General features: G+C 48.7%; 114 protein-coding genes and 8 tRNA genes (2 of these 122 running past the window's edge). 38 read left to right on the forward strand and 84 right to left on the reverse strand.

The genetic code is table 11. The features are described from left to right. Positions 1-449 carry the 3' portion of an esterase/lipase family protein gene (locus ACJJIV_RS03440; RefSeq protein ID WP_444890755.1) on the forward strand. The gene continues 286 nt to the left of window position 1, outside the view, so 449 of the gene's 735 nt are visible here — the last part of the coding sequence; its start codon lies beyond the left edge, outside the window; its stop codon occupies positions 447-449. A gap of 140 nt (positions 450-589) precedes the next feature. Next, a complete protein-coding gene (locus tag ACJJIV_RS03445; protein ID WP_444890756.1) occupies positions 590-1,051 on the forward strand; it encodes a GNAT family N-acetyltransferase in 462 nt (153 codons plus the stop codon). Between the two features lie 18 nt (positions 1,052-1,069). On the opposite strand, the gene ACJJIV_RS03450 is transcribed toward ACJJIV_RS03445, so the two are convergent. The 5 genes from ACJJIV_RS03450 to ACJJIV_RS03470 all read right to left on the reverse strand — a co-directional run bounded on the left by ACJJIV_RS03450 (position 1,070) and on the right by ACJJIV_RS03470 (position 8,619). Continuing rightward, complete coding sequence (locus ACJJIV_RS03450; RefSeq protein ID WP_444890757.1) at positions 1,070-2,578, reverse strand: PepSY-associated TM helix domain-containing protein; 1,509 nt, start codon at positions 2,576-2,578, stop codon at positions 1,070-1,072. A 46-nt stretch (positions 2,579-2,624) separates the two neighbouring features. Next, positions 2,625-3,263: a hypothetical protein gene (locus tag ACJJIV_RS03455; protein WP_444890758.1), complete on the reverse strand. Its 639-nt coding sequence runs from the start codon at positions 3,261-3,263 to the stop codon at positions 2,625-2,627. 38 nt (positions 3,264-3,301) lie between these two features. After that, complete coding sequence (locus ACJJIV_RS03460; RefSeq protein ID WP_444890759.1) at positions 3,302-5,506, reverse strand: TonB-dependent siderophore receptor; 2,205 nt, start codon at positions 5,504-5,506, stop codon at positions 3,302-3,304. A gap of 438 nt (positions 5,507-5,944) precedes the next feature. Further along, a complete protein-coding gene (locus ACJJIV_RS03465) occupies positions 5,945-7,519 on the reverse strand; it encodes an AbgT family transporter (RefSeq protein ID WP_444890760.1) in 1,575 nt (524 codons plus the stop codon). A gap of 89 nt (positions 7,520-7,608) precedes the next feature. Further along, complete coding sequence (locus ACJJIV_RS03470) at positions 7,609-8,619, reverse strand: tryptophan--tRNA ligase (protein WP_444890761.1); 1,011 nt, start codon at positions 8,617-8,619, stop codon at positions 7,609-7,611. Between the two features lie 614 nt (positions 8,620-9,233). Between ACJJIV_RS03470 and ACJJIV_RS03475 the strand changes: the two genes are divergently transcribed. Further along, positions 9,234-9,917 carry a glutathione S-transferase family protein gene (locus tag ACJJIV_RS03475; protein WP_444890762.1) on the forward strand — a complete coding sequence of 228 codons (684 nt, stop codon included), beginning with the start codon at positions 9,234-9,236 and terminating at the stop codon, positions 9,915-9,917. 213 nt (positions 9,918-10,130) lie between these two features. Beyond that, positions 10,131-10,865, forward strand: coding sequence for a 4'-phosphopantetheinyl transferase family protein (locus ACJJIV_RS03480; protein ID WP_444890763.1), 735 nt, complete (start codon positions 10,131-10,133; stop codon positions 10,863-10,865). 43 nt (positions 10,866-10,908) lie between these two features. On the opposite strand, the gene ACJJIV_RS03485 is transcribed toward ACJJIV_RS03480, so the two are convergent. Genes ACJJIV_RS03485 through ACJJIV_RS03495 form a run of 3 tightly spaced genes read right to left on the reverse strand, consistent with a single transcriptional unit; the run spans position 10,909 to position 12,886 of the window. Beyond that, on the reverse strand, positions 10,909-11,427 hold the full coding sequence (locus tag ACJJIV_RS03485; protein ID WP_444890764.1) for a MaoC family dehydratase: 519 nt from the start codon (positions 11,425-11,427) through the stop codon (positions 10,909-10,911). Positions 11,428-11,452: 25 nt separating this feature from the next. After that, positions 11,453-11,980, reverse strand: coding sequence for a MaoC family dehydratase (locus ACJJIV_RS03490; RefSeq protein WP_444890765.1), 528 nt, complete (start codon positions 11,978-11,980; stop codon positions 11,453-11,455). A gap of 45 nt (positions 11,981-12,025) precedes the next feature. Further along, entirely contained in the window at positions 12,026-12,886 is an 861-nt protein-coding gene (locus ACJJIV_RS03495; RefSeq protein ID WP_444890766.1) for an HpcH/HpaI aldolase/citrate lyase family protein, read from the reverse strand. A gap of 185 nt (positions 12,887-13,071) precedes the next feature. Between ACJJIV_RS03495 and ACJJIV_RS03500 the strand changes: the two genes are divergently transcribed. Further along, positions 13,072-14,283: a CaiB/BaiF CoA transferase family protein gene (locus tag ACJJIV_RS03500; RefSeq protein ID WP_444890767.1), complete on the forward strand. Its 1,212-nt coding sequence runs from the start codon at positions 13,072-13,074 to the stop codon at positions 14,281-14,283. Positions 14,284-14,339: 56 nt separating this feature from the next. Here the strand turns inward: ACJJIV_RS03500 and ACJJIV_RS03505 are convergent, their stop codons facing one another. From ACJJIV_RS03505 to ccmA, 8 genes are all read right to left on the reverse strand, one after another. Next, complete coding sequence (locus tag ACJJIV_RS03505; protein ID WP_444885462.1) at positions 14,340-14,933, reverse strand: IMPACT family protein; 594 nt, start codon at positions 14,931-14,933, stop codon at positions 14,340-14,342. After that, positions 14,896-15,480, reverse strand: coding sequence for a DsbE family thiol:disulfide interchange protein (locus ACJJIV_RS03510; RefSeq protein ID WP_444885463.1), 585 nt, complete (start codon positions 15,478-15,480; stop codon positions 14,896-14,898). Before ACJJIV_RS03510 ends, ACJJIV_RS03505 begins: the two co-directional genes overlap by 38 nt. Positions 15,481-15,497: 17 nt before the next feature. Beyond that, complete coding sequence (locus ACJJIV_RS03515; protein ID WP_444890768.1) at positions 15,498-17,483, reverse strand: heme lyase CcmF/NrfE family subunit; 1,986 nt, start codon at positions 17,481-17,483, stop codon at positions 15,498-15,500. Then, positions 17,480-17,929 carry a cytochrome c maturation protein CcmE gene (gene ccmE / locus ACJJIV_RS03520; protein WP_252085318.1) on the reverse strand — a complete coding sequence of 150 codons (450 nt, stop codon included), beginning with the start codon at positions 17,927-17,929 and terminating at the stop codon, positions 17,480-17,482. The genes ACJJIV_RS03515 and ccmE overlap by 4 nt, the downstream gene beginning before the upstream one ends. 82 nt (positions 17,930-18,011) lie before the next feature. After that, positions 18,012-18,236, reverse strand: coding sequence for a heme exporter protein CcmD (gene ccmD / locus ACJJIV_RS03525; RefSeq protein WP_444890769.1), 225 nt, complete (start codon positions 18,234-18,236; stop codon positions 18,012-18,014). 1 nt (position 18,237) lies between these two features. Next, a complete protein-coding gene (locus ACJJIV_RS03530) occupies positions 18,238-18,981 on the reverse strand; it encodes a heme ABC transporter permease (RefSeq protein WP_444891690.1) in 744 nt (247 codons plus the stop codon). A 13-nt stretch (positions 18,982-18,994) separates the two neighbouring features. Beyond that, the gene (gene ccmB / locus ACJJIV_RS03535; RefSeq protein ID WP_252085315.1) at positions 18,995-19,708 is read right to left on the reverse strand and encodes a heme exporter protein CcmB; all 714 of its coding nucleotides are present in this window, start codon (positions 19,706-19,708) and stop codon (positions 18,995-18,997) included. Then, positions 19,695-20,363 carry a cytochrome c biogenesis heme-transporting ATPase CcmA gene (gene ccmA, locus ACJJIV_RS03540; protein WP_444890770.1) on the reverse strand — a complete coding sequence of 223 codons (669 nt, stop codon included), beginning with the start codon at positions 20,361-20,363 and terminating at the stop codon, positions 19,695-19,697. Before ccmA ends, ccmB begins: the two co-directional genes overlap by 14 nt. Before the next feature lie 320 nt (positions 20,364-20,683). On the opposite strand from ccmA, the gene ACJJIV_RS03545 reads away from it, so the two are divergent. Beyond that, entirely contained in the window at positions 20,684-21,391 is a 708-nt protein-coding gene (locus ACJJIV_RS03545) for a 2OG-Fe(II) oxygenase (RefSeq protein WP_444890771.1), read from the forward strand. Between the two features lie 390 nt (positions 21,392-21,781). Here ACJJIV_RS03545 and ACJJIV_RS03550 read toward each other — a convergent pair whose 3' ends face one another. Continuing rightward, positions 21,782-21,964: a PA3496 family putative envelope integrity protein gene (locus tag ACJJIV_RS03550; protein ID WP_252085312.1), complete on the reverse strand. Its 183-nt coding sequence runs from the start codon at positions 21,962-21,964 to the stop codon at positions 21,782-21,784. 433 nt (positions 21,965-22,397) lie between these two features. Between ACJJIV_RS03550 and ACJJIV_RS03555 the strand changes: the two genes are divergently transcribed. Next, positions 22,398-22,473, forward strand: a tRNA-Arg gene (locus ACJJIV_RS03555). Between the two features lie 336 nt (positions 22,474-22,809). Here the strand turns inward: ACJJIV_RS03555 and hdeA are convergent. The 4 genes from hdeA to ACJJIV_RS03575 all read right to left on the reverse strand — a co-directional run bounded on the left by hdeA (position 22,810) and on the right by ACJJIV_RS03575 (position 27,281). Then, a complete protein-coding gene (gene hdeA / locus ACJJIV_RS03560; RefSeq protein WP_252085311.1) occupies positions 22,810-23,292 on the reverse strand; it encodes an acid-activated periplasmic chaperone HdeA in 483 nt (160 codons plus the stop codon). A gap of 289 nt (positions 23,293-23,581) precedes the next feature. Next, positions 23,582-24,253 carry a hypothetical protein gene (locus ACJJIV_RS03565; RefSeq protein WP_444890772.1) on the reverse strand — a complete coding sequence of 224 codons (672 nt, stop codon included), beginning with the start codon at positions 24,251-24,253 and terminating at the stop codon, positions 23,582-23,584. A 464-nt stretch (positions 24,254-24,717) separates the two neighbouring features. Further along, entirely contained in the window at positions 24,718-25,215 is a 498-nt protein-coding gene (locus ACJJIV_RS03570; RefSeq protein ID WP_444890773.1) for an HNH endonuclease, read from the reverse strand. Positions 25,216-25,340: 125 nt separating this feature from the next. Further along, entirely contained in the window at positions 25,341-27,281 is a 1,941-nt protein-coding gene (locus tag ACJJIV_RS03575) for an aconitate hydratase (RefSeq protein WP_444890774.1), read from the reverse strand. Between the two features lie 835 nt (positions 27,282-28,116). Between ACJJIV_RS03575 and ACJJIV_RS03580 the strand changes: the two genes are divergently transcribed. Next, positions 28,117-28,356: a hypothetical protein gene (locus tag ACJJIV_RS03580; RefSeq protein WP_444890775.1), complete on the forward strand. Its 240-nt coding sequence runs from the start codon at positions 28,117-28,119 to the stop codon at positions 28,354-28,356. Positions 28,357-28,660: 304 nt separating this feature from the next. Here the strand turns inward: ACJJIV_RS03580 and ACJJIV_RS03585 are convergent, their stop codons facing one another. Then, a complete protein-coding gene (locus ACJJIV_RS03585; protein WP_444890776.1) occupies positions 28,661-28,921 on the reverse strand; it encodes a hypothetical protein in 261 nt (86 codons plus the stop codon). Positions 28,922-29,343: 422 nt separating this feature from the next. Between ACJJIV_RS03585 and ACJJIV_RS03590 the strand changes: the two genes are divergently transcribed. After that, the gene (locus ACJJIV_RS03590) at positions 29,344-30,024 is read left to right on the forward strand and encodes a hypothetical protein (RefSeq protein ID WP_444885476.1); all 681 of its coding nucleotides are present in this window, start codon (positions 29,344-29,346) and stop codon (positions 30,022-30,024) included. Between the two features lie 28 nt (positions 30,025-30,052). Here the strand turns inward: ACJJIV_RS03590 and ACJJIV_RS03595 are convergent, their stop codons facing one another. Next, a complete protein-coding gene (locus ACJJIV_RS03595; protein ID WP_444891691.1) occupies positions 30,053-30,541 on the reverse strand; it encodes a 3TM-type holin in 489 nt (162 codons plus the stop codon). Continuing rightward, a complete protein-coding gene (locus ACJJIV_RS03600; protein ID WP_444890777.1) occupies positions 30,477-30,722 on the reverse strand; it encodes a D-Ala-D-Ala carboxypeptidase family metallohydrolase in 246 nt (81 codons plus the stop codon). Before ACJJIV_RS03600 ends, ACJJIV_RS03595 begins: the two co-directional genes overlap by 65 nt. Before the next feature lie 431 nt (positions 30,723-31,153). Between ACJJIV_RS03600 and ACJJIV_RS03605 the strand changes: the two genes are divergently transcribed. Continuing rightward, positions 31,154-31,765 carry a hypothetical protein gene (locus ACJJIV_RS03605; protein ID WP_444890778.1) on the forward strand — a complete coding sequence of 204 codons (612 nt, stop codon included), beginning with the start codon at positions 31,154-31,156 and terminating at the stop codon, positions 31,763-31,765. 255 nt (positions 31,766-32,020) lie between these two features. Here ACJJIV_RS03605 and ACJJIV_RS03610 read toward each other — a convergent pair whose 3' ends face one another. The 3 genes from ACJJIV_RS03610 to ACJJIV_RS03620 form a co-directional block, all read right to left on the reverse strand. Further along, entirely contained in the window at positions 32,021-33,853 is a 1,833-nt protein-coding gene (locus ACJJIV_RS03610; protein WP_444890779.1) for a hypothetical protein, read from the reverse strand. 938 nt (positions 33,854-34,791) lie between these two features. Next, positions 34,792-34,879, reverse strand: a tRNA-Ser gene (locus tag ACJJIV_RS03615). 140 nt (positions 34,880-35,019) lie between these two features. Continuing rightward, positions 35,020-35,586 (reverse strand): nitroreductase family protein, encoded by a 567-nt coding sequence (locus ACJJIV_RS03620; protein ID WP_252085300.1) that lies wholly within the window; start codon positions 35,584-35,586, stop codon positions 35,020-35,022. Between the two features lie 241 nt (positions 35,587-35,827). On the opposite strand from ACJJIV_RS03620, the gene ACJJIV_RS03625 reads away from it, so the two are divergent. Then, on the forward strand, positions 35,828-37,222 hold the full coding sequence (locus ACJJIV_RS03625) for an adenylate/guanylate cyclase domain-containing protein (RefSeq protein ID WP_444890780.1): 1,395 nt from the start codon (positions 35,828-35,830) through the stop codon (positions 37,220-37,222). A gap of 13 nt (positions 37,223-37,235) precedes the next feature. Here the strand turns inward: ACJJIV_RS03625 and cyoD are convergent, their stop codons facing one another. The 17 genes from cyoD to msrB form a co-directional block, all read right to left on the reverse strand. Beyond that, positions 37,236-37,556 carry a cytochrome o ubiquinol oxidase subunit IV gene (gene cyoD, locus ACJJIV_RS03630; RefSeq protein WP_252085298.1) on the reverse strand — a complete coding sequence of 107 codons (321 nt, stop codon included), beginning with the start codon at positions 37,554-37,556 and terminating at the stop codon, positions 37,236-37,238. Continuing rightward, on the reverse strand, positions 37,549-38,175 hold the full coding sequence (locus ACJJIV_RS03635; RefSeq protein ID WP_252085297.1) for a cytochrome c oxidase subunit 3: 627 nt from the start codon (positions 38,173-38,175) through the stop codon (positions 37,549-37,551). Before ACJJIV_RS03635 ends, cyoD begins: the two co-directional genes overlap by 8 nt. 6 nt (positions 38,176-38,181) lie before the next feature. Continuing rightward, the gene (locus ACJJIV_RS03640; RefSeq protein ID WP_444888549.1) at positions 38,182-40,257 is read right to left on the reverse strand and encodes a cbb3-type cytochrome c oxidase subunit I; all 2,076 of its coding nucleotides are present in this window, start codon (positions 40,255-40,257) and stop codon (positions 38,182-38,184) included. After that, positions 40,254-41,129 (reverse strand): ubiquinol oxidase subunit II, encoded by an 876-nt coding sequence (locus ACJJIV_RS03645; protein WP_444890781.1) that lies wholly within the window; start codon positions 41,127-41,129, stop codon positions 40,254-40,256. Before ACJJIV_RS03645 ends, ACJJIV_RS03640 begins: the two co-directional genes overlap by 4 nt. Positions 41,130-41,505: 376 nt before the next feature. Continuing rightward, the gene (locus tag ACJJIV_RS03650; protein ID WP_444890782.1) at positions 41,506-41,982 is read right to left on the reverse strand and encodes a hypothetical protein; all 477 of its coding nucleotides are present in this window, start codon (positions 41,980-41,982) and stop codon (positions 41,506-41,508) included. A gap of 85 nt (positions 41,983-42,067) precedes the next feature. Next, a complete protein-coding gene (locus ACJJIV_RS03655) occupies positions 42,068-43,630 on the reverse strand; it encodes a hypothetical protein (protein ID WP_444890783.1) in 1,563 nt (520 codons plus the stop codon). A 292-nt stretch (positions 43,631-43,922) separates the two neighbouring features. Continuing rightward, positions 43,923-44,753, reverse strand: a complete 831-nt coding sequence (gene queF, locus ACJJIV_RS03660; RefSeq protein WP_444890784.1) for an NADPH-dependent 7-cyano-7-deazaguanine reductase QueF — start codon at positions 44,751-44,753, stop codon at positions 43,923-43,925. An 8-nt stretch (positions 44,754-44,761) separates the two neighbouring features. Next, positions 44,762-45,535: an ABC transporter permease gene (locus ACJJIV_RS03665; RefSeq protein ID WP_444890785.1), complete on the reverse strand. Its 774-nt coding sequence runs from the start codon at positions 45,533-45,535 to the stop codon at positions 44,762-44,764. After that, positions 45,532-46,467 carry an ABC transporter ATP-binding protein gene (locus ACJJIV_RS03670; protein WP_252085290.1) on the reverse strand — a complete coding sequence of 312 codons (936 nt, stop codon included), beginning with the start codon at positions 46,465-46,467 and terminating at the stop codon, positions 45,532-45,534. The genes ACJJIV_RS03665 and ACJJIV_RS03670 overlap by 4 nt, the downstream gene beginning before the upstream one ends. Before the next feature lie 200 nt (positions 46,468-46,667). Beyond that, positions 46,668-46,743, reverse strand: a tRNA-Gly gene (locus ACJJIV_RS03675). Between the two features lie 39 nt (positions 46,744-46,782). Then, positions 46,783-46,858: transfer RNA gene (locus ACJJIV_RS03680), tRNA-Glu, on the reverse strand. Between the two features lie 114 nt (positions 46,859-46,972). After that, positions 46,973-47,048: transfer RNA gene (locus ACJJIV_RS03685), tRNA-Gly, on the reverse strand. 34 nt (positions 47,049-47,082) lie between these two features. After that, a tRNA-Glu gene (locus tag ACJJIV_RS03690) sits at positions 47,083-47,158 on the reverse strand. Between the two features lie 118 nt (positions 47,159-47,276). Continuing rightward, positions 47,277-47,352 (reverse strand) — tRNA-Gly (locus tag ACJJIV_RS03695). A 1-nt stretch (position 47,353) separates the two neighbouring features. Beyond that, a tRNA-Glu gene (locus ACJJIV_RS03700) sits at positions 47,354-47,429 on the reverse strand. Positions 47,430-47,590: 161 nt separating this feature from the next. Next, the gene (locus ACJJIV_RS03705) at positions 47,591-48,367 is read right to left on the reverse strand and encodes a DUF1499 domain-containing protein (RefSeq protein WP_444885495.1); all 777 of its coding nucleotides are present in this window, start codon (positions 48,365-48,367) and stop codon (positions 47,591-47,593) included. Next, positions 48,364-48,786 carry a peptide-methionine (R)-S-oxide reductase MsrB gene (gene msrB / locus ACJJIV_RS03710; protein ID WP_444890786.1) on the reverse strand — a complete coding sequence of 141 codons (423 nt, stop codon included), beginning with the start codon at positions 48,784-48,786 and terminating at the stop codon, positions 48,364-48,366. Before msrB ends, ACJJIV_RS03705 begins: the two co-directional genes overlap by 4 nt. 126 nt (positions 48,787-48,912) lie before the next feature. On the opposite strand from msrB, the gene ACJJIV_RS03715 reads away from it, so the two are divergent. Further along, positions 48,913-50,127, forward strand: a complete 1,215-nt coding sequence (locus ACJJIV_RS03715) for a pyridoxal phosphate-dependent aminotransferase (protein ID WP_444885497.1) — start codon at positions 48,913-48,915, stop codon at positions 50,125-50,127. Further along, entirely contained in the window at positions 50,127-50,528 is a 402-nt protein-coding gene (locus ACJJIV_RS03720; protein ID WP_252085286.1) for a hypothetical protein, read from the forward strand. Before ACJJIV_RS03715 ends, ACJJIV_RS03720 begins: the two co-directional genes overlap by 1 nt. Positions 50,529-50,564: 36 nt before the next feature. Here ACJJIV_RS03720 and ACJJIV_RS03725 read toward each other — a convergent pair whose 3' ends face one another. Genes ACJJIV_RS03725 through ACJJIV_RS03745 form a run of 5 tightly spaced genes read right to left on the reverse strand, consistent with a single transcriptional unit; the run spans position 50,565 to position 55,292 of the window. Then, on the reverse strand, positions 50,565-51,503 hold the full coding sequence (locus tag ACJJIV_RS03725; protein WP_444885499.1) for a class I SAM-dependent methyltransferase: 939 nt from the start codon (positions 51,501-51,503) through the stop codon (positions 50,565-50,567). Then, positions 51,504-52,667 carry an ATP-NAD kinase family protein gene (locus ACJJIV_RS03730; RefSeq protein ID WP_444890787.1) on the reverse strand — a complete coding sequence of 388 codons (1,164 nt, stop codon included), beginning with the start codon at positions 52,665-52,667 and terminating at the stop codon, positions 51,504-51,506. Further along, complete coding sequence (locus tag ACJJIV_RS03735; RefSeq protein ID WP_444890788.1) at positions 52,658-53,809, reverse strand: 4-phosphoerythronate dehydrogenase; 1,152 nt, start codon at positions 53,807-53,809, stop codon at positions 52,658-52,660. Before ACJJIV_RS03735 ends, ACJJIV_RS03730 begins: the two co-directional genes overlap by 10 nt. After that, positions 53,806-54,699 (reverse strand): 5'-3' exonuclease, encoded by an 894-nt coding sequence (locus ACJJIV_RS03740; protein WP_444890789.1) that lies wholly within the window; start codon positions 54,697-54,699, stop codon positions 53,806-53,808. Before ACJJIV_RS03740 ends, ACJJIV_RS03735 begins: the two co-directional genes overlap by 4 nt. Further along, the gene (locus ACJJIV_RS03745; RefSeq protein ID WP_444890790.1) at positions 54,696-55,292 is read right to left on the reverse strand and encodes an elongation factor P hydroxylase; all 597 of its coding nucleotides are present in this window, start codon (positions 55,290-55,292) and stop codon (positions 54,696-54,698) included. Before ACJJIV_RS03745 ends, ACJJIV_RS03740 begins: the two co-directional genes overlap by 4 nt. Before the next feature lie 292 nt (positions 55,293-55,584). Between ACJJIV_RS03745 and ACJJIV_RS03750 the strand changes: the two genes are divergently transcribed. After that, positions 55,585-56,271 (forward strand): hypothetical protein, encoded by a 687-nt coding sequence (locus ACJJIV_RS03750; protein ID WP_252085280.1) that lies wholly within the window; start codon positions 55,585-55,587, stop codon positions 56,269-56,271. Positions 56,272-56,360: 89 nt separating this feature from the next. On the opposite strand, the gene tusA is transcribed toward ACJJIV_RS03750, so the two are convergent. Then, complete coding sequence (gene tusA / locus ACJJIV_RS03755) at positions 56,361-56,591, reverse strand: sulfurtransferase TusA (protein WP_444885504.1); 231 nt, start codon at positions 56,589-56,591, stop codon at positions 56,361-56,363. A gap of 113 nt (positions 56,592-56,704) precedes the next feature. On the opposite strand from tusA, the gene ACJJIV_RS03760 reads away from it, so the two are divergent. Beyond that, the gene (locus ACJJIV_RS03760) at positions 56,705-56,992 is read left to right on the forward strand and encodes an antibiotic biosynthesis monooxygenase family protein (RefSeq protein WP_252085278.1); all 288 of its coding nucleotides are present in this window, start codon (positions 56,705-56,707) and stop codon (positions 56,990-56,992) included. Here ACJJIV_RS03760 and ACJJIV_RS03765 read toward each other — a convergent pair. The 4 genes from ACJJIV_RS03765 to ACJJIV_RS03780 all read right to left on the reverse strand — a co-directional run bounded on the left by ACJJIV_RS03765 (position 56,967) and on the right by ACJJIV_RS03780 (position 59,038). Further along, a complete protein-coding gene (locus ACJJIV_RS03765) occupies positions 56,967-57,605 on the reverse strand; it encodes an alpha/beta family hydrolase (RefSeq protein WP_444890791.1) in 639 nt (212 codons plus the stop codon). The two genes, ACJJIV_RS03760 and ACJJIV_RS03765, sit on opposite strands and share 26 nt — an antisense overlap. After that, a complete protein-coding gene (locus tag ACJJIV_RS03770; RefSeq protein ID WP_252085276.1) occupies positions 57,598-57,822 on the reverse strand; it encodes a YheU family protein in 225 nt (74 codons plus the stop codon). Before ACJJIV_RS03770 ends, ACJJIV_RS03765 begins: the two co-directional genes overlap by 8 nt. Positions 57,823-57,903: 81 nt before the next feature. Beyond that, on the reverse strand, positions 57,904-58,716 hold the full coding sequence (locus tag ACJJIV_RS03775) for a class I SAM-dependent methyltransferase (RefSeq protein ID WP_252085275.1): 813 nt from the start codon (positions 58,714-58,716) through the stop codon (positions 57,904-57,906). Positions 58,717-58,738: 22 nt separating this feature from the next. Beyond that, complete coding sequence (locus ACJJIV_RS03780; protein ID WP_252085274.1) at positions 58,739-59,038, reverse strand: MTH1187 family thiamine-binding protein; 300 nt, start codon at positions 59,036-59,038, stop codon at positions 58,739-58,741. A 130-nt stretch (positions 59,039-59,168) separates the two neighbouring features. On the opposite strand from ACJJIV_RS03780, the gene ACJJIV_RS03785 reads away from it, so the two are divergent. From ACJJIV_RS03785 to mnmC, 4 genes are all read left to right on the forward strand, one after another. Continuing rightward, positions 59,169-59,699 (forward strand): glycine cleavage system transcriptional repressor, encoded by a 531-nt coding sequence (locus ACJJIV_RS03785; RefSeq protein ID WP_444890792.1) that lies wholly within the window; start codon positions 59,169-59,171, stop codon positions 59,697-59,699. Positions 59,700-59,793: 94 nt separating this feature from the next. Further along, positions 59,794-60,267, forward strand: a complete 474-nt coding sequence (gene trmL / locus ACJJIV_RS03790; RefSeq protein WP_444890793.1) for a tRNA (uridine(34)/cytosine(34)/5-carboxymethylaminomethyluridine(34)-2'-O)-methyltransferase TrmL — start codon at positions 59,794-59,796, stop codon at positions 60,265-60,267. Between the two features lie 12 nt (positions 60,268-60,279). Beyond that, positions 60,280-60,819, forward strand: a complete 540-nt coding sequence (gene fldB / locus ACJJIV_RS03795) for a flavodoxin FldB (protein WP_252085271.1) — start codon at positions 60,280-60,282, stop codon at positions 60,817-60,819. 13 nt (positions 60,820-60,832) lie between these two features. Next, positions 60,833-62,812, forward strand: a complete 1,980-nt coding sequence (mnmC, locus tag ACJJIV_RS03800; RefSeq protein WP_444890794.1) for a bifunctional tRNA (5-methylaminomethyl-2-thiouridine)(34)-methyltransferase MnmC2/FAD-dependent 5-carboxymethylaminomethyl-2-thiouridine(34) oxidoreductase MnmC1 — start codon at positions 60,833-60,835, stop codon at positions 62,810-62,812. Positions 62,813-62,863: 51 nt separating this feature from the next. On the opposite strand, the gene ACJJIV_RS03805 is transcribed toward mnmC, so the two are convergent. Further along, positions 62,864-63,496, reverse strand: coding sequence for a DUF502 domain-containing protein (locus tag ACJJIV_RS03805; RefSeq protein ID WP_252085269.1), 633 nt, complete (start codon positions 63,494-63,496; stop codon positions 62,864-62,866). Positions 63,497-63,505: 9 nt separating this feature from the next. Between ACJJIV_RS03805 and ACJJIV_RS03810 the strand changes: the two genes are divergently transcribed. Next, on the forward strand, positions 63,506-64,297 hold the full coding sequence (locus ACJJIV_RS03810) for a glutaminyl-peptide cyclotransferase (protein WP_444890795.1): 792 nt from the start codon (positions 63,506-63,508) through the stop codon (positions 64,295-64,297). Between the two features lie 2 nt (positions 64,298-64,299). Here ACJJIV_RS03810 and ACJJIV_RS03815 read toward each other — a convergent pair whose 3' ends face one another. Beyond that, entirely contained in the window at positions 64,300-64,731 is a 432-nt protein-coding gene (locus tag ACJJIV_RS03815; protein WP_252085267.1) for a hypothetical protein, read from the reverse strand. A gap of 163 nt (positions 64,732-64,894) precedes the next feature. Between ACJJIV_RS03815 and recQ the strand changes: the two genes are divergently transcribed. The 3 genes from recQ (at position 64,895) to ACJJIV_RS03830 (ending at position 68,769) form a co-directional block, all read left to right on the forward strand. Then, positions 64,895-66,700 carry a DNA helicase RecQ gene (gene recQ, locus ACJJIV_RS03820; protein WP_444890796.1) on the forward strand — a complete coding sequence of 602 codons (1,806 nt, stop codon included), beginning with the start codon at positions 64,895-64,897 and terminating at the stop codon, positions 66,698-66,700. A 161-nt stretch (positions 66,701-66,861) separates the two neighbouring features. Next, positions 66,862-68,373, forward strand: coding sequence for a CoA-acylating methylmalonate-semialdehyde dehydrogenase (locus tag ACJJIV_RS03825; RefSeq protein WP_444890797.1), 1,512 nt, complete (start codon positions 66,862-66,864; stop codon positions 68,371-68,373). A 123-nt stretch (positions 68,374-68,496) separates the two neighbouring features. Beyond that, entirely contained in the window at positions 68,497-68,769 is a 273-nt protein-coding gene (locus ACJJIV_RS03830) for a hypothetical protein (RefSeq protein WP_444890798.1), read from the forward strand. A gap of 103 nt (positions 68,770-68,872) precedes the next feature. Here ACJJIV_RS03830 and ACJJIV_RS03835 read toward each other — a convergent pair whose 3' ends face one another. The 3 genes from ACJJIV_RS03835 to djlA form a co-directional block, all read right to left on the reverse strand. Then, positions 68,873-69,778: an OmpW/AlkL family protein gene (locus tag ACJJIV_RS03835; protein WP_444890799.1), complete on the reverse strand. Its 906-nt coding sequence runs from the start codon at positions 69,776-69,778 to the stop codon at positions 68,873-68,875. 612 nt (positions 69,779-70,390) lie between these two features. Further along, on the reverse strand, positions 70,391-70,699 hold the full coding sequence (locus ACJJIV_RS03840) for a BolA family protein (RefSeq protein ID WP_444890800.1): 309 nt from the start codon (positions 70,697-70,699) through the stop codon (positions 70,391-70,393). A gap of 162 nt (positions 70,700-70,861) precedes the next feature. Further along, entirely contained in the window at positions 70,862-71,644 is a 783-nt protein-coding gene (gene djlA, locus ACJJIV_RS03845; protein WP_252085261.1) for a co-chaperone DjlA, read from the reverse strand. Positions 71,645-71,882: 238 nt separating this feature from the next. On the opposite strand from djlA, the gene ACJJIV_RS03850 reads away from it, so the two are divergent. Beyond that, the gene (locus tag ACJJIV_RS03850; protein ID WP_252085260.1) at positions 71,883-72,500 is read left to right on the forward strand and encodes a hypothetical protein; all 618 of its coding nucleotides are present in this window, start codon (positions 71,883-71,885) and stop codon (positions 72,498-72,500) included. A 42-nt stretch (positions 72,501-72,542) separates the two neighbouring features. Here ACJJIV_RS03850 and ACJJIV_RS03855 read toward each other — a convergent pair whose 3' ends face one another. After that, complete coding sequence (locus tag ACJJIV_RS03855; protein ID WP_444890801.1) at positions 72,543-73,445, reverse strand: LysR family transcriptional regulator; 903 nt, start codon at positions 73,443-73,445, stop codon at positions 72,543-72,545. Between the two features lie 133 nt (positions 73,446-73,578). Between ACJJIV_RS03855 and ACJJIV_RS03860 the strand changes: the two genes are divergently transcribed. The 4 genes from ACJJIV_RS03860 (at position 73,579) to ACJJIV_RS03875 (ending at position 77,155) form a co-directional block, all read left to right on the forward strand. Then, entirely contained in the window at positions 73,579-74,226 is a 648-nt protein-coding gene (locus ACJJIV_RS03860) for a hypothetical protein (RefSeq protein WP_444890802.1), read from the forward strand. Position 74,227: 1 nt separating this feature from the next. Then, positions 74,228-74,890: a type 1 glutamine amidotransferase gene (locus tag ACJJIV_RS03865; RefSeq protein WP_444890803.1), complete on the forward strand. Its 663-nt coding sequence runs from the start codon at positions 74,228-74,230 to the stop codon at positions 74,888-74,890. A gap of 273 nt (positions 74,891-75,163) precedes the next feature. Further along, positions 75,164-75,715 carry a hypothetical protein gene (locus ACJJIV_RS03870; protein ID WP_444890804.1) on the forward strand — a complete coding sequence of 184 codons (552 nt, stop codon included), beginning with the start codon at positions 75,164-75,166 and terminating at the stop codon, positions 75,713-75,715. Positions 75,716-76,633: 918 nt separating this feature from the next. Beyond that, on the forward strand, positions 76,634-77,155 hold the full coding sequence (locus ACJJIV_RS03875) for a hypothetical protein (RefSeq protein ID WP_444890805.1): 522 nt from the start codon (positions 76,634-76,636) through the stop codon (positions 77,153-77,155). Positions 77,156-77,516: 361 nt separating this feature from the next. Here the strand turns inward: ACJJIV_RS03875 and ACJJIV_RS03880 are convergent, their stop codons facing one another. From ACJJIV_RS03880 to ACJJIV_RS03895, 4 genes are all read right to left on the reverse strand, one after another. Next, complete coding sequence (locus ACJJIV_RS03880; RefSeq protein ID WP_444890806.1) at positions 77,517-77,978, reverse strand: THO complex subunit 7 family protein; 462 nt, start codon at positions 77,976-77,978, stop codon at positions 77,517-77,519. Positions 77,979-78,303: 325 nt separating this feature from the next. Next, on the reverse strand, positions 78,304-79,620 hold the full coding sequence (locus ACJJIV_RS03885; RefSeq protein ID WP_444890807.1) for a sodium ion-translocating decarboxylase subunit beta: 1,317 nt from the start codon (positions 79,618-79,620) through the stop codon (positions 78,304-78,306). A 19-nt stretch (positions 79,621-79,639) separates the two neighbouring features. Then, a complete protein-coding gene (oadA, locus tag ACJJIV_RS03890) occupies positions 79,640-81,427 on the reverse strand; it encodes a sodium-extruding oxaloacetate decarboxylase subunit alpha (RefSeq protein ID WP_444890808.1) in 1,788 nt (595 codons plus the stop codon). 56 nt (positions 81,428-81,483) lie between these two features. Next, positions 81,484-81,717, reverse strand: coding sequence for an OadG family protein (locus ACJJIV_RS03895; protein ID WP_252085251.1), 234 nt, complete (start codon positions 81,715-81,717; stop codon positions 81,484-81,486). 591 nt (positions 81,718-82,308) lie between these two features. On the opposite strand from ACJJIV_RS03895, the gene ACJJIV_RS03900 reads away from it, so the two are divergent. Further along, positions 82,309-83,328 (forward strand): tRNA dihydrouridine synthase, encoded by a 1,020-nt coding sequence (locus ACJJIV_RS03900; RefSeq protein WP_444891692.1) that lies wholly within the window; start codon positions 82,309-82,311, stop codon positions 83,326-83,328. 18 nt (positions 83,329-83,346) lie between these two features. Here the strand turns inward: ACJJIV_RS03900 and ACJJIV_RS03905 are convergent, their stop codons facing one another. The 11 genes from ACJJIV_RS03905 to ACJJIV_RS03955 all read right to left on the reverse strand — a co-directional run bounded on the left by ACJJIV_RS03905 (position 83,347) and on the right by ACJJIV_RS03955 (position 93,372). Then, positions 83,347-84,159: an outer membrane lipoprotein-sorting protein gene (locus tag ACJJIV_RS03905; protein ID WP_444890809.1), complete on the reverse strand. Its 813-nt coding sequence runs from the start codon at positions 84,157-84,159 to the stop codon at positions 83,347-83,349. Further along, positions 84,152-85,366, reverse strand: a complete 1,215-nt coding sequence (locus ACJJIV_RS03910) for an ABC transporter permease (protein WP_444890810.1) — start codon at positions 85,364-85,366, stop codon at positions 84,152-84,154. Before ACJJIV_RS03910 ends, ACJJIV_RS03905 begins: the two co-directional genes overlap by 8 nt. Then, on the reverse strand, positions 85,354-86,037 hold the full coding sequence (locus ACJJIV_RS03915) for an ABC transporter ATP-binding protein (RefSeq protein ID WP_444890811.1): 684 nt from the start codon (positions 86,035-86,037) through the stop codon (positions 85,354-85,356). The genes ACJJIV_RS03910 and ACJJIV_RS03915 overlap by 13 nt, the downstream gene beginning before the upstream one ends. 23 nt (positions 86,038-86,060) lie before the next feature. Then, positions 86,061-86,669: a hypothetical protein gene (locus tag ACJJIV_RS03920; RefSeq protein WP_444890812.1), complete on the reverse strand. Its 609-nt coding sequence runs from the start codon at positions 86,667-86,669 to the stop codon at positions 86,061-86,063. 334 nt (positions 86,670-87,003) lie between these two features. Beyond that, positions 87,004-88,332: a gluzincin family metallopeptidase gene (locus ACJJIV_RS03925; protein ID WP_444890813.1), complete on the reverse strand. Its 1,329-nt coding sequence runs from the start codon at positions 88,330-88,332 to the stop codon at positions 87,004-87,006. 159 nt (positions 88,333-88,491) lie between these two features. After that, positions 88,492-88,698 (reverse strand): hypothetical protein, encoded by a 207-nt coding sequence (locus ACJJIV_RS03930; protein WP_444890814.1) that lies wholly within the window; start codon positions 88,696-88,698, stop codon positions 88,492-88,494. Between the two features lie 347 nt (positions 88,699-89,045). Beyond that, positions 89,046-90,107 carry an Ldh family oxidoreductase gene (locus ACJJIV_RS03935; protein ID WP_444890815.1) on the reverse strand — a complete coding sequence of 354 codons (1,062 nt, stop codon included), beginning with the start codon at positions 90,105-90,107 and terminating at the stop codon, positions 89,046-89,048. Positions 90,108-90,229: 122 nt separating this feature from the next. Then, a complete protein-coding gene (locus ACJJIV_RS03940; RefSeq protein WP_444890816.1) occupies positions 90,230-90,991 on the reverse strand; it encodes a LytR/AlgR family response regulator transcription factor in 762 nt (253 codons plus the stop codon). Further along, the gene (locus ACJJIV_RS03945; RefSeq protein ID WP_444885539.1) at positions 90,979-91,998 is read right to left on the reverse strand and encodes a sensor histidine kinase; all 1,020 of its coding nucleotides are present in this window, start codon (positions 91,996-91,998) and stop codon (positions 90,979-90,981) included. Before ACJJIV_RS03945 ends, ACJJIV_RS03940 begins: the two co-directional genes overlap by 13 nt. Positions 91,999-92,009: 11 nt before the next feature. Beyond that, the gene (locus ACJJIV_RS03950) at positions 92,010-93,188 is read right to left on the reverse strand and encodes a hypothetical protein (RefSeq protein ID WP_444890817.1); all 1,179 of its coding nucleotides are present in this window, start codon (positions 93,186-93,188) and stop codon (positions 92,010-92,012) included. Further along, positions 93,139-93,372, reverse strand: a complete 234-nt coding sequence (locus ACJJIV_RS03955) for a hypothetical protein (protein WP_444890818.1) — start codon at positions 93,370-93,372, stop codon at positions 93,139-93,141. Before ACJJIV_RS03955 ends, ACJJIV_RS03950 begins: the two co-directional genes overlap by 50 nt. Positions 93,373-93,676: 304 nt before the next feature. Between ACJJIV_RS03955 and ACJJIV_RS03960 the strand changes: the two genes are divergently transcribed. From ACJJIV_RS03960 to ACJJIV_RS03970, 3 genes are all read left to right on the forward strand, one after another. Next, positions 93,677-95,263 carry a VCBS domain-containing protein gene (locus ACJJIV_RS03960; RefSeq protein ID WP_444890819.1) on the forward strand — a complete coding sequence of 529 codons (1,587 nt, stop codon included), beginning with the start codon at positions 93,677-93,679 and terminating at the stop codon, positions 95,261-95,263. Between the two features lie 14 nt (positions 95,264-95,277). Then, positions 95,278-95,571, forward strand: coding sequence for a hypothetical protein (locus ACJJIV_RS03965; RefSeq protein ID WP_444890820.1), 294 nt, complete (start codon positions 95,278-95,280; stop codon positions 95,569-95,571). Positions 95,572-95,759: 188 nt separating this feature from the next. Further along, complete coding sequence (locus ACJJIV_RS03970) at positions 95,760-96,089, forward strand: hypothetical protein (RefSeq protein ID WP_444885543.1); 330 nt, start codon at positions 95,760-95,762, stop codon at positions 96,087-96,089. 170 nt (positions 96,090-96,259) lie between these two features. Here the strand turns inward: ACJJIV_RS03970 and ACJJIV_RS03975 are convergent, their stop codons facing one another. After that, positions 96,260-97,453: a hypothetical protein gene (locus ACJJIV_RS03975; RefSeq protein WP_444885544.1), complete on the reverse strand. Its 1,194-nt coding sequence runs from the start codon at positions 97,451-97,453 to the stop codon at positions 96,260-96,262. A 208-nt stretch (positions 97,454-97,661) separates the two neighbouring features. After that, a complete protein-coding gene (locus ACJJIV_RS03980; protein ID WP_444890821.1) occupies positions 97,662-99,248 on the reverse strand; it encodes a sodium:solute symporter in 1,587 nt (528 codons plus the stop codon). Positions 99,249-99,511: 263 nt separating this feature from the next. On the opposite strand from ACJJIV_RS03980, the gene ACJJIV_RS03985 reads away from it, so the two are divergent. From ACJJIV_RS03985 to ACJJIV_RS04005, 5 genes are all read left to right on the forward strand, one after another. Beyond that, positions 99,512-100,732, forward strand: coding sequence for an ROK family transcriptional regulator (locus tag ACJJIV_RS03985; protein WP_444890822.1), 1,221 nt, complete (start codon positions 99,512-99,514; stop codon positions 100,730-100,732). A gap of 95 nt (positions 100,733-100,827) precedes the next feature. Further along, a complete protein-coding gene (locus ACJJIV_RS03990; protein ID WP_444890823.1) occupies positions 100,828-101,811 on the forward strand; it encodes a glycoside hydrolase family protein in 984 nt (327 codons plus the stop codon). Positions 101,812-102,260: 449 nt separating this feature from the next. After that, entirely contained in the window at positions 102,261-104,765 is a 2,505-nt protein-coding gene (locus ACJJIV_RS03995; RefSeq protein ID WP_444890824.1) for a TonB-dependent siderophore receptor, read from the forward strand. A 205-nt stretch (positions 104,766-104,970) separates the two neighbouring features. Next, positions 104,971-105,891 carry an ROK family protein gene (locus tag ACJJIV_RS04000; RefSeq protein ID WP_444890825.1) on the forward strand — a complete coding sequence of 307 codons (921 nt, stop codon included), beginning with the start codon at positions 104,971-104,973 and terminating at the stop codon, positions 105,889-105,891. 231 nt (positions 105,892-106,122) lie between these two features. Further along, on the forward strand, positions 106,123-107,022 hold the full coding sequence (locus ACJJIV_RS04005) for an alpha/beta hydrolase (RefSeq protein ID WP_444890826.1): 900 nt from the start codon (positions 106,123-106,125) through the stop codon (positions 107,020-107,022). Positions 107,023-107,093: 71 nt separating this feature from the next. Here the strand turns inward: ACJJIV_RS04005 and ACJJIV_RS04010 are convergent, their stop codons facing one another. The 3 genes from ACJJIV_RS04010 to ACJJIV_RS04020 all read right to left on the reverse strand — a co-directional run bounded on the left by ACJJIV_RS04010 (position 107,094) and on the right by ACJJIV_RS04020 (position 109,411). Continuing rightward, the gene (locus ACJJIV_RS04010) at positions 107,094-108,104 is read right to left on the reverse strand and encodes an alpha/beta fold hydrolase (RefSeq protein WP_444890827.1); all 1,011 of its coding nucleotides are present in this window, start codon (positions 108,102-108,104) and stop codon (positions 107,094-107,096) included. 533 nt (positions 108,105-108,637) lie between these two features. Then, entirely contained in the window at positions 108,638-108,967 is a 330-nt protein-coding gene (locus tag ACJJIV_RS04015) for a hypothetical protein (RefSeq protein ID WP_444890828.1), read from the reverse strand. 111 nt (positions 108,968-109,078) lie between these two features. After that, positions 109,079-109,411 (reverse strand): hypothetical protein, encoded by a 333-nt coding sequence (locus ACJJIV_RS04020; protein WP_444890829.1) that lies wholly within the window; start codon positions 109,409-109,411, stop codon positions 109,079-109,081. A 377-nt stretch (positions 109,412-109,788) separates the two neighbouring features. Here ACJJIV_RS04020 and ACJJIV_RS04025 point away from each other — a divergent pair, with 377 nt between their 5' ends. Further along, positions 109,789-110,148, forward strand: coding sequence for a hypothetical protein (locus ACJJIV_RS04025; RefSeq protein ID WP_444890830.1), 360 nt, complete (start codon positions 109,789-109,791; stop codon positions 110,146-110,148). Between the two features lie 269 nt (positions 110,149-110,417). Here the strand turns inward: ACJJIV_RS04025 and ACJJIV_RS04030 are convergent, their stop codons facing one another. From ACJJIV_RS04030 to ACJJIV_RS04045, 4 genes are all read right to left on the reverse strand, one after another. Next, positions 110,418-110,753, reverse strand: a complete 336-nt coding sequence (locus ACJJIV_RS04030) for a hypothetical protein (protein ID WP_444890831.1) — start codon at positions 110,751-110,753, stop codon at positions 110,418-110,420. Positions 110,754-110,792: 39 nt separating this feature from the next. Continuing rightward, entirely contained in the window at positions 110,793-111,299 is a 507-nt protein-coding gene (locus ACJJIV_RS04035; RefSeq protein WP_444890832.1) for a hypothetical protein, read from the reverse strand. Positions 111,300-111,463: 164 nt separating this feature from the next. Then, positions 111,464-112,063, reverse strand: coding sequence for a hypothetical protein (locus ACJJIV_RS04040; RefSeq protein ID WP_444890833.1), 600 nt, complete (start codon positions 112,061-112,063; stop codon positions 111,464-111,466). A 13-nt stretch (positions 112,064-112,076) separates the two neighbouring features. Further along, positions 112,077-114,680, reverse strand: partial view of a DUF637 domain-containing protein gene (locus tag ACJJIV_RS04045; protein ID WP_444890834.1) — the 3' portion only. The gene runs 1,356 nt beyond the window's last position; only the last 2,604 of its 3,960 coding nucleotides appear in the window; its start codon lies off the right edge, out of view — the gene reads right to left on this strand; it ends in the stop codon at positions 112,077-112,079.

Below are 114,680 nucleotides of genomic sequence, written 5' to 3' on the forward strand. Positions count from 1 at the left end.
TGGGGGGCATATTGGTTCGCCAGTATCTGAGCCAGGTTAAGATTGAGAACCTCAACCGCGTGGTTATGCTGGGCCCTCCCAATAAGGGCAGTGAGGTGGTGGATAAGCTCGGTAGTTTCCCAGGGTTTGAATTTGCCTTTGGAGATGCCGGCCTACAACTAGGTACAGGCGAGCTGAGCATTCCCAATAAACTAGGCAGCGCTAATTTTGATGTGGGTATTATTGCGGGTACTCGCAGTATCAACCTGATACTGTCACGACTAATCCCTGAGACTGATGACGGAAAAGTCTCGGTTGCCAGTACCAAGCTGGAAGGCATGAATGATCACTTGGAAATGCCAGTCACCCATGTCTTCATGATGAAGGACAAAAAGGTTATTGCGCAGGTACTCCATTATCTCGAACACGGCTCCTTTGCAAGGGGTACTCAGGAAGCCCCTCTCAATTAAAATAGCAACCAGCCATTGGGCCTTTGTGAAAAAAATCAGAGGCCCACTACATACTGACTTTTTTTACCCTACCTGCCGGTTTAATATCCAATCTACTCCTAATAAAAAATACAAACCCAGTAAACCAAGAGGCAATACAAGTGCAGTGGCAATGGTGTAGCTTTCAACAACTCTCTATCGATCAGCTTTATGAAATCTTACGGGCACGCCAGGAAGTTTTTACGGTAGAGCAGGATTGCCCTTATCAAGATGCAGATGGCAAAGATCAAGAAGCCTGGCACCTAATCTGCTGGGACAAGGAAAGCCAATCCCCACGATTAATGGCTTACCTACGAGTGGTATTTCCAGGCAAAAAATATTCCGAGCCCTCAATAGGCCGTGTGCTTACCGCAGAGTCTAGCCGTGGCACGGGACTGGGCAAAGAACTGATCCGCCGCGCGGTAGAACAAACCTTGAATGAATATCCAGGTTTGGGGATTCGTATTTCCGCCCAAGAGCACCTACGTAAGTTTTATGGGGGTTTTGGCTTTGAGCAGGTCTCCACCCCTTACGAGGAAGACGGTATACCTCATATCGAAATGTTGCGCCCGGCATCGGAGTAGATACCGGGCTATGCCAGCTTAGTTACTTCCAACTGCCCCACCAACAGTGGAAACAAAGGCCCCATCCCGGTGGCGTACCCAGGTATAGAGGCAGGAGGCCGCGATACCTGCAGCAATCAGCAGCCACACAGCATTGACAACCAGTGAGGCCCTCACAAAGGAATCCGCCCCATACAGGGAAGCGTGAACAACCACAGCCAGAATGCAGGCTGCGGTGGTAGCTCCGCGGAGCAACATAGACCAACCGGCAACAGTCCCCACAAAAGCAGCTATCACACTTAAAACGATTGTGGTCAACCAGAATACCTGAGCGGCAGGAATAGCAAAGGCCAGGTAAGTCACAGCACTGAATGCAATAGCAAAAGGAATTCCCCAGACCTGAGCCATCCAAATACGCTCAAGGCGCACCGCTGGCTGACCCCGCTGGCGCTTGCGCACCAACCAGATATTAATACCTGAAACCACCAGCACACACATGCCAATGCCCAGTAAGAAATAGGCAATTTTTACTGGGAAACCGGAGAAATGCCCGAAGTGCAGACGGAATGTGGAGAGGTATACTTGCTTGGCCGCATCACCTTCAGACCATCCCTCTTTTTCTATCAGGCTGCCATCACCATTAAAGTGGTAGCGCTCTCCCCAAACCAGCTTTTCAGGAACCCGTGTCCAAACCTCCACTACCTGCCCCTCGCGGCCAGGGAAGGCAACCTCAAGCTTAGTACGCTCCTCACCCGGTGTGATCTGCTCCATTTGTGCAAGTATCGCAGCAAAATCTGGAAGAGGCACCTGTGCGGCATTCTCTTTCATCACCGGGTGCTCGCGATACAACATATGCTCAACTTTCTCTGTATCCCCAGCAAAGAAAACACCAGCAATTGCAAAAGCCGCAACCTGTGAAAGTCCAATAAAAGCGCCGGTAATAGCAATCGCCAGGTGAAATGGTGCAGCCCAGACGCCCAGCCGGTTGTGCAAGTCCACTTGCTGCAAGCGCTTTGAACCCGCCAGGCGCAAAGAGAAAGCATCCTTAATGATTTTCGGGTGTGCCAATAATCCAGAGATAATCAGTGCGGTCATCAATACACCGATCAAGCCTACAAGAGGAACCCCCAACCCCAAGGGCAGATTTAGTGCAAAATGCAAATAGGCGAGGAAGTGCGTCCACTCGTGCTGAACCTCACCCAGCAAAGAACCATCCTCGTCGACATAACGCTCAATATCACCCACTTCCACAGTCAACCTGGGCATATCTGAGTTGGGGATGGTAAATTTTACTGATTCAAATTCTTCGTTTTGCTCTTTCGCCAGGGCAACCGCCTGTTCAGTGGCAAGCTGATATACAGAGGGACTGACATCGAGGTTTTCCAGCTCTGAAGCCTGCTCCCAGCGTTCAAATTCATTGTAAAAAACCGCAAGTGTTCCACTGACACAAACGATATAGAGCAAAGTGGAGATGGCCAGACCGAGAACTGAATGTCCGTCAGTCATATCACGCACAAAAGCAGGGGTTGGCTTTAGAGAAAATTTCACGTTGAATTCCTAGTGAGGTCTCTTTGATCTCAAAATCATTATTAGCTTACGCCGCTGGCATTACGGCAAAGCCACTCGCCAGTGAAAAAACTACTAGCGCTGCACTGGGGCGCAGCAATTTCTTATCCGCACTACACCAAACCATCGCCAGGGTCCAAACAATAACGGCAACAAAAGCGCCCCCTACAAGACGGGCACTCTCACCAAACCCGGTGAAGCCAAAATAAAGAAGGCCGGTCAAAAGACCACTGGCTGTTGGTAACAATGCGATAGCCAGGAAACGTAAAACACCTCGCAGCCATAATTGCAGCAAGGCCTCATTGGATGCCGCCCCGCCCGATCTCTGTTTTTCCTGCCGAGGGGGGCCGCTCGGCCAATCACCTTTTAATGCGAGCAAGGTCAGGGCGACCAGCATGGCCAGGAGAGTGGCAATACTCACACCATATTCCACCCCCACCACTGCACTCCAAGCGAATGCCGATAACAACAGCAGGCCCCAGCCACTCCAGCGGCGCAACGGCTGGGAGCCGCTACGCAGCCAGGCTGAATAGAGACTAAAAATACCGGCAATGGCAAAAATAGTGGCCAGTCCGGCAATAAAATAGAAGGAACTCGGCATAAATGTCACACTGGGAGATTTCGGCTCCCGCCCGATAGTGAAACGCAAAAAAGGGAGCTTGCCCACAGACTCCCCCTGCGGACAAACTCCCAGTCTACTCTAACTTAGAAAGTGTAACGTGCCTCAGCAGTCACGTAGCGACGCTCGCCGTAGAAGCAATCACCACGGCTCAAACAAGAGGTGGTGTGAACTTCATCGGTCAGGTTTTTCACATTGAGCTGGAATTTCCAGCTTTCCAGGGTGTAGCCGATGGTTGCGTCATATAAGGTGTAGGATGGATTTTCTGTGGGAAAATCTGCTGAGCCAGCAGGAAGGCCACCATAATAAAGTGCATAAAGTGGAAGCACTTTATCAATACCGGTATAACTCTCACCAACATGACGAGCACCTGCCCCAACGCTTAGACCGGGAACCCACTCACTAAAGTCATAGTTGCCCCAGAGAGAGAATTGCTCCTCAGGTACAGTCTCGATCTCAGTGCCAACCTCAAATGGATTGCTGCTTTCTAGCACTTCAGTATCCATCTGGCTGTAATTAGCCACTAGCGTCAGATTGCCCCACTGTCCACTGGCCTCAAGCTCAAATCCATCAATCTGCGCCTCACCGATTTGTCGGAAAGATCCGTCAAGACCGTAAGTTAAGCGATTTTTCTGCTTAATCTCAAAAGCAGAAGCAGTCATCAGGATATTAGTACCTTCTGGCTGGTATTTAATACCGGCTTCAACTTGCTCCCCTTTAACAGGCTCGTAGGTACCACCCTGGCTATTCGGATCGGCTAAAACAGCTTCAAAAGATTCTGAATAGCTAACATAAGGCGATACACCACTGTCGAAGGCATACATTAAGCCAAATCTTTTAGTGAGTTCCGTCTCTCTCTGTTTGCCACTTACATTTTTAGCAACATTACTTTGTGTTCTCGATGATAATCTATCTTCACGCAAGCCCAAGTTAAAAATAAAGTTACCAAGGCTAACTTGGTCTTGGAAATAAATACCTACCTGCTCAGCATTGACATCGGTATTTTCTCTATCCCGCTCTTCCAGTCCTTCTGGTACAGAACCATAAACCGGGTCAAAAATATCAATGTCGCCACCGAGGCCTCGCACTCTCAGAATGCTGTTATCGATTTCTGCATTCTGGCTATCAATACCTGCAGAAATCTGATGCTCAAAAGCACCAGTAGTCAACTCGCCTGATAAGCGCAGGTCAAAAATCAAAAGATCGCTTTTCGCATCTTTCATATAGACAGTGCGCGACACTTCACGAAGGTCTTTTTGTAAGCGCAGATCATGAGTGTAGTCAGCATACATTGAGTTGTAGTCGACATCCCCTTTTGAATAACGGAGGCCTGCATTGATGCCCCAGCTATCGTTTAAGCGATGATCAACCCACAAGCTATAAGCGGTTTGTTCCGTGTCGTACTTATCCCAACCTGGCTCACTAATAAAGGTATCGGTCGGGATTTCACCATTTACGTTATCAACAATGGTGCCGCCCCAAGGCAAGAAGGCCGCAGTGGTACCTGTGTTTTCTTCTTGATGGTTCACCAGGAAAGTAATTTCGGTATCCGCACTGGGGCGCCAGGAAATGGAAGGCATAAACAGAATGCTGTCGTCATCGACATGATCAACCTGAGCATCGGCATCACGAGCATAACCCACTACGCGGTAGAGCCACTCTCCATCGCTATCCAGGGCTCCGGTGACATCGCCAGCAATTACCTTACGATCATAGTCTCCGCCCTGCACCATCAGTTCACCACCAAACTCCTCTTTGGGGCGTTTGGAAACCAAGTTGACAATACCTCCAGTAGAACCCTGCCCATAAAGGACTGAAGACGGCCCTTTAAGAATTTCCACGCGCTCAAAAGCGTAGAGGTTTGCACGTGAGCCGGTATAGCTACCGAAGGTTGTTTTTAGTCCATCGACAAACATGACTGGGTCAACAGCACGCACGGTAGACCAATCGCCGCGAGCATCAACACCAAACAAGCCGCCATTCACTCCAGCAGAGTACTGCAGGATATCCTGCACAGATTTGGAGCCAGTAACATCGAAGAAGTCTTTATCGCGCAGAGAGATAGAGAACGGTGTTTCATCAACCGGAATATCTTGCTTACCAATAGAAGTTTGGCGGGACAGGTTCAACTCGCCGGTTACGTTAACCTCTTCAAGAATTTCATTTTTATCTTCGGCAGCAAAAGCTGTTGAACTGCCTGCAGCAACAGCCAGCGCCAGCAGAGAACGGCTAAGGCCGGAGATAACAGGAGAGGAGTTTTGGCGTAAACCTTGGAAACGAGCGGTGCCCATGGGGATCCCTCAACAATCATTGGAAGATTTTTGTTGCCACAGCTACTGCTGCCGACATTTGATGACGCGGATCTTAATAGGAATCGTTATCACTTACAACATTATTAGAACATTTTTTTACTAGTGCAACTCACCCAAGAGTCAAAGGCCTGTAAACAAACAGGCCCAAACCAAGAGTGCAAACGTAACTGGCGCAGTAAAAGAGATATGCTGAAGGCCTTAGGCCCGGTGGAGCTGATTAATACAGCCAATCAGTAAAGAGCTGAAATTAGCCAATATTTTTACATTTTGGCGGGGGCGTGAAGAGCCGGTTGGAAGGTGTTCGGTTAATTTTCAACCGGCACTTCACGGGAGGTGAGGCGCCCTGAGTCTCGGGCACCTCTGAAGGTAAAATAATTTTATGCTCCAGCGCGGATTAACCCTCACCGGAGCCAACTGCTAAGGCGTCGGATAGGTATAGCTGGCCTGCAGACCCAAAGGCATACCCAGGTTCCAGTAAAGAACGAGGAACAACGTCCAGCAGATCAGGAACACCACCGAGTAAGGCAGCATAATAGATACCAGAGTACCTATACCTGTACTCTTCACATAGCGCTGACAATAAACTACTACTAGCGGGAAGTAAGGCATCAATGGCGTAATGATATTAGTGGAGGAGTCACCAACCCGGTAAGCCGCCTGAGTCAGATCCGGAGAGAATCCAATCTGCATCAGCATGGGCACAAAAATCGGAGAGAGCAACGCCCACTTGGCGGAGGCAGACCCTACAAACAGATTGATGAACGCCACCAGTACAATAATCCCCATCAGGGTGATCGGGCCCGGCAGGTTCATAGCCGCCAGTAGACCACCCCCCTCAATCGACAACAGAGTACCTAGGCCTGAGCGGGCAAATTCGGAAATAAACAACGCACAGAAAAAGGCCATCACGATGTAATAGGCCATGGAACCCATGGTCTTGGACATCGCATCAATTACATCCTTACTCTTGTGGAAAGTCCCAGCGGCAAAGCCAAAAACGACCCCCGGGATAATGAACAACAGGAAGATCAGCGGCACAATAGACTTCATCACCGGCGCAGCAAAGGAGGCGAGCTGCCCCTGGGAATCGCGCAATGCAGAGGTCTCCGGCAACATCCAGGCGATAAGGCCAACAATGCCGGCAACCATTACGGTAACTGCCAGGTACATCGCCTTCTTCTCGCGGGCGCCCAGCTCCTGCATTACCGGCATATCTTCTTTATCGCCATCAATGGCAACATTCTTCAGGCGGGGCTCGATCACCTTATCGGTCAGCCACCAACCCAACATGGTCACCACCAGGCAGGATGCCGAGGTGAAGAACCAGTTGTTAAGCGGGTTGACCTGCATCTCCGGATCAACGATTTGTGCCGCGGTTTGAGTAAAGCCCTGGAGTAAGGGGTCAATGGCCGAGGGCACAAAGTTCGCCGAGAAACCACCTGACACGCCGGCAAAAGCGGCGGCAATTCCCGCCAATGGGTGACGACCGGCCGCATAGAAAATCACACCACCTAAGGGAATCACCAACACATAGCCGGCATCCACTGCGGTATGGCTGACAATCGCCACCAGAATCAACATGGGGGTAAGCAGCATCTGTGGTGTTACCGCCAGCAGCTTTTTCAGCACTGCATTGATAAAGCCACTCTGTTCCGCGACACCCACCCCCAGCATAGCCACCAACACGACGCCGAGAGGTGCAAAGCCGGTAAAGGTTGTCACCATACTGGAGAGAAAGCGGGCCAGCTCACTACTGGAGAGAAGATTGGTTACCTGAATCGCTTCTCCCGTGGCTGGGTGCAAAGTATCGAAACTCACACCAGATAACAGCCAGGACAGCACCCAAATGGCCACCATCAATACCAGGAAGAGCACCGCCGGGTCGGGCAGTTTATTACCCACAACCTCAATAAAATTCAGTGCCCGGTTGATCCAACCATTTTTGTTATTGGCATCATCGCCCCCAGTGGGACCTGCCTGAACATTTTCCATATTGAAACCCTGTACTTTCGTTATTTGTTATTAGAGTGAAAGGCGTGGGAAGAACCTCGTAACAGCAGCTCCCCACGTTGTAAAAATGGCTACTGGCCAATCTTGCGAATACCCACCGCGTGGCGCAACTTCTCGATAAAAGGTGCCGAATAGGCACGGGCCTTGGCTGCACCTTTCTCCAGCTCCTCTTCAATTTGGGAGGGGTTTTCAAGCAGAGCGTTATAGCGTTCACGCGCCTCGCCAATCTGGTCATTGACCAGTTCGAATAGCTGCTTCTTGGCCTCGCCCCAGGCAATGCCCTCTGCAAAAGCCTTGCGCATTTCGGCGGTTTGCTCCTGAGTAGCGAATGCCTGCCAAATTTGAAAAACCGTGGAAGTGTCCGGGTCTTTGGGCTCGCCCGGCTCCAGGAGATTGGTCTTGATCTTGTTGATATGCTTTTTCAGTTTTTTCTCAGGCAGGAATAAAGGGATGGTATTGCCGTAGCTCTTGCTCATCTTGCGGCCATCCAGTCCCTGCAGAACAGCCACGTGGTCATCCACGACCGCCTCGGGTAGGGCAAAATGCTCACCATAGTGATGATTGAAGCGCTGAGCGATATCGCGGGCCATCTCAATATGCTGCACCTGGTCTTTACCCACCGGCACCTTGTTGGCATTGAACATCAAGATGTCTGCGGCCATTAGGATCGGGTAGCTATAGAGACCCATGGTGACGCCAAAATCGGAGTCTTCGCCATCTGCACGGTTGGCATCCACGGCGGCCTTATAGGCATGGGCGCGATTCATCAAGCCTTTACCAGTCATACAGGTAAGCAGCCAGGTCAACTCGGGGATTTCATGGATATCCGACTGACGATAGAAAACCACATTATCTGTATTCAATCCCAGCGCCAGCCAGGTTGCCGCAATCTCCAAGGTGGACTGATGCACCTGTTCCGGGTCCTGGCACTTAATCAACGCGTGATAATCCGCCAGGAAATAAAAAGACTGGTTGTTCTCGTCCTGGCTTGCGGCGATGGCCGGGCGAATCGCACCAACATAGTTACCCAGATGGGGAGTACCGGTGGTCGTGATACCGGTCAATACGCGCTGTTTGCTCATAAATCCTTCGTTTTCCGTACTGAGTTCAGGCAATAAAGGAGGAATCATAACCTGTTCGCGCCCGAGGTTGTATCAGCCGAAGGCATCCACTTCCAGGCCTTGCCCCAGCCATACCGGAGTACGTATATCGCTGTCCCTAACGCCAAAACACCAGAGAACCCGACATCAGCAGAAAACTTCCCGCAGTACTGACTGGCTGAAACCCTGAAGGCTCTGCGAAAGTGGTAACGAAGAGTGGTGCAACTTTCAAAACCGACCAGCTGGACTGATAACTCACCGACTCCAGCGCCTTTCTATGTAGTACACCCCAATTCAACCTGTGCAACCTCACTGTGTGCCAATATGTCTACGTGTAAAGTCTTCCGCTTTCCTGTCATGCTGCTCTCCTCTCCTAATAACCAAATTCCTTGCACGTTCCGACTAAACCACAAAGAAAAAGTTATTGGCGCAAAGTTAGCGCTAATTGGCCTTCAGGCCAGTCGCAGCGGATAGCAATTATGAGGATACTATTCCTCATGCAGTGATATTGATCAGATATCGTCCGGCGATGATGGAAGCCAAAAACCGCTGTCCAACCATGCCTCCAGCACCAAAACGACATATAGAGGAAGCTTATGTATCAATTGTTTATTGGAAATAAAAACTACTCCTCCTGGTCTCTTAGACCTTGGTTGTTGATGCACCATTTGGAGATACCTTTTAATGAAAAGCTGGTTACCTTTGAGGAAGGCGGTAGTTGGGAAAAATTTCACGGCTTCTCTCCAACCGGACAAGTGCCCTGCCTGAAAACAGAAGACGTGACGATTTGGGATTCCCTAGCGATTACTGAGTACATTGCCGAAGACTTCCCGCAGGTCTGGCCGAGTGAGCGAGTAACTCGTGCCTGGTCACGCAGCGCTTCCGCAGAAATGCATTCTGGCTTTTCTGCGCTGAGAAATATCTGCCCAATGAACTGCGGCCTGAGCGTTAAGCTGCATGAAATTTCAGAGCCCCTGCAAAAAGATATCAAGCGGATTGATGAGTTATGGAGTGAAGGTATCCAGAGATTCGGCGGACCATTTTTGGCTGGCGAGGAATTTACCGCTGTCGACGCCTTCTTTGCTCCAGTAACAATAAGGGTCAAAAACTATCATTTACCTGTTAACAAAACCGCGAAGCAGTATATTGAGCTGATTCACAATCTTCCTTCAATGCAAAAATGGATAGCGGATGCGATTCAAGAACCCTGGAGGGAGACCGCTCATGAGGAGGAAGCCCGGAGTTTTGGAACGATTGTGGCGGATTTACGCCAAAAATAGCCCTTACTCGCTTTTTTAATTAGATGCATCCGGCCCCCAAAAAATTACTGATTTTTAGTTCTGGAGCATAGTTATTCATACAACACGCCCCGGTGCAGCCAAGTACAGCTGCATCGGCAACTGCTCTATGGCAGAATGCCTTACAAAAATTTGTTTTGTAAAACTCACTCTACAAGCAGGTAGAGGCAGCAGCCACAAGTTCCAATAGCCGTAATGTTACACACCAAGCAAGAAGCACCTTTAAACTATAAATTTGGATTTATTACAGATGCTTCACCCATTAAGCCCCTAAATTTTTCAGGCATGGTACTGGAATGCCAATTCGACCAGGACAATTATCAGGATGATTTGTATTCAAAGCTGGGTATCCAATTTCCATCTGAAATCACCCACGCTTATAAAAAACGCAAAGCCGAATTCCTTGCAGGCAGGTATTGTGCGCACCTTGCACTAAGTTATTTTGGGCTTATTAACACACCTATACCCATTGGCCCCAACCGAAGCCCTCTATGGCCAGCAGATATCTCAGGCTCTATCACCCATGCGGATAACCTTGCCATATGTGCCATAAACAATAAACCACAGGCCCTAGGCATTGATTATGAGCCGACAATCGCTATAAGTACTGCGAATGAAATAAAAAGCCATATAATCAACCGAGCAGAGGAAGTCCTTCTTACTGAAAGCGGGTTACCCTTCCGACAGTGGATAACCATTGCCTTCTCTACTAAAGAGAGCTTATTTAAGGCACTCTACCCTACTGTTAAGCAATACTTCGATTTTCTCGATGTCGAAATAGTGCATATTGACTGTAAAAACTGCAAATTAGTATTAACTATCAATCGCGATCTGTGTACCGCTGTCAGTAAAGGGCAGCTGTTTTCAGGAACCTATAGGTCCCACAGGGAGGGCATTATTACACTGGTTGAACATCAGGAATTATTGTAGGCGCTCTTGGACAAGAGTCTGGAGCTTCTCGATTGTATCGAAGTTAATATCCAGCCCTTTCATAGGGCCCAAGATTGCGTCGATAGATCAATAGCTTTCGCTCAAAAGAACACACGCAGGCACCATGTTGGTTGAGAGCACGGGAACTAACATGCAGTAAACCTTGATCGGGGCGTGATTTGGATTTTCGCTTACCCAATACTTCCGACTCCAAATATAAAGTATCTCCAGCGTAAACCGCATCCACTTTGCAATTTACCATGCTCAAGTTAGCAACCACTTTACCAAATGTCCGGGTTGTCAAAGCCATTGCACTCAAAACAAAGGCCTCAGGCACTCTAACTCTGTCACCATAAACTCTACGAGCATAGCGTTGGTCAGAATATCCAGGGCTCAAATCAAAAGAGTGGCGTGCATAGCGTAAGCAGCTAGCCTCAGAGAAAGTATGACCTGGCCGATGCTCGAATACCTGCCCTTCTTCGAAATCTTCAAAGTCAACACCACAGGTTTCGATATAGGTATTTGGCTCAACCTCCCTGAGAAAATGTAACGAATCCTTCACAACTTTCTCCCAACCAAAATAGTTTTCAATAATTTTTTGCGGAAAATGGCAGATGTTCTCGCTTGTAAACCAGCATGGTACAACGTATCTCACAAGTTTTTTGTTGTTTTTGATTGGAGCCGCTCAGTAAAATCTCAATCAGGCCAGACTCCGAATCTTTCAGATTGGCACCGACAAACAGCACTTCACTTTCGGCATATAAAGTATCACCTCCAAATACCGGAGCCAGCATATCAATACCACCCCACTCAACAATTCTCTTGCGACGGTAGTAAGTTTTCCAAATCATACCCATTAAACGCTGAACGATCAGAGTTGTATTAATGAGAGGTCTTTTAAATTCGGTGTGTTCGGCATAGTACTCATCAAAATGAATCATCGCCTGGTTAAAAGTATTCACACACTCTTCGACATTATCTTGCTGACTGATCGTCACCCCCGGTCGGTGACGAAAAACCTGCCCCACCTTAAAATCCTCGAAATCCAAACCATAACGCTCCCGGTAGCGATTATTGCCAAGAAAAATATACGCGGGGAAACGATATCGATCCATAAGAGCCCTCTGCTTTAGGCATTAATACCAGTAGTCCTGCTTGAATTACTGCCTATCTACCAAGGTAACCAATTTTCTCGCCCGTTCTACCACTGGTAGATCCACCATGCGCCCATCAACCACCACTACGCCACTGGGATTCTCTTTAAACGCCTGTACGATTTTTCGCGCTCTTTGCACAGTTTCTTCTGTCGGGGAAAGCCCTTGGTGAACAGGGTCGATTTGCCTTGGATGCAAAACTATTTTTCCACGAAAACCTAATGCGGCTACATTTTGGGTTTCCTGTAACAAACCCTCAAGATCCTCTAGATCCAGATATGGGCCATCCACAGCATCTATATGCGCGTATGCCGCAGCCTGTAGAATACGACCCCTAGCGTAACGCAAGGATTCCCAGCTTATGTCCGCCCCCACTTCTGCACAAAAGTCTGCAAAACCAAAACCAATGGCCAGTACATTATCGGAACTGGCGATATCCAAACTGTTCTGCAGGCCTTTTGCCGATTCAACCAGCGGCAAAAGCCCGATTGATTGCTCAACTGGAGCCAACAAGTCATTAAACCAACTGATTTCTTCGGCAGATTCCACTTTGGGGAGAATTACAATATCTGGTTTTGACCCCATCCCCAACAGTAACAAAACATCCCTTAACCCTGCCTCTGATGACAATTGATTGATACGCAGCGCTCTCAAGGACGATTGAGTGTCTGGAGGTGGAAAAAATTCTGCTACATTCTGTCGCGCCGCCTTTTTAAACTCAGGAGCGACGGCATCCTCTAAATCTATGCAGGCTATATCTGCGCCACTCGTGAAGGCTTTTTGATACCTATCCGGTCGACTGGCAGGCACAAATAAAATGCTGCGACAAAGAAAGCTCTTCTTTATATGCATAGCAGTAGTATTCACTTATTGGCCCCATTCCCCGACCGCTCTTGTACCCATGCATAGTAGCAGCCGACCTCCGCCTTAAAATAAAAGGTACATTAGATTTAGCAATAACCTTGCCTATACAAAGAACCTTCCCGCTATACGCTTTATATCTAACCTAAACTTGCACTCACCAATATAGAAATCATCGGGAATGTCACTCTATGCTCCCCCTGAAAGACGTACGCGTGGTTGCTGTAGAGCAATATGGTGCCGGTCCTTTTGGCACACTCTATTTGGCTAATTTAGGTGCGGAAATCATCAAGGTGGAAGATGTCTCTCTGGGTGGTGATGTAGGCCGGACAGTTGGCCCTTACTTTGTAAAAGGCGAAGAGGAGGAGGAAAACAAGGATAACAGCAGTTTGTTTTTCCAAGGGTTTAATCACAACAAAAAAAGCCTGTCACTCAATCTCAGAACCGAGGAGGGACAGCAGATACTGCAAAAACTTATTGCCACTGCCGATGGAGTTAGCTGTAACCTTCGCGGCGATGTCCCAAAAAAGCTAGGCATCACCTACCAAGCCTTAAGAAAAATTAATCCACGAATTGTGTGTGCCCACCTTACGGCCTATGGCAGAAGTGGAAGCAGGGCAACCTGGCCCGGTTATGATTACCCCATGCAAGCAGAGGCGGGATATTTCAAATTAACAGGAGAACCCGACAGCCCCCCCACACGCTGTGGGCTCTCTTTGGTGGACTTATCTACGGGAGTAGCTATGGCTCTGGCCCTGGTATCCGGTATCCTCAGTGCCCGGGAAACGGGTCGCGGCCGCGATATAGATGTCAGTTTATTTGATAACGCGCTGTATAACCTCTGTTACGTCGCCATGTGGCAATTAAATGCCGGTCACAATCAACAGAGACCGCCTCGCTCTGCACACTTTTCCCTAACCCCCTGCCAGCTGTACACCACCAAAGATGACTGGATTTACTTGATGTGTAACAAGGAAAAATTCTGGGTTGAGCTGTGCAATGCCGTAGGGCACCCAGAACTGTGCCAAGACCCAAGATTTGTTGACTTTAAAGCGCGCTTAAAACACCGCGACAGCCTAACGGCTGAGCTGGACAAAATTTTCTCAAAAAAAACTACAACAGAGTGGCTCACTATACTAACCGGCCGGGTGCCTGCAGCTCCTATTTATGATGTTGAGCAAGCCCTGAATAATCCTTTTGTTACGGAAACCGGCAGAATTCGCTCCATGACTAGCGATGCGGGCAACGAGATCAAAATCCTGGCGCCATCAATACACTGTGGAGATGAAACGGTAGAATTCCGGCGAGCTCCACATATGGGGGAAGATAACGAGTCTATCTTACAAGAATTGGGTTACTCAGCCGAAGAGATCGGAAAATTCGCCAAACAAGGTATCATCTAGCCCAAATAGCTCAGCTTCTACGAGATTATTTAAACACCTCGAGCAAGCTGGAAAAATTAGTCCTGAAACTCAAATGCCTCCGCTAGCAGCAGCTCTCGTAGGGACTGCCATTGATCTTGCGGTAAAGAAATAGACACTGTTACCTTGCTGGCATAATCCGCCTGGCCGCAACTGCCCTGATGACGGGCCACCAAAAAACGCAAGCGGGATTCCTGGGCAAAATCACAGCATACAGAAGCCTGCTGTAACGGCACAAAGCTCTCCAAAGGCATAGCCTGTAAAGCAGCCCCCACCGATCCCCGATAGGCACGCATCAGGCCGCCAACCCCTAATTTGGTTCCACCAAAATAGCGGGTCACTATAGCGCCCACATTGCCAACACCCTGCTTGAGGAGCAGCTCCAGCATTGGGCGCCCTGCACTGCCGCCGGGCTCACCATCATCATCGGCTTGCATCATAGTGGGGTTGGCGGGATTGCCGATAATCAACGCCGTGCAGTGATGACTGGCATCTGGGTACTGCTGGCGAATTTGTTTGAGTTGATGCTGAAAGGCCGTTTTATCCGTTACAGGTCCCAACCAACAGATAAAACGGCTTTTCTTCTCTTCAGTCTCACTGACAACGGGAGATGAGGGAATCTGATAGGTCACCGGCAAATGCGTCCCAGTGCTGGCTTTTTAGTTTTTCGTAAAGTGGCTGTAGTTTAGTTTGCCACACCTTATCGTCCACGATGCCAACGTGTTTACAACGGATAGTGCCCTCGGCATCCACCAAGAAGGTTTCTGGAGCACCAAAGACTCCCAGGTCCAGGGCCAGTCGCCCGTCCCTGTCGGCAACGCTAAAGAGATAGGGGTTGTGAAATTTATCCAACCATTTTATGGCCGCTGAATCATCGTCCTTGAGGTTAACACCAATAATAGGTACGCCCTGCTCTGCAAGGGCGTTGAGGTAGGGGTGCTCAACACGGCAGGCCACACACCAGGTGGCCCAAACATTGAGAAGGTGCGGCCCCTTGGGCAGGTCGCCTTTTTGCATGACTTGCTTGTTATCAGCAACCTTTTCCAGGGAAAACTCCGGCACTGGCTTATTCAACAATGCCGAAGGCATTTCCTGGGGATTCAAAAACAAACCACGCCAAAACAAAAGCGCCAGGGCCACAAAAATTATCAGGGGTAAAAAGAGTTTTAATCTCGACATTTAATTCTTCCCGAAACTTAGGCCGCCGCCAAATTACCGCTGAGAGATGCCTCGCGCGCCGCCTTAGCTTTGCGGTAACGCTTATCCGCCACGGCAATGCCACCACCAATAGCCATTAGCAAGGCACCCAACCAAATCCACACCACAAAGGCCTTATACTGCAGGCGCACGGCCCAATCCCCACTGGGATTACTGCGGTCCATTGGCTCGCCGAGGGCAACGTAAATATCACGGAATAAGCCAGTATCAATTGCCGCTTCGGTCATCGTGTTGCCGCCAGAGAAATAATTGCGCTTCTGCGGATACAACTCTGCAACCGGTTTGCCATTCTTGCTAACGTGGATCACGCCCTCGAAAGCACGGTAATTTGGGCCTTGTGCCAGGCGTACTCCACCGAAATCAAAGTCATAGCCAGCCACCTTGTGGCTATCGCCAGCACCCATACGCAAATCTTCTTCCACGCTGTATACGGTCGTTAACACTACCCCCAGCACTGCCACTGCCAAGCCTATATGGGCAAGATGCATCCCGTAGTAACTGGCGCGCTGACGCTTAAGGCCGGCGACAAAAGATTTGGCATTGCGGGTTTTGGAAACGATATCTGCAAGGCTCGCGCAAAATACCCAGGCGCCAATAAAGAGGCCGAGTACCGCACCCCAGTGGTAATGGTCAAAGGCCAGAGGCCAAACCAGAGCCACCACCAGGGCTGCCAGGAATGGCAGGCGCCAGGCGCTAAGAAGCTTGTCCCAGCGACTGTCTTTCCAGTTCGCACGCACCCCCATCCCCAGCAGCAGGCAAAGCACCACCATCAGGGGCACAAAGAACAGGTTGAAGAAGGGAGGACCAACACTGATTTTGCCCAGGTTCAAGGCATCTGCCACCAGCGGATATAAAGTGCCAGTCAGCACCATCGCCATAATCAAGATCAGCAGGATATTGTTACCGAGCAGGAAGGTCTCCAATGAGCGGAAGGAAAATACACTGCGAGCACTCACTGCTGGCGCACGCAGCGCAAACAACAGTAAGGAAATCCCCACAACCACCGCCAGAAATCCGAGGATAAAGCTACCGCGCAACGGGTCAGTGGCGAAAGCATGCACGGAAGTAATCACCCCGGAGCGCACCAGGAAGGTGCCCAACAAGCTCAAACTGAATGCAAAAATTGCCAGCAGAATAGTCCAGCTTTTAAACAAGCCGCGCTTTTCCGTGACTGCCAATGAGTGCATTAGTGCGGTGCCCACCAACCAGGGCATCAGCGAGGCATTCTCCACGGGGTCCCAGAACCACCAACCGCCCCAGCCCAATTCGTAATAGGCCCACCAGCTACCCAGAGCGATTCCAAGAGTCAGGAAAGCCCAGGCGACTACCGTCCAGGGTCTGGCCCAACGAGCCCAAACCGCATCCAAATGCCCGCCCAAGAGCGCAGCAATGGCGAAAGCGAAGGCGACAGAGAATCCCACGTAGCCCATATACAATAGAGGCGGATGGAAAATCATCCCTGGATCCTGCAGCAGCGGATTCAGGTCGGAACCCTCCATGGGCGGGAATGGCAAAGTGCGATCGAAGGGATTAGACGTCAATATAATAAAGAGGAAAAAGCCGATCAGTACCATACCCAGCACTGAAAGCACTCGCGCTAACAGCTCCGGCGGCAACTGGCGGCCAAATAGCGCCACAGCCGCAGCCCAGCCTGCCTGGATCAACAGCCACAGCAGAATAGAGCCCTCGTGACCACCCCACACCGCGGTGACCTTATAGTAAATCGGGAGAATACTGTTGGAGTTCTGCGCTACATAGTTAACGGTGAAGTCGCTCTGGATAAAAGCGACTGTCAGGCAGACATAAGCGATAAAAACAAACGCAAAGACGCCCAAGGCCAGTGGCCTGGCGGCTTCCATCCACAGGGGACGCGCACTATAACTGCCCGCTATTGGCAATATCGAAAGCGCAAGAGACAGCAGCAAGCCGACTATCAGCGCAAAATGGCCCAATTCAGGGATCATATTTTCGCTCCATCGGTGCAGCCTTCGTGGGAAACCATGCTTTCCGCAACTTCAGGAGGCGTGTAGTTTTCATCGTGCTTGGCTAGTACCTGATCGGCACGCAAGACGCCACTGGGCATCAGCTGCCCGCTAATCACTGCAGCTTCACCTTCTGCAAATAGGTCCGGCAGAATCTTATCGAACACGACCGCCAATTCCGCCTCACCATCGGTAATAACAAACTGAACATCCAGGCTGTCTTCCGCGCGCTGAACACTGCCCGGTACGACACAACCACCGGCGCGTATGCGCTTCTCAAAAGGCACCTCACCAGCGGCAAATGCGCTGGGAGCATAGAAATAATCCATATTTTCTCGCATCGCATAGGTGACAAAACCTACTGCGGCACTGGAAAGGGCGACCAGAACAAGTACCAGGATCAGACGTTGCTTGCGTACGGGATGCATTGTTTAGGTGAACTCCATAAGTTTTTGATCTTATCTGCCCGGCCGCAGTAGCCACCGGGCGAAAAACCCTATCGAATACCAGCTAGGCTGGCTCTTCCATATCTGCCTGCTGCGCCTTAGCCTTGCGCCGGCGCTGTGCAATGCGCTGCTGCTTAAGCAACTCCCGCTGTAGACGCCGCCGCGCCAACTGTGGGTAGAGAGCTAAGGCTGCGAGGGCCGCAAAAGTAACAGCAAAGGAAATCCACACATAAATGCCGTGGCCATCCATCGCCAGAAAGTCTGCAAAATTGGCAAATTGAAACTGCACTTTACTTCTCCCCAGCTAATTCCTGCTGTACCCATTGGGTTTTCATCTCGCGGTGTAGTATCAACGCGCGAGTATGCATAAGCAGGGTCCAGGCATAGGTACAATAGAAACCGATAATCATTACCAGCAGCGGGTAAAACATGCTGGGATCGATACTGCTGGATTCTGTCAGGCGGATAGTTGCCGGCTGATGGAGGGTGAACCACCAGTCTACCGACTTGTAAATAATTGGGATATTCACCGTCCCGACCAGGGCTAATAGCGCACTGGCTTTGTCCGCCACCTGCTCGCGACTAACCGCTTGGGACAGCGCCATCACACCGATATAAAGAAACAGCAGGATCAACATCGAGGTAATCCTGGCATCCCAAACCCAGTAGGTGCCCCAGGTGGGCTTTCCCCAGACCGCGCCAGTAAAAAGGGATATAAAGGTGAGTACCGCGCCGATTGGGGCCGCTGCGCGCATCACCGCAAAGGAGAGTTTCATCTTCCAGATAAGGCCTATGGCGCCGCTGATTGCCATAATGTAATAGCCCGCCAGGGCCAGGAAGGCCGCCGGCACATGGATAAAGATAATACGGTAGCTGTTGCCCTGCTTGGCATCCTCAGGGGCAAACCCCAGACCCCATACCGAACCCGTCACCAACAAAACAACGCTGGCCAATGCCAGCCAGGGCAACCAGCCACTGGTTTTTTGATAGAACCAACGCGGTGAACCCAAACGGTGAAACCATTGCCAAGCCAAGAAGACCTCCGAATCAATTATCCAGGCTGATACGTATTGCTCCCGCTGCCGCCAGTGGTGCCAGGGCTGCGGCAGCAGCCAACAGTGCGGCCAGAATCGCCAGCTGCGCGCTGTAGGCATAGCCATCTATTGCCGCCTGCACCGCGCCGGTGCCGAAGATTAGCACGGGCACATAGAGTGGCATAACAATTAACGCCAGCAACAACCCTGGGCGGCGCAGAGCCACAGTGAGCGCCGCACCTATGGCGCCGATCAGGCTGAGGCTCGCGGTCCCCAGAAACAGCGACACGAACAAACACAAATACCCTTCAGAGGGCAGATTCAACATCAACGCCAGGAGCGGAGATAAAAGTGCCAGTGGCAGGCCCGTTGCGACCCAATGCACCAGGGATTTAGCCAATACGGCAAAATACAGGGGCTGGGGCAACAGTGCTAACTGCTCCAAAGTGCCATCTTCAAAGTCCCCACGGAACAAACTCTCTTGAGAGAGCATGGTGGCAAGTAGCGCCATCACCCAAATCATTCCCGGCGCCATTTTCGCCAACAGTTCGGGCTCTGGTCCCACTCCCAATGGTAAGAGGGCGAGAACTGTTACAAAAAATAATAGTGGGTTGGCAATATCTGCTCGCTTGCGCAATGCCAGGAGCATTTCAATTTTAAAGAGCGCCACAAAGCCTGGAGTAGCGCGTGCTCCAACGGACTGTAATTGGACATCAGTTAAAGACATGCTCTCCCCCCATATCATTAAAAGATTCCTCAACTGCATAGTCAGACAAATCGACAAAGTCCAAGCCAGGCAAGTTGAGAGGCTGGTGGGAGGTCAGAAGGAGAGAGCCGCCACATGCAAGATGGTCAGCCATTTGTTTTTCCAGTGCCGCAACACCGGTGACATCCAGAGCGGTCAGAGGCTCATCAAGAATCCACAGGCAGGGCGACAAGGGAAGAAAGAGTCGCGCCAGCGCCACTCGGCGGTTCTGGCCCGCCGATAAGCTGCTGCAAAGAGCACCCTCAAAGCCGAATAGATCAACCCTGTCCAGAGCCTCCATCGCCGAGGTCTCTGTAGCCCCATACCAAGTAAGGTTTTCCAGAGGCGTAAGACCTCCCCGAACCCCACCGCGGTGGCCGATATACAAAAGGGACTCACGCATAGCGCGCAGTCCCTTGGGAAAGGGGCTATTGCGCCATAGAATCTCCCCATTGAAATCACTGGTGCTACCGATCAGGGTACGTAACAGTGTGGTCTTACCGGCACCATTACTTCCCTTGATCTGGATTGCCCCACCGGCATCCAGGGAGAAATCAAGACCCTCAAACAAGCGCCGGCCATCTCGCTCACAGGCGAGGTCGCGCACTTGCAATACAGCTGGGGACTTGGGAGTCACAGACATTGCTTGGATTAAACCACTCTGATGAAAATCTGAACGGCATTATACCGGCACTTGTGCTAATTGCATGATATTCAACGCTCCTGACCTCACTAACTTGATCTCAAGCAAGAATCTTAAGGAATTCAGCGGGTTTTTTTACGCCAGTATTGGCCCCATGCACAAGCTCTGATATTTTCCTGAGGGTTGTGAGTTGGTACCCAGTACCACCCCTCATAGGAATTCGAGGGAGACTCAGTAGTCAACATCAACAAAAACTTTTGATGTAACCCGGTGCTGAATAAAAACACCGGACCAGCCTGTAAGGACACACAATAATGACTAGCCTAGCTGTGGATGCCAAACGCTGGCTTGATACCAGCGCCATTAAAAGCGACGATACCTTAGTCAATCACCAACCCTTCCCATTCTTTGTAGCCAGCGACGTTCTAACCAAAGAGATGATGCCTTCATTTCTAAAGGACTTTCCCCAATTAAAAGGGGCCGGCTACCTCCCTTACGAGAAACATGAATGTGGAGACTCCATCAATACCCTGATTGAGGAATTTACCCATCCAGAATTCGCCGATGCGATTGGGGAAAATCTAGGAATAGAAAAACTCTCCCAGTATCCAACCTATGTATCTATCAGCCGTACCCTGAAAAAGCGTCACGGCAGAATTCACACCGACGGCAAATCGAAAATTGCCACGGCCTTACTCTACCTCAATCCTGAGTGGACGCTGGATGGCAACGGCTGCTTACGCTTCCTAAAGCGCATTGACGACTTCGAAGATACCGTCGCCCCAGAAGTTCCCCCTTCTTACGGAACACTTGCTGCTTTTAAGCGCGCCGAGAATTCCTTCCATGGCCACCTCCCCTTTGAGGGACAGCGCCTGGTTATTCAAGTTGCCTGGCTGGTAAGCGCTGCCGATAAAGAACGCAAAGCCAAGCGAGGAAAGTTTTCTTACAAACTCAAGCAGTTGATGGGCTGGTTTGGCGGTAAGAAAAAAGAAGGCAAGGAAGATACGGTTACACAAATGTAAATTGTTCTGGCCATTCATATTTCACAGAGGGTTCTGGCCTATGGCCGGCACCCTCTTCCTACCCAACCCCAAAATTAATTCCCATTTTAGAAATCAGCACCAGAGATGGTTTAAAAATACTAATAACCCTCAGCATGAAACTCAATGACAGGTTGTTGGTCGCTTGATTTTCATCAATTGAAATAGACGAAAGAAGGTAGGCGATATACTTATAACGTAGATCCAGCTAGCTTCGATTAGCTGGTACTAATGCAAACCAAGCATTAACAAGAAAGAGTGCAAAGGCGAAAAATTTAATTGTGCGGTGAACCCTGTTAACGCTCTTATATCACCTACATCAACCCGGCAGACACCGCACTATCCTAAGACTATTGGTTAATTGGTTTTTAACTAGGCATCAAAGTCGTAATCCATTAATTCCCGACTTAAGCGTCTTTCCTCCAGTTTATCCTCAACCATGCGACGAGCATCCCGTGGCGGCTGAGATGTAGCTTGCCTTAGTACTTCATTTGCAATTTGTGGAATATCCACATCATCAAAAACCATGTGCTTTTCGTTTACGTTAACACCCATACGAAACTCCATAATCTTGATCCGTGAAAGCAGAAACATCCTTATCGCACTTTACGGTGCATTGGCAGATTAGCGATGCCAAACAATCCTGGTCAAGCAGAAATTTACAAGACAACTATGACAGGTTTACTGCAGAATCTTTTAAAATTTCGTCATGCAAAATCATCCGCGAATTAACCCATTAAATGTTACAAAGCTAACAAGATAAGTTGAGAAAATTACCAAGAATTGCCGAAAGTGAAAGAGAAGAGAAACTGCGGGAAGTGCAGTAACCCTGCCGCCGTCATGTTACTTCAAGTGACAAGGTTCAAATTTTTAGCGGCTTCTGGAAAAGTAAGGGGGACACTCTCAGATAGACAGAGAAGATAAACACGACATGACATTTGTCCTTGTAACAGATAGAATGGCCGCCCTTCGCGAGCAACTGCGATCTGCCCCCGTCGGTTAACAGGATAAACCACGGACCTCCTAAGTCCGGACTGGTGGTTCGAGTCCACCCGGGGGCGCCATTAATCACTCCCCCGCAACGCAACAGCTTTACTTAAGAACCTCTGTCAGCTTATGAAACCAGTGCTTTAGCTGAATGCATAAAAAGCGCCAGAAAAAGCCCCGCCAGAAGAAGACCACCCCAAAACATCCTAGCAGAGCGGTTTATATTCCTGCCTCGCTTCGCCTCTTCCCTCGCCGTCTTCGCCATAACTCAACTCCCTTTGTTACGCACTATCGGGCAACAATAGCAGCTCCTCCTTAAAACAGCACGCTTAGAGGCCTCCCCAAGCCCCTCTCCCAAACAAGCAGAGCCCGGGCTGAGCCGGGCTTGTATCACCTTAGTTAGCTGATAGGCGCTACTGTTTCTGCTTTTGCTTCTGCATATTATTGTTACCGCTGCCATCATTAGTGCCATTGGGGGTTGTGCCTGGATTCGTAGTGCCATTCGGGCTGGTACCTGTATTATTAGTACCGCTACCACCCTGCATATTCATCATCTTATTATCAGACTTGTCCTTGCCGTGATGACGCCCCATTTTATGCCATTCATCCTTAAACTTGGCCCAAAAAGACTCCTTCGGCGCCTTGGTACAAGCCGTAATAATCATCGGTGTCACCTTTTCAGTGCCATCGATATCCAACATGTCACCCTCTTCCTTACCACGCTTTGAGTAAGCTGAAGCCCAGTACACCGCCTTTGGCTTAAATTCATCGTCAATAGCCAGGAAATCGGCACAGGTCCAGTCCTTTGCTGGCTTCTTGGGATGTTTGTCTGCCAGGGCAGCAGAAGCAGCAAGACTGGCAATTACCAAGGGAAGGATGAAATGCGTGCTTTTCACAATAAAATCTCCAAGGTTTTCAGGGGCATTACCCCGTGAATTGACAGCAGGTAATATGCAATCCGCTCGCTTCCCAGGAGCAGACCAAGCCGACACCGACTGGTCACTTTGGGCTGTGCGCAATATAGCGAGTTACTACCTTACAGGCCTCACTCCAGCTCCATAACAGCGGAAACACTAGCCAAGGCACCTCGTGAAAGACTACCTGACCCAATGAAAGGATAGACGCTTTTTTCATTTTTTGGCGTGCCATTCAAAAAACCGTCGGAAAATTCTCTTGATCTCTCAGCTACCTATTAACTATCTCTGCTCCCACCCAATCATTTCCCTCTTGCTCTTTCCCAAGCAGGGAAATTCCAATCCAGATAAACCAGACGATCTGGCTTACGCCAAATATTTCCCTAAAAATTTCCTCTGGGTAAATAGTGGCGACACCTGCAGTACCAACGATCAGGCCAACTAGATTCAGGTATCTTGAAAACACTCTCGCTCGCAAAGCGACTGAACTTATTATGAGTACCCAGAGGCCACCCACCAATTCATTGCCACCCCCCAGGCTTTCAACCATCAGGTAAATCACACCCCAAGCTTCAAAGGCCTTATCCGGGCTGAGCTCCATCAATCCAATGGCATAGGCAAGCCCAATATTGGCAATCATACCGCTAGCAATCACCAATCCCACCCAGATTGCCCCAAACAGCGACGCCAAAATGGTGAGTCCAGCATTTTTATTTTTTAGCTCTTCATATAAACCTACTACCAAACACCCCAACAAGACAGCAAAGACTAAATACATCAATGTGTATACAATATTAAAAAGTAATTGACTTTCCTCCAAAAACTTCATCTTTTCAGCAGGGCTTCCGGCGGACGGGAAAGCCCAAAATAAACCAAAAAATATAAAAGCAGCGATATAGATTAGCCCCATACCTACGGCCGAAACTCCTGCAATTCTATTCATGCCCTCTCCTCTAACTGGAAACTGATTTAAGGAATTACTTTACCAATTTTTGATGCCTAACGGACCAAGAATATCTTCAATTATGAGGTCTTCAATAATCACTACCACAATCCCCAACGCACTAGAAGTTCAAGTGATCGCAGAACCTAGCCTTTAAGCCAAAGGTAGAAGGTGTCCCTTATCACTAGGCTGACATTAATGTCAGAATTCTTTAAGAACCCCAAAGAGATTTCTATTGATGTCCACAATTCAGATACAACAACCAGCTACCAGTAAATAAATTAGCCAGCCAAGAAAGTAAAATGGGATATTGGAAATTCAAAAAAGAAGAGGAAGGATCGATAACAGAATTAGCAGCCTTGAAACAATATAATTTGATTGCAAATGATTACACGCAATGTAAGAGATCACTATATAGCAAGCCAGTAATAAGTGGCTTGCTATGGGGTGTACTTCTCAATTTTTTACTGAGCGAGCCTGTACTTTCTGGCAATAGCTCTAAACTGCTGCATATAAATAGTTCGAGCGGGCTGATAAGGAGGTAACCACTTATCAGGCCCTCGGCCATTCCGGCTCAGGCCATGCCCCTTGCCAATCAACCAGGTATTGGCCGGGTCTTCAGCAAAGACCCTACGTTGCTTGCTACTCCAGCCCCTCCCGCCATGACGAAGAGCCCACGACTCAGGAACAACCGATTCAACATCCAGATCGGAAGCCTGTTGAATAAACTTGCCGCTATAGGGGTCCATCCACAAACCTGAGACCACCTTGCAGCCATCTTCTCCGCCCAGTGTGACTGGAGCCAGGGAAAGGCGGACTAACAACTTATACCGATTGCTTTCACAATCCTCTGAAGCCTCCCCTTCTGTAGGCCCCGCCAAATCAGATGACGATTGCAATGTACCCTCATTACAACCAACAATTACAAATATCAATACCATGGATATAATACGTAGGAACATCAAAAAACAACCCGAAAAAGTAACAACACTTCTAAACGCTTATCCTAATAAGTATACAATTTTCTGATAAGCCAACCTACCAACAAAACCTACAATTTTAATTAAAATATTCCACCACCTTCTATTTATCCACCAGAAACACCCTTGATATAGTTAATCCTTCCGCCAAACTTAATTACCTCAACTTCCCTATCAGATAAGTCATTCCTTAACCATATCGTTTTATTACGGCTAAGATTCTTAAGCTCCAAATACGTATTGTCACCAGTGAGACTCGCAAGATCAAAAAACTGAAGTCTATCTCCCTCACCAAAAAACTGATAATCACTCTCATTCCCCATGGTCAATATCAATACTCCGTGATCAATAAGGTTTTTCCTATAGGGTAAAGTAACACTTTTAGCGATGACGCAACGAACACCTAAATAGCGCAAAGTAATTGCCGCATGTTCTCGTCCAGATCCATACCCCAAATTGTGCCCCGCTACAAGAAATAGATCCTCTTCAATTTCTCTCGCTCGCTCATAAAAGGAGTTATCAATTCTGGAAAAGGTGTGGCGACTCAATTCTGGGATATTTGACCACATTGGCAATACCTCAGCACCAGCGGGAATAATATCATCCGTAGTGACATTATCCTCTACTTTCAATATAACCGGCCCATCAATCACGCTAAGCATTTTCTCCATAACCGGCAGTTTTTTAATATTGGGCCCTTTTTTTAACTCCACTTTTACGGGAATTTCTTGCGGGGCCCCCATCAGCGGTCGCATATCCAACAAGGTTTCCGGCTCTTCATAAACGGGATAATCCATCTCCATTTCTCTGGGGTCTGTAATTTTCCCAGTGAGCGCACTCACAGTAGCGGTTTCTGGGCTGCACAAATAAACCTGGTCCTCTTTGGTTCCTGAGCGGCCAGGGAAGTTGCGCGGTACCGTTCTGAGGCTATTATGACCACTCGCTGGGGCCTGCCCCATCCCAATACAACCGCCGCAACCGGTATCATGCAAACTAGCACCCGCCCCTATTAACCTCTCGAGATCACCGCTCTGGATCAGGCCATGTAGCACTTGGCGCGAGGAGGGATTTATATCGAAAGACATATTATCTGGCACATGACGACCACTCACTATTAATGCCGGTATAGAGAAGTCACGTAAGCCGGGATTTGCCGAAGACCCAATATAGCTCTGGGAGAGCGGTCTGCCGCTAACTTCTTTAACTTTCACCACCTTATCTGGTCGCGAAGGGCAAGCAATCATTGGCTCGAGCTCGGACAGATCAATAAAGGCCTCTTCATCATAAGTAGCACCTTCATCAGCGCTCAGTTCTGTAAAATCTTCCTCTCTAGACTGCTGGCGAAGAAACAACCTAACTTGATCATCAGCCGGGAAAACACTGGTTATAGCCCCCATCTCATGCCCCATATTGGCAATAACATGCCGATCCATAGCAGTTAGGTTTTTTAATCCGGGTCCGTGATATTCAACAATCTTATTCCAGCAGCCACTAGCGGTGTATCTACGTAAAAGCTCCAAGATAATATCTTTTGCACTTACCCATGACTGCAGATTACCCTCCAAATACACCCCTAAAACTTTCGGCATGACCAAGGTGAGTGGACACCCTATCATCGCCAAAGCAATCTCAATTCCCCCTGCGCCCATTGCCAGCATGGAAAGTGAACCTGCAGCACAGGTATGACTATCAGCTCCAAGCATTGTTTTGCCAGGAATTCCAAAACAAGACATATGTACAGGGTGACTAATTCCGTTTCCGGGGCGTGAATACCAAAGTCCAAATTTTCGACAGGCGCTCTCCAGGAAAACATGATCATCCCCATTTCTGTGGTCTGCCTTTAGAAGGTTATGATCTACATACTGCGCACAAAGCTCAGCTTTTACAGATCTAGCCCCCAGAGCCTCAAGCTCTAGCATGACCAATGTACCCGTGGCATCCTCACTGAGAACCTGATCAATTTTGAGCTGCAAAACCTCCCCTGGAACCATTTTTCCACTAATCAAATGACTCTCAATCAACTTTTCAGCAAGATTTAACCTGCTCAAACCACCACCCGCTTTCGAGAAGACTAATTGGAAATAACAAAAGTGCTCTAATTAGATAATAATCTGCTTGAATAGAAATTAGCAGTTTTGGAGGAAATTAAGTAAAAGGCGAACCTCTAATGATATTTAAAAGATAAGCACTGTGAAATTTTTTAAATTCAAATTACAAATATACCAACCCATTCAGCAGCTATTATCTAGAACCAGAATCCAATAAATCGGCATTACAAGCACAAACTAATTTACAGCTTCACCCAATAAAAATTATCAATGCCCACCAAAGAAACCAGAAATAGAAAACCATTGCAATACCGCCCTTAAATATTTAAACCATAAATTTATAAAAAAGTCTCAACAACCCTCCACCTCCTAACTTAAGAAAAAAGATCATTATTCTATTTAACCTTAAAAAGAAGGCTTATAAAGAACCAAACCTCCAAAAAACAAGCGTTCAACTGCTGGCCAACAATCAGTTTGAAAGAGCCTGAAAACCAATATTATAAAAAAACTTTAGATAGGCTGACCAGCCAGCCAGTAAAGGGCAAAAAGAAAGAATCCAACACAATCTCGGCATCCAAATCAAGAGCCAAGTGCAACCCCTACATCCTCATCGAACATACAACCACTATTGCATACTTAGTCATACACAAGACATTCCTCTAACAGAAGTAGATTGCCGTTTATCCAGCCATAATGGTACCTGGATACACTTCTGCTACTATTGGCTGGAATAGTACAAAACTATCATTTGATGATCATAAGAAATTTCTTTACCCTAGATTTCCACACACATTTAACCAGTGTCTCAATTTTTAACTTAACGAGGATTTTTATATTGAAATATTTGCAGCTTACCAGCTTTACTCTGACGCTACTTTTAATGGGATGTTCTTCAGAAAATTCTGGAGATCCTAGCCCTGGTGTAGGCTCAGATAAGGATAAACATGGATGTATAGCTTCAGCTGGCTACCTTTGGTGCGCAAAAACAAACGCGTGTGAACGCCCATGGGAGCTGGCAGAGAAGGCTGGTTTTCCAAACACCTCAGATGATTTTGAAGAGTATTGTGGTAAGTAAGAGTGACAGTAAAATATTCGCTGACCCTCAATGCCACGCCAAGACTTATTTCTTTAACCCCTCAAGCTACCAGCCAAGAAAAATACCTCTGCTGATGTAAGCTAACAAACCTACTGTAGCCTCTACATCTATTGCGAGCTTCACACTCACAAGGAATCGGCTTGTACTATTTGCCAGCCTGCTCATTCTGGAACTGAGCCACCCAATGAATGACTGTAAGGCCAGACTAAACAAGCTGTAGCGTCTGGAGGGTAGTACTCTGTATATTCCTGAATGATAGAATTGCCGTTATACTGCATGTTCTTTACGGTCTCATAGCTATAGTTCGAAAGAGACTCTCCGCTAAGTTGGCATCAGCTAAATTCTTACCCTTTTTTGACTCAAAAAGTTCGGGATGCTTATTCTTCCAATTATTGATTGTTTGCCGTGTTGCCTCAAAGAATTTGCCTAGCTCTTTGTCAGCCAGAACCAACTCACTGAGCTTTGTGGCCTGCTCAATCAACCGCTCCAACTTTCTATCAATGCGCTTAAACTCAACTATGTGTTTTTGCCCCAGAGCGTGCATAGCTGATTCATGCTGAATTGCCTGGGTGTTGGCGGCTATCCCTTTCTCAACATCAGAACCCTATATGAAAAAACCAGCCACCAATAAGATAATGCTGGCAATTTGGGCAATAGATATGCTTTTGCTAAGATGCCAATATTCTGCTTGGGTCATAGGCTTTACCAAGCAGAATTAATTTTCTACGAAATTTGATTGATAGAAGGTTTGCTTTGAGGGCAAAAGGGGTTTCGATTACAGGTCTTCAGCGTCCATATTTCGACAGCCCTCGCTTTAAAAAAAGTCCAAAATCTAAAAATTTATGTCCAAAACTTAAAACCAGACAAGCGATATCCAGGTAGATTGTTCATGTTAGAGCAAGGTTATTTAGTTAGTATAAAAGTCTACTCATGCCACCTAGTGGTGCTTTTACAAGGAGAGTCACTATGCCATTCGCTGAACCATGGAGAAGATACTGTTCTGGAGACTTTTTTTATGGATTTTCGGGAAGTAGAGCGAGGCTAATTCAACAGCTAACACAAAGAACCATGCAGGATTTTGCCAGCAAAAACACGGTCGCATGGCTTGATCAATTGCTAACCGGCACTGCTGTACACGATTGTCATTACTTAAATGAAGACTTTAATAATTTCTGTCGTAGTAAAGAGAAATATAAATGTGTTGTATCAGATGATTCCAGTATAGAGCCACCCCAAACAGGGGAGGAATCTGAAGACAACAAAAGGTTCAGGAGAAAGAGTAAAGCTGGAATCGAGTTCTTAGTAAAACACCATCACTTCATACATTTTGCAATAGACTATGATATGGATTGGAATGCCGTAATTACCAAACCAGGACAAGGTGAAGGTTTAGTAGAAGCAAAATTTCCATTTGAAAGAAAAACAATGTATCAGTATGACTTCGGTAATGGTTTAAAAAACCGTGTTATTACATATGCAGAAATTAGATTTATCTATAGAAACAGGAATGACGCAGATTTCATGAAAAGAATACAGTTTTGGTATCAAGATGCCGCTAACTCTGATAGCGCGTTCAGTCCTGAAGCCCCTCCTTGGGAAAGATACCCTGAAATCTGGGAAAACTATAAACCAAAAAGTGAAGCTTGATTAACTGACAACCCATAAAAATCACTATTTATAGTTTGTCCGTCTGAGTACCATGCGTTTTGTCATATGAACGCATGGCACCTATTCCGAGCATGGCCGCTATCATCGAGAACAGCACATCAGTTTCTAGCACTGGCGGTGGAGTCATCCCTGTAAGTATTGAGCCCTTAGCGCTGTAGATAGCCCAGACCCAACACAGCAATGGATATAAAACAAACTGATAAGCGAGAGCCAAGCCCCCAACCCATCCACTCCAGGGACGCCAGCCAGTGACAAATATGCTTTTATGCTGGGCTTCGGCTTTGTTGACCTCCAGCTGTCCGAGAAACAATTGAATTTGAGTATTTAGCTCTACCAAGCTGCCCCTTTGCTTGAGCTCCTCCAGCTTCTGCACTTCCCCAGCACATTTAACCCGGTCAGGCCAACTGCGCTCAATAGCCATTGTGCCTGCATCAAAAATTGCTGTTAGTGGGTCGTAACTCCACTCTGTGAGGCGGGTGCGCTCGCCTGGCAGTATGAGTCATGGTGGCATTAACATGGGCGTTGTGTACGGGGCAGCAGCAACCGGAATTAATGACTATTGGCTTGCCATGGCACTCCCTGACTTTAATCAGGCGATTGAGCGTTTCATCTTTGAAATGGTTTTTGCCACAACAACAGGCGAACTCCGGCTCTGTGAAGTAGTCTTTTTGGGACATTGGCCTCAAATTTTAGGCATAAAAAAAACCGGCTGGGGGGCCGGTTTAAGAAAGGATGAACGGTCGCTGCATGAAAACCAGAGCAGCTATGGGTATAGTAACCCCCGCCCACACAAACTGTCAATATATACAGCTGTATATTTATACAGATCATTACGCTGACTTAAGTTTCAACTCGCCAAACTGGCACAAAAAACCCCGCATTCAGGGAATTTCGGGACATTTAGCTAAGGAATTTCGTACTTATCCCAGTATGGGGCTTCTATATAGTTCTGACAAAGAGAAAGTCAAAGGTTTTCTACTTGCCAATATGGCACCACATTAACTTTTCTCGCTTATTAAACTGCCAGCATAGGTTTACCGCTTGACATTTTAACTTCGCCTCACATTAAATTTTACATCGCCGCCTAATCAAAAAATGGAGAGGACCAATGAGGGCCTACCCGATAATTTTTGCATTAATAATTAACTTATTTTCTTCAAGTAATACATTCGCCAATAAAAGCATGGATAACGTATTAGAGGATTCGAATTATAATTCGCTAAAATCCGTATCCGAACGTTCAATAGCCAATGAAGATATTTCTCGCTCAGACTTAGTTCAACTCACAAATAGAGCGCAGTTTCAAGTAGAAGAATCTAACGCATCCATACAGGCAGGTTTATCTGTTGATGGTCAATCAGTAAGATTTATTACGGAAAAATCTCAGAGTAACCCAGACTTTCTTAACATAACCATCAGGGTTGCTAGCGCGAACTACAGCATAGAGTTAGATCTCGAAAATTCCGAGTATGTAGTGTCTGGTTATGGCTCAAAACTTGGTATTGAAGGAAAACTACTTATTGCCGCTATAGCTTGGAAAATGGAAGAGAATAACTGGCATATATCCGAAAACTTATACAAATCCAAATCATACAGGATCGCCAACTGGTTCTCTGAAATGCCAGCAGGAATGATAATGCATACTATTGACTCAAGAATCAAACCAGAAAAGGGCGAACCAGACTCTTATAATAGACAATTCATTGTACCAAAAATATAAGTATTAGCTGGATTAGTTCAGACATGATCTGACAGTTACCGGTTTTTCAGGAGGTGCTCTATCAGGTTAAGTTTGAACTACTACAGATGAGCGAATATTAGTATGAAAAGTGCTATGTCCATTTTATCGGGGCAAGATCACTACTGAAGAAGGATAACCGGCATGGGGTTTTTATAGAGTTATGACATAGAGGGGGTTAACCTTATCCCCCCCATTTTGGAAAAAACTCTTAATCAATCTCAGAAGAGTTACTTACTACCTTAGATCCAGTCTATGATAAATTCCATTGTTTAAAGCACTTGTTGCCCCATTACCCGCCCAAATCTGAGTATGAGTAAGGTGTAAAGTTGTAAAAGAGGTTACCAAACTCACCACTCCGTTATCATCAAAAACGCCTGAGGTTAGTGCTGAAATATCCCAAATCGTACTATCATAAAAAGAATGAGTAGTCGCAGAATTTATTCCATCCGCATTATAAATCTTAACGTCCCCACTCGATTCATGCCTAAATGCCGTGACCAAGGAGGGCACCACCGAATTATTGTAACGATTTGCCTCCATGTCACTAACGGTCCACTGGGAACTTGAGTAGAAATACCCATAATTAACAACAGAGCTTGTACCTTCACCTCGGTAGATCCTTGTCCCAAATGAAGACTTATAAGCCGTAATAACCTGGTCTCTACCAACACCAGAAAAATCACCGGAAGTCATTGCAGTGATATCCCAGTTATTGATACTGTAGAGACTACCTAAATTTAATATACTTCTAACCCCATCGCCTCGAAAAACCTTAGTTTCATCAGAGTTCATCTTCAAAGCAGTCACTACCTCTGAAACACCATCACCATCAAAATCACCAGAGGTCATCGCGGATACTTTCACTCGCCCATTTGAGTAAATGAGGCCATAGTTCAGTAAGCTAGAGTCACCATCTCCACGAAAAACAATCGTGTGCCCAGAGCCGTCAAGCTCAAATACAGTTATGACCTCATCCTTACCTCTTTCCGAAAAATTCCCAACAGCAAAATCAGTAACATTAAGATAAGGAGATATATAAAGGACGTCTTTTAGATACCTACCCTGCCCGCCTATTGTTCTTACAACCTTACTAAAAGTGCCATAATTAAAGGCAACCAGCAATTCATCCACCCCATCTCCATCAAAGTCGCCCGCGGCTGTAGCGACAACCTCCTCGCTATCAATCTGGGCCCCATGGAAGTATTTTTGCCCTTCATCAACAAAAGTACTTTCATCCCCGCTCCCACCCAGATTTGCTGTCAGATTAATATTTTCAGATGTTTTATATGGAAAGGTTACAATGTTATTTTCAACAACATTGTCATATGAGGACTGCTCACCATTAACAGAATTATGCCAGCTAGATAAAAACGCCCTCTGCCCAACTCTATCTGCGTAATTATCATATATACGATTATCACTACTCCGATCTCTAACTCTGATCGGATCACCAGAGACCAAGTAAAAATAGTTGTCATAAATTTTATTGCCTACACTATCATGGGCGAGATAGACCGCATGAAGCAAGGATTGCTGAGAAGATATATTTTCCGCCCTATAAAACACATTGTTATATATTGAATTATTATCTGAATTTACAAAATCGACTACGCCATACCCTTTGCAGTCACCAGGACAATTAGATACATCAAAAAGAGTCCCAATCTCTATAAAATAGTTATCATGTATATGGTTACACCCATTCCAAGTTGTTGATCTATTATCCCTCCCACCATTGAGAAGAATTGCATAGCTAGCGTAGTGACTTATAGTTAGACGGCTTATCTCTACATTAGTACACTCTCCAACTCCCACTTCTAGCCTAAAAAATACAGCATTCCCCTCCCCCTCAAAAACAGGCTTTTCATCACCGTAAGCAGTTAATTTCAACTTAAATTCACGCGATGTTTTAGTCCAAGAAATAGTCTCACCATAATAGACTCCCCCCCTAATGAAAACAGTAGTATCTCCGTCACTGAAATCGACTAGATAATGCACCCTGCTCAAGGTTTTGACGGGATCAGAAAGAGAAAGCCCTGAATTTTCATCATCCCCATCCGTCGCCATCTAAATAATTTTTGAGAAACCAATCAAAGGGAAACTAACAAACACCCAAAAGACCGCAACCTGAAAAAGAAAAAAAGTTTTCACAATAGCACCCTAGTGTTATCTCTTACTTTACTAACACATACTTCCATTTAGCCTAATTGATTTACCTGCCAACAGACTCACATCAAGAATGATAGCAACAAAGTTACACTCGAAATTAAACATCCACATTAGATATAAAATTAGATTTGACGCCGCTTTAAGGAAGCAGCTAAAAATGGGCAAGTGCTCGACATAATTAAGGGTCAAGCAACCTATCTTGCCAACCCCAAATCCTACGACATTCTCGATCCCACTGACCTTTATTATACCTAAGCAAATGCGGTTCCTGACGAAGATTAATTCGTCTCCCTGTTGCACCACATAAAGTAGAAGGCGGCATACCCAGCAAGTCAGCGATTGGTATGCCACGAGAACAACAGTTACCCACCTATAAAACACTTGGTGCTGTCGCCTGCTGCCCCGATTTGCAATATGTATAGTGAATTAGATTTATCCATGCCGAGAGTAATACAAATTAATATGGCGAGGGATGTGGAATGGCATCAGCCTTAATATCTAGAAAATTTCTTAGCATACCTCGTTGACATAAAGTCGAAAGATTCACAGACTATAAACATAGTAGTATTTATCGAATGATTTAAGAAAAAGGCTTTCCTCATCAACGACAAATAGACCCAGGAGCCGTGAGTTGGCATAGCCAGAAGATCGAGGCTTGAAGTACTTGAAATAGATGTAAGGTTTGATAGCAGAACATAATGCTAGGTCGAAGCCGAGCTGCTCTCTATCTACGACCATCATTGAATAATTACCTGTTAAGGAGCAAAGCGGAGGCCTGACAGGGGACTGAAGATTCTTGAAACGAAAAAGCCCGGCATCAGCCGGGCTTTAAAATATGGCGGTGAGGGAGGGATTCGAACCCTCGATGCCTTTCGACATACACACTTTCCAGGCGTGCTCCTTCGGCCACTCGGACACCTCACCAAATTGTCACCCTCCGCGAGGGTAATCCTCTTTTCAGAGTAGCTCTCTCTTTAGCAAAATCTTCAAGGAAATCAGGAAGATAGCTGCTGTCTCATCGAGAGAGCGCGCACTTTACCCAAATGTTTCCGGTTGTGCAAGTACTAATTTGCTTTCCACTGTGAAAAAAAATCATCCACTTGTAAATCCGGTGCCTGGCGTGCCGCTTTATCGGGGGTTCCACAGTAGATAAACCCATCAATACGTTCATTTTCAGCCAAACCCAAACCTTGGGCAACCTGGGGATTATTGGCTAATGGTCCGGTGCGCCAGTAAACACCCACCCCCTCGGCATAAGCGGCTGTGAGCATTGCCTGCACCGCCCCTGCTGTGGACATATGTTGCTCCAGATGGGGAACCTTGGGGTGTTCCTGTAACCGTGTAATTGCCACAATAATCAAGGGGGCGCGCAGGGGCATCGCCAAGGTGCGTTGACGCTGAGCTTCAGTTAGGGGAACACCTTCAGACTGCTCAGCCGCTTTTAGAAATATTTCCCCAAGGCGCTCGCGCTCTTGTCCCTCTACCATTAGAAACCGCCAGGGGCGTAGGCAGGCGTGATCCGCTGCACGCAGTGCTGCGCGAAAGATATTTTGCCGCTGCTGCTCATTGGGTGCAGGCTCGACCAACTTGCCCGTTGAAACTCTATTATGCAGGGCGGTCAGGGCATCCATCGTTCTCTCCATTTACTGACTGAGCGCTGAGTGTACCCTAACCCATCTGCGCAGCGCATACGTACGCCCCACATAAAAACCCAGTACAGGCATCGGTTTTTTAGCAATCTGGCTTTTGTAGGAGTACACTTCGCTCAGTAAATCACTGCGCAACCACTCGCTCCCAGAGCTTTCCGGGACCAATCTGTGGCCTGCCTGCGGTTTGTTTATTACTGCTTAACGGACAAAAAGATAACCACAAATGCAGGACCAGCTTGAGGGGAACAAAGGGCGAAATATCAGCCCGCATTACTCGACTTATTTTCGCTGCCTAATTCTTTTTGCGGCTGCGGGAACCCTGGTAACTGCAATCGAGTGGTCATCTTCTTGGCAACCAGACAAACTGCTCAATGTTGGTGCAGCGGCTTTTATGCTGATTTATTGCACTTTTGCTCAATTCATACTCTATAGATCCCGCGATAAGAAGGCTTATAAAACCCGTCGCATCCTGAGATTTTCCGATACCGTATTGGTAGGTATTACCGTTGCCCTGGCTAATTTCAGCATGCTGCCATCTCTGTTATTCATTACGATGGTTCAACTCAATGCACTCTCCCTGGGAGGGGGGCGCCAGTGGTTTGAGCACAACACCGGCCTTTTAGTCGGCGTGGTACTGGGCTACCTGATGCACAGACCGGCATTATTGATTAACGCCGACCTCACCATAAGCACCATGAGCCTGATTGGTATCCTGGTCTACCTCTGTGCCTATGCTTTTTTTACCCACCGCCAGATTGGCAAGCTCAAGGAAGCCAACCACGCCCTGGCAACAGAGCAGCGCGTAAGCAAGGTGCGCTCTTACAAACTCTCCAAGTATTTGCCACAACGCCTCTGGCGCTCCGTAACCACCGGCGATGAAGAAGCACTGACTACCCAGCGCAAGCTGCTTACGGTGTTCTTTTCCGACATCAAAGATTTCAGCCAGTTGACCGAAGAGCTCGAAGCGGAAACCTTTACCCTCCTACTCAACAACTACCTCTCAGAGATGGCCCGAATCGCTGGCCAGTATGGGGGCACCATCGACAAATTTATTGGCGATGCGGTGATGGTGGTCTTTGGGGATGATGAAAGTAAGGGCCCCAAATCCGACGCCCTGCGCTGTGTGGCTATGGCTTTGGCGATGCGCAAGCGGGTACGGGAAATGAAGCAGGAGTGGTACAACAAAGGGATCTCACGCCCTTTGCAGGTGCGCATGGGCATTAACACTGGCTATTGCACCGTGGGTATCTTCGGCACAGCCAACTACCAGTCTTACACCGTAATGGGCACCCACGTGAACCTGGCTTCCCGCCTTGAAGGCGCAGCACAGCCGGGGGAAATCCTGATTAGCCATGAGACCTGGGCAATGATCAAACACACTGTTATGTGCCGAGACAAAGGGCATATTACGGTGAAGGGCATCAGCACCCCGGTTAAAGTCTACCAAGTCACCGACTTGCGTAAGAATCTCGGCGGACAGCAGAGTTACCTGGAGGAGCACGCCCCAGGCTTTTCTATGCACCTAGACCTGGATAAGATTCGCAACTACGACAAGGTCAAGGTACTGCAATCCCTGGAAAAAGCCACAACCAGCCTTAAAAGCAAAGTGATTATCTGAGCTTAGCGACCCGTCACATTGTGGTATGCATTCTCATTGCCAGGTTCCCCATGATCCAGGCAGTCCCCAAGACAATAATCAGTAAAATCAGCGTTGAAAAAAGGATCAGAGCCAGGTTATCCCGCCCTTCCTTTTGCGTTGTCACATTCAAGAAGCATTTGAGCTGTACCGCCAATTGGGCCACCCCAAGTAAACCTACTAGTATAAGTACACTCTTGTATTCCTTACCCAGAGCCAGTACCGCCCAGAATGCAGCCAACGTAAACACAACCGACAGCACATACCCGGTAAGATAGGTGCGCAAATGTGCGGAAAAACCGGATTTTTCAGCCATAGACCCAGCCACCAAAATAAACTACTGAGAAAATCCCAATCCAAATCAAATCCAGGAAATGCCAGAAAAGCGCCAACCGTAAAAAGCGCAACTTCACCAAATCAGTCATGCCCACTGTAAGTACCTGTGCGATCATGACCAGCATCCACAGGCAGCCAAAGCTGACATGTAAACCATGTAGGGGCACCAAACCAAAGAAGGCTGATAGATAGCCGCTGCGCTGGGGCGTCCCTCCCTTGGCTGCCATTTCAGAGAAATCGAGCAACTCAAGAGTTAAGAAGCCCAGCCCCAATAGTAAAGTCACCACCACCCAAAACAGGAAACTACCCTGGCTGCGCTGGTGCTTCATGGTGATAGTGGCTATCCCCACAGTGAGACTGCTGGTGAGTAGCAACATGGTCTGCGCAAAAAGGCTGCCGAAATCAAATAGCTCCCTGGGACCTGGGCCGCCTGCGGTCGCACCAATCATGGTGATATAGATAGCGAAAACGACCCCGAAAAAAATCAGGTCGCTCATCATAAAAACCCAGAATCCAAAGATCACCATATCCGGGTCTTTATGAATGGCTCCAGGGCTCTCTCTCATCCCCTTATTTAGCGCTGATGAATTCCCGTTCATCGGTTACTAATGCTCCAACTTAGCGTAGCCATGGTTTTGCGGAGTATTTTCCAGATCCCTGCCCACCGGTTCGGTATTTTTCACTAGTGTCAGCCACTTCTCCGTATCCTGCTGTACCTGACTCGCCGGAATAATTTGCTCACTGTCCCAGCGGAAGGTAGAGGCGATTACCACAATGATAATGGCCAGAACGGAAATCAGGGCCAACCACCACATGTACCAGACCAATGCAAACATTAGGATGCCGCTCAGAGCGCATAGAATAAATCCCAAAGGGTTATTCTTGGGCATCTCTATATCCCGATAGACTTTTGGCGGTAAATAAGCACGCCCCTGCTCCTTAGCCTCATTAAATTCATCCCGGTCCGTTACCCTCGGCAGTTCCGCAAAATTGTAGGAAGGCGCAGGGGCTGGGATCGACCATTCCAGAGAGCGCCCATCCCAAGGGTCCCCCACAGGAACACGATTTTTCTTGCGATCCCGTAAACTGACCAGCAACTGCAATACCAGGCTGATCAATGCGCATAACACCACCATGGCCCCGATAAAAGCCACCACCATGTAGGGTTTGAAAGTCAGATCCATATAGCTGAATGAGCGCCTTGGCATCCCCAGTAATCCTGCACCATAAAGGGGAAAGAAAGTGAGCATAAACCCGGCTACCCAAAGATATGCCGACCACTTACCCAAGCGCTCATCCAGGCGAAAACCAAACGCCTTGGGGAACCAGTAGTTATATCCGGCCAGCAAACCAAACAGCACTCCTGGAATTAGCACATTATGGAAGTGCGCCACCAAAAACAGAGTATTGTGTACTTGGAAATCTACCGTGGGGTTCGCCAGAATCACTCCAGACAATCCACCGATCACGAATAAAATCAAAAATCCGATGGCGTAAATCATTGGAGTGGTAAAACGAATTCGTCCGCGATACATCGTCGCCATCCAATCGTAAACTTTGACCCCGGTTGGCACCGCGATCAGCATGGTGGCGATACCAAATACAATATTGATGGTGGGACTCTGCCCCATGGTAAAGAAGTGATGAAGCCACACGGTAAAGCTCAATACGGCAATAGACATGGTGGCAATTACCAATGACTTGTAGCCATATAGGCGCTTGGCGGAGTAAGTGGAGAACACCTCAGAAAAAATACCGTAGGCCGGCAGCACCAACAAATAGACCTCCGGGTGTCCGAACAGCCAAAATAAATTGGCATAGTTCATCATATTGCCACCGAGATCATTGGTGAAAAAGTGAAAATCCAAATAGCGGTCGAAACCGAGCATTAACGCCGCAACACTGAGTGGCGGCATAGCAAAAATCATCAGGATGGAGGAACACAATACCGTCCAGCAAAACATGGGCATACGGAAAAATTTCATGCCCGCAGCACGGCATTTTAAAATGGTGACGGTAAAGTTAATCCCCGTAAGAGTGGTACCGGCCCCGGAAAATACAATCGCCCACACCCAGTAGTCTGGTCCCACGCCGGGATTAAAGTCCGCCCCCGTATAAGGCGGGTAGGCAGACCAGCCCCCAGTAGAGAATTCTCCCACCACCAGTGAGACCATCAACAGAATCCCAGAAGACACGGTGACCGCCAAGCTAATCTGGTTAAGTACTGGGAAGGCAACATCGCGGGCACCAATCTGTAATGGCATTACAAAGTTGACCAGACCCACAACAAAAGGCACGGCAACAAAGAAAATCATAATAGTGCCGTGGGTGCTAAATAGCTGAGCGAAGTGATCTGCGTAGAGAAAACCATCTGGGGCAGCAGCCTGCTGTGCCCGCATCACCATGCCTTCCAGCAGTCCTCTGGTCATCATCACCAGTGCAAAGACTATGTACATGATGCCAATTCTTTTATGGTCTGTGCTGGTCAGCCATTCAGACCACAAAGTGCCCCATACGCGAAACCAGGTCAGCAGGGCGAGGATGGCGATGGTGGCAAAAACAACAATGGCACCAGCGGTACTGGCCACCACTTCACTTACCGAAAAATCGGTAAACAGCTTACTGAAAACGATAGAATCCCAGCCCAGCTTTCCCAGCCAGCCATAGTCGGTAATATTCATGGCTGCGCACCCTCTGTTTTATCCTCACCCTGACCAAACTTCACCGTGCCGGGCTGCTCTTCCATACTAAGGGGCTTGCCCGAGTGATATCGCATAACAATGCTTTGAAACAGCTCGGGATCGGCAATGGTAAAATAGAGGGCATTGCTGGGCATTTGAGGCGTGGCCAGCTGCTTTTGCATCTCTTTGCGGGTACTTCTTTCAGCCAGGCGATTATAGGTCTGAGCATCCAGCTCAATCCCCCTGGCGCGGACCTGCGCTACCCAGGCCTGAAAATCCTCTTCACTTTTAATCAATACATCAAATTTCTGCTCAGTAAATCCCTTGCCGGTATATTGGGTGTTTTCACCCTGGGTTTTACCATTCTTAGTGGCAATAAAATTGAGTCGTGTGGTCATGCCCGGCATCACATAGATCTGCCCCGCTAACGCCGCAATCCAAAAAGACTGCATCACGGTATCGCTGGTTAAAATCATGGAGACCGGAGTGTGTACAGGAACAACCAGTTCACCTACTGTGGCAATTTTTAAGTCTGGGTAGATAAACAACCACTTCCAGTCCAGTCCCACCACTTGCACTTGGACAGGAGGAAATACGCCTTCTATTTCCTCATAGGGGTCCAGAGCAATGGTTGCGCGCCAAAGCATAAAAGAGAGAACAAAAATCACCATAAAGGGAACACCCCACATGACGACTTCCAAAGGGCCGTAAGACTCCCACTTGGGCGCATAAATACCTTTTCCCTTCTTACGGCGATACTTAAATAGAATAACTGGCACCAGAATAAACACGGGCAGCACCGCTACCATGGTAAGTGCTGTCGCCCAGAAAAAATGGGTTTTCTGTTCATGGGCAACGGGCCCCAACGGCATCAGAAAACTTTCAGTGGCAGAGCTTGAAGAGGGAATCAAAAAAAGAAAAAGAAATGCGAAAAGAAGGCATACTAACCAGAAGGATCGGTACTCAATACAACCCCAGTAGCGAACCCAGTATTGCACAAACCTGACAGGGGCCACGGTATTCCAATCCATTGCAATGCCTACCGACCTTAGGATTCAGCAGGCATTCCTATCAGATTACCCGCCACAAAAAATTCACCGTACACATAAACCACATCAGGTGCTCAGCACACTCTTCCGTACGGCTCTTCTCACCAGAATAGCTGAACAAATTATGTTTTAACTTCACCTACCCCGCAGGAGGAAATGGTTTGTGGTGACCAACACCATGAAACGATGGCATCAGCGCCTAGAAAACACCATCCTTCATCATTTGTTGAATAACTGTTTCCACATATTCCAGGGCATCTCCTTCCCTGGGACGGCGAATTTCCCCCATCATATAGTTCGCCAGGAAACTTTCGGATTCCAGGGACCAATACACCTCTTCCGATGGCGCAAAATATAAACGGGTTTCGACAATGGCCACTTGAGAGTTGGAAATATTCCTGTTCAGTTGTTTAAAGCTGATCAACTGTGTCACCAATAGCGTGTCAAATTGATATTCAGCCAGGACGTCAGCCAGCTCCCCCATCGTGGGAACCTTGCCATCGGCCGCAACATCACTCCATGAGAGGGCATTCACGCCGTAGCGGCCCAACTGCTCCACCCAAATACTCTCCACATAGATGCCAACTATTGGGCGAGGAACCAAGGTAAAGGCCAGGACCAAAGTTTTTCCCAGCGAGCGCTCTGCAACCAGCGGCGAATGCCAAGTGTCAGTCACCACTGTTCTCGGTGAATTACAGGAGGTTAAAAAACCGCATAGCAAAATAAAGCGCAACATTATTGATATCGCACATTTGAAACCACTAGAACGAGATGCGGCTGGTGAACTGGGTCCGCCAGACTGAACCATAGGCTCCATCTTTGTCCTCCCTGGTTCCATAAAGGGCCTCAACGCCAAACAGCCAATGCGGCGTCGGGGTCCAGGTCAGATTAATACTGCTGTATTGGGTTTGATAAAATGAGGAGCCCGGCTGGAAGTCCAGATTGTCCTGATGCACCAGCCCATAGGTTGCCACAGTATAGAGGCACGGACTCCACCAGTGTTGATAAGCCAAATACCAACCCAGAGTTGGAATCGCCTCCAGCCGATTATTGACGAAGTCATAACTCGCGTCGGGGGGCTCATCATCCAGAAGGCTTCCATAGCCATAGCCATAGCTAAAGGAGTAGGAGGCAAAATCCGGCGCAAGCCTACCGGGCATATCAATCACGCCACTTAAATTGATACCCCATCCGGTATCCGAAACAGCAGACTGTGGTTCCCCACTGCCACGCAGGTCCCTCAGGATAAAACTGCCCTGAAAGTTAATGCGGTCTGTTTGGGAAATAACCGCTACCACAAAGTCCGGCCAGCGAGACACTTCCAGTGCATTCTGAAAAACCCGATCAGTTGGCGCATCCAGGGAGACCTGCAGGGTGAGAGTTGGATCATATTTACGGCTCCAACGTGCAACCGGACGCATGAGCGCTAACAGTGAATTGGGGCCTTCGTAATCCAGGGTGTTTGGTGAGGCGGTTAAATTACTGAACGTGGACCAGTCGAGGCCCAGCCGTAAATCTCCGCCCAGCAAAATATCACTGACCTGGCCGTATGCTTTGCGCAGACGCAGCAAAGGCTCACTGACTGTCGGATCGCGAAGGAAATCCATAGAAAATTCATTTTCGATTAAACGACCGCCCCAGGGCGTTCTTGACTTGAGCACTAGTCTCGATACCTGAACGGAAACATTGGTCTGACCATCCTCACCCTCCGCTGCGGTTCTATTGCTGGTGACAATAGCACTGGTCGTGAACTCAGCCGGGCTGACAATGGCGCCGGTGTCATAGTTAGCATCCAGCTCGGCGAAGCCATTAATTTTTATTCGAGTGCGACTGCCGAGCACAGGGATAGACCCCGGCCAGTCGGTCGGTACACTGGAAATGATTTCTTCGATATCCGTCTGTTCCGGATGCTTTGGATCTCCCCTGGCCCGAGGAGGCGGCAGGGAGCCAGGCGGGATATCTTTGCGTATGAGCTCTAATTGATCGCGCAAATCATCGAGCGCAACGCTATCCACAGGCTCACTATATTCTCTCGATGGAGGAACTGACGGCATTGGTACTGCCGGAACTGGCGCAGCCGGGGAATTTTCTGGGGGCCTCGCCCTGCGCAGCTCCTCCACCTGTTGCCGCAAAGCCTCTAGATCAGCCTTTTGCTGCCGGATTTGCGCTTCCTGTGCCTCGAGTTGGCGCTGCTGCGCCTCGATCACCTTCATCAATTGATCGGCTTCAACATAAACCTGGGCATTGGCGGGAGTGGAGGAAATAATTTGGATGAAAACCACAAGCACAGCGGGTAGCGCTGGAGACTGTGTTTGGATTTCCATATCTAGGGGGCCTATGGATCTGTGTAAATCATTGGCGATACATCAATTGCAGCTTATTTACTTTTTATCGAGCCAAGAAAAGTGAATAGCCACTAATGTAACTGCACAGGCCCATCGATAGGCTACATCCAATACGCCTGCACCCAAAAAGCTATCCAGGAAAGCTTAGCCCAAGCGGGAACAGCGCCACGTGTGACACAAGATTTAAGGCTGGAGCGTTTTAATGCTGTGGGATTTGACGATATTGGCCACAGAAATACCTGAGACCAATATCACCAGTATTAGCAATAATTTACTGACGGGCGAAGCGCGGCGGTAGAGGCTTTTCAATGCAGGTGGAGCGCAGCGGGTTGATATCCAGCCCTCCCCTACGGGTATAGCGGGCACAAACTGTTAACTCGGAAAAGTCCGCAAGGTTTTGCAGATCGCAAAAAATCCGCTCCACACAGTGTTCGTGAAAATCCTGATGCTCACGGAAGGAAATAATGTAGGCCAATAGCGCTTCGCGCTGCAGCATCGGCCCCTTGTATTCCACCATTACCGTCGCCCAATCCGGCTGGCCGGTAACCGGGCAATTACTGCGCAGCAAGTGGCTGTAGAGAGTTTCAGTAACCTCCATACCACTCTCTTCCAGCGCCAGCAGTGTCGAGTCCGGCTGGTATTGCTCTACGGCAATATCCAGCTGGTCGAGACAGAACCCTTGCGGCCTCTGCACATCCAGGGAGATATCTTCCACCTCCAGCAGGGTCACTTCCACAGCCATACCCACCGCAGCGCTTAGATCCCGCACCAGGGTATCCTGAACCAGCTGCCAGGAATCGAAGCGGCTTTGGTTAAAGGAGTTTAAGTACAATTTGAAGGACTTGGACTCCACCATACAAGGGCTTTCCGCGGGAAAGCTGAAGCGCGCCACCGCCACTTGGGGTTTGCCTCTGGTATTGAGCCAGGAGAGCTCAAATCCCCACCACTCATCTTCCCCAAAAAATGGCAGGGCGCCAACGGACAGCCCCAGTTGGGCTCGGGAAATGGATCGCTGAATCGGGTGCAGTAGCTCTGGGTTATAGCTAGATTCGTAAACGGTTTCCCGACCCAGCGGGAGGTTCTGCCAATCTTCTCTGCTCATACTCAACCTCAGTGCCTCAATCGCTTGCCGTGACTCATCAGGTAAAGTCCCCAGCTGGCGAGAAGCGCAATAAAAACCAAGACCCCAACAAATGCCCAGGCCACATTAATGTCGGAAACACCCAGGATTCCATAGCGAAAGGAATTCACCATATAGAGAATCGGGTTCAATTTCGACAATCCTTGCCAAAAGGGCGACAACAGATCGATGGAGTAGAAAACACCACCCAAATAGGTAAGCGGGGTCAAAACAAAAGTGGGAATAATCGATATGGCGTCAAAGCTGTTGGCATAAATCGCATTGATAAAACCCGCCAGAGAGAATAGCGCCGATGTGAGAAACACAATAGCGATGGTGACTCCCAGGTGTTCGACACTGAGAGAAGTAAAAAACATCGCTACTAAAGTGACAATCAGGCCAACGACCAAGCCACGCGCCACACCGCCCAATACATAGCCAGCCATCACCGCCCAATTTGGCGTAGGCGAGACCAACAATTCCTCAACGCTGCGCTGAAACTTAGCACTGTAAAAAGAGGACACGACATTGCCATAGGAGTTGGTGATCACTGACATCATAATCAGCCCAGGCACCACAAACTCCATATAAGGGTATCCGCCCATTTCCCCGATACGGCTGCCAATAAGAGAGCCGAAAATCACAAAGTACAACGTCATGGTGATCACCGGCGGCACCAGGGTCTGTGGCCAGATGCGCATAAAGCGGCGCACCTCCCGGCGGAAAATAGTGCTGAAGGATATCCAGGTCAACTTACCGCTCACGAATCCAACCCCTCTTCTTTTTCCTCGGACAACATTGAAATAAACAATTCTTCCAGGCGGTTGGCACGGTTGCGCATACTGGTCACGGTAACGCCCTGGGCCTTGAGCTCGACAAAGACCTCTGTCAGTGACTGCCCTTTTTCTACAGTGATTTCCAGGGAATGATTATCCAACAGGCAGCATTTAAACCCCGTAAGCTCCGGTGCCTTACTTAGGTATTCGCTGCAGTCGAGAATAAATGTCTCGCGGTTGAGAGTCTTCAGCAGGGACTTGATAGAGGTATTCTCAACGATAACACCCTTATCGATAATGGCGATATTGCGGCACAGGCTCTCCGCCTCCTCCAGGTAATGGGTAGTGAGAATAATGGTGGTACCTCGAGCGTTAATTTCCTCCAGGAAGCTCCACATGGAGCGACGCAGCTCGATATCCACCCCAGCAGTAGGTTCATCCAGAATCAGTAGTTTTGGCTCGTGAATCAGCGCCCGTGCAATCATCAGGCGGCGCTTCATCCCCCCAGACAGCATACGCGCCTGTGTGTGTCGCTTGTCCCAAAGTCCCAACTGCTTCAGATATTGCTCTGTGCGCTCCTCTGCCAACTTGCGCGGCATTCCATAGAATCCCCCCTGAGTAGCCACAATATCGAAGACTTTTTCAAACTGACTGAAATTGAACTCCTGCGGCACCACGCCTAAAAGGCGCTTGGCAGCGGCAAAATCACTGTCGATATCGACACCAAAAATCGACACACTACCGGCAGTCTTGCGCACCAATGAGCAGATAATGCCAATAGTAGTGGACTTACCTGCACCATTGGGGCCCAGCAGAGCAAAGAAGTCCCCCGGCTGCACTTCGAAGCTGATCCCTTTCAGGGCCTGGAAGCCGCCTTCGTAGGTTTTTTGCAGGTTATGGATAGATAGCGCGGCGGTCATTGTGAATTCCTATGCTGAAGGCGCCATTCAACGCGCTTGCCCGAATAATTTCAACCGGCGGAAACACAGGGAAGCCCAAAGCCGCGGAGGCGGAATTCCAGGCGCACAGTCGCACTCCGGCAATACCAGTGCAAGCAATAAACTTAGAAGCAATATATCGGAAAATAAAAAAGCCGCTCAATTGAGCGGCTTTTTTATTTTGGAGCGGGAAACCGGGTTCGAACCGGCGACCTCAACCTTGGCAAGGTTGCGCTCTACCAACTGAGCTATTCCCGCGTTTTGTGTTGGCCCGGCAGCATTGCTGCCGGGCCGTATTGGCATCCCCAAGGGGAGTCGAACCCCTGTTACCGCCGTGAAAGGGCGGTGTCCTAGGCCTCTAGACGATGGGGACAGAAACTTTGCACTACAACCTCTTCGGTCCCGTGCTGCCACGCTGTCCATGGCTTTGCCACCTCGCGGTGACTTTACTTTTGAATGGAGCCAAAGATCCATCCAAAAATAAAATTGGAGCGGGAAACCGGGTTCGAACCGGCGACCTCAACCTTGGCAAGGTTGCGCTCTACCAACTGAGCTATTCCCGCAATTTGACCCGGTAGCATTGCTACCGGGTCGTATTGGCATCCCCAAGGGGAGTCGAACCCCTGTTACCGCCGTGAAAGGGCGGTGTCCTAGGCCTCTAGACGATGGGGACAGAAACTTGCACTTCGACCTTATGGTCCGGTGCTGCCATGCTGCCCATGGCAATGCCACTGATTTCTCGGTGGCGTGCTTTGTGAGCTGACTAGAGGTCAGCTCACAAAGCGGAAACTTGGAGCGGGAAACCGGGTTCGAACCGGCGACCTCAACCTTGGCAAGGTTGCGCTCTACCAACTGAGCTATTCCCGCGTGGCATCCCCAAGGGGAGTCGAACCCCTGTTACCGCCGTGAAAGGGCGGTGTCCTAGGCCTCTAGACGATGGGGACCCAGAAACCTTCTGTCGTTTCGCTGCGTTTTAAAGTGTAGCTCTGCGTCAGAAGTGGGGCGCATTCTATGTACCGTTCGGGATACTGTCAACACCCGAATTGAATTTTTTTTCTTTTATTGTCAGATACTTACCTAACACTGCCGGTTGCGGGAAGATAATTTAGGCGTCAGAGGGCTCTCCGTACTGCTCGCTGAGTACACGCAGGTGCAGCTCCTCAATAAACTCACGAATACGCTTTGCGTTGGCCCCTAGGTCACTGACTCCCACACGGGAACTGGAACGCACGTCCACCCGCGAGCCACCATCATCTTCCGGCCGTACTCGCACCACTATGTCGTCGGTAAAGCCTAACAGCAAGGTTCGGTCGGTTGCCTCGATATGCCCCTTCTCTGGTTCGTAAGACACAATCTTCCAGCCCAGTTTCTTGGCAACCTCCGCCGCCAGCTCAGTGGTGCGGGCTACAGACATATGGACATGCAGTGGATAGATGTCGGAATAGATATCGGTTTCACGCTGCTGGCTCGCCACAGGCTCGCCGCCGTATGCGGCACTATTGTCCCAAGGCTTACGCAAGTCGAGGACTGCTTGGTATGCCGGGGGGTTGCGGGTATCGGTAGTGATATCGTGGATTTTTGGTGCATTGAAATTATCTTTGCCCACCGTAATGAGGGGCACAGCTACTGGCAGCAGTCCCAGCAACGCAGCCCAGAGGGCATTGCTGCGCGCCTGGGGCCTGTGATTGCGCGACCCCCAGACAAACACCAGTAAACTCACCAGTGCGACAATCAGTGCCGCCCCACCCGCGTAGGTAAATATCATGAAGACCAATTCGAAGCGCAGCAATCCGAACCGCAGTGCCAAGCCTGCGAGCACAATAATCCCGAGTAGCCCCCACTGCACCCTGAGTAGCCAGCGACTCCAGTGTACTCTCCTCACTTGCCCTCCTCTTCGCCGTCTTCTTCGTTGAACTCCTGATCCAGCCTCACCGACAAGGAATTAACACAGTATCGAAGGCCGGTTTCAGTAGGCCCATCATCGAACACATGCCCTAGATGACTGTCGCATTGACTGCAGCGAATCTCGATACGTTCCATACCAAAACTATTATCGGCTAGCTCTCGAATAATCCCCACGCTAAATTCCTCATCGAAGCTGGGCCAGCCACAGTAGCTCTGGAATTTTGCTCCCGCATCAAACAACACCTCGCCACAACAGCGGCAGCGGTAGCGACCTTTGTCAAAAACATCCCAATATTCCCCGCTAAATGGCGCTTCTGTCCCCCCTTTGCGACAGACCTCAAACTCCTCATCTGTCAGCTGATCTCGCCAGTAGTTATCGTCTTTTGCTTTTGCCATACTGTCTCGTTCCGTTTTAATCGTTCTCGCAGGAGCGGTAACCGCCGCCAGTGGACATCCCGCCTATCGCGCAGCTCGCTCGCGGCTGAGGCTGCTCCTGCCAAGCTACAGGGCTGCCGCACCAACATGAAGGACATCCATAAATCTGAAAAACTGCACGGCGTCTGCTATGAGATTCGCGGCCCGGTGATGGAGCAAGCCCATCGCATGGAGGAGGAAGGCCACCGTATCCTCAAGCTGAATATCGGCAACCCCGCCCCCTTCGGCTTTAACGCCCCCGATGAAATCATCCAGGATGTCATCCACAATCTCTCCCAGGCCCAGGGCTATGTGGAGTCCAAGGGACTATTCGCCGCGCGCAAAGCTATTATGCAGGAGTGCCAGACCCTGGGTATCCAGGGAGTTGAAATTGATGACATCTATCTGGGCAACGGTGTCTCCGAGTTAATCTCCATGGCCACCCAGGCACTGCTCAACAATGGCGATGAGCTGCTGCTGCCCATGCCCAACTACCCCCTATGGATGGCTGCTACCAATCTCGCTGGTGCCAACCCGGTACTCTACCGCTGTGACGAGGAATCCGGCTGGCTGCCCGATATTGAGGACATAAAAGCAAAAATCACGCCTCGCACCCGCGGCATTGTCGTGATCAACCCCAACAACCCCACCGGGGCTATTTATCCCAAGGCTTTGCTGGAAGAGATTGTAGAGGTGGCGCGCAGCCACAATCTGGTGATTTTTGCCGATGAAATCTATAGCAAGATCCTTTATGACGACGCGGAGTTCACCCCCATGGCCAAACTGGCCCCGGATGTGCTCTGCCTGAGCTTCAATGGCTTGTCCAAATCGTACCGCTTGGCCGGCTTCCGCTCCGGGTGGATGATCATCAGCGGGATCAAGCATCGCGCCAAAGGCTTTATTGAAGGGATGGAAATACTCGCCTCTATGCGCCTGTGCGGCAATGTACCGGCCATGTATGCCGTGCAAACCGCACTGGGGGGCTATCAGAGTATTAACGACTTGATACTGCCCGGCGGCCGCTTGCGCCAGCAACGCGATCTGGCCTACCGCATGCTCAACGACATTCCCGGTGTCAGCTGTGTCAAACCTAGTGGTGCCATCTACCTGTTCCCCAGGCTGCACCTGGACCACCACAAAATCGATAGTGATGAACAGCTGGTATTGGAATTCCTGCGCCAGGAAAAAATCCTGTTGGTACAGGGCAGCGCTTTCCATTGGGACGCGCCCGATCACCTGCGTATTGTCTTTCTGCCCCGCGCCGACGACCTTTCCCACGCAATTGAGCGGTTGGGTTACTTTTTGGAGCGATATACCCGCTGATGTTGGACGATTTACATATCCACGACTTTTATCGCGATGCCGGCAGAATTCTGCTGGCACTGTTTGGCCAGTTCCCCCTGCCCTCCACCATTTACGTAGAGGACATTGCCGGGCCAGACACCCCCGACGAATTCGGCCTGCACTCACCACGGCACCTGGCGTGCCTGGGTGCCCTCAGCTGGTTAAAACAGAGCGGTTACATTCACTTCTCCCAGCTGGTGCGCCAGGAAGCTGCGGAGGAAGTGGTACTGAGCCACCGGGGATTTCTGCTGTTAATCAACAAGGAAGAAAATTCTGGCCAGAGTAACGCACAGCTGCTCAACAGCGCCGTGCGCGATGGTTCCTCTGCAAAGTTACAGGCGCTGGTGGAGCGCCTGATGCGGGAGTTTGCCGCACTGTAAATAGAGTGGTTTGGGCATCACCGCTATTTAGTATCGCTAACTCTGACGACGATATTTAACGTGCAGCATTTTTAGGGCGGCATCCGGGTCCCGATCGGGGAAATCCGGGTTTTGCGCTAGCCGCTCTACCACTTCATAGCCGCTATCGGCACCGAGTATCAACTCGCGAAAGTGCGCTTCGCTGTGGCGCGGGGAGTTGATCACCATCAGCAGGTCTGCCTCATCCGCGAGGCAGGCAGGCAGTTGTTGCAGCAGTTTTTCGTAGTTGTGACTCACATCGAAGCGGCCTTTCTGGCGTGTGGGTGGGTCTACGATAGCGAGATCAAAGGGCCCCCGGCGATCGAAGCGCTTGAACTGGCGCAGCGCATCGAATTGTAAAAATTGAATGCCCCGCAGGGACAGGCCATTCACCTCGTGGTTTTCTCGGCCGCGATTCAAAACGCCCCGATTCACATCCACATTGACGATCTCAATATCCCCAGCGGCTCGAGCCACGGCAGAAAAAGCACAGGTAAACGCGAACAAATTCAGCATCTTCACCGATTCGCGCTCCGAGCGCTCCCGCACCTGCGCTTCAAGCCAGGCGCGGCCGGGTTCGATATCCAGAAAGAAGCCAACATTCTGACGATCAAAGGTCAGCGGAAACTGCAGACCGTTGCGCTGTGCCACTGGTGCGGCCACCGATTCGCCACACAACCACTCCAATGGTGCACCGGGGAGATAGCGACGCTGCGCGGCCACCCCCTGATAACCGTATGATTCGGCCATCTGCCAGAGCTTCTCGCACAACTCCCCTTCCCCCTCGTACTCCTCAAAAAAAGTAACCAGTAATGCAGGGGAAAAACTATCGACACAAACCTGCTCCAGGCCTGTAAAACAGCGACCACGCCCGTGAAACAAACGCCGGCTGTCACCGCCGCCCTGAACTAACTTGGGCTCTACTTGCTGCAGCAACACTTGCCAATCGGTAGACACTCAGACTTCTCCATTGCTTAGGGGGTAGAGGATCGCATCACGGTAGCCGGTTACCACACGGATAAAGCCGCTCCACTGCCGATCCAGTTCGGGGTCACCACTATCCACTAACAGGGGGCGCCCGCCGAGTTCGGTTATTTTGGTTTTGGTGGCGACAGCCACCAGGTTTTCACGACCCACTTGGCTTAGGACTCTGGGGGAGAATTGCTGGTTACCGCGGCCGATCAGATGGCCCTGGCCTCCGATGGCAGTGAGAATAATTTTTACCTGACCATTTTTTTTCACACTCTTGTGTGCGGCAATCGCTGCCTCAATCTGCGGCGCGCTCACATCTTTTTGCAAGAGGGCGCCATCACAGAGCAGGTCCACCCCCAGCAGGGTGCCGTCACACCCCAATTCACTCAAGACAGCTAAGGTAGTTGAACCGGGACCGACGATATACAAGGTATCCGGCTCTAGTTCCTCGACAATCTCCGCGGCGATATCCGCCACAGCCAGCTCTTCCACCTCGCGCCCGGCGTTCTTTACTGCCTGCAGGAAGTGGCCCTCCTGGGGCACCAGCAGCTCGCCGTAGTGGCGAGTGCTCACCCGCCCCTGGCGGAAGCTATTTTCATCGATATCACGCACCTCGCGCTCACACAAATCCACCAGCTCACCGGCCAGTAATTTACGCAAAACTTCTCCACCGGCCTTGGGGGAAATCGCGAAACAAGCGGAGTGCATTTTGACACCGGCGGGAATACCCAGTACTGGAAAGTGATCACCCAGGACGTTGGTCATATTGCGCGCAGTGCCGTCACCGCCAATAAAGACGATCAGGTCGGCACCGGCGTCGCGGATCGCCATAGCCGCTCTCTCGGTGTCCTCGGGGTTTGATGGGGTGGACTCGGCTGCACCCACCTCACGCACGGCAAAGCCCAGTGCACTAGCCGTATCCGCCCCCATATCACCGGCAAAACACAAAAACTCCAGCTGCTGCCGAAACGGTAGCAAGGCCTCCAGGGCAATCGCGGCGCGCTTGTGGGATTGCGGCTCAATACCAGCCGCCAGGGCCTGCGCCACTGTCTCGGCTCCATCGCTGCCCTTAAGCCCCGCTGGGCCGCCAACACCAGCCCAAGGATTGATAATCAAACCCAGTTTCTTAACTTGTTTTTCTAATCGCACATGAGCCCCAGTACTGCCAACTCTTCTCTCTCTTTTTTACCCAGGGCCTGCGCTGCGGCGCGGTAATGGGAAAACTCCAAACGCTCGGGATATTCACGGCGCAGGCGGTCGAAAGCCTTGGCCATAGGTTCTCTCCCTCGAGCCGCTTCGCGCAGGCGCGCATCATCTTCGCGTGGGTCATACATTTGCAATAACAAATTCGCTATTGGCGCCGCCCCACTAATCACCGGCTCAAGTTGCCTTCTAGAGACTTCAGCTTGCGTATCGCAGGTGGCGCCAGTGTTTTCTGGCTGGGCCAGATCCAGCGCATTGGAGAGCGCCTCGCGAATTATGCGGGTGCCTGTGAGCTTGCCATCCAGGCTATAGCCGGCAATATGCGGGCTCCCTAGGTCCACCAACTCCAACAGCTCAGTGTTGATTCCCGGCTCCCCCTCCCAGACATCCAGTACCGTCTTAAAACGCTTTGCCCGCTGTAACACCTGTAATAACGCGCGATTGTCCACCACCGCACCGCGACCGGCACTAATCAAAACAGCGCCATCGCGAATCTGTGCCAAATGCTCAGCACCGATCATATGCAAACTGGGGAAGGGCCCATCTTTAACCAGAGGGGCGTGCAGGCACACAATGTCCTGACTCAGTACGTGTTCAAGGGGAGCAAAGTCGGGGTTATCTGGCAGCCAGGGATCGTAGACTGCACAGCTCGCACCCAGGGCATGCAAGCGCTTCTGCAGCAGCCCTCCCACATTGCCACAACCGACAATGCCAAAGCTGCGCCCGCGCCAGTCCACCGCTAGGGCGGCCAAAGTACAAAATACATATTCAACCACGGAGTTGGCATTGCAGCCCGGCGCGGCGCTCCAGTAAATACCATTGCGCTCCATCCAATCGGTATCCAGATGATCGGTGCCGATGGTACAGCTACCCACGAAACGTACCGGCGTGCCTTCCAGCAGGCTCTGATTCACTCGTGTGACGGAGCGCACCAATAGGATATCGGCATCAATCAATTGCTCGCGCGTCAGTGTGCGGCCCGGATAGCGTAACAGCGTACCCAGATCGCCAAAATATTGCTCCAGTGCCGGTATATTCTCATCGGCAACAATCTTGAGGCCAACGCCCTGTGCGTGGCTTTCACTCATGTAGATTCTCCTTCAGCGCTCACCAGTGTGCGCTCCATTTTTCCTGCCAGCCCGCCGATGCCGAATTCCTTGGCCAGAGCCGTGGCCAAGTCAACATCCACAGGTTGCGGACGCAAATTACTCACCTTAATGCCAAGGGGGATATCCTCCACCAGGCTTGCGAGGCGTTTTGCCAAGCGCAGCTGGTCGGAATATTCCCCCAGCCGCTGGGCGAGCCCTTTCGCACCCCGAATGGGCAGTGTTGTCACTCTCTCTTGCTGTGCCAACAGCGCTTCGACATCATCAAACTCGCCCAGTAATCGCGCCGCAGTCTTGGCACCAATGCCGGGTACTCCGGGAATATCGTCACTGCTATCACCCACCAGCGCCAGGTAGTCGGCAATCTGCGCGGGTTTTACACCAAACTTCTGCTCGATGGCCGAGCTGTCCATATGCTGGTTTGCGGCAAAATCCCAAAGACTGGAGGCTCCACGAGCCAGTAACTGCCCCAGATCTTTATCCCGACTCACAATGATTGGGGCATGATTGCGCAGTTTTCGCGTCAAACTGGCGAGAATATCGTCCGCCTCATAACGCTCACTGGAGAAACTGGCGATACCCAAGGCTTCCGCCATCTCCCGGCAGGCCGCCAACTGAAAGGCCAGGGCTTCATCTGGCAATGCGCGACTGCATTTATAGTCCGGGTAAAGCGTGTTGCGGAAGCAACTGCCGAGAGATTCATCGAAAGCGCAGGCGATATGACGTGGATTTCTCGCCAAAAGATCCAGCAGGAAGTTGGTGAAGCCGTAGACCGCTTCTGTGTCGTAACCACTGCGACTCTGCCAGTTGGGTGGCAAGGCGAAGTAGTAGCGAAAGATATAGACAGAAGAGTCGACCAGATAACTGCTCACGATAGCTCCCGCAGCTGATAGTCATCGCCGCTCAATGGATCTGGCTGAGTAAACGCCCCAGCGAGCGCAAGAGCGAAAGTACGCGCCCGTTCATTGGGCCCCTCCGCACAATAGCGCTGAACCTGGCGCCAAATAGCCTCTTTGAAACTGGCGCTGGGACCAAGGCCACTCTCCAAGTTGTCCGCACTGACACGGAAGCGGAGGTCACAGGCACGGGCGAAAATCCACTCCAGCGCCTGGGGTTTGACCTCCACCAACTCGAATTCTGCTTGTTGCTCGGCACTGCGCCCATCTGGAGCATACCAATAGCCATAGTCCGGCAACTGCCGGCGGGCCTCACCGGCCACACACCAATGGGCCACCTCGTGCAGTGCGCTGGCCGCATAGTCGAGAGTGAACTCGACCTGATGATGGCCCTGCTGGCCCCCGGCGGGCCGATAGTAAGGTTCGGAAAAACCACCGCAAAGTCGGGTATTTAGCCCTTCTGGACTGGAAAAACAGCGATTGAAGACCGCCACAATACGCTCGGCAGTGGATCTGGCTGCTAGGGGAGTATTAGAAACTGGAGCCATTTCTAAGTGAGTGACGGGCAAGATATTCTCCGGGATACCGCAAAGGCGGGGACTATATCAACGGGAGCGCCTCGATCAAAGCCGCGCCGCTTCTGCAGGCGTTAGCGGGCCGGTTGTATTTCCGGAAATCAACATATACCTTTACTCACAGGGAGGCCGCTGAACACCTGCCTTTTCAGCGTATTCCCCGAGGAGGGGTCTAATGCAGTCAAATACCCTCCTGCCCCGGTCTTCTTTCAGAGATAGGGCCTTGGCAGTCGCACCTTGATCTGATCGGAGACGGTATATAACCGGCCCTGCCAGGAGGTGTTCCATGACAGACCACAGCATCAACAATGTGGTTGACCTCTTCACCGGCGAGCCGATCGAAACTTCTGCGGACAGGCGCTTTATTCGCCTTTCGCCGGAGCTAGACGGCTTGGAAATGCTCTACTCCAACAACTCCAGCGGTACAGACCTATACAGCTTAAAAATACTCTGCTGGGGGCTTAAAGCGAATGGCGAGGTCGTTGGCCTCGTTCCCTGGTTAAACACCATAGTGGCCTGTCCAGATATCAAGGACCCTTTGGACGGACGCTTCGAAGGCTACTACGATCCCGGTATTGAAGACATCTTCCACCATCCCCCAATCCACAAAGTCGTCGAGTTGGAGACTGCGGCGGAATACTTTGAGTTTGAGAGCAGCAAACCCGAGGAAGTTCTGCAGGAGATTCCCGATACCATCGGCACCCATGCGGTGTTTATGGATAAGGACAGGGAGAACCTGACACTGATCGAGGTCATCAGCTGGAGGCTGCACGCCGACGGCGTTATTCACGGTATGTTGATCGATCACGATGTCGTTGAGACCACTCCGGTACTACCGGGAGACCACTGTCTATACCCAGCACAGGAGAGTGAAGGCTTTCGCTACTTCTTCCAACATCATATCGCCAACAAGATCAAATCTGAGGACCCTGAGGCACTAGCCGCGATCGCCGCTCTAGTAACGGCGCCATAAGAGTTAACAGGCCATAGAGTCAGTACAAAACTTATTCGGGAGTGTGCCCCCGGTGCCGTCGAAGCGGGACCGGGGCGCTATCTGACCAACTATTCCGCTTTCTTGATCCAATACACGAACTCGTCGTTCTCCTCTGCGTGCTGCACCAGTTCATAGCCGAGAAACTGGCAGAACTTGGGCACATCCCGCTGCGTCGAGGGATCGGTGGCCATCATTTTCAATACTTCCCCATCGGCAACATTTCTCACCGCTGAGTGCAGCATCATTACGGGTTCCGGGCACAACAGGCCGCGGGCATCGAGGGTGTGATCAAACTTCATAGTATTTATTGTGCGCAATTTAGCGCACTTCGTCATCTAGAAACTGGCTGCCGACTCTTCCGCTGACAGCCGCGCTAAAATCCATTTAGGCCCTATCGCATTGTGGGGAGATGATGATCTATGTATTGATAGAGCGAGAAATTGCCGCCGAAATGCAAAGCAGCTACGAGGAGGCCGCACGAAGAGTCCTTACCTGTGCCTACCGCACCGTCGGTTTTATCGAGGGGCAGACCTATATCGAAAAGGGCAATCCATTGCGCCGCTTTACCCTGTCTAAATGGCAGTCAGAACTGCATTGGCAACACTGGTACACCAGCGAGGAGCGACGCGCCCAAATGGCCCAGTTGGCCCCACTGCTAGTGGGGGAAGAGCGCGTCACGATCCTGGAAACCGCCGCATAAATCCCGCCACTTTATAAACCGCAGTCTGCCAGTGTTGGGCTTGGGTAAATCCACTCGCGCGACGGGGCTTAAAATCGTGGTCACCATCGGCCAGCCACTCAATCTCAATAGCCTCTGCCAATCCATAAGTATTCACCTCTGCAAGGCTGCCAAGTGGATCGCGATCTCCCTGCACAATCAAAGTGGGGCAGGCAAAATCTAGCAGGTGCTCAGTGCGGAGCTTCTCCGGCTTGCCCTGGGGGTGAAATGGATACCCCAGGCAGATAAGTCCGGCAACCACCCCCTGCGCATAGCTGTCATTGGCCAGGAGGCTCGCTACCCGCCCTCCCATCGACTTGCCCCCAATAAACAGGGGTAAATCACCGGCAAACTGCTCAATCTGGGCGTTAAAGTTCTCCTGTAACTGCGACATAGTGTTAGGCGGCCGCTTGCCACTTCCGCTGCGGCGCTGGGCCATATAGGGAAACTCGAAACGCACCACTTCGATACCCTGCTCACACAACCCAGTGGCCAACGTCTGCATAAATTCACTGTCCATGGGCGCACCGGCACCATGGGCAAACAGAAAGCGCGCTTGAGGGGCTTGGGGCACATCAATAAGGTATTCAGACATCGGTAGGCAGATCCTCGGCCAGCACCAGATTGACTGTCTCCTCTCCGGGATCGAACCAAATTACCACGTCACCGGACTGCAACTGACGGCGCAGGCTAGCCACCTTCTCCGGTAGTTCCACCTCGCGCTCACCATACTCGGTGCCCTCACGGGTAGCATACTCTTCCAATAGGTTCTGCAAAGTGTTGGGATCCAACTGCGCAAAGGGAATGATCATACAACTTTCATATCCGGGTGAGATGGGAGCGACGAACGCCGCTCCCGGTATTTACCTGTATTGGTAAGTGGTTATTTAAACTTAGGATTTTGGCTTGCGGAAGCGTAAAGTCATGCGGTCACTCTCGCCGATGGCCAGGTACTTGTCTTTGTCCTCATCGCCCAAGCGGAGAGAGGGTGGCAAAGTCCAGACACCTTTCGGGTGCTTGGCGCTATCTTTCGGGTTGGCGTTGACCTCACTGCTCTCTTCCAACTCAAAACCAGCCTTCTTGGCTGCTTCGATAACATACTCCTGAGTCACATAACCGCTCTTGACCATATCCTCTTTACTGGTACCAGGCTTGGCGCGATGCTCAACCACACCAAGAACACCGCCGGGTTTCAGAGCGCTGTAAAAGCTGGCAAAAGCCTTATCTTCATAACCGCGGTACATCCAGTTGTGTACGTTGCGGAAAGTCACCACCGCATCGGCACTGCCTGCTGGGGCTATCTCACGGCCGGTTTGCGGTGAAAACTCGGTCACTACGACATTCTTATAGGCCTTCTTGTCGGCAGCTAGCTTGTCTTTAAAGCTTTTCAAAGAACGTTGATAGTAAGAAGACTCGCTATCCTCGGGGAAGTGCGCTGCATAGAGCTTGCCCTTCTTGCCCAGGTAGGGCCCTAGGATTTCGGTGTACCAGCCACCGCCAGGAGTAACCTCCACTACCGTCATATCTGGCTTAATGCCCAAAAATTCCAGGGTTTCTGCCGGGTTACGGTACTGGTCTCGCGCAACGTACTCTTTGCTGCGGTGATCCCCCTGAATGACAGAATTCAAGTCGGCAGCCTGGGCGCCACCAGCCAGGGCCAGAGCGCCGGCCATAGCGAGCAGAGATTTCTTGATATTGATCGTCATAATCGTTCCTGTGTTGTTATCGTTAATCCAGCTTCGATCGCACACTGTCGATCTTATCCTGTAATGACTGTTCCCGGTCTATACGGGTTCCCAATTTCAGACTGGTAGTGATGCGATCGGCGCCCATCGCGTGTACTCGCTCATGGCAGGTTTTTACCGCAGCCATCACCGTATCCCAGTCCCCTTCTATGTTGGTGCCATAGGCATGTAGATGGTGGGTCAGTCCGGCTTCCACCAGTACTTTTTCACACTCCGCAACATACCTACTGACAGAAACCCCCACACCCATGGGTATCACGCACAAATCGGCAATGACCTTCATTGACAGTCCCTCGCTAAGTTACCTGTTGCCGGGAAAAGAAAAATGGCTTTGAGATTGGACGATAGAGTTATCCGACGAGATCCTATTACAATGCAAATGATACGTCTCTACTGAAGCAAAGGAACACTATATGCAACAGCATCTCGTTATCTCCATGATCTGCAACGATAAGCCCGGTGTTGTGGAAAAGCTTTCTGCAGTCATTGCGGATAACGGTGGCAACTGGGAAGACAGCCATATGGCCCATTTTGCCGGAAAATTTGCCGGTATATTGCGCGTTGCTGTTCCCGGTGACAAAACCCAAGACTTAAAGGTCGCCCTCACTAGCCTCGCCCAGGATGGCTATAACCTGATCGTTGAAGACGCGATCGCCGTTTCCACTAAGCCTCAACAGACACTGACATTGAAGCTGGTAGGCAACGACCGCCCCGGTATTGTGCGGGAAATATCCCGCGCACTCAGCGCCCACCATATCAATATGGACCAGTTGGAAACTACTTATAGTAGTATTCCGTGGAGTGGCGAGCCTCTGTTCACTGCCGAGTGCAAGATCAATGTGGATGAAGATATGGATCTCGATGGCCTGCGCGACGAACTCGACCAGATCGCCAATGAGTTGGGGGTGGAGATCGACTGCGAGGAGATCGCCACTCCCCTCTAATTGTGGAATAATCCGCTGCCATGCGGAGCCGGGCCCACCGCCCGGCTCAAATCATTCAAGCTAGATAGTACCGCTCCAGGGCATCCGCCAAGTAATGTTCAAAATTGTTCTATTCCAACCGGAAATTGCCCCGAACACAGGCAATATTATTCGACTTTGCGCCAATACTGGCGCCGAGCTACACCTAATCGAACCCCTTGGCTTCGATATGGACGACAAACGCCTGCGCCGCGCCGGGCTTGATTACAGTGAATACAGCCGCGTGGTTCGACACCCAGACTGGCAGGCTTTTATCGACAGTGAGAAACCTTCACGGGTGTTGGCCCTGTCCACTAAAGGCAGCCACAGCCATACCTCGGTGGAATACCAAGACGGCGATGCGATTGTGTTTGGCCCAGAAACTCGCGGCCTGCCGGCGGAGTTTCTACAAATGGTGGGCCCAGAGAACACCCTGCGCATTCCTATGCGCGCCGAGAGCCGCAGTATCAACCTGTCCAACGCCGCCGCCATTGTGATCTATGAAGCCTGGCGACAGCTCGACTTCAACGGCGCCATAGACCAGCAGTAAGAATTTTTTGTTATGCCAAGCTCCCAAGCTCCAATAGGCCTGTTTTACGGTTCCAGCACCTGCTACACCGAAATGGCTGCAGAAAAAATCCGCCAATACATTGGCCCCCAGTGGATCGACCTACACAACGTAGCCGAAGCGGATATTGCCCTGGCCGAAAGCTACGATTTCCTACTATTTGGCATTCCCACCTGGGATTACGGTGAACTGCAGGAAGACTGGGAGAATATCTGGGACGACCTGGCCGGGCTCGATCTGAGCGGTAAGACTTTTGCTCTGTTTGGGCTCGGGGATCAAGAAGGCTATCCACAGTGGTTCCAGGATGCCCTGGGCTATTTGCATGCCCAACTGCTCGCCTGCGGCGCCCGCGCCGTGGGTTACTGGCCTGCCGAGGGCTATGAATTTGAGGAATCCAAAGGACTGACTGAAGATGGCAGCCAATTTGTCGGCCTCGCCCTCGATGAAGAGAATGAATTTGACCTCAGTGAAGAGCGTATTGGCCGCTGGTGTGACCAGGTAATGCATGAATTCGGCCTTAAGGACGGAGCCTGAGGATAGTAGTGAAGTGAGCAAATCCGGCAAACACGCGGACATCCAATGGCGCGAAGACGGTCAACCCCTGTCCCTCGCCTATGACGATATCTATTTCTCCACAGCTTCCGGTCTGGAGGAAACTCGCTACGTATTCCTGCAACAAAATGCCCTGGCGGAACGCTGGGCGACCCTGCCCGAGAATGCCACTTTTACTATCGGCGAAACCGGATTTGGCACCGGCTTAAACTTTCTCGCCGCCTGGGAGCTATGGCAGAAAACCGCTCCGAAAAGTGCACAGCTGCACTTTGTTAGTGTGGAGAAATTCCCCCTACACCCCCAGGATTTGCAGCGTGCCCTAGCACTGTGGCCACAACTGCAGGCCTACTCCCAGCCACTGATTGAAGCCTACCCACCATTATTAGCCGAAGGTATTCACTGCCTACAGTTCGGCCCAGTAAAACTAACTCTGATTATTGGGGAGGCCAGCCGGGCTTTGGATAGCCTGCGCTTACAACAAGAGAAACGAGATCGCTACATCGACACCTGGTTCCTGGATGGTTTTGCGCCGGCCAAGAACCCGGACATGTGGACAGAAGAGCTGTTCACCAATATGTCCCACTTGAGCCGCCCCGGTGCCACCTTCGCCACCTTTACCTGCGCAGGGCTGGTTAAGCGTGGACTGCGAGAAGCGGGCTTCGCCCTACGCAAAGTACCGGGATTTGGCAGCAAGCGGGAAATGCTGTGTGGCACCCTGGAGCAGTTACACAACTGCCAGCAGCACAGCACCCCCTGGCACCTACCCAGCACCGAAGCACAGCATCCACAATCTGCCACAGTGATCGGCGGCGGTATTTCCGGCGCCACCATTGCCAGGGCACTGGCAGAGCGCGGCGTGCAGGTACAAATTATTGAACGCGGGCCGGCCCCCGGCAGCGGCGGCTCCGGCAACGACCAGGGCATACTCTACGGCAAGCTATCCCCCAAGCCGGGTCCCAATGGGGACTTCAACCTGCACGCTCTGATGTTCGCCCAGCGCTTTTACAAACAGCACTGCCCACGGCTCGCACATTTTAACGGCCTCTTGCAACTGGCTCAGAGTGACAGGGAAAAGCTGCTACAGGAACAGATCGCGGCTAGCCTGGCAGAACACCAAGGGCAAAACCTGGCCAGAATGGTTACCCGTGAGGAGGCCTGTCAGCTCGCCGGCGTAGATCTTCCTTTTGACGGGCTCTACTTCCCCAATGCAGGCTGGCTGGAACCCCAAAAGGTATGTGCTGCGCTACTGGAACACCGAAACATCACCCGTTATCAGGGCCGCGCAGTAGAATCACTGACTCGCCAAGATGACAAGTGGCTGCTGCGTACAGAAGGCAAAGAGATAGAAACGGAAGCGGTCATTCTCTGTGGGGCCAATGATATCCGCAGCTTTGCACCGGCTGCAGCCCTACCCCTGCGGCCAATACGCGGTCAGGTATCGCGCGTGCACGCCACAGAGGTCTCTGCAAAATTAAAAATTGCCCTCTGTGGCGAAGGCTATATCACACCCGCCCACGAGGGGTGCCAGAGTTTCGGGGCCACCTTCAAGCTCAAGGAAACCGCCACAGAGTTACGGGAAAGTGAACACAAGGAGAACCTGCAAACACTGGCAGAACTGCTGCCACACTTTGCCGAGGAATTCTCCAGCCAGGATTTCAATGGCCGCGCCGCACTGCGCGCCGCTACACCGGATTATTTACCAGTTGCCGGACCAATTCCCGACTGGGAGTCCCTGAACAACACCTACGCAAGTTTGCGTAAAAACCGAAAATTATTCATCCCCGAGCACTCAGTTTATCAGGCGGGACTCTATGTAATGGGCGGCCTGGGCTCACGCGGCTTTACCTACGCACCGCTAACCGCCGAATTACTCGCCAGCTGGATTATGGGCGGGCCCCTACCTGTTAGCGCAGATCTGGCGAAAGCCCTGCATCCAGCGCGTTTTGCCATCCGCAACCTGGGTAAAAATCGCTAGTCGAGTGGGGCTTAGGCTCCTCTTATCGCAAAGCTTTTAAACGCCCCCTCCCTAAGCTTTCTCTGCCTGAGGCCTCCCCGGTGGGGCCAACAGACTAGCGCTACCGGCGCCACAGGCCACGATGGTTTTCATGGCAGCCTCAACGCTAACACCGGGCAGTATTTCCACACACTCCGCCGGCACATGGAATACAAAACCCGAAGTGGGTACTGGAGCCGTTGGCACGTAAACCGTCATCTCACCATTGGCATGCTGAGAGGTCACTATCGCCGTTACCGCAAGCGGATTATCTGCACCGTGGATGCGCACCCGAGCCACAGGCCCGGAAAGTACCCCCTCATCACCACCGCCAATAAATTGCACAACCAAATCTTTAATAGTGCTATACCCAGGTGCCAGGCGACCAAGCCAGTGGTCAACATGGCGGTGTAGCCAGTTACCAATGCTGGTCTTTACCAATAGACCAATCAAGAAACAGCCCCCAAGAATCAGTGCTATCACCACAAGTCTGGCGAGGGTATCCTTAAACTCCGTATGGGCTTCCAGCCAAGTAACGGCGGGGGCGACAATTTCACTGACCTGGCCAAACAGCCACTGGAATAAAAGTACTAAGATTGCAATGGGCAGCACTACCGCCAAACCACCCAAAAGGGTCAAGGTGACAAAGGTTTTTACTCTGGTCATAGATAATTGATGTACCGACTTACTATCCGCAGCTACATACTGCTGCTCTTATCCTGCCTGCTGCCAATAGCAGCACAAGCACAATTGAAGGCAACCCCCTTCTCCATTTTGGAGGAGCGTCAACGTGGTGGGAATCATTTCACCCAGGGGCTTTATTTCGATGGCCAGCGCTGGTGGGAAAGCAGTGGCCTTTACCGTCGTTCCTGGCTTGCCGAGTATACCGACCCCAGTGAAAAACCTGTAAGGAGAAAGTGGCTGCCGGGCAGGCTATTTGCCGAAGGTCTTACTGTTCTGGGCGATAAGCTCTACCTACTGACTTATAAAGCCGGTGAGCTACATATTTACAATGCCAGCAACCTACAACATTTGGAGGTTAAGCAATACAACGGCGAGGGTTGGGGCCTTACCAGTGACGGCGAGTCCCTGATTATGAGTAATGGCAGTAATAAACTGACCTACCGCGATCCAGATACTTTTGAAGTCAAGCGTCAGCTCAAGGTACATGGCGCCGGGGAGGTCTGGTCGAATCTGAATGAGCTGGAATTCGCCGAGGGCCTGATCTGGGCCAATATCTGGCAAGACAGCCGCATCATCGCCATAGACCCCATAAGCGGACAAGTGCGCGGTGCTGTTGACCTGAATCGGTTAAATCCCGATGTCCGTAAACACCCTGACACGGTTGCCAATGGGATCGCTTGGGATAAGAAGCGAAATGGGCTCTGGGTAACAGGAAAATTTTGGAAACAACTGTACCTGATCCGGCCTGAAGGGCTGGGGTTTAGAAAACGCGCAGCCCAATAAGGCTAGCGCCTGCGATCTATCACGGTCAGCACCCCACCATTGCGCAAGTAGTCCATAGAGGAGAGCTGCAACTGCAGCCGAAAACCATGATCGCGACTCTGCAAGCTGACGCCATCAAGCCCGGCTTGCCCATCGTAAAGCATGGTGGATTCCCCCTCTTCACCCTGCCATTGAATCCCCTCCACATTGCGCATGCCGGGGAGTTCCAAAGTTACCAGAGTAAATTGCTCCGGTAACGGCTGCAGCTCGACCTGCGCGACACCGGAAACTGTCGCCAGGGAGAAGGCTAACTGATTCTCCGGTGCTGGCCGCCAGCCCAGGTGAGTATCCGCTACAATAGATTGCGCAAAACTACGCGGAGCACTAGAGGAACAGCCAGAAAGCCCGGCCAGAACTGTCAACCACAACACAAAAAGCACGATCAATGTGCGCATAGACCTATCCTTAGGCGATCGCTGTGATGAGATGCGGGGTGAGATGTGATTATAACCCGTGAATTCAGTCACAACTCCTAAGCTGCCATTGCAGGGTATTTCAAGGCAACCCCATCCTAAAACCCACCGCACAAAGTCGCTACGCGGGGTATACTCCGCCGCCATGAATTCCCCACAACATATTCTCGAACACGTCTTCGGCTATACCCACTTCCGCGATCCTCAGGAAGCGGTAATCAATACACTGATGGCCAGCGATGACGCCCTGGTACTTATGCCCACCGGAGGCGGCAAATCTCTGTGCTACCAGATTCCTGCCTTGGCCAGGCCCGGTTGCGGCGTGGTGATCTCTCCACTAATTGCCCTGATGCAGGACCAGGTTGAAGCCCTGCAGGAAGCCGGTATTCGAGCCGCCTACCTCAACTCCTCCATCTCCTATGACGAGGCCCAGGCCATTGAGAACCAGTTGCTCTACGGCGAACTCGACTTGCTCTATTTGGCCCCGGAACGCCTGCTACAACCCAGAACCTTGGCTCTTCTCCAGAGAGTAGAACTCTCATTGTTTGCCATTGATGAGGCTCACTGTGTCTCTCAATGGGGCCATGACTTCCGCGCTGATTACCTGCAACTCAGCTGTTTGCACGAGCAGTTCCCCAGAGTACCGCGCATAGCGCTGACTGCTACGGCGGACAAGCGCACCCGCGCGGAGATTGCCCTGCGCCTCGATTTGGAAAGCGCCCGACACTTTGTGAGCAGTTTCGACCGACCGAATATCCAATACCGGATCGAGCCCAAGGACAACCAGCGACGACAGCTCCTGCAATTTCTAAAAAATGGACAGGAAGGCCAAGCAGGCGTCGTGTACTGCCTGTCCCGCGCCAAAGTGGAAAATACCGCCGAATGGCTCAGCCAGCAGGGCTATACCGCCCTCCCTTATCATGCGGGTCTGCCGGCGGAAACCCGCTCTGAACATCAGCGTCGCTTTTTACGAGAGGAAGGGGTAATCGTAGTCGCAACCATTGCTTTCGGTATGGGTATCGACAAGCCGGATGTGCGTTTCGTTGTGCATCTAGACCTGCCCAAAAGCGTCGAAGCCTACTATCAGGAAACCGGGCGAGCGGGACGCGATGGAGAAGCCTCTATAGCATTACTGCTCTATGGCCTGGAAGATGTGGTCAAACTCGGACAAATGGTGGAATCTTCCGAAGGTAGTGAAGAGCACAAACGCCATGAACGCACACGCCTCAATGCCATGCTGGGGCTATGCGAAATGACCAGCTGCAGACGTCAAGCACTGTTGCATTATTTTGCTGAAACTCTCGAGCAACCCTGTGGCAACTGTGATATCTGCCTGGAGCCACCCGCTACCTGGGATGGCAGCGAAGCCGCTATCAAGTTGATTTCCTGCGTTTACCGCACAGGACAACGCTTTGGTGCCAGTCATGTCATTGACGTGCTGCGCGGCTCAGATAATGAAAAGGTTCGCAAGTTCAATCACGACCAACTCACTACCCACGGCATTGGCAAGGATTTCAGCGGCAGTGAGTGGAAGGCTGTGGTGCGCCAATTAATTGTAAGAGGCTATTTGGAAGTTGAAGGTGAATTTCAGGGGCTCAAACTCACAGAAAACTGCCGCCCATTACTGCGTGGAGAGGAAAAACTGCAACTGCGCAAACTCCCCAAGAAAGCCCCTCGCGCGCAAACCCGAAATACGGCAGTTCTAGAAGACCTAGAGCCAGGAGAGGAGCCCCTCTGGCTAGCACTTCGCAGCTGCCGTAAACAACTGGCCGAAGAGCGCGGGGTACCGCCTTATGTCGTCTTTCACGATGCCACCTTGCGCGGAATGGTTAAAGCACACCCGCAAACCCACAGTGAACTCCTGGCCGTCTCCGGTGTTGGCGATAGCAAATTGGAACGTTTCGGCGATGCTTTTCTCGCCGTACTTAGGGGCTTCCCCAAACATGATTAAGGACCAAAAACTCATTTAATTAGTAAGAAATTAAAGCGGTACAAGAGGTCCATTCTATTTCGGGCTGCAACAACTGATGAATTTTCCTACCTGGGGTTACCTGTGTTACAAAGGCACAAAGAGGTAAAAAATAACGTATAAATCCCCAACGAGAGGAAACCATGAAAGTTATTGGTCACCTGATTAATGGCAAACTATCTGCCAGCGACGATTCGGCCCAGCACCCTCGCCTACAAGACCTAACCAATCCCTCAACTAATGAAATAATCGGCAAGGTCGCGCTGGCCAGTAAAGCTACCGTTGAAGAGGCTATCTCTGCCGCAGAAGCTGCCTACCCCGCCTGGCGCAACCTACCCACAGCAAAGCGTGTACGCATCATGTACCGCTTGCGCGACCTGCTGGAAGAAAATGCGGAGAAGATCTGCGAGCTGATCACTCTGGAGCACGGCAAAGTACTTAATGATGCCATGGGTGAACTGCAACGGGGCATCGAGAACATTGAATATGTCTGCTCTGCCCCAGAGATGCTCAAAGGGGAGCATAGTAAGAATGTAGGCCCGGCTATTGACTCCTGGAGTGAATTCCAGCCTCTGGGCGTCTGTGCGGGAATCACCCCATTTAACTTTCCCGCCATGGTGCCTCTATGGATGTGGCCAATGGCGATTGCTTGCGGTAACACCTTTATCTTAAAACCTTCTGAACGCACCCCCTCTTGCGCCTTATTTATTGCCGAGCTGGGTATCGAAGCTGGCATCCCAGCTGGGGTTTTAAATATCGTCAACGGCGACAAAGAGGCAGTAGATACACTGCTGACAGACAAGCGTATTCAAGCGGTCAGTTTTGTTGGCTCAACTCCCATTGCAGAATATGTCTACACCACAGGGACTTCCCACGGCAAAAGAGTTCAGGCCTTCGGTGGCGCAAAAAATCACGCCATCATAATGCCGGATGCTGACCTGGACAATGCGGTCGCTGCGTTAATGGGTGCAGCCTATGGTTCCTGTGGCGAGCGCTGTATGGCTATTTCTGTAGCCGTTGCGGTTGGCGATGAAACAGCCAACACTTTAGTAGCAAAGCTTAAAGAGCAAATTGCCCAACTAAAGATTGGCGATGGCATGAACAACCAAAACGATATGGGACCTTTGGTTACCCAAGCACACCTAAACAAGGTGGAAGACTTAATCAGTGCCGGTATCGAAGAAGGCGCTGAGCTGGTCGTTGACGGCCGCAATATGAAGGTTCCTCGCTACGAAAATGGCAATTACCTGGGAGCCTGTCTATTTGATCGTGTTACCGAGGAGATGGCGATACACCGCAGTGAAATTTTTGGTCCCGTCCTCTGCGTAATGCGTGTAGATACCATGCAGGAAGCGATGAATATCATTGATGCTCACGAGTACGGTAACGGTACTTGTTTGTTTACTCGGGATGGGGAAGCTGCCCGTTACTTTAGTGACAACATTAAAGTAGGCATGGTCGGCATCAATGTACCTTTGCCAGTACCTGTTGCACACCACAGCTTCGGCGGCTGGAAGCGCTCCTTATTTGGGGACCTGCACGCTTATGGACCTGATTCTGTAAGATTCTATACCAAGCGTAAGACCATCACCCAGCGTTGGCCGGCAAGTGGGGTGAGAGAGGGAGCACAATACAGTTTCCCAAGCAATGGCTAATTAATAAAGTTAGGGGCGGATACCCGCCCTTTAACCGTTTAAGCACTCCTTCCCCACCTAAACAATCAAGCCTCCCTTGATGTATCGGCAATAACATAAGCCCAGCAATCTTAGGAGATAGATATGTTTCAAAGAACCAATAAAAAAACAAAAATAAAAGTATTTTCAGCCTTACCTTTTTTCTTGCTTACGCTCTCTACATCTTCTATAGCTCTAGCCCAGAGTACGACGCTGAAACAGTGCCAAAGCTGGAGCAATAAAATTGAGCACTACCAGGAAAAAAGGAAAAAGGGCGGATCAGGTAAAAAAATGGATGAATGGAAAGGAAAAATTCGAAAATACCGAGACAAATTTAGAAAAAATAAATGCAGCAGATACGGGAGAAGGTTGGGTTAAAGTCGCTAAACACAACTCAGAATAACCTCAACTTCACCCTCTAAGTGTTTATAAAAACAATAAAAAAGGGCGCAAAGCGCCCCTTTTCAAAGGATAAGAGTGATTACCAGTTGAAATCAAACTTATAGCCTACACCGATTTGGAACACCCAGGGATCAAACTCGTAGTCACCACCGAATCTGTGCTCCCAGAAGCGACCGAAGTCATCATCATCATCACGGAAATTGCGATAGAAGGTATCTACTTCAACATCGGTAGTGACATCATAGTAAATAGCCGCCAGATTGATCAGCCAGCTACTATCATGACCAAAGGTGAAATCAACACCAATTTGCCATGTATAACCCCAGCTATCGCCAAAATTCACACGGCCATCCCAGTCACGGAAAACCAGATCATCATCATCGTTACGATGCCAGAAGCCCCAGTGTCTTAGGCGCTCATCACTAAAGTCGGTATAGTTAATGCCGATGCCCATATAAGGCTGTATCAAACAGCTGGGATCCAGTGGATACCAATTCAGGTATGCAGCAGTCGTTTGGGGCTTCCAACGAGCAAAATCACCGCGACGACGACGATCAAATAATATATCGTCATCCCAGTCATCATCCCAAAAACGATAAAGCCAGGGATCACGACTACCACCAGTATGGCGATCGCCTTGCTGGAAACTCAGTGAAACACTCCAGTGATCGATAGGCTTCCATTCAGCATTAATAAACCAACCCCACTCGCCATCTGGATCAAGATTGGTTCGGAAAGCACCCCAATCACGGAAACGATGATAGTCATCATCATAATCATCGTCATCGTAAAAGCGCAGCCACCGATCAGCAAAGGTTACATTGTCTGAGTTTGGTGACCAGTATGAACCGCCAATCCGTATCTTAAACTCCTGGGTAGGAGGAGGGGGTGGTGGGGCATAGCCAGCAGGTCCTGCCGAAGCGACACTAGAGATTGCTAAGGCGAGGGGCGTCATAACGGGGATCAGAATACGCGTCATCTTCATTTGTGGTAACTCCATTGATATTCAGCAGATCAAACAGCAATCAGCCCAATCAATGGTCAGTCTAGTCGCACGAAATCACAGATGTAGAAAAAACAAACAAATGTTGGCGCTCAAATATAATTCTACGTTTTTATGGCACACAAAATATCTTTTGACGTTGAAATTCACATATTGGTATTGCTTCCAAAAGAAAACCAACGACACCCATTATTACTGCACTGCAAATTTGGACAACGTGCACTGCTTCGAATTCCACAACCTGTTTTGAACAGGAGCTGAAATATTCTCACTCAAAGAAAAAGACAAAGACGCCGAAAAGCGCCAAGTTATGATATTTCGGGAGAAGTGAAATCCAACTGAATGCACACAGAGGTTAATTAGCCGGTAAAAGGTAAATAAGAAACAACAAGCAGATACACAGGGAAATTGTGACTTCACTGGCGAAAGGGATTCAGGCTATTCAATCCAGTGGGACTCCAGCCAACTTTTTGATCTCAAACGCCCCAACCCATAGCGTACTTCTGAGGAAGGAGCGTCACTAAAACCTGCAAGAAATAGCAGGTTAAATTCGCAAATAAACTCTAGAGTTTGCTAGCTAAACTCTGCTGCTACTTACCCTTTCTTGCTACCACCCTGGCATTCAGGACTTTTGGGAGCATCGCCATCCCACTCATCCGGCGCATAAGTATGAAGAGCAAGGGCGTGGATCGGGCCAGCCATTTCATTCGCAAGCGCTGCATAGACCCTTTGATGACGCTGGACTTTCCGAACGGAATCAAAAACCTGGCTCACAAGCACCACACGAAAGTGCATTTCAGATCCCGCCGGCACATTATGCAAATGACTTTCGCATTGAACCTCAATAAATTGGGGATGGAAATTGGCAGTTAACTTTTCTTCAATTTGCTTTGCAAGACTCATAAACTCTCTTCGCAGTGTTCCAGATGATTATGCAGGGGTTTAAATTCAGAAATTGCGCTGAAACAATCAACCTATGTAATATCTAGCCAGAGCAAACCGCTAAATTACCCGCAGGTTATCCCGCCGTTTGGCAAGCTCTAATACGCTAATGTCACACCAAGATTAACTGACAACTTTTGCTTTACTCTTTCGCGCATCAACAATCGCCTCATACGCAACGGTGATACTCTTCATTTGATCTTCAGCGTGGCGCATAAACTCCTCTGGAAGCCCCTTGGAAGCGATCTTATCAGGGTGATACTCAGCAGCCTTGCGGCGATAGGCCAGTTTTAAATCCTTATCGCTAGTTTCCTCAGTGCAACCTAGCACTGCGTAATGCTGCTGAAGATCGGAAGCACTGCCTCCCCTCCCATGCCCAAATTGATTTTGCATGGCATCAAAAAGCGATTCATGTAAACCAAGATCCGCTGTAATTTTCCTGAGAATTACCTCTTCAGAAGCATGTAATTCACCATCAGCATACGCCACTGCAAATAGAAGGCGATAAACCATTTCCCGCATCGCCTGATTCTGCACCAACATCCGATACTGCTTTGCGTAATCGTAAATGCTGTACTTATCCGTTTTCGCATTCTCAAAAATCTTGATGGCATGTTTGCGATCCTCAGCGCCCAGACGAAGATTATTCTGAATAAAATCCTCAATCAGCTGAACTTCTGCTTTGGATACTTGGCCGTCCGCCTTAGCCATCTTCGCCAGCATGGAAAACAGGGTAACGATAAAAACTTTCTGGGCCCCTTCCCTATTCAGAACCGCAGCGGCATTACCCAGGCGTTTGAGGCCTGAACCAAAGGAGCTACCTATCCAGGCACCCAAGGCCGCACCAATAGGGCCCCCAAACATAAAACCAAATCCGGCACCTATACCCGCCCCTAACCAGGACATATTCTCTCCTCTGAGCGCCAAATAGCGCTCCACTGTCATCTAAATCAAACATTTACATCCGGCCTATCTTACCACGTGTAAGAGAGCGTCAACGGATAGGCGTGACCAAAAGGTCAAATGAGCCTCACATTAAGCCGTCACTTCGATCACTGCCAGGTACATTTAGTTGCCTAACAGTCCCCAGCTATCTGCCACAATGATGTACAGGGCATTCTCATAGGAAATGAGGAACAGCTAAATGAAACTGCGGCAAGAGGTAGACTTATTGCGCCACATAACAATAAGTCTTCTTTTATTACTGGCATTTACAGGATGTGGAAACCGACAGGACACTACTGGTCAGGATAGCCAGTCACAAACTTCCCAGGTTGATAATACTGGCCATCAAGACTGGGAGACGATTGTCGAAGTTCTCCTGCACCCCCGCTGCTTAAACTGTCACCAGCTGGAATTGCCACTTATCAATCAGGGCTCCCCCCATGTACCCCGGGTTGAGCGAGGACCCGAAAATATGGGGATGGGGACAATGCGCTGCAGTAACTGCCACTCTGACCAGAACAACCCTGTGACAGGCGCACCCGGCGCACCCGGTTGGGCCATGGCTCCAATAACCCTTAATTGGTCTCGTATGTCATCGGCCCAAATCTGTGCGCTGTTAACCACTCCCCAGGACAATGGCGGCCGCTCCCCAGAGCAATTGATGCTATTTATGAGTGAGAACCCCCTAGCTTTATGGGGATGGAACCCTGGGGGTAAACGAGAACCCGTCAATATCCCCCATGGCAAGCTAGTTGAGGCATTGAAAAGCTGGATAGCCGCGGGAACGCCCTGCCCACCCCAGGCACCATCTAGTTAACCCCTAAAAGTTAACCCCTGGTAAAGCCAAATAAGAGGGGCGCTAATTGAGCCCCTCAATTCTTGAGATGGCCTGAGCCAAGTCCTCTAACCAACCATCACCTCCCCCTCGCCAGGCAATAAAAATCTCTTCTCTTGGCTCAGCAAATTGGCCAGCGACATCGATTTTTGCCCCACCGATATCCTCTGCCAGCCCCTCTGGCAATAAGGCAAGAAACTGTCCCGTTTTTACTAAGCCGCACAGGACACCGTAATCATTTACCACAACCTGGACCTTGCGGACAGGTAGGTTATCCCCCCACCCGTCACTGCCAATACCCCTTTCCTCGCCACAGAAAGGAGAGATTCTAGGGGCCGCAAAGGGGTACTGCTGGACAACTTCGATTGGCACTTCCGCATTTGCCCACTCCCCAGAAACCAATCGGTGGCCGGGGCCCGCGACAACACACAAGTTTTCTGTGCCCAGCTTACGCGTTGCTATCTGGGCGGGGACCTGTCCCAACAGCGCACCGGTAATCATGGCCAAATCCACCTCTCCTCTAACCAACATTCTCAGGGCCAAGGATTCATAGGCGGAAGTCAATGAAAGGCACGCTTTTGGCTGGATTTCTGCCAGCTTGCTTTGAATAAATGCAGCCCAAGTCAATTGCAAGACTGCTGGGGCAGCTACCCGGCACTCCGAAAACTTACCCAGTTCACCCAGTTCAAAGTGCACCTGGCGTGCAATGGAAGTGATCTCAGCCGCTTTACCTTGTAGCCGTCGACCAGCATCATTTAGTCGGATTTGCTTACCTACTCGGTCAAACACGCGACTATTCAGCGCCGTCTCCAGGCGACGTAAAACCTTACTTAAGGCCCCTGGCGTTGTATCTAAACGATCTGCCGAGCGTTGCAGGTTTTCTGTCGCGGCAATAACAAGAAATTTTTCAAGATCTTCTATTTCCATATTGGAATCAAAAGTTGCCAAAAATGAATCGATTCGTAACTAATGTACGTCTAGAATCGCTTGCTGCCAAGTACGTAGAGGCTTAATAGCAAACCCTACCGCTAACCCGTAAAGAACAGGAGCTGAATGATTTATGATCACGCTTAATAGGCTCTGCAGTATTACTATCGCAGCTGTCTTAACCATGGCCTCCACAATCAGTTATGCAGACGACTCCATTGGCACTCATGGAATGGCGTTATTTTCAGTTAACGGACAACTCATTGCATCGCATATGCCTCTTCACGGCAAACGCCACGGACATCAGCTTATTCTTGCTATGGAATCTGAAAATAAAAAAGAAATGATGAATCTGGTCCAGAACTCGCCGCTTATCTCTCTCAAGCCTGAAGTTTTCTCTTTAAACCATTTGCGCAACGGTAAGTTAGGCCTCTTTAGCGGCGAAGTATTTAATGGCCACTTTGAGCGAAAAGGAAAAATTCTGCTTAGCTCGATAGAATTCACGGTAACCGACAAGCTATTAGATCTCCCACTCTCCCGTAAAAAGAATGGTCATTACCGCCTGGTGCACCTGGGCGACACGAGTCTACTTATTCATGAAATAGCTTCCCCGCCAAGTTTTGACCAAATCGTGGAAGTTACAGCAAAGGCAACTGTATCCAAATCCATAGATACAGGCAGCAAACTTCCTATTTCAGAAAAAAACTGGCCTGAAACCCTTAAAGAAGCAGGTATTGCTTTTCGTCGACAAGTTTATTTGGAAACACGGGACTTCCAATAAAATGCAAGAACCAATTCTTATTATCCAGCATGAAGAACATGAAGGGCCTGGATATATTGCAGATTGGGCGAGTCAACGCCAGATTCCAACAATTCTTATCAAACCACAGATCTCAACATTTCCCAATACGGGCTTTAGAGGAGTGATTATTTTAGGAGGGATGATGAACGTAAAAGATCACATCTCACTACCTTGGCTTGCCGGTGAAATACACTGGGTAAAAAGTATTATTAATCGGCAAGTCCCCATTCTGGGCATTTGCCTGGGTGCACAAATCCTTGCCCATACACTGGGAGCAGATATCAAATCAATGGAGCAGGAAGAACTAGGCTGGCAGCCTATTCACTGGACGGCTGAAGAACCCCTCACAATAGATAAAGCATTCCAAGCACATAGTTACTATTTTGACATTCCAGAAGGCGCTAAGCGCCTAGCAAGTTCAGAGCTATGCCAAAATCAAGCATTTTTATACAAAAACAATATTCTGGGCCTTCAATTTCACTTGGAGTGGTCGCAACAACAGGTCACACAACTCTTCCCAGAGTACACCCAAAAATACGGATCACCTGAGAACAATCACTTAGCTAACCGTGAGATACTATTTGAATTACTGAATAATCACTTCATTAAGCGACCAATAAAAAATTACATTAAAGAGCCATAAATAATCCACATCAAAAGAGCGCCTCACGCAGAAAAAAAGTCAATCAAGTAGACACCCCCCTCAACCCGCGCCCTTTACAAAAAAACCTCCCCCAAAAATAGTAAATTACTATCACAAAATAGTAATTTCTTCCCGAATACTTCCAGAAAAAACGCCTGAGATCATTCAGCTTACTTTACGGTCTATTATTTTTAGGCAAAGACTGCTTACCAAAGATTGATCTTTGCATTTTCTATAACATGAATGTTATTTTTTTGTACAAGGATGTTTCAAATGAAGATATTAAGCCAAAAAGTCCTGGCATCCATAGCCACTGCCGCCCTAGCACTCGGCTCTACCACATCGGTACTATCCCAAACGGATACCGAATTCAGCACTATCACACTAAATTACATGACTGTGCCAATTATTGACATCGCCTTTGTGGATAATCTTGACCTCCTGGCACCACCAGATGGTACTCCAGGCCCCATAGTCGACGATGATACATTCTGCGTTTCTGGAATGGGCTTTACACTTTTTAGTATTGTTTTTAGAAATCCAAACAATCCTACAGGTGGACCGTTTGAATTAGACTCTTCCGTACCCGGCGAGTCACCAATATTCTATGAAGTTTTCTTTAAAAACGACACTAGTCCAGGACCAGGCATGATGGTCTTCCCCGACAACCCCGTGTTTGGAAACCTGATACAAACAGCTATGTGCATGGACCCAACAATGGATAACGCAAAGTTTGATATCAGCATTCCCAATGCAGAATGGACTGGCAGAGCAGCCGGCGCTCCATTTGTTGGCGTACTCGAGATCATGGTCATGGCTGAATAAGCTTAAATTCAGCCTTCATCATCTCTAGCTGCGCCAGATTTTTATTCTGGCGCAGCACTTAAAAAGAAAAATAGAAAACTTAAAAACATGATCCAACCAACAAACCTCAAAGAAAAATCTTGACTACAACCATATACCACACCTCCAAAGAAACCTCAGATAACGATGCAATATTTTACCACCAGAAAAACAACAAACCACCCTCAATTATTAGCACCTCCCCTCTAGATTTTATTTGAATCACAAACTAATCATACTCACTCAACAAGCATCTTCACTTATCTTTATCTTGAATATTTTTTATGCACAACCATTGTGTACTTTTATGCAAAAGGAAGTAGCTACAATAATCTCCACCCTCAAATCACTAACACCTTTAGCCGCTACCGATCTAGACCTTGCCCCCACCCCTCAACACTGAACCTTTAAAAAATTTTTAACTTCACCCCCGAAAACTCATAAAACGCATACTCCCAATAAAAGTGCCCTAGACATATAACGGAATCATTTGGAACTCACCTTCACTTGACACCTAAACACCACTTACATATGAAACGATAGACCCGCCAACAACCAACTTACAGACATATTAACAACTGCAACACAATACAAACACCTCAAAGTGACCCTCTAAAAATAATTTCCAACCACAATAAACAACCATAGAATTATACGACCTACATATAAAAAACCACCCTAACAATAAAAACTGAAACTGACATCAAAAACAAATAAGAAATTATTCCTAAGCGCCAATAATTTATTCCCAAATTTCCCCTGAAAAACATAACCTTCCACACCAAAAAATATAACATCCACTATCATTCATTCACCAAGAGTTTTTAGCCATCTACACAAGGCTAGATTTTGGCGCTGACATTAACTGAAGAAAATTCTTTTTTCGCAAGGAGGTCTCTTATGAAAATTCTCAAGAAAAAGCTATTCACATCCATTATTGTGGCTGGCCTGACATTAGGCTCAACCAATGTTGCGCTATCTCAAGCAATGGATAGCGATACAAGCATTATCACCTTGACATTTTCTAATTTTATTATCATAGATAATGTAGATGCAGTCACTATTGCAGATCCGACTCCCGGAACCGATGCAATGGGATCAGACCTTTTCTGTGTTGCAGCAAGTGGCTTTGGTAGTTTTAGCATCACATTTCAAAATGTTGGCTCAGACCCAGCCTTTCTCTTACAGAGTAATAATGGCACTCCACCCATTCCTTACAACGTAGGCTACGCCAATAGTACTGGTGGGCCAGCACAGCCTGTAATGGCTGGTATGCCTCTGGGCGGACAGGGAATACAGGCAAGTAATTGTCAAAATGACAATGCACGATTTGATATTGATATCCCAGCCACAGTATGGAATGGTAGAGAACCTGACGGGCCTTTTACGGGTACGTTATTGATTACAGTTCAGGGTCAATAAGGCATTTGAAAGTTAACGTTTTAGATACACCAGACCTAGAATCTGGTGTATCTAAAAATCACATATCAAACTTACTTGACTCAAAAAAATATAATTTTAAGCCAAACACAAAAACCAAAAATTCAGTAAAATCAAAGCTCACACTCCTGATTTAACCAAGCACTATAGCCTTGCTTTATAAGTTAACGTAAACATTATTACCGGTCGACAAAGCCTTGAGCCCTAAAACAGAGAAATATATAGCCACTACCCTTCACTGAAATTCGGCCTTAAAACGATATATATCTCATTGGTCAGCAAAGCTTCCTTAGGTATGGCCCTACTCTCTCCCCGATTCACTAAACCTGAAGTCAACCCAATGCTACTCAGCTGAACAGGTAATTCTATTTTCAAAACAAACACCGCCCCGTGTAGAACAGGTTTCCAGCAGTTTGCCTTTGGCCTCTACCTCAGAAAAGCCTTTGGAGTGCATACCGCCAGCCCGCATATCTTTCATATAGCAGGCCCATCTGGGGCGTTCCTTTACTGGATGGAGAACGACATCTGGTTGGGCATTGTTAGATTGACCTTCTACCAGGGCCTGTAGGTCCACAATCAGATCCTGCATGGAGCGAATATCTTTGCGCAACCTGACAACCTCTTTCTTGAGTTTGCGCATTTCATCCGCCTCTTGATTTTTATCCTTCAGGGCATGTACTTCTTTGCGAAGTTTTACCATCTCTCTTTTAATCTCGTGCAGATCTTCAGCGGTGCGATGATTGTCGTGGGCCAGTAGAGGAGAGGAGAACAGAGCAAGGGAAATTAAAAGCGGCAAACTACGCATGGTCTTACTTCCAGTAAAATTTCTTATTACAAGCCAAAACTCGGGAAGGAATATAGCGCAAAAAACCTTAACTCAAAATGAATCGTGTCGAGCACCCATTAATACTACCCACGCAGCTCTTGAGAGAATATGTAGTAAGAAGCCATTTAAAAGCATTCAGGGAGCTAGAGAGCCGTATTTTGTTTGCCTGTCCATCGAAAATTAAACAGGTAAATAGATATTCCTGACAAATACCTTGCAAATACAGCCATATTCCACTTTAAATTTTATCAAAGAAAAAGGCGAACCGAAGTTCGCCTTATCAGGAATGGCTTTGTGGGCCAAGTCAGCTGCCGGTTAAACTGCGTACCATGCTGATCATGACTCCCGCAGCAACCGCAGAGCCAATAACCCCAGCCACATTCGGGCCCATAGCGTGCATCAGCAGGAAGTTGTGCGGATTGGATTCGAGCCCCACTTTATTGGATACCCGTGCAGCCATGGGCACGGCAGATACACCGGCAGAACCGATCAGTGGGTTTACCTTGTGCTTACTGAATACATTGAGCAGTTTTGCCATCAATACCCCTGCGGCAGTACCGATCGCAAATGCCACGATACCCAGGGCGAGGATTCCCAGAGTTTTTGGGTCAAGGAATTTATCTGCGGCCAGTTTCGAGCCGACCGAGAGACCTAGGAAAATCGTGGTGATATTGATCAACGCATTCTGAGCAGTATCCGAAAGGCGAGACACCACACCACACTCACGCATCAGATTACCGAAGCAGAACATACCCAACAGAGGGGCTGCAGCGGGGAGAAACAGGGCAACCAGAATCAACAGCAACAGCGGAAAGGTAATTTTCTCGCGCTTGCTTACATGACGCAGCTGCACCATCTCAATTTTGCGCTCCTGCTCTGTAGTGAGTGCGCGCATAATCGGTGGCTGAATCATGGGCACCAATGCCATATAGGAATAGGCTGCTACCGCAATCGCACCCAGCAAATCAGGGGCCAAAATGCTGGAAACGTAGATTGCTGTGGGGCCATCTGCACCGCCAATAATACCGATAGCCGCGGCATCGGCGATGGAGAAGTCCATAATCCCCGCAACTGAGAGTCCGACAGCACCCAGTACAGTGGCAAAGATACCGAACTGTGCCGCCGCCCCCAGGAACAGGGTACGCGGGTTAGCGAGCAGCGGGCCAAAATCAGTCATGGCTCCCACCCCCATAAAAATCACCAACGGCGCTACACCCGAAGCAATAGCCACAGAATAAAAGTTATACAGCATGCCGTTGCTGAAACCGGCATCGCTGGCAAACTCTGCGGCCTGTAGCTGCACCGCAGCCGGGGCAGCACCCAGGGCAGCTTTTAAATCCTCGAGGCTGGCAACAGTCTCCAACCCCAAGATCTGGGCCATTTGGGCAAGAACTGCTGCATTTCCCTGGACCAATGCGGTCTCAGCTGCAGAGAGTGCCAGATCTGCTCCGGGAATATTGGCCAGGATACCGCCGAAGCCAATTGGCACCAGCAACAGTGGCTCAAAGTTTTTGCGAATAGCCAGAAACAGCAGCCCCAATCCAACAAAGATCATGACCAGCTGCCCCGGCATCATTTGTGCGATGCCGGAGGACTGCCAAAGCGTGAGTAAATTATCCACTTGCGACTCCTACCCCAATCTATGCGATAGACAGCAGGGCATCACCCACCGCCACGGAATCGCCCTCTTTTACCGCTACGCTGGCAACACTGCCACTGCGCGGCGCACTCACTACGGTTTCCATCTTCATGGCTTCGAGCACAATAATGGCCTGGCCCTCGCTGACCTTGTCACCGGGCATCACCATCACCTTAAAGATATTGCCCGCTAGGGGCGCATTGACCGGCTCACCACCAGTGGCTGGAACCGAACTGGCTGGACTGGCTGCAGGGGCGGCCGCACCTACCGGGGCAATATTGGTCAGATCGCCACCATCGGCCACTGTCACGGTGTAGCTCTGGCCTTCCACAGTGACCGTATACACCTCTTCCCCGTTGTCATTTTTCACTGCGGCATTTTCGTTGCCAGTAGGCACTGGCTCAAAGGCATCGGCGTTGCCGCGATTTTTCAGGAACTTGAGGCCGATTTGTGGGAAGAGTGAATAGGTAAGCACATCGTCAATTTCACCTTCGCCATTGGTCAGGGCAATGTCCTCTGCCCCGGCTTTTTCCTGTAACTCCAAGGTAAGCCTGTCCAACTCTGGAGCGATCAAATCCGCAGGGCGACAGGTCACTGGCGCTGCGCCTTCCAATACCTTCACCTGCAGCTCCTGATTCACTTCGGCAGGGGTCGCGCCATATTCCCCTTTCAAAACGGCTGCCGTTTCTTTAGAAACAGATTTATAGCGCTCACCGGTCAGCACATTTAATACTGCCTGGGTGCCTACAATTTGTGAGGTGGGCGTTACCAGGGGGATATAACCAAGATCCTGGCGTACGCGGGGAATCTCTTCGAGTACCTCATCCAGTCGCTCACCAGCACCCTGCTCACGCAGCTGGTTTTCCATATTGGTCAACATGCCACCGGGCACTTGGGCCACCAAAATGCGCGAGTCCACGCCTTTAAGGGAACCTTCAAATTTCGCGTACTTTTTACGCACCTCGCGGAAATACGCGGCAATTTCTTCGAGCAGATTAATATCCAGACCAGTATCCCGCTCGGTACCTTCAAGCATGGCAACCAGTGTTTCCGTGGGGCTGTGGCCATAGGTCATGGACATGGAGCTGATGGCTGCGTCCACATTGTCGACGCCCGCCTCGATACATTTGAGTGCGGTGGCAATAGAAAGACCCGTGGTCGCGTGGCAATGTAGGTGGATGGGAATATCCACCGCCGCTTTAAGACGCTTTACCAGATCGTAGCCTTCGTAGGGGCGCAGTAGGCCGGCCATATCCTTAATGGCAATGGAGTCCGCCCCCATATCCTCAATCTGGCGCCCCAGGTCCACCCACAAGTCCATGGTATGTACCGGGCTCACGGTATAAGAGATAGTGCCCTGAGCGTGCTTATCTTGTTTTTTTACCGCGGCCAGGGCCGTCTTCAGGTTGCGCATATCGTTCATGGCATCGAATACGCGGAAGACATCCACCCCGTTGACCGCGGCACGCTCAACAAATTTTTCCACGACATCATCGGCGTAGTGGCGATATCCCAGTATATTTTGCCCACGGAACAACATTTGCTGCGGGGTGTTGGGCATGGCTTTTTTTAATTCGCGAATCCGCTCCCAGGGGTCTTCGCCGAGATAGCGAATACAGGCATCGAAGGTGGCGCCGCCCCAGGATTCCAGCGACCAAAAGCCGACTTTATCGAGCTTTTCTGCAATCGGCAGCATATCGTCCAGTCGCATGCGGGTGGCAAACAGTGACTGGTGGGCGTCACGCAGGACTACATCGGTAATCCCCAATGGCTTTTTAACCTCAGTCATGGGTTATCTCTCTCGGCAGAAATTATTGGATGTTCTAATGAAGCGAAATTTGGCGATTAACGTTTTTTTCGATGTTGTTCGATGGCCGCCTTGATAATGGCGTGCAAGCGGGCATTGTCATCGTTACCGCTAGCGGGCGGAGTGGCGACGGGCTCCGCTTCGGGAAAGTGGCGAGTAATAATTCGGGACATGATACCGGTGCCTATCACCAGTAACAGCAGGAAGGTAAAAACAATTCCCATACCGAACAGGGTAATATCCAACCCCTGTTGAAGTAGCGTATCTTGCACTCTGTATCCCCCTAAGCCTTCGGATAATAAAAGGTTAATATCCGGGCGATTATTCTTCGGCCTGTGGCCGTTTAATGTTAAGCAGCCACTATGCTTGGGCGCCTATAAAAACTGCCAAACAGCACCGCTAAACTTCCGCACAATTCCCAGCTTGACCAACACCAAGCCACTCCAATTGCAATCCCCAAAATTCTGCGACTGAGCGCAGTGATCTAATTGGTAACCTGCCTGGCTGGCAACCCATTTACGCCCGGCAATCTAGTCTTCAAGCTGGGCAAATACAACCTCGTTGGCGGTTCCACCCCGACAAGTAACCATACTATTCACTGCCAGAGGGTTTTTCTGCAGCATGGAAGTGCAGTCAATTTTCTATTATCAATACAAGTTGCTTTTAAAATCAAACACTTAATGGTTTCAGTGGCAACGATGGCGCATGGTTCATTGCGCCCTTTATTGGTGCAAACACACTCGAATTTGAGTTCAAATCTCCTATTAAAACTACCAGCCGAATGATCATTGTTACGGAATAGCGATCACTTGCTGATAGAATATGCGCCAACCATCACACCAATTTTTCCTATTTCCAACTTTATGACCGATAAGACAATTCCCCTGCAGCCGAAGATTTACCAGGCCCCCATGGAAGGTGTTATCGACCACCATGTGCGCAGACTGCTTTCAACGATTGGCGGGGTCGATATCTGTGTAACCGAATTTGTGCGTGTTACCGATACCCGCCTACCCCGCAGGGTTTTTACTCGTCTGTGTCCGGAGCTCTTGGAGGGCGCCAAAACGGCCAATGATGTCCCGGTACGCTTGCAACTTCTGGGCGGCAATCCCGAGGCCATGAGCATCAATGCCGCCAAAGCGGTTGCCGTGGGGGCAAAGGCGATCGATCTGAATTTTGGTTGCCCAGCCAAGTCGGTCAATAACAGCGATGGGGGCGCCTGCCTATTGCAAAGCCCGCATCGGGTAGAGGCGATTGTCGGCGCTGTGCGCCGAGCCGTACCGGATCACATCCCTGTCACCGCGAAAATCCGCCTGGGGTTCAACGACCGCTCTACTTATATGGATAACGCCCTGGCCGCAGCCGCCGGTGGAGCCAATGAGTTGGCGGTTCACGCTCGCTCTAAAGTCGATGGCTACAAGCCTCCGGCCTACTGGGAATATATCGGTGAGATTCGGGAAAAACTGCAGATTCCAGTAGTCGCCAATGGCGATATCTGGACACTGGCTGAATTTCAGCGCTGCCACGAGCAAACCGGTTGCCAAGCCTTTATGTTAGGCCGCAGCCTGTTGGCAAGGCCTGATTTGGGGCTGCAAATCAAGGCCTTCTGCGCCGGAGTAGAATATCAGCCGATGGCATGGCCGCAGATTGTCGAGTTACTCTGGGGTTACTATCAAATTACCCGGGAAGTCTACCCGGCCAAGTATCTGGGCAACCGGATCAAGCAGTGGCTGGCCTATCTCAAACTCGCGTTTCCAGAGGCCCAGGTATTTTTTGAGAAACTTAAACGCCTGCGTGAGGCTGAGGCTATTGAGGCCATTTTTTCCCAGGAACTGGAGTCACCCCAGGAAATCATTAACCAGAAAGCTATTGCAGCCGCTTAATAGCGGCTGCAAAGTTCGTTAAAGCTCAGCGGTTGACTGGCGACTTAGGTAAGCCGGGTTGTAATACTTTTCCGGCAAATCATGGGCCTGGACACTCTCATAAATAACCCGTGTCTCTATGCCAGTATTGATCGTATCCTGCAGCCGCATTTCCGCCACTACCTGCCGCCCCTCTCTTTGCCCAGAGGTAAAGTGCGCAACCTTAGCCAACTTGCCGGATTTCAGGTAAAGCTCGGCTTTTACCGGAAAATGACTTTTGCTATCCACCCACAAGTTAATACGCTGATAACTGGCCCCTTTGGTTTTAGCGGTAAGGCTCAAACGGTTTACCAGCTGATCCTGTAATGTCTCCTGCCCGGCATAAACGCCCTGATAATCCTCACTCCAGGTAAGTGTGGCCACATCCCCCACCGATGCCCCCCCCAACAATTTTTGCATGGGTGTAATCCGTATAGGGCGGCGGCTGCGCGGCATCAGCATCCAATAGTTATCCTGCAGCATTAACATTTTGGTGCCCTCCTCTCCCTTGCCTTTGAATACCACTAGAGATTTGCGCTGTGGGCGGGTGTACACATGGTAATTATCCATGCTGTCCAGCTCGCCATTTTTGTAGACCTGCACCTCAGTGACTACTCGCGCGGAATTTTCTTGCAGACGGTAAAAATCGGCTTTGGCAAGCATGCCCTCCACTTGCTGCGTGGTGTAGATAATCTCGTTGCTGGCCCCGCTATTGGTATTGAGTGAATTGGCCAATGCCATTGGAGCCATTGCTATTACCAGAGCGCTGCCCAAAACTTTACAAGCAGTTTTTAGTTTCGCTAACTTATACATGTACCAATGCCTCTGTTATCGGTTTGTTTACACCTTTGCGCGCTGCCATAAAGGAAGACAGAACACAGATTGCCGCTACTGCTAACGAGATCATCCAAGCAAGATTCATTGAGAAATACACCACCAGGGGATAGCTCTCGGTTTTACCGGGAGGGGGCGGCATGGTGACTTCAAACACCATCAAACCCATACTCACCGCAGCTGCCAGCAAGATGCCCACGATCGCTCCTACCAGGGACAACACCAATGCCTCCAACACAAAGCCCAGCAGTAATTCGGCGCGGGACGTACCCAATGCGGAAAGAGTGCCGATCTCACGGGTTCTTTCTGTAACCGACATCGCCAAGGTGTTAAAGAGAGAAACAAAAATCACCATCGCCATGATCACGCCCATCAGACCAAAAATTCGGTCGTAAAGACTTTTCACCCCTTGGTAAAAGAAGGCGCGATCCTCCCAAGTGGTAATTTCCAACTCGGGAGCCTGCTCAGCCAGACGCGCCTTTAATACTTCGGTGTCTTCCAGCTCATAGCCGTACAGGTGCATGGTGCTGACCTTTTCACTATCGAGAATAAACTGAGCAGAATTTATCGAGAGATACACCTGACGCTTATCCATGTCAGGAACACCAGTTCCAAAAACACCCTGTACTTTAAAATCCAGTGCGTTAAGCGCCCCATCTACAGTCGTAGACATCAGGGTGACATAGTCCCCTGTTTTTACATTCAGATTTCTGGCCAGATCCTTGGCCAGCATAATCTGCGGATCGGTAGGATCTTCATTCTTACTCAGAATGCCACCTTCGGTCATATTTAAGAAAGGCCCTTTTACCCGAAACTCGCTCGGCAAAATCCCCTGCCCCAAAAATATGGTCGACTTATCTCCATTGGAGATCAAGCCATTCAAATAGATACGTGGTTGTACCGCCTTAACCTGGCTATCGGTCAATAAGCGCTTTCTCAATTCGTCGGCATTTTCCAAGCCATTTTGTAATGGATACTCTTCATCGCTATTGAAATATCCCGGCTGGGTAAACACCAGATGCCCCTGACTGCGCGCCGCGCCTTCTTTCAGGGATTTATAAGTGTATAGACCAAAGCCCCCGGAAGTCATCAGAGCCATCACTACAATAGCGACAATTGCGACGGTCAAAAGGCTGCGGCGGCGGTTGCGTAATAAATTCAAAACTGCCAGTTTTAAGCGACGCATGGGGCTTCCTCCTGCAAAATCACACCGTCTTGTAAATTGATCACTCTGTCACAGTGCTGAGTCATACGATCATCGTGGCTGGCCACAATAAAGGCCGTTTTCTGTTCCCTGCCAAGGTGTTTCATTAATTCAATAATCTGCTGAGCCGTTACACTATCCAAGCTAGCGGTGGGCTCATCAGCTATCACCAATTTGGGCTTGTGCACCAGTGCTCGAGCTATCGCCACCCGTTGTTGTTGGCCGCCGGAGAGGCGGTCGGGGCGATATCGGGCAAACTTGGCCAAACCCACATAATCCAACATCTGCATTACCCGCTGTTTTACCTCTGCAGAATTCACACCATTGAGCTGTAATGGGTAGGCGACATTTTCAAAGGCACTCATCACCGGAACCAAATTAAATTTCTGAAAAATAAACCCCATCTGAGTGCGACGTATCTTCATTGCCTGCTGGTAGTCCCTGGTCATTAATTCACCGGCAAAATGCACCACACCGGAATAATCTTGGTCCAATAAGCCACAGATATTTAGCATGGTACTTTTACCGGAGCCTGAGGGCCCACAGAGGGCCACCATAGTACCGGGGCGAATGGCCAAGTTGACATCTCGCAAAGCCTGGTGCTTTATTTCACCTGTCTTATAGGTCTTTTCTATATGTGTCAGCTGCAACATCGGTCTTTCTCCAATCCCAATTACTACTCAGTATCCAGCTTACAAAGTGCCTGAGCCCCTCTTGTATTGACCTTTGCCTGCCACTCACTTTTCTGATCTGACTTTTCACCCAAATCCGCAGCCTCCAGGGCACCACAGTAGATCCAACTCACTGCCTGTACCGGCATGTGCGACAGACGCGGATCATTCATCAGCTCCCCATAGAGCTCAAATCCTCGATCAAAAGCATTGAAGAAAGCGGGTACCTTGGTAAAAGTGGTGGCTGCAATCCCCTTAAAAAGTAAATCCCGGGGCACCCCCCTAGCCGAGCGGCCAGGATTTTCAAGCTCCTCCAGCATCAATAGGGCTTTGTCCATACGGGCGATCCCATTTTCTGCATAGCTCACCTTCTTCCACGGCAACCAACTCTCCTTAGCCATCAGAGTCTCACTGGCACCCAGGTAGAATAGGGCTGCAGGGTCTGTGGGATCTAGCTGCTGGGCAACTTTGAAAGCCTTGTAAGAAACTTCAATGGCATCCCCTCCCTGCTGCGCCGCCTTGTTGTATAGCCCTTCTAACTGCGCATCCACTGCAGCAAAAGCGGAAGTAGACATACCCAGTTGAATCAGTGCCGCTGCAATAATCTTCTTCATGATTTCTCTCCTTGCGTTTAGGTTGGGAGCAGGTTAGCGCTGGTTATGGAGGTGGTCTTGATCGTGCGACAAAAGGGGAAGGAGAGGGATAAACGGGGAATCTTTGGGCTGAATGGAGTTAGAAGCCACAGATAAGTGGTAAATGGCGGGGCGTCAACTATTTTGGCAAGTTACTTCCTGGGAGGTGGTACAGCAGAACCAGTTAATTGATATTGTTCCTAAGCGACCTATCAAATCAGCTCGAACACATACATAAATATTAGGCCCAACATATTGAGAGGGTAAGCCCAAACTCACCCATCTGTAAGCAAGCCATAGTATTGAAAATTGATTCTTAAGTACTGTCAGCTATCAACTTGTTAATAAATTTTAAAGCAGAGAAGCCAGGGGTGTTTAATTTTTCTAAATTTTTAACCATTGCTAAAGGTAGATAAGGCTTGGCTGCAAACAGAAATTGAGCCGCCCCGGCTGGTGATTCAGTTGAAATCTTAGAAGAATAGAGATTCCATAATTCATAAATGGAAATAGAACCCTGCTCTTTTAACTGTTGATCTATCGCATTTATAATCAGCAAACCACAGTCATAGTGAATGCGTGGATTCTTACGTGACGCATCCAGGTAAACCGGATTTTCCTTCAGGCTGGCAAGGCATTTCTGTTCTGCTTGCTTTTTCTTCTGTGACAGAAAATCCTTAGAAAGGATACTCTCGAACGCCAAACCGGCAAAATAATCAGCCGCCCCCTCATGAACCCAGGAGTCAGCTGTATCTATAACATCTGCGCCCTCTCTCTGGTACAAATGGGCAACTTCATGGGAAAACAGCCAAAACAGTTCATCGACATCAATTGCTTCAACAACAGACTTCTTACCATACCAATGCATAAATATCTGGCCTGGCAGAGTTCCGCCTTGATGACCATGTCGACCATCGTCTGTAGAACTAAAAGAAGCAAACAATGCGGGCCTATAGCCAAGTGCGCCCATTTTATCGGCAAAGAAATCCATCAACTCAGGCAACTGAGTGCTCATCTGATGTAGCAGCTTCTCTGGTAGAAGTTCATCGATCACACTTACAAAGCGATTACTTTGTATCGGTTCTCCATGACCAATATAGACCTTGCTGCCTTCATCGAAAGCCGTCCACTTAATACTTCCCTGATAGATCCTGCCATGCAGGATAATATTGTCAGACTCGGGAGCAACAATCGTCATATACCACTTCTTTAGGCTAGGTTGGCAAGAATCTGCACAGGCAAAAAATCTCCCCGTATACAATAGATAACTTCCATCCGAAAACGGGGAGAAAGGGGCATATTCCTTGGGGAAGGCCGTATAAGTAGGGGTAAGATGAAAGGTAGCTTCTGTAAAGGCACTACCGTCCTCACGCACTAAACTCTCCACCCCATCAACAAACTCAAACTGATAGCCATTAGAAGTGGGAGCCCAACGCTTGCTTCTTGAGTTATCCGGAGAGCTTTTGAAGGCGAGCTTCTTTATTGGCTTTTCTGACACAAAGGTAACAAACCAGTTACCATTTCCCTTCTTTACCAGCTTGGCGCTAATAGTATTTGCAACTGCTATAGAGCTGAATCCTATACAGCTACATACCACAGCCATAGTAATTGCAAGGGCTATTGTACGAAACGATTTTTTTATTATCATTCTCAACCTTAATCACAAAAAGCTTGTACTCTGAGCGTTTGAATAAGCACTTAATATTTTTTTAGCATTATATCCACGAGTTACCTCTCCATTAATCAGCAAGACCGGGACACCTTTACCACCTAGGCGATCATACTGAGACCTGCCCTCCTGGAACTTCTAAAAATCATACTTATAAAATGGTATATTGTACTCTCTCAGCAATTCACGCGACTTCTGGTAGTAGCCGCACCATTCGGTAGCGTAGAGAATAACCTTACCCGGCCGCAGAGAGGCGTAATCCAGAAGCGGATTGAAATACTGCTCTATCTTATCCCACTTTTGAAAAATCAACAGAGCTACAGCCAAAATCAACACATTCTTCATGCAATGCCCCTAAAACTCAAAGAATCAGGCAAATAACCTCTTAGCAGCTCAACAGCTAGAAAGCAAATGAGAGGACCGCAATATGTACCAACTTAGGTGGTTCAGCATTTTATGTATAAGACCCACTAGGGGATTATGCAAGATGTTCATCTTAAACTTTCTATGCTCACTCATAACATCCTTACAAATATCAGCCCTTGAGCCATTCTTATTTATTACATCCTCTTAACGTCCCCACCGACACACTATCAGGCGCACCAAGGGTTTCGCCTTTAAAGTAGCGTTGATCTGATGCTTTTCCTGTAACTAAGGTGATCACTCTAAGTGAATGAATTTGTCAGTAAAAATTAGCTCTTAGTTAATACAGAGGGAAGGGGAACCTGTAATTTTTCAGCCCAGGGCTGAAGATCCTTGATAATAGAGGAATATAACTCTACCCCATCACGCAATTGCCGTGTTCGATTCGCCCAAGCACGCTGGCCAGGCACTCTTACAGGCTCATCGCTATCACTGCGGTTTTGCTCCCAGAGGTTACTTAAAGCAATGGTTTGACGAAGAAAGTCTGCTTTTTCCCCAAAAGCCTGGGGATCAATTATCTGTAAGAAAACCGAGTTGGCCTCTTTATCGTGTTTGGCTGAATCATCGTCACGGCCATAGCCTCCAAGTGCCATCGACAACACCTCCAACATCGCACTTAGTGCCGCCCCCTTGTAACCGTGATCAGCACCACCAATCGGTAAAATACTGCCACCATCTTTGAACGCCGAGGGATCATCAGAAATCTTGCCAGTATGATCTTTAAGGCAAGCTGAAGGCATTTTCCTACCCTCTCGCTTTGCACGTGACACATAGGCACCAGCTGTAATAGACATACTCACATCAAACAACAGAGGGTAATCTCCGGCCGGAGCCGCAAATGCCAGGGGATTCGCAGAGAACAATGGATCAATTCCCCCTTGAGGCGATACAGTATTTTCTCCCGGAGTTGAACAGGTTAGGATCGCCACATAACCCGCTTCGATTACCTGAGGTAAATAGGCAGCTAGGCAGGCAATATGCTGGCTGCGGCGAATAGTAGCGGTAACGACACCCTGTTCAGATACTCGTGACAATGCCTGTTCTATGGCTTTGCTAAGCACCCAGGGACCAGGTAAAAATTGTGCATCCCAGTTAAAGCAGTTACCCCTATCGGACAACACTTTGGGTTCACCACTAAGCTTGGACTCACCACTTTGTAACCACTCTAAATTGCTCACAACCCGGTGCAAGCCATGGGTGGTAAAACCGAGCAAGTCTGCCTGCAAGAATACATTAGCGATTATGTCGGCCCTGTCCTTAGCGAGCCCCACACGCTGGAATAAAGCACTGGCAAAATCTCTTAATTCTGTGGAAGAGTAATAATCTTGCATCCTGACTCCATGTCATTCTTAGTTAGGACAATAAAGAACCGGCGCTTACTGTGAACCGGTTATAATTAATCCGCCTTACCACCTTAAATTTATTCTCTCTATGTAACAAACAAAAAATACACTCACATAGATTTAAACATTGCTGCGGCCCTACGGCTCACAGAAAACTTTTGCCCATCATCCATAATTACCGTAGCTGAGCCCGTCAGCCCTCGGTTAATCTTATCGATTCGCTTAATACAAACAATCGTTGATCGGTGTATCTGCCAAAAAAGATCAGGCTCCAACTGCGTCATCAATTCCTTAAGCGGTGTGCGTATAATATGCTGGCCCTGGTCTGAGTAAACAGTGGTGTACTTCTCCTCAGCGACAAAAGCCGAAATTTCATCACAGGAGATTAGGTGTACATCCTCTCCCTTACTAGCCCTGATCCAGCGTAGATATTCCGGCTTACCGACATTGAGTTGCTGCAATAAAGCCGCAATATTCGGACTCACTTGCGCCTGCTCTTCCGCTCTACTTTCCAGACGCTTCTTGATACGTTCACAAGCTAGCTGAAGTCGCTCATCATCAATGGGCTTCAACAAATAATCTACGGCTTCCTGCTCAAAAGCATTTACTGCATATTCATCATAGGCAGTAATAAAGACCACTACGGGTTTGATTTCCAGCTTGTTAAGCGCGGAAGCAACCGCAATACCGTCCAAACCCGGCATACGGATATCGAGAAAAATGACATCAGGCTGTTCTTGCTGGCAAAGAGTTAATGCCTCCTGACCATCAGCTGCTTTACCAACTACCACAAGTTCCGGAAAAACATCAGCCAACATTTTATCCAGATGATGACGCAACAAGGGTTCATCATCGGCAATTATTGCGCGCATGGAAACTCCAATCTAGCGGTAACCCCGCCCAGTTGATTACTACTTATCTGCAGCTTGCCTTTTTCCTGGTATAGAGTGGCAAGACGCTCCTTGATATTATTTAAAGCCAAACCATTGTGCTTGTTTGACGTTGACTTATTGGTTGCAGCCTGCAAACCAATTCCACTGTCCTCCACTTCTATGATCCACTGACTAGCTTTCGTAGCCACCCTGAGACAAACCAGCCCTCCTTTCTGTGAAGGTTCAATACCATGGAAAATGGCATTTTCCACCAATGGCTGTATTAATAGGGGCGGAACTTCCGTTGAAGGGTTAACGGTTTCTGCCAGTTCGACCCTATACTGCAAGCGCTCACCCAGTCGGATTTGCTGAATAGCCAAATAGCTTTCAAGACTGCGAAGTTCATCTTTCAGGGACACATAGTCAGAACGCGATTTATTCAAACTAAAGCGCAAGAGATCGCTAAAATTGTCCAGTAATAGCTCTGCCTTCTGTGGGTCGTGCCTAATCAGCATCTTAAGATTGGCCAGTGTATTAAACAGAAAGTGAGGTTCTATTTGACTTTGTAATACTTTCAGCTGGCTTTGCACCAGAGTTTTTTGTTGCTGGGCCTGTAGTAACTCTGCTTCCTTGCGCTCAGTCTCCAGCTTGTGGGACTGTTCACGATTAAGATAAAACTGGTAGAGTAAAGTCGTCAAAAAGATAGCCAGAATTAGTGAGTAAATCAGGGCATTAACCGCAGGAAAAACTCCAAAGCCAGAGACCCACCACCAAACATTAATAGAACCCAGCACCGTCGTTGCCGAAATGGTTACTGCATACTTGAGCACATGTGGCCAGTTCGGTTTTAGGTGGAGCATAAGCTTGCGCGTAGAAAAAGCAACAAAGCCATAGGTTAGGGATATACCAAAGTTGAGAGAGTAACTCCCTCCCCACACTTGTTTAGTGATTAGGGCCACAACAATACAAAGAATCAATATACGTAAATATTCACTGAGCAACTTCACCATGATTCCTTTTATATATTCATGTTCGCAGTCAAAGTAACAAGGGTTTCATTAGGCAATTGTGTAAAATACGATTTTTTAGCGCCGCCAAAATACCTTATTGATGCGCCAAGAGTCCAATCGCCCTTCATTTCATGGTTAATACCAGCAGTCAAAACCATGCCTCTATCGCCAGGGGAATATAAAATATCCAATTTGGGATTGTAATTGTGATTAGATAAGCTCCAGTGCATCATTAGGTTATGTCGATTGCGTGCTTCGCTTAAAAAAGCTACCGCAGAAGCATATCTGGTAGCATCCCACCCTTCCCCCTGTTCACGATACCAGTTGGCATTGTCTGCAAGCCTTTGCCAATCGCGAGTATGCCACGCCCTGCTATCAAACCAGTATTCAGCGATGATTGTATGCCCTGCGTTATGGGTCCAGGTCATGCCCAACAGAGCCTGCCAGCCATCGCTCTGTTCTCCCTCTCGGGGTAAAGTGCCAGTTCTTGGAGAACCAGGCTTTAGCCATTGACGATAACGCTGCTGGTAACGGCCTTCGCTATGTAACTCCCAAGACTCCCCATAGGTCGTAACCCAGCTGGCGCCGATATTCAAACCACGTTGATCATCCAGGTAACCGAGCAGTTGCCATTCACTCACACCTTTCAGCTGGTACCAACGTGCAGCCAAACCTCTCGGAAGCTCTTCATTAATAAGTTGACTAGCATTAGCATCAACCAACATCAGGCTCAGCTCTCCACTTGCTGTGAAGCGGCTGGCTGATACGACAGCAACGCCCTCATCAGCCCGCAGAGATACCGGGTTGCGCTCCATAGGCAGGAATAGATCCAAAGGTCTGTGAGCGTAGCTAACACCAAAATCCAGGCGACGCTTACCTGCAAGCAGGTCCCACCCGAACCTATCCCCCTGCCAAAATAACTCCTCCACAACAAGTTCTGATTCCTCACCAGCGCCACTACCTGCCTCATGCAGCATGGAAACCTGTCCTTCCCAGTCCGATACCTGCAGCGCACCTTGTAATTTAACTTGGCGCTCATAACCTGACCCAGAATCGAAGAGGGCACTTTTCGATTGATTCTTAGCGCTAACAGCCATTGCCAACTCCCACTGCTGAGTAAGTGACTGAGCATTGAGCTCACCCACCAGAGACATCATCAACAGCAGCCAAAAAGTATTCCTTTTCATCATCACCTCCAACTTGATAGAAGCAATTTAGCAACACGAGTTGTTGTCTCCAGCCCAAGTGATGAGTGGTCTCCATGATGGACAGGCCGTAGATGGTTGGGATAAATGGTGAATAGCGGCTAGTGCAGGCCAGCGAGTGACGAATAAAGCTGGCCAATTCACAGATCAGTAGTGATGCCACCATCATCAATTCTGAACAGCAACCAAAGTGATCGGTGGGCCATAACGCTCTATATCTAAACGCTCTGTCACCCAGTGCAAAAGGTCTCTCACTTCAGGCTATCAGAAGTGTTCCTCTTGGAACCCTCCTGTGCTCACCAAACCACAAAACAGGCACATAAGAAGTGAAAATTTTTAGCTTCCCGCGACGAAATCAATAAAAAATACTCTTTAAATCACAATTGGTGGAACCGTACCAGTTGATAGGAGTCCATCTTTTAACTCATTAAACACCGGCTATGACCTTATAGAGATAAATTGGGGGAACAATGCCTGGTCCACTTAAAACTTTTAGCGCTCTCACATTAACCGTAATTCTGGCCGCTTGTAGTGGAGGCTCTGGAGGCAGTAATAATTCTGATAATAATCAGCCTAATAATGAAACAAATGGCGGATCTAACACCGGCACAGATGCCGATAACAACAATGATAATGATGGGGGCAACACCGATACTGGCGACTACAGATTCAATCCTGGCACTCCGCTAAGTACATTAGTGGTAGGAACTAGTGAATATGCACAGGGTACACTGCAATTAGAGGATACCGATAGTACCAGCCCCACCTTTCAGTCTGGGACTTATGCCGGAAAGTATGGTGACTTCAAACTATATGACAGCGGCAATTGGGAATACCAACTGAACAACAATGCCAACGATTTAAACAGCGGCGCCTCGGTAGAAGATACTATCGTTTTTTCTCTCAGTAACGGAGATCAGCTAAACATAACTTTTGCGATCCAAACGATTGAAGCCACCCAAAATAGTATCGTTTTTATATTGGTGAATTTTTCCGATGCCGCCGTAACGGATGATGTCAGCATCTCCCAGCTTGCGGATATGACATTCAACGCTACCGACTCCCTCGATAACACTTACAAAGAAAACTCACTGGGCCAGCTAAAGTTCCAGCGCCATCTCAGCAGCAATAATTCTCTAGCACAATATTGCTATGGTGAGGACAATAAAGAAGAAAGCTCTATTGACTGCTTTATATACAGCATCCCCGACAATCAAAACGGAGGGATTTTAAGTGTTCAAAATGCTCAGAACCGTGCCACAAGCTCTCAGGATGGGCAATATTCCGATGGAGGTTATACTTGGAGAGATAACGCAAGCCGCTGGGTAGAAAGCAATTTTGTCGATGCCAATAATCGCCCAGTAGACCTCAACGCATGGCGCCATCGAGTATTTATATTCCCAACCGCCGCTTACAATGCCGGGTTAGTTGGTACAGGGGTCGCGGCGGTCAATGGCCGCTGGAGTATCGTTACTGCAGATAGCGATCAACTAATTATGGGGCATGAACTGGGTCATAACATTGGTTTAGGCCATGCAGGCAATGATAACAACAACGATGGGGATACCAGCGACCGAGGGGAAAGTGAATATGGCGCTGCCGCAGCCTTCATGGGCAATAGCTGGCAGTCACGCTTATTTGGCAGCGCTCATAGGGACTTTATGGGTTGGTACAACAGCTTCCCTGGCTATTCCAAATCTGTTTCTAAAAGTATGGGGAATGCTTCAGAGGTTCAAATTCAGGCTATCGAACTTACCGCCGGCGAATTAAATAAAACAATGCCACAGATTATAAAGGTGGAGAGTAACGGTAGCAGCAATCGAGAAAATCACTATTTCGTGGAATATCATATTTCCCACCCCATCCTAAATCCTCGTTCACAGCAAGATAAGGCCGTAACTGTGCATTATCTGAAAGATGACACCGCCAACCAAGTGGCCACTCTTGAAGAGCCCGGCAGCAGCTTCACAGATTCGGCTGCTGGAGTCACCATAGAGTTTAAATCCAGAAGTGATGAAATGAATACTGCCACCATTTCAGTAAGCTATACAAATTAAAGAGAGAAATAGCAATGAGATACTTACTCACAATAATTTCGACCTTTCTGTTAATTCCCACCGCCTCTGGCCAGGAAACTATAACGGGAGTACTGGAAGAAGAGGTTTCAGAAAATTTTAAAACAGGAAAAATTGATCATCGCTTTTCCATCAAAGATGAAAACACAGGGCAGTATTATTTTATAGATGCCAAGGAGATCAAAGAAAAGGGCATGAGATCTGGTGAACGAGTCAGAATACGAGGAGAAAAACAAGAGCGTCGTCGGCTTCATATCAAGGAAACCGAGAGAATCATTTACGAAGAATAAGCACGTAATATCCAGCTGCTCATAAATCTACGCCAGGGCATATACTTCATCAAAATAGCCCTGGCGACGTAAAAACCTACCGGATAGCACAACGCAATAAGCCGCCCTGTTTTGCTATTATTTCACTGGTTATGTCTAGGAATTTGCCAACCCCTTTTGTTGGCGATACACATGCCAGGGAGTAACGGATGAAAACAGTTGTATCAATCGTTCTGGGTATCGCTCTATTTCAATCACTTTCAGCAAGTGCCGCCTGGACTGAACAGGCGCGCATTGACTATCTCAAAGTTCACAGCCAAGGAGTAGACGTTCGATTAAAAGGATTTGAAAATACCAGTGCTGAAGTGGCATGTTCTGACACTAGGACATTTGTACTAGTGAATGATGAATCTCAAATCTATGACACCAAAGTCTCTTTTTTATTGTCTGCTTTTATGTCAAAGACCCCAGTAAATCTGAGTTACTATGGATGCTATGAAGATAGAATCCGCTTGTATTCCGTCATAATCAGGGACTGAAGCGCCATCAAGCGATGTTTGGAATAACAATATTTTATCTGGAAGGATACATGGATGTATCCACTCAACTCTTAAAGAAGTATTTCACCAAATTCAATGTATAAGACCCGCATAATATTTAAGCGGATCTTATACAGGCCACTCTGACCTTCATTATAAACCTACGGCACTTAAATCACGGGATCAGAGATTATCGTGACATTTTCCAGGCCATAATACTCTACAACCCAAGAATAACTTTCATACACTTCATAGCGGTCTGGGAAAGCTTTACCCACCACATCCCAGCGTTTACGAGATTTAGAATAACTTGATCCTTTGATCACACCAGTGAAATTGAATTCGTCACCGTTATGGGGATTAGTCACAGTAGTGGTATAAGGGATTTCAACCTCGCTATTTTCTACCATCATACGTGCCACCAGTAGGCTATAAGCGGGTACACTCGCGGGCATCGCTTCCTTAACGGTTCTCTGATTACTAACCGTCGAAGTTTCTCCAACCGTAGTTGAGGCTGAAAAAGTTTCAGAAAAATTGAACGTGATCGAGCCACTATTTTCAACGGTACCCGGAACTCCAACCTTGTAACCCTCAGTCAAGCTCACGCCGGCAGTCACCGAGATGCCGAGTGTATTGGTCCAAGTATCAGTTTCGCTCTTGCCATCCGTATACCAAACTTCGGTACTATCACTCTGAGTTACGCTAGAAAAATTCTCTAACAATCTTTCACCAAAGAAGGTTTTTGTATTCTCAGGGGTTTCCACAATTTGATCCCAGTGTATTTCAACCCCACTCTCAACCAGATCAAAACGGTCAGCCACACAAGGGTAAATACTCCAAATCTTGCTATCTCCTGCGGTACCAGCAAAACCCACAACTGAACGGGTACCAATACTTAGCTGATACTCTTGCCACTTATGCCAACCATTATTACTGCCAAAAGTTATCTCTCTAGTAGAGTTATTTGACATATCTTTTAAGTAAACACGGATACGAGAAATATTGCCATCGCGTTTCTTATAAAAACGCCAACCCTGGATGTATTCCATATCTCCAAGGAGTTTGCGGAATCCTGAACCAGTCGTTTTACCCACCTCGTCATCATCAGCGTATAGATATTCAAGCTTCAAGCCTTTGATGCGTTCATCCCCGCTATAACTGGTAATAGCAGCTATTTTATCTCCCGGCACACGCTTAGTGGAATAGCTATCACACATGTCAAAGTCACTGCCATTACCACTCTTACCATAGGAGAATATTTCATCATATCGTAAGGTTCCGCCTTTATCTGCGGTATTAAAATAGAGATCCAATATATTGGTAGCTGCTAAAACTGGGGCAGAAAGAAAAAACCCGATCACCACTGTAAAGATATACCTCATGGCATTACCCTTTTATTAATTGTGCTATCAGTCCGTCATTGTTAGTTACCTCATTACCTCTACCACCTGAGTATTTTCTCTTTTCGCACCTCCTTTAATTGCTTATTAAGGGGTTCCATCCTGTGTGAGATTCTTTTAAATCAGTGAATAGCTTTTATCGGTTATATTCATTGGAACACAAACTCAACAATCACCAGAAACTGCCCACCACCAGGGCAGTAGTAATCAGCAGTAATACTGAAAGTACACGATAATTGCGCCATAGGGGCTCACTGCGCAGCGCCTCGGTTTCCGCATCAAAGTCTTTGCGAGACCAAACAAACTGCCTGGCTTCCTCACTAATCTTTGCCGGGCTTATCAAGCTGGAAGCCACCAACACCATGGAGCAGAAAACAAAGAGGATTGGCGCTATATAAAGGAAATGTAAATTAGTCCAACCCAGCACCTCATTAGCGAGGAATAGAGTTACTCCTCCGGCAGTGCCCAAAACCAAAGTGGTCATTGCACCCTTGGAGGTCGCTCCCTGCCAAAAAAAGCCAATTAGGAATAGAGCCAAAACAGGGGGTACGGCATAGGAAAGTACTTTTTGCAGATATTGGAACAGAGAACCAAAATTCTCTATCTGCGGCGCCCACAGCACAGCCAGAACCATAAAGATGAAGGTGACCAGTTGCCCCACGCGCATCAGCTGATGCTGGTTCAAAGAGGGAAAACGCTGTCGCACGAAATCCATCGTCACCAATGTAGATGCAGAGTTCAGCGTGGAGTCAATCTGAGACATAAGGGCTGCAACAAAACCAGCCAAGACCAATCCCAAAATGCCCACAGGTAACAATTCAAATAGTAAGGTTGGATAAACCATGTCTGCCCGTTCCAGCTCGGGGAACAGGACAATCGCCATAGTGCCGGGCAGGACCATAATAAACAGCACCGGCAATTTCAGAAGACCGGCAAACAACGCTCCCCAGCGCCCATGGTTAATATCTTTGGCGCTCAGCACCCGCTGTACCATGAATTGGTTGGTACACCAGAAATAGAAACCCAGTAGGGCCACTCCAGTGACCAGCCCCAGCCAAGGCACACTGGAATCTCCGATTGGACGGATCAAACTCAATTGATGGGCGGATACCTGGGAAACCACATTCTCCCAGCCACCAGCGCGATCCAGAGCGAAAATACTGATCAGAATTGAACCAAAAATTAGCAATAGAGCCTGGATAGTATCGGTGTAAATTACCGCGGCCAAACCGCCGGCAATCGTGTAAATACCTGCGATCACCGCCAAAATCGAAATGGTCACTGACATCGGCATTTCAGGAAAAATCAGCTTCATCACTAAGCCTCCGGCATAGAGGCTGCCGGCGGTATCTACCACGATATTCAGGAAAATTGTCAGACCGGAAAAGTAAGTCCTGGCGGTGCGATTAAAGCGCCGCTCCAGCATCTCGGGCATGGTGTAGATACGGGAGCGAAGTATTGTCGGCAGATAAAAAATCGCGAAAAACACCAGGATGACAGCAGCCATCCACTCATAGTTGAAGACCGCAATGCCGGTACTATAAGCATCGCCAGCCAAACCAATCAGGGTCGTGCTGGAGATATTCGAAGCGAACAGGGAAAGCCCTATCAGCGGCCAAACCATCTTTCGCCCAGCAAGGAAGTAGTCTTCAGCGGTGTCGTGGCGACGACTGAGATAGAGCCCCAGGCCAATTGTGAAAACGAAATAGACGACCAAAATGATCGCATCGATGGGGTGGAGACCAAAATCGACCGACATAACTTCCTCGTTCACCGCTAGTTGCGTATTTTTATGGTTTGCGGAACTTGCAAAAAATTAAATCACAGTGGTTTAATTAAGTAAAGCAAACCACCAAAATATAAATAAAACCTTTAAAATCAATAGATTAAGGAAACAACCGTTTATCTCACTTTCATTGCTTACGCTAGGCAAACGCAATAAAATCCTATATGGACGTATTTGTCACAAATAGTCTCAGACCAAACTCTCGGATACGCGTTTTCTACAAAAGGGGCACAGAGATGGGTAAGGGAAGTAATTCCAGCGGCCTGCGTCGCTATAACGAACGGGTTTTGCTAACCGCGCTGCGGAAAGCAGGTACTGCGTCCAAGTCTGACCTGGCGCGCCTCACCAACCTCACCCCCCAGGCCGTTACACGCATCGTGGATGAATTGGAGAGTACTGGCATGGTTATGCGTGAGGGGCGCAGGCTTGGCGGCAAAGGCCAGCCCTCCATCATGTACACCATCAACCCCACCGGTGCTTACTCCATAGGCATTAAAGTCGGGCGGCGTAATGTTGAATTATTGTTAATGGATTTTGGCGGCAATATTTTGAAGAAAATATGCCAGGAATTTGAATGCCCTGAGCCCGACTTTCTTCTCAGAAATATAGAATCGGGTATCGAAAATTTAAGTGCAGAATTAGTCAAAAAAGACCAATCCAAGCTCGTCGGCGTTGGTATCGCCATGCCCTGGTTTATCGGTGCCTGGACAAAAGAATTGGAAATGAGCGATACCCTGGCGAACGAATGGCGAGAAATTAACTTCGCAGAAGAGGTTTCCAAAGGCACCCACCTACCCGTCTTCTTTGAAAATGACTGCTCTGCTGCAGCAGTCGCCGAGCTGCAATTCGGTAAAGGCACTGAAGTTTCCGATTTTCTTTATATCTTCGTTGGCACTTTTATCGGCGGCGGCCTGGTGCTTAATAGCAGCCTGGAGACTGGTGTACATGGCAACTCAGGCAACCTGGCCACCATGCCAGTCCCTGCCTCCAAGCTCAGTAGCACCCCAGAACCCGAAGGGGCCTTCGAGACCTTACTTAATCGAGCCTCACTATTTGGCTTGCGCCGACACCTGCGCGCCAACCAAATTAATATCAATGACTCTGCTGATTTATTGTCGGTGATGGATCAGGCCCGCCCTCTCATACAGGAATGGCTGGACGACTGCGCTGATGCACTGGTTTACGCCATTCTCTCCGCAGTCAGCGTACTGGACCTTGAGGCCGTTATTATCGATGCGCACCTCCCGCGATTCCTGCTGGAGGAGCTGGTGGAAATCATCTCCAGGCGAATGCAGCAAGCCGCCCCGTCCGGAGTTTTCAAGCCCCAGATAATGAGCGGTAAGATCGGTATTGATGCCATCGCGATTGGCGGTGCCATCCTGCCCTTTTACTCCAATTTTGCACCAGATAAGACCGTGCTGTTGAAGGGTGGAGTTCCTGAGCGGGTTCCGGTTTAACCTGAAATATAGCGGAAAAACAAGGCTCAACTAATTAGGCATTAAAACCGTATTGGTTCGTTTTACATAATCATAACAGTGAGGTGACCAGCGAGATGGCATTTAACCTAAAAGACAAATGGGTTTGGGATTTTTGGTTCGCCGTTGATGGCGATCAATACCATATGTTTTATCTACAAGCGGATAAATCCCTCGGCGATCCAGAGCTACGCCATTGGCATGTCTCGATCGGTCACGCCATTTCCACCGACCTGATTCATTGGGCCCCAAAGCAAGACGCGATAAAACCCTCCCAATATCAAGAGGGTGGCATCGATGAGGCTGCGGACTCCTACACAACCTGGACCGGCTGCGTACATAAAGAGGGCGACACCTGGTACATGTTTTACACGGGTACCAAACACTCAGAAAAAGGGCTTATTCAGCGGGTCTGCCTGGCTACCTCCAAAGATCTTTTAAACTGGCAAAAATGTCCGGAAAATCCTCTGGTGGAGTTAGACCCCAAGTTTTATGACGGTCTAAACCTGGAATACTGGCATGATGCCTCCTGGCGCGACCCTTGGATTGTCAAAGATCCCGATCAAGCCCTTTATCATATGTATGTCACTGCCCGTTGTAATCAAGGCAGTCCCGACGGGCGCGGCGCAGTGGGTTATGCCAGCTCCACCGACCTCCTGCACTGGAAAGTTGGAGAGCCCATACTGGCACCGGGCTGGTATGGAGAAATGGAAGTCCCGCAGATTGAAAAAATCCAGGGCCGCTACTATCTCTTCTGCTCTGTCTCCACTCAGTTTCACAGCCAAGTCCACCGCCAGTCTATGAGCGGAAAACCACTTACCGGCACCAAGTATTTTGTCTCCGATGCCCTAAATGGGCCATACACTGTTATTGGTGATGGATTCCTCAGTGCTGACGAGCAGGGCAGCCTATATTCCGGTCGGGTGATACAGGGGCCAGACCAACACTGGTATCTGCTCGCCTTTAACCGCGACGATGCACAAGGCAATTTTATCGGCGGGATTTGTGATCCCAAGAAGATCGAATTTCTTGCGAATGGACAACTAAAATTGGCAGAGTAGCGATAGATGGCCAACGGCATCTTGCGAAAGTACCGGTGCCGTACCGCCTGCTAAATATCCACCAGGGCCGAAGACTTCACCTAACCTGTAAGCAATCAATAGCTGAAAACTTCCCACTGATTGCAGTTTCTTTAGATATTTATCCCCAAGATCTCAGTAAAAACCCTTCCCTTTGCCCCACTCCCCACAAACCAAGCAAATTTTCTTCAGCACCCAAGCAGTACCCGGGCTCTTTCCATTGAAGAGTAACTCTCACTGATTGATTTAGTTACACTCTTAAAATCAATAGGCAAATTTCCAGAAAAATTCTATTGCCCATATTAAATCACAGTGGTTTAATAAATAAAAAATGGCCATCCCGCCATGCGAATCAAGAAAAAAGAAGAGCCCAACCTAAATGGGCCGCCAGCAAAAACTAATAACCATAAGTGATGATTGAGGAGAGCGTCGTGAAGGCAGAAGACTTTCAAGCCGATTGCAAATGGGTCAGAGGTTTTAAACCAAGTTCAATCGCCCTGGCGATAGCGGTGGCATCCAGTGTTAGCACTGCGGTAACCGCCCAAGAGCAGCTGGAGATTGAGGAAGTCATCATTACCGCTACGGCACGCCCCGTAACGAAAATGGAATCCAGCATTTCCGTCAGCGCCCTAGATACCGAAGAATTGTCTAACTACGCCCCCCGCTCAACCTCAGAAGTTTTTCGCAGCCTGCCAGGTATACGCACGGAATCTTCTGGTGGCGGTGGCAATGCCAATATCACTGTAAGGGGAATTCCGCTTGCCACTGGTGGCTCCAAGTACATGCAGATCCACGAGGATGGGCTGCCAGTACTCGAATACGGCGATATCAATTTCGGCAATACCGACAACTTTATTCGAGCCGATTCTTCCCTATCTCGAATTGAAAGTGTACGCGGCGGCTCCGCTTCCACCTTTGCCAGCAACTCCCCCGGCGGTGTGATCAATATGATCAGCAAGACTGGAGAAGAAGAAGGCGGGAATATAGGCCTCTCTTTTGGTGCAGATTACGATGAAACCCGCCTGAACTTCGGCTACGGGCACCACCTCAGCGATACCCTGCGGTTTTATGTAGGCGGCTTCCTGCGCGAGGGGGAAGGTGTTCGTGAAACCGGCTTTGATGGCGATTCCGGTGGCCAATTAAAGGCCAATCTCACCAAAGATTTTGACAACGGTTATGTGCGCCTTTACTACAAACACCTTGACGATCGGGTGACCACTTACCTACCCGGCCCGGTAACTTATAAAGGCAATGGAGAGTTCGGTACTGTAGCCAACTTCGATGCCAGCAGCCAGACCCTGCACTCAGACAATTACCGTAATATCTCTACTTTCGATGCCTATGGCAACCCGGTAAATCGGGATCTCAGCGACGGTATTGAATCCCTGGTAGAAGCCTATGGATTTGAGAGTCAATTTGAATTTGAGAATGGCTGGACCATTACTGACAAGTTCAGAATTTCTGATATAAGCGGTAGCTTTATCTCTCCATTTACTGACACCTTTGGCAATTATGGCCCACAATCCGCACAAAGTATGGCAGACCTGATCTGTGCCAATGCCGTTAGCGGAGAGGGTTCTGCAGTGGACTGTAGTGCAGGAACCACCGTGACCTACGCCAATGGCGAAGAGATCGATGAATTAGCCTATCTGAACTTGTTGTTCGATACAGAAATCCATGACCTGGGGTTGATCGTCAACGATTTCAAAGTCGATAAGCTCATTAATGACAACATTGTTGTTTCCGCAGGCTTTTACTACTCCAAGCAAAATATCAAGACCAGCTGGAATAGTTGGAATGCCCTAATCCAAAGCGTGGATGGCAGTGACTCCCAGAACCTAACCATCACAGCGAATGCCAACGGGGATTTGTTAGTCGATGATGGCCTCTGGTCGGCAAGCTTCCTGTCCTATGCCTGGGATCTGGAATATGAAACCTACGCTCCTTATATGAACGTGTCTTTCGATGTTGGGGACTTCACCTTCGACGTCAGTGCACGCCACGATATGGTCAATGCAAAGGGCTCTCTGGTTTCCAGTTGCTGTGGTGGCGATACCGATTACGATATCAACGAAGATGGCATTATCAGCGATGTGGAAGATGCGAGCGCATCAGATGCCTTTGGTTTTACCGGTGGCATTATCACTATGGCTAACGGTAATACTCAGCTAGTCGACTATGATGCAGATAACACCTCCTTCTCCCTTGGCGGCAACTATGCAATCAATGACAGCATGGCGGTTTTTGCTCGTTACAGTGAAGGTGGCCGCGCAATTGCCGATCGCCTGCTGCAAATTAGCGGCGCTTTAAATAGTGATGGCAGCCTCAGCAATACCACCGATGGCTTTGATTCTGTTGACCAGCTAGAGATCGGTTACAAGTTTACCGCTGGTGATTTTGATATTTTTGCCACCTATTTCAATACCGTCACCGAAGAAACCAATGCGGAAATCACCAGCGGCCTAACTTTCGTACGCGAGTATGAAGCACAAGGTATAGAGCTGGAAGGCTCCTATATTTATGGCGATTTCTCGGTTAACGGCAACCTGACCTGGACGGATGCCGAAATCAGCAAAGATGCGAATAACCCATCGGTAGTCGGCAATACTCCCCGTCGTCAGGCAGATATCATTTACACCATTACCCCGCAGTATAATTTTGGTGACAGCCTAACCTTCGGCGCCAGCCTGCAGGGCTCTACTGAGTACTACGTTTCCGATTCCAACCAGCTGAAACAAGATGGCTATGTGTTGGTAAATCTGTTCGGCTCTTATTATGTTACTGAGGATCTCACCGTTTCCTTTAACGTAAACAACCTTACTGATGAATTTGTTGTAACTGAGGTTGAAGAGTCTTACGCAGAGGCGGGAGATATTGTTCGCGGCAGAGCCATCAGCGGCCGCTCCACCAGTGTCAGCTTCAATTACGCTTTTTGATCGTTGTCCTCCCTACTCCAGTAAGTCGTTTGCAGCCCGTTTAGGGCCGCTTGCAAACACCGGGTGTCCAGCCTCCCCGTTGGCACCCGGTCTTTTTCTTCAACGAGAAACTTACTGCAGTCACTCCTCCAGTGGAGTAGCCTGTTAAAATTAACCGACCAAATATTTCTTTAAATAGAATACCCAGCCAGTGGAGCGAATTAGGATGGAAGTGCAAGGCAACGCAGTAAATACCTTGCTTGGAGGCATAGAAGCCGGCGGCACAAAATTTAATTGTGCAATTGCCGCAAATCCCGATGATGTCTGGGAGAGGGCTAGCTTCCCAACCACCACACCGGAAGAAACCCTCGGTCAGGTCATTGAATTTTTCCAGGCCGGCGCCCAACGCCATGGCCCTATTTCCACACTGGGTGTCGCAAGTTTCGGTCCGGTAGATTTGAACCCGCAATCGAGCCAGTACGGGTTTATCACTAACACCCCTAAAAATGGATGGTCCAATACCAACCTGGCCGGTCAGTTACAGGGGGCACTCTCTATTCCTGTAGCTTTCGACACTGATGTGAATGGCGCAGCGCTGGGAGAACACCTGTGCGGCGCCGCTGTAGGTGTAAAGAATTTTGTCTACGTCACCATCGGCACCGGTATCGGCGCCGGGGTAATGGTGGATAGCAAACTGGTAAACGGCGCCATGCACCCGGAAATCGGCCATATGTTGATGCCACAGGATCGACGAAGAGACCCCTACCCAGGCCACTGCCCATTCCATGGCAATTGTCTGGAAGGCCTTGCCTGCGGCCCCGCTATTGAAGACCGCTGGGGCCTGCGCGGCCAGAGTATGGACAGTGACCATCCAGCCTGGGATCTACAGGCGGAATACCTAGCCACCATGTGTATAAACCTGACCAGCTGCTACTCACCGGAACGAATTATTCTCGGTGGCGGCGTTATGGAACAAACACACCTGTTCCCACGCATTCGCCACAAGTTTCTCGACCTGGCAGGTGGTTATTTCCCCCAGGTATCCCAAGGCAACATCCGCTCTTTTATAGTCCCACCAAAACTCGCCGGCCGCTCCGGAGAGGTGGGTTCTCTGCGTATGGCCCAGGCACTTTGCTCCAGCTTTTAGATAACCAAATCCTCCCTCACAGGATGTGGAAGCGCCAGGGGAATATTCCTGGCGCCACTCCACCCGCCAAACTGCGCCCCACAACTCCCTTTCCAACTTATATACTCATCTTTGCGACTGTTGGCACAGCGCAAGGTAGCTAGTCTCGTATCCGATCTGATAGGCTTGTCAGTCTTGACCGCCCACTGACGCGGCTGAGCACGCTAAAGCGTGGCTCATTAAGGGATAAAGATGAAAATAATTAAAATATTGTTTATAGGCTTAATGGTTTTGGCCACTCAGTTTGTGCAAGCCGGCACCGCTGAACCCACAACATTTACCCGCCAGGGCATTCTCTCTTACAACTTTCATTCCGACTTACTGGGACGTGGATTTGTAATTGATGTGCTACTGCCGCTCTCCTTTAACCCGGAAGACACTACCCGGTATCCGGTCATTTATATGACCGACGGGTATATGAACTTCCCCATGGTGGCACCGAACCTGATCCACGAACAGGTCCCAGATGAGCAAGGCAATACCAAGCTACCGCCAGTGATTCTGGTTGGTATCTCACACCCACTGGACAGTTCCAACTTCACCTTACGTTTAACGGATTTTACTCCAGTACCTGGAGAGATTAGGGGGAATACTCTGGGTGGTGGCGCCAACCAATTTCTGGAATTTTTGGAGAACGAGCTCAAGCCTTTTATCAATAATTCGTTCAAGGGAGATGAAAGCGACGAAACACTGGCTGGCCACTCCCTCGGCGGGCTCTTAGCCCTGCACGCCCTCTTCAATCACACCGATAACTTCGACCGCTATGTGATCGGCAGCCCCAGCATCTGGTGGGCGGATAAGCAAATTCTAGAAAGTGAACTCGCTTATGCCGAACGCCAGACTGACTTACCGAAAAGCGTGTATATGTTTATTGGTGGGGAGGAAATCTGCTTAGAAGAAGGAGAGGTTTGCGGCGTTCAAGATTTTAGGGACCTAGCTCAGCGACTCAAGTCCCGAGATTATGAAAATTTGACTCTACGCAAACGGGTCATTAAGGGTGAAAACCACGATACCGTAGTTAATCCTGGTTACGATAAAGGGATAGAACAGGTTTTTAAAAGTAAAGTGCTACCACGAAAGTATTCGTTTTAATCGAACTTTCCGGCCCTAGAGCAGAGAAACGCTACAGGGCCCTGACTACTACTCGCCTGGCTTGCTATCCATTACTCATACGCGTCACTAATACACTCCTCGGCCTCTAAAAAGACCAACATAGTCTTCTCCAGACTTTCTGCTGCATCCATAAAAGGCAAGTGATGGCTATCTTTTAGTACCGAGAAACATTTACTCCCTTTATACCTTTTATAATCTGCCTTTACCTGTAAAGGCGTGGTAATGGAATCATTCTCACCGACAACGAATAGCGCTGGTATCTGTAAATGATCGATACCTCCATTAACGCTCATCGCCTGAAGCTCATCGTTCATCTTGTCGGCTAAGCTTCCACGCCGCTCCTGCCACCCAGGAAATCTCTCACTAATCTTTTCAGCGGCTAGAAAACCTCGAATATCAACCCCATTTGCGATACCACCATTCGCTCGACTCGCCCACTTGGATAGCAGCAGATAATGCTCAGAGGGAGACTCTTGATATTTTTGCAACTCCTGTATGGCTAACTGATTACCTTCCTTCTTCGCCCATTGCAGGGTTGCTTCAAAGCTGGCTTCTGCCTGCTTCTGCGCATCCTGGAAGGAAGAGATAAATACCAACCTCTCTAATGTCTCAGGATGCTCACTCGCATAGAGGGCTGCAAGCCCCCCACCCCAAGAGTGACCAACTAAGGTAATCTTATCCTTCTTATAATGCGTTTTTAAAAAAGAAATCACATTGTGCACATCTTGAATATTGTTCTTTATCGTTAATGTGTCTTCGCTCACCTCAAGAGACTTTCCAGCCCCTCTTTGATGAAGATAAGCTACTAAATACCTTTCTTCGAGCGCCCGCCCAACAGTTACCTGAAATGGAACCAACCCCAACTCCACATCTCCAGGGCCGCCATGTAGAAACAGGATTAATGGTTTAGAAGGGTCACTACCAGACACCTCTAGGTGCAACTTTGCACGACCACTTAGCACCTCCCCTTTATAATTGACTTGATTAGCAAACACCCCACCAGACAAAAAAACAAAAATAAAACTGGCAGGGAGAAACCTTAACCATAATGGATTTAACATATGTTCACCGATTTAAGATTTAAAATATTAATAAGATGCTTCTTTATCAAACACAAAAATCCAATAAAATTGATAGAAAGCCAACAAAATTCAAACTTAAAGGAGCTTATATTACAAACACATCAAAAAATACAAACCTTGAGACGAGATGGGGGTAAGACAGGGCAAAGTAACATTCAACAGGAATTCTTCGCTTCACATATAAGAAGAGCGCCATTTCTCTTTACCAATCTTAACCTTCTCACTGTATCGCGACACCTCATGAGAAATGCTCACGAAGTCAGGATATTAGGACTCAACTGAAGGCAGAGGAAGAATTTACACAAGAGGGCATCAGCAAAAGGACTATTTGTGGAGTAGGGATAATCCAATATAAGGGGGGGGATAAGAGAACAGAAAAAGTGTTTTGAGCCAAGCAACTAGAGGGTACCCTTCCTATCATAGGATCATTTTAAAAGGCCGCATAATAAATACGGCCACCTAATACAAGCTAGCTACATCGCAAAGCGGGTAAACGCGCACCCTAAGAGGAGCTATTTGCCAATATTGTACCAAGCAAAAGTGGGGTAGGCGCCATAGCAGCTATCTAAAAGATTGAACTGAACTTTCTTGCCCGCAAAATGCGCAGCTGTTAACAGACTCAGCGCTTCCTTTCCGCTGACATTATCATCCTTATTCCATCGAATAGAAGTTTTATTACACTCTGCAGGACCAACACTTTCATTTACATAAACGTAACAGGTAGAATCATTTAGATGGCAACCTATTTTTTCGATTTCTAGATAGCCTGTTGTGGTTGTAGCGGATACAAGAGAGGGCAACAATAAAATAGAAATTAAAGAGATAGAAATAATATTTTTCATAAAACACTCAAACGTCCAAAAAGAAATCAACAATCTTAATTTAACAAAAAAAGATGAAAGTGGAGTTGCTCTAGCTAGAGGACATTACCAGCCTTCAAACGACAAAAACCTTTAAAGAACACGCAATGAAATAATCTCACAGGTCTTAAAGGCGCTGCTTCCACTCCAAAGGCTGTCAGTATCCCCAACAATCCGCACTGTAGATTTGGCATGGAGTGACGCCAAGATAGAAGCCACTGAGTTTTTTTGGCCTACGCTCTCTTCCGACTTTATCCAATACTGATGACAACTCTCAGTTTCAGCGTCCAACTTCACGACCACTTCGCCATCTCTAGAGGAGGCACTCGAAAACACCTCGATATAGCGCACTGTGGATTCGTTAGCATCCCCTAGAGCCAGCACATCACCCGATAAGAGCATCAGAGCCAAGCCTAAAGATTTCATCAACACCTCGAAAAATTAGCGATTCACAACAGCTGGTCAGCAGCTTGCTATTATAATATTCTTGTCAAATACCGTATAGGTTGTCTATCAACCTTGTTACTCTTGAATTTCAAGATCAATTATCAACCAATCCGATCCAAGTGCGGTTAGTTTGTCGCAAAGCTTGCAGCAATATGGCGCTCACAAACTGCTCCTTTAGAGCAGCCCTTAACTTAACCTTTTCTTTTAGCTTAAAAAAAATATCGAAACGGCAGGATAAGAGATTGAAGATATCCAGCCCCAGAAGATATGCTTATCAAAAACTACATATTTTACTGAGGTAAGTAATTTAGTATAATTCCAAAATTATATTGCAATGAAAACCACTCACATCCAAGATGAAAAAACTATTCGCCTTACTGTTTATTGTTTTACCCACCTCATGCCTGGCCGAATTTGTCTTTACAGGAAAGTTAAGTCAGATTCATACTGGCCCACAGTATCAAGGTAGAATTTTTGTTAAAGTTCAGGGAACACCTTTGGGGGAGGTTCCCTGCTCAACCAACACAAGCTATAGCTTTGCGTTTGACGGTATAAACAAAGATGCTAATAATATTACCAATGAAGAGGGCAAAATATATCTCAGCCTACTTTTAAGCGCCCTCGCCGCCCAGCAGACTGTTACTTTGAAAAGTAGCGATGACTGTACAACCTACCACAATGTTGCAGATTTGAGGAATCTCTCTGTTATGCCATAAAAAATATATGGCTATCGATTTTCCGTTTAACTTTTAAAGTAGGTCGAGCTTAAAGCAATACAATCTACCCACTAAATAAACTGGCATTCAACTCGATCTCTCATATTTTGAATGCCGGTTTATATGCGCAAGGGAACAAAATTAAATAAAAATAGATCGTCCCACTCTACTAACTCAAAGCCTCGACCGCTAACAAACTCAGAATCATTCAGATCGATTATATCCTGGGCAAGGCAAATTTATTGGACACGGCACCATTACTATTTTTTCTACTCAGGAAACATAACTGAAGATAGCAGTATTTTGGAACCCGTGCTATTGCATTCATAATAGCTAAAGCTAACGGCTTCCTTTGCCATATACGCAGACAGTAAGAATGAGAGCTTTGTATCAAATAGTTTTGAATCCTCAACAGTAAGATGAAAATCAACATCACTTTTACAGTTTATCTCTGGGCTGGTATTGGTGAAATTTTGCAATCTGATTTCAACCCCAGCATCATGGACTTTCATATAGGAAATTTTTGCATAGGGAGTCCATTCGGCTCGACCTAGCAAAGGTACAAAGGAAATAATTAAGAACAATATTTTTCCGAAATATTTCATTTTCTTCTTCAAACAACAATCATCTTCTTTTAAACAATGTTAACCAGAAAAAACTGTGGGCTCCCACTCTCCCCAGCTTTCACCACCCAATTTGTGAGATTTAGCCCCCTGAATAAATGCTTCTCTAAATATAGAAAGATTATTTGCAAATACTTCACGAAAATCGTTAGGAGCACTAATGATAAGGCGGCTCACAGGTTTGAACGGATACTCAAAGAGCTGAATCAGGCTTAAAGGTTGCTTCATTTCCTTTAGTTTTGCTTCGATTACATAAGCATCAGATTTGTTTCCCCCCTGAAGGTTTACCCTCCCTTCGCGCCCATAACACCATCCTACCCAATCTTTTTCTTCTTTCGCTATAGCCGCACGAGCCTTCTGATCTGCTAACGTCTGTGACTCTGCTTCGAAAGGAGCAATCGCACTTCGTTCTGCATCAAAAAAACAACAAAAGGGAACAAGTAATTCCTCTTCTTTAGTAACACTACCTATATATAAAGCATTACAGAGAGCAAAACCTGAATGATAGCCTAACAGTTTGATATCCATTGGAATGCCTTCCTAAAATTAGGACTGATGCTTGATTAAACATAAAATTAGCCAAATGGCAATTAAATAAAACCAAATTTTAATATGTGAATTTAGTCAAAAATGAGCAAAGCTTTTTACGCGATGAATTAAAGGGCAAGACGAACCTTGCCCCCATTTTAAACTCAAGAAAAATAATCCAATACCTTGCCAATAAGCTCTAGCTCTTGATAACCTTTAGGATCAATTTCTCTGCGAAGCACGCGTTTTATATAATCCGTATCTCCAAGCAATCCACGCACAATACAATAGTATGTAGCCCAGATACCACGCGTTTCTTCAGGGACACTTAGGTAAAACGACTCTTTGCTATCTAGGCAATATTGCTTTCTTAAGTACGCCTGCCCAAACTCGATTATATTATCCAGATCACGCATAACTTTCGCTACAGCTTTTTCCTGGCTTTCGAAATCTTCGGCATAAACTGTTTGATCAAAAGGGTTCTTCAGGTCAGCTATTTTAATTCTTCTTGAAAAAGTAGCAGTTTGACTCAGAGGAAGATCTGAAAGATGAGAAAAAATATCTTCCACCTCTTTGATGTATACACCTGCAGCCGGCTGGGTTGTTACCCAAGCAGGAGAACCACTAAAATTCCAAAAAGGAGCTATTAATAGATCACAAAATTTCACTGGGCGAGATCTATATCTCTTAGAAACAAACTGCCAATCTGGGAGTTCGACCGCCTTTTTCTTGGCGGCCTCCAAGATTTCTTTTTTAAAAGTCATCGTAATCCTGCCTTTAATCATGTGGAGATTTTGTTGACCTTAGAATATAAACAAATATCTCATCCATCTGTCCCCTGAGCCCACCTTCATCAGCGTTAGCGCCACATGCACTTGCCTGGCCGGAGGTACATGCATCATAAACTATTTTTTGGTTTGACGTTAATGTTGCATTCCCTGTCTTAACCTCGAGAAGTGCACGTCCCTTTGAGTCAAGCTGGATCTTTCCTTCAGGTATATGATTGCCATTTAGATCAAATAATTCAAATCCATCAGGCACATCAATAGATCCATCTCTTTCACCTGTCACTGATAGATCTGCCCGAGCGATCATACCATGGTATTCGTGCCCCACGTTGTCATACTGAACTGTCACTTCCTTTTGAACTTTAACATTCGGTATTTTTCCATATTCAATAAAAATTGCATCAACCTGCTCATTATGGAATCTGCGGTACTTATCAACATTGGCTGTAAATGGCGAACTCGTGGAAACTTGAACACCATTTTCATCTACATAGAAGTAATTAGATCCCTTCTCACTTTGTAAAACCGGTTTGCCATCTTCTAAAACTCCGGTATCTCTATATTTTTTACCATTTTTTGTAATATAAAGATCTCCCTTTCGTTCGTAGAAATCTGTCAGTCCCTCTAAATATTTCGTTGTATCTACTTTACCACCATTTAATTCAAGTCCCTCTTTATCATCTCGCAGCTCTCTTCTGAGAATATACCCCTTAAGTCCCTCAAGAGCTAACTCACTTTTATCACCAAGGAGGGTTAAAAATGCATCTCCTGTTTCTTTGGCAACATTTCCAAGCTGATCCCCCCAGACTTTAATTGCTTGGAAAAGCTCATTCTCATCCATCTTAGAAATAAGCTTATTACCAATTTTTCCTCCAGGGAACAGAATAAGAACTAAATTGGTAGTACCATTAACAATAATATAATCAGCTAAAGCTTGATTACCTGCATCGACTCCTCCATCACGATAGGCCTCGTATATCGGGTATAAATCGACACCAAGTAGCGCAAGATCAATCGCTTTTAAAATAACTGGGATTAAGAATATAAAGAGTGCATTATTCTCAGCAGTGATAGCGCCAACATCCGCAGCCGTATTAACGCCTGCCGCTTCTGCACCCGCTAGAAATACAGAAAGTCCAGCAGAGAATCGAGCTAAATCTACTCCTTGCTCTTTTAACTCTGTAATTTGCTGCTCAATTGCACCTAACCCGTATTCATTACGGAAAATATCTTTAATCTGCTCACTAGAGTAACCTCTACTCTCATAATCTACTACATCATCGCCATATTTTTTAAATAGGTTTTTGATTGCAGTATTCGCTTTATCAACCTGAGGCTTAGTTCTTTCCCTATAAACAGAGGCGGTGAATTCTCCAATAACGGCACCAGCTCCACCACTGACACAACCATCAGAGGCATTTTGCTGGCCAGAATTCTCCGCCGTAAGCACGCCAATAACACAACCGGAACCCGCATGTGCGATATATTTCATCGCCGTATCCCAGGAGTTCACTTGAGCATTCGGGTCTTTAGGGTCTTTAGGGTCCCAAGCTGCACCAATCTTTTGCGCCATATGAGCGCCCAGCTGGTTGATACCCTGCTGTACAAGCGTTTGAGTAAAGGTGTCACCAAAGTCAGTGCCATAAACTCCAGCTTGAATTCCAGTTTTCACCGTAGCGTGAGTTACAGCTTGGAGCGCCTGCTGGGTTAGAGATAAGGTACTTCTCTCCACAGCCTTTTTATAGGCAATCTGAAATGCCTTGTCAGCCATGGCATAATCGCCAGGGTTGGCCTGTAGCCAGGCATCACTCGCCGCTTTACCTTCTTTATAAGCAACTGTATCTCCTTCGAAAAAGGCTGCATCAATCTTACTCAATGCTCCTGCTGTAGCAGCCGCTACCGCTATCGACTTCACCCCATCCTTGCTGAGAACAGCTTCAAAACCTGCTTTATAAACCTCCTCAAAACTACCACCATTGACCGTCGCATTTGCTGAAGCAATTGTTGCAGTATTAATCATTGTGGTAAATGCAGCATTCATGGCTGCGCCCGATGCGGTAGCACCAGTTGTACCAATCATGGCTGCGCCAGCACCAGAAGTAACAATGGCAACAACAATAGTAATAATTGCCATTGCTGCAGCATTTAGAGAGGTATTTGATTCATTCCACTGCTCATAAGCTAAATCTATTGCTTGCCAATCAGCATTCGGAAGCTTCTGGCGTACTTCCGCCATCCACTCCATACCTTCGAATTGGCTAAGTACTTGGATTTGTTCATCCAAAGACAGACTTGGGTCACCTTCATACTCCACTTGAACGCCCTTAAGTGCCTCTACGGCTAAGCCTCCAATAATTGAGTTAGTAACCCCCGTTTCAATAACATGGCCCTTGTTCTTAGTCGATACAGTGAACAGTCCCTTCTTAATTGAGCTATAGCTATACTGATCGGTCTCTGTTGTCATCAACAGGTTGACACCACCGTTTGTGGCCTGAATTCTCGTGCCATCTTCACTGGTTATATCCGCCGCACGTAAAGTGATATCACCAAATTCACTGTGGAGACTAATTCCTTTACCTGCATCCAGAAAAGA

This window comes from Microbulbifer mixtoriginis (SeqCode), assembly GCF_052466765.1.

What these genes read in the sequence shown, in the direction of transcription:
- ACJJIV_RS03950 (WP_444890817.1), bottom strand. Translation starts at nt 93,188, where the DNA reads ATGAAAAGGAATACTTTTTGGCTGCTGTTGATGATGTCTCTGGTGGGT.
- trmL (WP_444890793.1), top strand. Translation starts at nt 59,794, where the DNA reads ATGTTCAAAATTGTTCTATTCCAACCGGAAATTGCCCCGAACACAGGC.
- ACJJIV_RS03610 (WP_444890779.1), bottom strand. Translation starts at nt 33,853, where the DNA reads ATGGCGACGGATGGGGATGATGAAAATTCAGGGCTTTCTCTTTCTGAT.
- ACJJIV_RS04030 (WP_444890831.1), bottom strand. Translation starts at nt 110,753, where the DNA reads ATGAAATATTTCGGAAAAATATTGTTCTTAATTATTTCCTTTGTACCT.
- ACJJIV_RS03620 (WP_252085300.1), bottom strand. Translation starts at nt 35,586, where the DNA reads ATGGATGCCCTGACCGCCCTGCATAATAGAGTTTCAACGGGCAAGTTG.
- ACJJIV_RS03585 (WP_444890776.1), bottom strand. Translation starts at nt 28,921, where the DNA reads ATGCACGCTCTGGGGCAAAAACACATAGTTGAGTTTAAGCGCATTGAT.
- ACJJIV_RS03955 (WP_444890818.1), bottom strand. Translation starts at nt 93,372, where the DNA reads ATGGTGGCATCACTACTGATCTGTGAATTGGCCAGCTTTATTCGTCAC.
- cyoD (WP_252085298.1), bottom strand. Translation starts at nt 37,556, where the DNA reads ATGGCTGAAAAATCCGGTTTTTCCGCACATTTGCGCACCTATCTTACC.
- ACJJIV_RS03480 (WP_444890763.1), top strand. Translation starts at nt 10,131, where the DNA reads ATGTTACACACCAAGCAAGAAGCACCTTTAAACTATAAATTTGGATTT.
- djlA (WP_252085261.1), bottom strand. Translation starts at nt 71,644, where the DNA reads ATGTCCTGGTTAGGGGCGGGTATAGGTGCCGGATTTGGTTTTATGTTT.
- ACJJIV_RS03835 (WP_444890799.1), bottom strand. Translation starts at nt 69,778, where the DNA reads ATGAAGATGACGCGTATTCTGATCCCCGTTATGACGCCCCTCGCCTTA.
- ACJJIV_RS03990 (WP_444890823.1), top strand. Translation starts at nt 100,828, where the DNA reads ATGGCATTTAACCTAAAAGACAAATGGGTTTGGGATTTTTGGTTCGCC.
- ACJJIV_RS03545 (WP_444890771.1), top strand. Translation starts at nt 20,684, where the DNA reads ATGACTAGCCTAGCTGTGGATGCCAAACGCTGGCTTGATACCAGCGCC.
- ccmE (WP_252085318.1), bottom strand. Translation starts at nt 17,929, where the DNA reads ATGCATCCCGTACGCAAGCAACGTCTGATCCTGGTACTTGTTCTGGTC.
- ACJJIV_RS03490 (WP_444890765.1), bottom strand. Translation starts at nt 11,980, where the DNA reads ATGGATCGATATCGTTTCCCCGCGTATATTTTTCTTGGCAATAATCGC.
- oadA (WP_444890808.1), bottom strand. Translation starts at nt 81,427, where the DNA reads ATGACTGAGGTTAAAAAGCCATTGGGGATTACCGATGTAGTCCTGCGT.
- ACJJIV_RS03825 (WP_444890797.1), top strand. Translation starts at nt 66,862, where the DNA reads ATGAAAGTTATTGGTCACCTGATTAATGGCAAACTATCTGCCAGCGAC.
- ACJJIV_RS03985 (WP_444890822.1), top strand. Translation starts at nt 99,512, where the DNA reads ATGGGTAAGGGAAGTAATTCCAGCGGCCTGCGTCGCTATAACGAACGG.
- ACJJIV_RS03870 (WP_444890804.1), top strand. Translation starts at nt 75,164, where the DNA reads ATGAAGATATTAAGCCAAAAAGTCCTGGCATCCATAGCCACTGCCGCC.
- ACJJIV_RS04025 (WP_444890830.1), top strand. Translation starts at nt 109,789, where the DNA reads ATGAAAAAACTATTCGCCTTACTGTTTATTGTTTTACCCACCTCATGC.
- ACJJIV_RS03625 (WP_444890780.1), top strand. Translation starts at nt 35,828, where the DNA reads ATGCAGGACCAGCTTGAGGGGAACAAAGGGCGAAATATCAGCCCGCAT.
- ACJJIV_RS03515 (WP_444890768.1), bottom strand. Translation starts at nt 17,483, where the DNA reads ATGATCCCTGAATTGGGCCATTTTGCGCTGATAGTCGGCTTGCTGCTG.
- ACJJIV_RS03935 (WP_444890815.1), bottom strand. Translation starts at nt 90,107, where the DNA reads ATGCAAGATTATTACTCTTCCACAGAATTAAGAGATTTTGCCAGTGCT.
- ACJJIV_RS03905 (WP_444890809.1), bottom strand. Translation starts at nt 84,159, where the DNA reads ATGTATAAGTTAGCGAAACTAAAAACTGCTTGTAAAGTTTTGGGCAGC.
- ACJJIV_RS03855 (WP_444890801.1), bottom strand. Translation starts at nt 73,445, where the DNA reads ATGGAAATAGAAGATCTTGAAAAATTTCTTGTTATTGCCGCGACAGAA.
- ACJJIV_RS03865 (WP_444890803.1), top strand. Translation starts at nt 74,228, where the DNA reads ATGCAAGAACCAATTCTTATTATCCAGCATGAAGAACATGAAGGGCCT.
- ACJJIV_RS03810 (WP_444890795.1), top strand. Translation starts at nt 63,506, where the DNA reads ATGTACCGACTTACTATCCGCAGCTACATACTGCTGCTCTTATCCTGC.
- ACJJIV_RS03720 (WP_252085286.1), top strand. Translation starts at nt 50,127, where the DNA reads ATGTTGGACGATTTACATATCCACGACTTTTATCGCGATGCCGGCAGA.
- ACJJIV_RS03475 (WP_444890762.1), top strand. Translation starts at nt 9,234, where the DNA reads ATGTATCAATTGTTTATTGGAAATAAAAACTACTCCTCCTGGTCTCTT.
- ACJJIV_RS03770 (WP_252085276.1), bottom strand. Translation starts at nt 57,822, where the DNA reads ATGATCATTCCCTTTGCGCAGTTGGATCCCAACACTTTGCAGAACCTA.
- ACJJIV_RS03920 (WP_444890812.1), bottom strand. Translation starts at nt 86,669, where the DNA reads ATGAAGAAGATTATTGCAGCGGCACTGATTCAACTGGGTATGTCTACT.
- ACJJIV_RS03925 (WP_444890813.1), bottom strand. Translation starts at nt 88,332, where the DNA reads ATGATAATAAAAAAATCGTTTCGTACAATAGCCCTTGCAATTACTATG.
- ACJJIV_RS03980 (WP_444890821.1), bottom strand. Translation starts at nt 99,248, where the DNA reads ATGTCGGTCGATTTTGGTCTCCACCCCATCGATGCGATCATTTTGGTC.
- ACJJIV_RS03815 (WP_252085267.1), bottom strand. Translation starts at nt 64,731, where the DNA reads ATGCGCACATTGATCGTGCTTTTTGTGTTGTGGTTGACAGTTCTGGCC.
- ACJJIV_RS03550 (WP_252085312.1), bottom strand. Translation starts at nt 21,964, where the DNA reads ATGGGTGTTAACGTAAACGAAAAGCACATGGTTTTTGATGATGTGGAT.
- ACJJIV_RS03940 (WP_444890816.1), bottom strand. Translation starts at nt 90,991, where the DNA reads ATGCGCGCAATAATTGCCGATGATGAACCCTTGTTGCGTCATCATCTG.
- ACJJIV_RS03635 (WP_252085297.1), bottom strand. Translation starts at nt 38,175, where the DNA reads ATGAACGGGAATTCATCAGCGCTAAATAAGGGGATGAGAGAGAGCCCT.
- queF (WP_444890784.1), bottom strand. Translation starts at nt 44,753, where the DNA reads ATGAGCAGAGAAGATTGGCAGAACCTCCCGCTGGGTCGGGAAACCGTT.
- ACJJIV_RS03785 (WP_444890792.1), top strand. Translation starts at nt 59,169, where the DNA reads ATGCAACAGCATCTCGTTATCTCCATGATCTGCAACGATAAGCCCGGT.
- ACJJIV_RS03850 (WP_252085260.1), top strand. Translation starts at nt 71,883, where the DNA reads ATGAAACTGCGGCAAGAGGTAGACTTATTGCGCCACATAACAATAAGT.
- ACJJIV_RS04020 (WP_444890829.1), bottom strand. Translation starts at nt 109,411, where the DNA reads ATGAAATCTTTAGGCTTGGCTCTGATGCTCTTATCGGGTGATGTGCTG.
- ACJJIV_RS04005 (WP_444890826.1), top strand. Translation starts at nt 106,123, where the DNA reads ATGAAAATAATTAAAATATTGTTTATAGGCTTAATGGTTTTGGCCACT.
- ACJJIV_RS03910 (WP_444890810.1), bottom strand. Translation starts at nt 85,366, where the DNA reads ATGCGTCGCTTAAAACTGGCAGTTTTGAATTTATTACGCAACCGCCGC.
- tusA (WP_444885504.1), bottom strand. Translation starts at nt 56,591, where the DNA reads ATGAAGTTTGATCACACCCTCGATGCCCGCGGCCTGTTGTGCCCGGAA.
- ACJJIV_RS03765 (WP_444890791.1), bottom strand. Translation starts at nt 57,605, where the DNA reads ATGTCTGAATACCTTATTGATGTGCCCCAAGCCCCTCAAGCGCGCTTT.
- ACJJIV_RS03605 (WP_444890778.1), top strand. Translation starts at nt 31,154, where the DNA reads ATGAGGGCCTACCCGATAATTTTTGCATTAATAATTAACTTATTTTCT.
- ccmB (WP_252085315.1), bottom strand. Translation starts at nt 19,708, where the DNA reads ATGTCTTTAACTGATGTCCAATTACAGTCCGTTGGAGCACGCGCTACT.
- ACJJIV_RS03465 (WP_444890760.1), bottom strand. Translation starts at nt 7,519, where the DNA reads ATGGAAAATGTTCAGGCAGGTCCCACTGGGGGCGATGATGCCAATAAC.
- ACJJIV_RS03880 (WP_444890806.1), bottom strand. Translation starts at nt 77,978, where the DNA reads ATGCGTAGTTTGCCGCTTTTAATTTCCCTTGCTCTGTTCTCCTCTCCT.
- ACJJIV_RS03960 (WP_444890819.1), top strand. Translation starts at nt 93,677, where the DNA reads ATGCCTGGTCCACTTAAAACTTTTAGCGCTCTCACATTAACCGTAATT.
- ACJJIV_RS03590 (WP_444885476.1), top strand. Translation starts at nt 29,344, where the DNA reads ATGCCATTCGCTGAACCATGGAGAAGATACTGTTCTGGAGACTTTTTT.
- ACJJIV_RS03840 (WP_444890800.1), bottom strand. Translation starts at nt 70,699, where the DNA reads ATGAGTCTTGCAAAGCAAATTGAAGAAAAGTTAACTGCCAATTTCCAT.
- ACJJIV_RS03750 (WP_252085280.1), top strand. Translation starts at nt 55,585, where the DNA reads ATGACAGACCACAGCATCAACAATGTGGTTGACCTCTTCACCGGCGAG.
- ACJJIV_RS03875 (WP_444890805.1), top strand. Translation starts at nt 76,634, where the DNA reads ATGAAAATTCTCAAGAAAAAGCTATTCACATCCATTATTGTGGCTGGC.
- ACJJIV_RS04010 (WP_444890827.1), bottom strand. Translation starts at nt 108,104, where the DNA reads ATGTTAAATCCATTATGGTTAAGGTTTCTCCCTGCCAGTTTTATTTTT.
- ACJJIV_RS03645 (WP_444890781.1), bottom strand. Translation starts at nt 41,129, where the DNA reads ATGCCGTTGGGGCCCGTTGCCCATGAACAGAAAACCCATTTTTTCTGG.
- ACJJIV_RS03735 (WP_444890788.1), bottom strand. Translation starts at nt 53,809, where the DNA reads ATGAGTGAAAGCCACGCACAGGGCGTTGGCCTCAAGATTGTTGCCGAT.
- ACJJIV_RS03670 (WP_252085290.1), bottom strand. Translation starts at nt 46,467, where the DNA reads ATGACCGCCGCGCTATCTATCCATAACCTGCAAAAAACCTACGAAGGC.
- ACJJIV_RS03640 (WP_444888549.1), bottom strand. Translation starts at nt 40,257, where the DNA reads ATGAATATTACCGACTATGGCTGGCTGGGAAAGCTGGGCTGGGATTCT.
- ACJJIV_RS03900 (WP_444891692.1), top strand. Translation starts at nt 82,309, where the DNA reads ATGACCGATAAGACAATTCCCCTGCAGCCGAAGATTTACCAGGCCCCC.
- ACJJIV_RS03830 (WP_444890798.1), top strand. Translation starts at nt 68,497, where the DNA reads ATGTTTCAAAGAACCAATAAAAAAACAAAAATAAAAGTATTTTCAGCC.
- ACJJIV_RS03965 (WP_444890820.1), top strand. Translation starts at nt 95,278, where the DNA reads ATGAGATACTTACTCACAATAATTTCGACCTTTCTGTTAATTCCCACC.
- ACJJIV_RS03655 (WP_444890783.1), bottom strand. Translation starts at nt 43,630, where the DNA reads ATGGAAATCCAAACACAGTCTCCAGCGCTACCCGCTGTGCTTGTGGTT.
- ACJJIV_RS03860 (WP_444890802.1), top strand. Translation starts at nt 73,579, where the DNA reads ATGATCACGCTTAATAGGCTCTGCAGTATTACTATCGCAGCTGTCTTA.
- ACJJIV_RS04035 (WP_444890832.1), bottom strand. Translation starts at nt 111,299, where the DNA reads ATGGATATCAAACTGTTAGGCTATCATTCAGGTTTTGCTCTCTGTAAT.
- ACJJIV_RS03715 (WP_444885497.1), top strand. Translation starts at nt 48,913, where the DNA reads ATGAAGGACATCCATAAATCTGAAAAACTGCACGGCGTCTGCTATGAG.
- ACJJIV_RS03565 (WP_444890772.1), bottom strand. Translation starts at nt 24,253, where the DNA reads ATGAATAGAATTGCAGGAGTTTCGGCCGTAGGTATGGGGCTAATCTAT.
- ACJJIV_RS04040 (WP_444890833.1), bottom strand. Translation starts at nt 112,063, where the DNA reads ATGACTTTTAAAAAAGAAATCTTGGAGGCCGCCAAGAAAAAGGCGGTC.
- ACJJIV_RS03780 (WP_252085274.1), bottom strand. Translation starts at nt 59,038, where the DNA reads ATGAAGGTCATTGCCGATTTGTGCGTGATACCCATGGGTGTGGGGGTT.
- ACJJIV_RS03570 (WP_444890773.1), bottom strand. Translation starts at nt 25,215, where the DNA reads ATGTTCCTACGTATTATATCCATGGTATTGATATTTGTAATTGTTGGT.
- ACJJIV_RS03760 (WP_252085278.1), top strand. Translation starts at nt 56,705, where the DNA reads ATGATCTATGTATTGATAGAGCGAGAAATTGCCGCCGAAATGCAAAGC.
- fldB (WP_252085271.1), top strand. Translation starts at nt 60,280, where the DNA reads ATGCCAAGCTCCCAAGCTCCAATAGGCCTGTTTTACGGTTCCAGCACC.
- ACJJIV_RS03970 (WP_444885543.1), top strand. Translation starts at nt 95,760, where the DNA reads ATGAAAACAGTTGTATCAATCGTTCTGGGTATCGCTCTATTTCAATCA.
- ACJJIV_RS03930 (WP_444890814.1), bottom strand. Translation starts at nt 88,698, where the DNA reads ATGAAGAATGTGTTGATTTTGGCTGTAGCTCTGTTGATTTTTCAAAAG.
- ACJJIV_RS04000 (WP_444890825.1), top strand. Translation starts at nt 104,971, where the DNA reads ATGGAAGTGCAAGGCAACGCAGTAAATACCTTGCTTGGAGGCATAGAA.
- ACJJIV_RS03805 (WP_252085269.1), bottom strand. Translation starts at nt 63,496, where the DNA reads ATGACCAGAGTAAAAACCTTTGTCACCTTGACCCTTTTGGGTGGTTTG.
- ACJJIV_RS03600 (WP_444890777.1), bottom strand. Translation starts at nt 30,722, where the DNA reads ATGTCCCAAAAAGACTACTTCACAGAGCCGGAGTTCGCCTGTTGTTGT.
- ACJJIV_RS03500 (WP_444890767.1), top strand. Translation starts at nt 13,072, where the DNA reads ATGCTCCCCCTGAAAGACGTACGCGTGGTTGCTGTAGAGCAATATGGT.
- ACJJIV_RS03775 (WP_252085275.1), bottom strand. Translation starts at nt 58,716, where the DNA reads ATGACGATCAATATCAAGAAATCTCTGCTCGCTATGGCCGGCGCTCTG.
- ACJJIV_RS03915 (WP_444890811.1), bottom strand. Translation starts at nt 86,037, where the DNA reads ATGTTGCAGCTGACACATATAGAAAAGACCTATAAGACAGGTGAAATA.
- msrB (WP_444890786.1), bottom strand. Translation starts at nt 48,786, where the DNA reads ATGGCAAAAGCAAAAGACGATAACTACTGGCGAGATCAGCTGACAGAT.
- recQ (WP_444890796.1), top strand. Translation starts at nt 64,895, where the DNA reads ATGAATTCCCCACAACATATTCTCGAACACGTCTTCGGCTATACCCAC.
- ACJJIV_RS03510 (WP_444885463.1), bottom strand. Translation starts at nt 15,480, where the DNA reads ATGTCGAGATTAAAACTCTTTTTACCCCTGATAATTTTTGTGGCCCTG.
- ACJJIV_RS03470 (WP_444890761.1), bottom strand. Translation starts at nt 8,619, where the DNA reads ATGAGCAAACAGCGCGTATTGACCGGTATCACGACCACCGGTACTCCC.
- ACJJIV_RS03460 (WP_444890759.1), bottom strand. Translation starts at nt 5,506, where the DNA reads ATGGGCACCGCTCGTTTCCAAGGTTTACGCCAAAACTCCTCTCCTGTT.
- ACJJIV_RS04015 (WP_444890828.1), bottom strand. Translation starts at nt 108,967, where the DNA reads ATGAAAAATATTATTTCTATCTCTTTAATTTCTATTTTATTGTTGCCC.